Below are 115,343 nucleotides of genomic sequence, written 5' to 3'. Positions count from 1 at the left end.
TCCTTCGTCCGGGCGTAAGCGTCCAGCTTCGATTCGAGATGAGCCCGGATCCGTTTGGCATCGTCGACGGATTTCAGCGTGAAGCTGTTTTCCGCAAGTCCCGGGATGCCGAAGAACGCGGTCTCGCTGCCGAGCGCGATGACAAGCGTATCGTAGCGCAGCGTGGTACGGTCGGCAAGACGAACCAACTTGGCGACAGGGTCGATGTTTTCCGCGGTCCCGATCTTCAGCCGAACTTCTTGGCCTCTGAGCAGCTTCTCTAGCGGCAGGGCCACCGCCTGTTCTTTGACGTTGCCGGCGGCCAGCCGGTGAAGCTCCGTAACGAGCTGGTGCTCGGGGTAACGGTTGACCAGCGTGACGTCAGCTTCGCCGGCCTTCAAGTATTTGCGGACCGTCAGCGCGCTGAGCAGGCCGCCGTAACCTCCGCCGAGAATCAAAACCTGTTTGTTCATTGTACTCCCCTCCCGGGATCAAGCCTTGAACCGGCCGGTTTCTCTGTCGTTCAAGATTTCGAGCAGCGCCTTCGCGAAACGGAACGCCTTCTGCGTCTGCGGATCCTTCATCATCCGAAGCAAGCCGAGCAGCCCGATCATGCCCGTCTCCTCGCGTGCCCGGTCATTCGCTTCGATCACGGCAGAGGCGATGTCCTTCGCCCTCTCCTTGACCGGCCCGAAGAACTCGTCGATTCCGCCTTTCAAGTCCGCGGCGAATACCGGATCGGTCGCGACATTCCGGATCAGCGCGTACGTCTGCGTCAATTGCGCGGCCATCTCGGTCAATTGCGGCAGATGATCGATCAGCGAATCGAGCGCTTGCCGGACTTCCGGTTGCGCCAGCCGCTCGAGCAGTTCCGTCTGATTCGCGGATTGCGTCGCCTTCTCCTCCGCTTCGTTCATGGTTGCTTGGTTCTTCGCGGTTGCCATCGTAGTTTCCATCGTAGTTTCCATCGTAGTTTCCATCGTAGTTTCCATCGTAGTTTCCATCGCGGTGTCCATCGCGGTGTCCATCGCGGTGTCCATCTTGGTGTCCATTCCTTAGTTCCCCCTCGCTAGTTTGTGAATTATTTCACTATCTATCATAAAAAAAACCGACTCTCACTCTTCTCCATACGAGCTTCATACGTCCTCATCCCCATCCCCATCCTCATCCTCATCCTCATACTCATCCCCATCCCGATCCTCATCCTCATCGATCTTCACACGCCCAACCCGATTTGTGATTTAAATCACAAAGATTCGCGCACATAGAAATCACGAACTTCTCCATTCCATCACATCAACTTCTACCTGCCGCTGCCTGGAATTTTTTTCAACCGCGCTTTAGATTGTGATTTTAATCACAAATTAACACAGAAAGCCGTTCCCGTCAATCCATTTTCACCCATTATATCGAACGTCTTCGCTGCCCAACTCTCACACGCAACCGCTGCAGCACGCTTTGACAACCGTGTCATTCCCTTGCGGCAATCTGCCCTGGCTCGAAAGGCTAGATTCTTTCGTGCAATTCCATTGCCACCATCCTATACATAAGCTAACAGTGAATTCGATAAAAGCTAAATAAGTAAAACCCCTGACGGCGTCCTGACCGGTATCCGTTAAAGGGTACCGAAATACGTTTCGCCAAGTAATGAATTCTTAGAAAGGCATTAACGATAGGATACCTTGTGTTGCGATACCGTCCGGATAGGGCAGTTTCTCGAAACCGTATGCCGGAATTGCCCCGCCGATCAACTTTAGATGAAAAACCTCCCACTAATTCAATGAATTTTGCTTATTTGGGATCTTTAGAGGGAAAACCTCCCACTAATATCGGTGAAAAACTTCAATTGAGGGGAAATAGCCGGAATTAGAGGGAGGTTTTCCTTCTAATCACTCACTTTTAACCAATACGCAAAAATAGAGGGCAGTTTTCCCTTTAATCGCCTTGACTGCACGGCACCCGCCCCCTCTGAGGCACCACGATCGGAGACCTGTCGACATCAGATTCACCTATAACGCTCATGCGTGCGACTTCGGGCTTGTTCCGAACCTCTGGGTTTACTTCGCCGGAACAGAGAGGAGTGCAGAAATAACTTCACGCCGGCGCCAGTACCATAAACCGCTCCCCTCTCGCTTCCCCATAACCGCTCTCTCCAAACTTATAATTTCTATAATCTAAAAAAGGACATTGCCGAGGGGTTCCCCGGCAATGTCCTTGGAGCAGGCGTCGCTTGTTTAGTCCTCGAGAAAATCCTTCAACCTTTTGCTGCGGCTCGGATGTCTCAGCTTCCGGAGTGCCTTCGCCTCGATCTGGCGAATCCGCTCGCGCGTGACGCCGAATACTTTGCCCACCTCTTCGAGCGTGCGCGTCCGTCCGTCATCCAGGCCGAAACGCAGCCGAAGAACGTTCTCTTCCCGATCCGTCAACGTATCGAGAATGTCCTTCATTTGCTCCTTCAGCATTTCGTAGGCCGCGACGTCCTCCGGCGCGATCGCGTCCGGATCCTCGATGAAATCCCCCAGATGGGAGTCGCTTTCTTCGCCGATCGGCGTTTCCATCGACACGGGCTCCTGGGAGATTTTCTGAATCTCGAGGACGCGCTCCACCGGGATCTCCATCCTCTGGGCGATCTCCTCCGGCGTCGGCTCGCGCCCGAACTCCTGCAGCAGCTGGCGGGAAACGCGGACCAGCTTGTTGATCGTCTCCACCATATGAACGGGAATGCGGATCGTCCGCGCCTGGTCGGCAATCGCGCGAGTGATCGCCTGGCGGATCCACCAGGTCGCGTAGGTGCTGAACTTGAAGCCTTTGCGGAAGTCGAACTTCTCGACCGCCTTCATGAGGCCCAGGTTTCCCTCCTGGATCAGGTCGAGGAACAGCATCCCCCGGCCCGCGTATCTGCGGGCGATGCTGACGACCAGGCGCAGATTGGCCTCCGTAAGCCTCTGTTTGGCCTCTTCGTCGCCCTGCTCGATTCTCTGGGCCAAATCGATTTCTTCCTCGGTGGAAAGAAGACGGGTTCTCCCGATTTCCTTCAAATACATCCGTACGGGATCGTTCGTATCGACACCCGGCGGCAAAGACAGGTCATGGAGGTCGTAAAATGGCTCCTGTTCCTGCTCCGCCGACTTGTCCGCAGCGAGTTCTTGCCGTTGATTGTCTTCCACCGTGCAGCTCCCCTTTATAAAACTCCCCGTTGACATTTCCAAGTTGCTGTGATATGATTAAATAATACGAAATTAGGTAAACCTTATTGTACCATGTTTCTTGCCTAAACTCAACCTATTTTTTTAAAAAGATATGAAAGCGCAGGTACCCTGGTGGATCCCGCGTTTTTTTGCGTTCCTGCGAAGATCCGCGGAGGCGCTGCCGGGAATTGCGCGAATGGTTTTTTTCTTTTGTTATTCGGTTCTTTATTCTATGATTGACGGGAAATCGTGGATAGGGAGAGATCCCATGCTCCAGTACATTTGCAAAGCCTGCGGGGTCCAATATCCGCTCTCGGACTTGCCGCCGGAGCACTTCGCGATTTGCGACGAAGAAGGACAGCACGTCCCTCCGGATAGGTAAACCTGGACGACCTGGAAGAGATGCCGGCAACTTGCGACCGAAAGCCAGGAGCCGTCGAAATACTTCTCCATTCATTTCATTTCAAAGGGGACCTTGATCCGGCCTATCAAGCGTTGGCCCATCTCGAAGCCGGGCTGCCGCTGACGGAAACGAAAGACGGGTAATCCTGGCGCATCATCGCGAGGCTGCGCCGTCCTGACGATAGTCGTTTTATCGAGGTGACTCAGAAAAGTATGGCGAATTTGATACTTTCTGAATCACTCAAAAAAATCACCATGACTAAGTCGGGGAAATCCCCCTCTCAGACCATGGTGATTTCTTGATTTCGGACGCAGCCCGACAAAAATGTCGGGTTCGTCGATATTTTCGAGTAATTCCCGGAAAATCATCCCCCCGGCGATCGAGTTACTCGATTTATTCAGTCAACTCCCCCGAATTCAGTCCCCGAAACGCCGAGTCACTCGATTTTTTCGGTCAACTCCCCCGAATTCAGTCCCCGAAACGCCGAGTCACTCGATTTTTTCGTGCAATTCTCCTGAATCGATCCTGAAGCGGGTCCCAGTAGCGCTATGGGTAGCATCCTACTCCAGGCCATCACTCAAACCGGCCGGTCGATCACTCGGAACGTCCCGGTCCCGAAGGCGAGCAGCTCCCCGTCCTCCCGGCGCGCAGAGGCTTGCGTATTGATCATTTTGCGGGACATGTGCAGCAGCTCCGCCGTGACGGTGATGCGTCCCACGCCCGTCGGGGCTACGTAATGGAGGTTCAAATTGGTCGTCACGACGCTCTCCTGCGGCCTTGCGATCATGGCCACAAGCCCCATGGCGGAATCCATCAGCGTCGCATGAACGCCCCCGTGCAGAATCCCGATGAGATTCAGATGATGGGGCCGAACGTCGAGCGACACCGTCACCCGTTTCTCGTCCAGCGCTTCCAGCTCGCAGCCGAGGAACCCCCAAAAGGAATGCTCGGCCTTCTCCTTCAATCGCTCCACCTGTGCAGACAGCGCCTGTTTCGGATTCTCCTGATCCATTCCTTGCTTGCCTCCCGCCTTCTACGTTCCGCCTTTTCTCTCCCGCCGCATGCCCCGTCCCGTTCGCTCAGGGCTTTTCGAATTCTCCCGGTCTATGCCCCTGCCTGCCCTGGTCCATGCCCCTGCCTGCCTCCTGCCCGATCCCGTCCGTTCAGGACGTGCGCGCTTTCTCCTCCTCCTCTTCGATCAGCTTGCGCCGCAGCACTTTGCCGGCCATCGTCTTCGGAAGCGCTTCCCGAAACTCGAAAATTTTCGGAACCTTGTACGCGGCCAGCTTCTCCTTGCACCACATCTTCAGCTCATCCGGATTCGGCGCGGCGCCTTGCCGCAGCACGATGTACGCCTTGACCGTCTCCCCCCGGTACGGATCGACGACGCCGGCCACGGCCGCCTCCTCGACGTCCGGATGCTCGAACAGCACCTCTTCCACTTCGCGCGGGTAGATGTTGTATCCTCCCGCGATGATCAGGTCTTTCCGGCGGTCCAAAATATAGCAAAAGCCTTCTTCGTCCATTTTGCCCAAATCCCCCGTGAGCAGCCAGCCGTCTCGGAGCACCCTGGCCGTCTCTTCCGGGCGATTCCAATAGCCCTGCATGACCTGGGGCCCTCGGACGGCAAGTTCGCCAATCTCCCCGGGCGGCATGTCTTCGAACGTTTCGGGATTGACGATCCGCGCCTCGGTATCGGGAAACGGAATGCCGATGGAGCCGATTTTCCGTTTCTCCCAAACGTTGTTGGCGTGCGTGACGGGAGAAGCTTCCGTGAGCCCGTACCCTTCGATCAGCCTGCCCCCGGTTAACGCTTCGAAACGTTCCTGAACCTGCAAGGGCAGAGGGGCGGCTCCGCTGATGCACATCCGGATCGAGGAAATGTCGAAACGCCCGATTCGCGGATGGTTGATGATTGCGACATACATCGTCGGAGCGCCGGGAAACACGGTCGGTCTCTTCTTCCGTATCGTCTGAAGCACCTGATTGATTTCGAAGCGCGGGAGCAGAATCAGCGTGCCCGCGGTATAGATGCCGAGATGCAGCAGGCAGGTCAGGCCGAACACGTGGAAAAACGGCAGCGCTGCCATGTATCTTTCCATGCCGTCCCTCGACTTGTAGCACCAGAGCCGTGCCTGGATCGTGTTGGCGACGAGGTTCGAATGCGTGAGCATGACTCCCTTGGCGAGTCCGGTCGTGCCGCCCGTATATTGGACGAGCGCCAAGTCGCGATCCGCGTCGACCGGATCATCGACGGGATCGGGAGCCGACCGGGCCAAGAGCTCGCGGAACGCGTGCACGTTGCCTCCGTACGCCACCTTCACCGCTTTGCCGTCCTTCTTTTGTTTTAACGCGAACAGGATATTTTTCGGAAAAGGAAGATAGTCTTGAATCGTGGTGACGATCGTATGGTTCATCGGCGAATCTGCCGTCGATTTGCGGACCCGCTCGAGCAGCTGGTCCAGGGTGACGATGATCCTGGCGCCGGAATCCTTCAACTGGTGTTCCAGCTCGCGCGGCACATAGAGCGGATTCGTCATGACGACCGTTCCGCCGATCATGAGCGTGCCGTAATAGGCGATGACCGCCTGCGGACAATTCGGCAGCATCACCGCGACTCGGTCGCCCTTGCGGACGCCCAGCCGAAGCAGGGCGTTCGCGAACCGCCGGGCCGACTCGAGCAGCGCGCGGTACGTCATCCGTTTGCCCAGGAAATCCAGGGCCGCATGGCCCGGATGGGAAGCCGCCGAATCGGTCAGAAAGTGGGCCAAATTGCGTTTCGGATAAGCGAAAGTCGGTGGAACTTCGGCAGGGTATTCCTTTAACCAAGGTTTATTCGGCATGGGCCGACACCTCATTCTCCCGAAGTGAGTTGCAGGAAGTCCTCCGTCAAACCACGTATTTCTCCGCCTCGACGACTTTGGCCGCGATCCGCCGCTTCAGGCCGAGCGTATCGACCGGCGGTTTGCGGGTCAGCTTCTTCAGGACCGACAGCTGCGTCCGCAGCGTGTCCCCGGATTCCATGGCCGAGAGCGCCTCTCTCGCCCAAGCTTCGATCCGCGAGAACTCCTCTTGCGCGAAAACGCGGGTCATGTCGATCGCGTTTTCCGCTTTCGCCTCCCCGGCTTTGGCGATCAGCTTGCGGGTGCGCAGCAAGGCGCTTTCCATCGCGTACACGGCAATCATCATGTCGGCCAGGTGACTGAGAATTTCCTGCTCCTGCTCGAGCTTCGCCTGGTATTTCTGCACGGCTTGCGCCCCGACCATCAGGAAGATTTTCTTCGCCATGCCCAGCAAGTGGGTTTCTTGTTCCAGCGTACCCTCGAACGTTTGCGCCGGCATCAGCTCGAGCAAATCGGCCTGCAGCGCCATCGCTTTCTGCATGAGGGGCAGCTCGCCCTTCATCGCCCGCTTGATCAGCGCTCCCGGAATGAGGAGGCGGTTGATCTCGTTCGTGCCTTCGAAAATGCGGTTGATGCGGGAATCCCGGTAGATGCGCTCGATCCGGTACTCTTGGATGAACCCGTAGCCGCCGTGGATTTGCACGCCTTCGTCCGCGACGAAGTCCAGCACCTCGGAGCCGAACACCTTGTTGATCGAGCACTCCAGCTGGTACTCCGCGATCGCCTTCGCCGCTTGCAGGCCCACGTTGCCGCCGCGGTGATCGACCTCCGCCAGCCCTTCGTCGATCAGCCCCGCCGTGCGGTAGACCATGCTTTCCAGCGCGTACGTCTTCACGTTCATTTCGGCGAGCTTCTTGCCGATCAGCGGGAACGAGGAAATGCGGCGGCCGAACTGGATTCGCTCGTTCGCGTATTTGGCCGACAGCTCGAGGGCGTCTTTCGAAGCGCCGAGCGCGCCCGCCGCCAGCTTGAAGCGGCCGATGTTCAGGATGTTGAAGGCGATCAGATGGCCTTTGCCGGTCTCCCACAGCAGGTTCTCGGCGGGTACCTTGACGTCCTCGAGAATGAGCGGGCAGGTGGAGGAGCCCTTGATGCCCATCTTCTTCTCTTCCGGGCCGACGCTGACGCCGGGCATCGTACGCTCGACGATGAACGTGCTGAAATCGGTGCCGTTCACCTTGGCGTAGACGATGAAAATGTCCGCGAACGCCGCGTTCGTGATGAACTGCTTCGTGCCGTTCACAATGTAGAACTTGCCGTCCTCCGTCGGGATCGCGGTCGTCTTGGCGCCTTGGGCGTCCGAGCCCGAGGAAGGCTCCGTCAGGCAATAGGCCGCGATCTTCTCGCCGGAGGCCAGGGCAGGCAAATACTTGCGCTTCTGCTCTTCCGTGCCGAAGTACACGATCGGCAGCGTGCCGATCCCGACGTGCGCGCCTACGGACAGGGCGAACGCGGACGCCCGGGTGAAGCGTTCGCCGATCAGGGTGGAGCTGACTTTGTCCAGGCCGAGCCCGCCGTAGGCTTCGGGGACGTCCGCGCCGAGCAGGCCGGTCTCCCCGGCTTTGCGCAGCTTCTCCACGGTCAGCTCGTAGTTCAGCTTCTCGATCGCTTCGTCGTGCGGCGCGATCTCGGCTGCGACGAAATCCTCGGTCGTCTGCGCGATCATCCGCTGTTCTTCGGTGAAATCCTCCGGCGTCACGATCCGGGTATAATCGATGTCCTCGATGACGAAACCTCCGCCCGCCACCTTGCCGTTCAACACTTTGCTCATCGCCGATCTCTCCTTAGCATCAGGATCTTTGCGTATGACATCAGGATCTTTGAGCTGGGCTCAAAGTCACTCCTTGCACCCTAAGTCACTCGATCTCCGCATGGTATTGCCGATCTACCCCGCATGAACCTCGAACACGCCCGCCGCGCCCATCCCTCCGCCGATGCACATCGAGACGACGCCGTAACCGCCGCCGCGCCGTCGCAGCTCGTGGAGCAGCGTGGCCGTGATTTTCGTCCCCGTGCACCCGAGCGGATGGCCGAGCGCGATCGCGCCGCCGTTCACGTTCACCTTCTCCTCGTCGATACCGAGCTCGCGGATGATTTGCAAACATTGCGACGCGAAAGCCTCGTTGATTTCGAACAGCTTGACGTCGTCCAGCGAGATTCCCGCCATCTTCAGCGCCTTCGGGATCGCCTTCACCGGTCCGACCCCCATGATTTCGGGTTCGACGCCGGCGAGAGCGAACGATCGGAACGTCGCCAGCGGCTGGAGCCCCAGCTGTTCCGCCCGCTCCCGGCTCATCACCACGGCCGCGGCCGCGCCGTCGCTCATCTGCGACGAATTGCCCGCCGTCACGGTTCCGCCCAGCTTAAACGACGGCTTCAGCTTGCCGAGCGCTTCCAGCGTCGTGCCTATGCGGACGCCTTCATCCGCGTCGAACGTGAACGTCTTCGTCCGCACGCGCCCCTGTTCGTCCACGCTTGCGAGCTGTGCCTGAATCGGGACGACTTCGTCCTTGAACTTGCCCTCCGCGATCGCCTTGGCCGCCTTCTCGTGCGAACGGAGGGCGAAGCGGTCCTGGTCCTCGCGCGACACGCCGAACCGCGAAGCCACGTTCTCCGCCGTATGCCCCATGGCGATGTAGACCTCCGGCATCTCCTCCACGATCCGCGGATTCGGCGACAGCTTGAAACCGGTCATCGGTACGTGGCTCATGCTCTCCACGCCTCCGGCGATGATGACGTCCGCATGGCCCAGCATGATCCGTTCCGCCGCGAAAGCGATGGACTGCAGCCCGGAGGAGCAGAACCGATTCACCGTGAGCGCCGGAACGGTGTTCGGGAACCCGGCGTAAAGCGACATGATCCGGGCGAAGTTGAGGCCCTGCTCGCCCTCCGGCATCGCGCAGCCGATGATGACGTCCTCCACGTCTTCCTTGGCGAGGCCGGGCGTCCGGTCCATGACGGCTTGCAGCACGGCTTTGCCCAGATCGTCCGCCCGCGTCTGGACGAGGCTGCCCTTCTTGGCCTTGCCGACCGCGGTTCGCGCGATGGATACGATTACGGCTTCTCTCATCGAAATCACACCCTCCCGGGGTTGTTAGTTGCGAAGCGCTTTGCCTTTGGACAGCATATGTTGCATGCGCTGTTGGGTTTTCGGCTCCCCGCAGAGGCTGAGGAAAGCTTCCCGCTCCAAATCGAGCAGGTACTGCTCCGATACGAGCGTGCCGGCCGGCACGTCGCCGCCCGCCAGCACGTGGGCCAGCTTCCCCGCGATCTTGAGGTCATGGTCGCTGATGTAGCCGCTCTCCCGCATCCCGATGGCGCCGAGCCGCATGACCGCTTTGCCTTCCGCGCCGGCGACGCGGATTTTCTCTTCGCGGATCGGCTCGTAGCCGGCTTGCGCCATGCGCAGAACGGCCATCTTGGCTTCGTAGATGAGGTGGTCCTGGTTCGCCAGCACCCGGTCCGTGGGCTTCAAGAGGCCGAGCTTCTTGGCGTCGTGGCCGCTCGTCGACACCTTCGCCATGCCGATCGTCTCGAACGCGCGATTGATGTACGGCTGCACGTCCGCATCCGGATGCGCCGCGATCTGGCTCGCCCGGAGCGCCATCTCCTTGCAGCCGCCGCCCGCCGGAATAAGTCCGACGCCGACCTCGACCAAGCCGTAGTACGTTTCCGCCGAAGCGATCACCTGGTCCGCGGGCATGCAGGCTTCCACGCCGCCGCCGAGCGTCATCCGGTGGGGAGCGGCGACGACGGGTTTCTCGAGCCGTTTCAGTTTATACATCGCTTGCTGGAATTGCTTGATGATCGCGTCCACTTCGTCCCATTCCTCGTCCTGCGCTTCCATGAGCAGGAGCATCAGGTTGGCGCCGACGCAGAAATTCCGCCCCTGGTTGGCAACCACCAAGCCCTCGTAGTTCCGGCGGACCTCGTCGACGCTCTGCGAGATCATCGACAGGATATCCGCCCCGATCGCATTGTTCGGCGAATGGAATTCGAGGCAGGCGACCCCGTCCCCCAGATCGATCAGGCTCGCGCCGCCGTTGGCTTTCACCGTGCGGTTCCGTTCCTTCAGGGCCCGCAGGTCGATGACTTCCGGACGTTCCTCCACCTGCTTGTATTTGCCTTCATAGACGTAGAACCGGGTGCCGTTGTCGGAACGATAGAACGACACGTTGCCGTGGGCGATCCACTCTTTCACCCAGTGAGGGACGGCGGCCCCTTCCTGCTCCATGCGTTCGACGGACCGGACGAGCCCGATGGCGTCCCACGTCTCGAACGGCCCCATTTCCCAGCCGAAGCCCCATTTCATCGCGTTGTCGATATCGACCACCGTGTCCGCGATTTCGCCGAGCTTGGCGGCCGAGTAAACGAGCACCTTTTTCAGAAGGTCCCACGCCAGCTCCGAATACCGGTCGCCTCCGGAGAGCAGCGCCTTCGTCTTCTCCCGCGCGCCTTTGGCCAGCTTCGCCGCTTCGAGCGAGCCGGACGCCGGTTTGGTTTGCGGACGGTAGTCCATGAAGGCAAGGTCGAGCGCCAGAATCTCGCTTTGGCCGCCAGAACCCTTGACCTTCCGGTAGAAGCCCTGTCCCGACTTCTCTCCCAGCCACCCTCTCGCCACCATTTCCTTCAGCACCCCGGGCGCCGCGAAAGCCGCCTTATCCGCTTCGTCCGCGGTATTTTCAAACACGTTGTCCGCCACATGGAGGAACGTATCAAGCCCCACGAGGTCCAACGTGCGGAACGTCGCGCTCTTGGGCCGGCCCAGCGCCGGGCCGGTGACCGCGTCGACTTCCTCGACCGTATACCCTTTCTCCACCATCGCCTGCAGGGTGATGAGCAAGCCGTACGTGCCGATCCGGTTGGCGACGAAATTCGGCGTATCCTTGGCGATAACGACGCCTTTGCCGAGCACATTCTCGCAAATGACTTTCATCCGCCGGACGAGATCGGGATCCGTATCCCGGCCGGGAATGATTTCGAGCAGCTTCATATAACGGGGAGGGTTGAAGAAATGCGTGCCCATGAAATGTTTCCGGAACTCCGCGCCGACGCCCGACGCCATCTCGTCGATCGAAATGCCCGAAGTGTTGGAGGAGACGACGATGCCGGGTTTCCAGTGGCGTTCGATTCGGCTCAGCAGGTCCTTCTTCACTTGGAGGTTCTCGACGACCACCTCGATAACCCAATCCGTTTCGGCGATTTGCGGCAGATGGTCCTCCAAATTGCCCGGCTGGATGCGTTCGGCGAAATCTTCGTCGTAGAGCGGGGCCGGCTTCGTTTGCTTCAGCTTGGCGATCGCGGCCGTCGACAGGCGGTTTCGCACGGCGGGATGCTCCAGTGTCAGTCCCTTGGCGGCTTCCTCGTCCGTGAGCTGCTTCGGCACCACGTCCAGCAGCAGGCAGGGGATGCCGACATTGGCCAGATGGGCCGCGATGCCGGAGCCCATGATGCCCGAGCCGATGACAGCCGCTTTGCGAATGGGTTTGTTCATCGTTTGCTAACCTCCGATTCGATTGGATTCGGTTTCCGGGGGCAGATGGGTCAGGTCCGGATGGGTCAGGTCCGGATGGGTCAGGTCCGGATGGGTCAGGTCCGGATGGGGCGGTCGCCGAACACGGACGTCTCCAGAATTTCCGCGATATCCCTCGCTTTGACGCTGCTCTCGACCTCCTTCATCTTCGTCCCGTCCTCCATCATCGTCAGACAGTAGGGGCAGGCGCTGCCGATAACCGTCGGACGGGTTTGGAGCGCTTGCTCGGTGCGGGCCAGGTTCACCCGCTTGCCGGCCTTCTCCTCCATCCACATCATTCCGCCGCCGGCTCCGCAGCACATGGCGTTCTCGCGGCTCCTCGCCATTTCCGCGAGTTCGACGCCCGGAATGGCTTTGAGCACGTTGCGCGGCTCGTCGTAGACGTTATTGTAGCGCCCCAGGTAGCAGGAATCGTGATAGACGATGCGTTCCTTCACCTCGCAGCGGGGAATGAGGCGGCCTTGCTGCAGGAGCCGGTCGAGCAACTGGGTGTGATGGAGGACTTCGACGCCTTCCAGGCCGAAATCGGGATATTCATTCTTGAGCGTATGGAACGTATGGGGGCAGGCGGTGACGATTTTGCGGACGTTGTATTTGCGGAAGGTGGCGATGTTCTCGGCCGCGAGCTGCTGGAACAGCATTTCGTTGCCCATCCGGCGCGGGGTGTCGCCCGAGTTCTTCTCTTCGTTGCCGAGGATGGCGAAGTTCGCACCGGCCTCATTGAGGAGGCGGACGAAGGCACGCGAGATTTTGCGGCTGCGCAGGTCGTAGGAACCCATCGAGCCGACGAACAAGAGGTATTCGAAGTTCGGATTTTCGCGGGCGGTGGGCACGGGGATACCCTCGATTTCGCCGGTCCACTTGGCACGGTCGTTGCGGCTGAGTCCCCAAGGGTTACCTTGCCGCTCGATGTTCTGCAAGGCGCGTTGGCCTTCATGCGGAATGCTGCCTTGCATGAGGACGAGATGGCGGCGCAGATCGACGATCTTGTCGACGTGTTCGTTGCCTACGGGGCACTGGTCCTCGCAGTTGCGGCAGGTCGTGCAGGACCAGATTTCCTCTTCGGTCAAGACGTCGCCGATGAGCTCCAGGTCCTGGGGCTGTCGGGCGGCAGGCACAAAGGCGCCGGTTGCGCCTGCCGCGGCGGCCGGCGACGCGTCGGCTCTGGCAACGCCGGCTGCGGAGGTCGCGGAAGCCGGAGTGGAGTCGGCTCTGGCAACCGAGGTTTCGGATGCCGCTCGCGAAGAGGCAGCGCCGGGGCTTGGGGCCGCGTGGACCGCGGTCCAGGTCGCCTTCTGCCAGGCGAGCGTCGGGCGGATGTCGGTAATGGCGCCGCCATCGGCGTTGACTTCGCGCCACTCCGGCAGGTGCGGCGCCTGGGCATTGAACGCGTGCATGGCGGCTCCGCCTTCCGGGAAAGCGAATTCCGGCACCCAGGGCGACTTGCCCGTGACGGCGGCGCCTTTCTCCTGCAGGTGGTCACGCAGCTTCGTAATCAGGTGCATCGGGGACAAGGCTTTTCCGGTGCTTGAGGCCGGGCAAACGTTGGTGCAGCGTCCGCATTCCACGCAGGCATAGAAATCGAGCATCTGCTTTTGCGTGAAATCCTCGATTTTGCCGACGCCGAACGACTCCGCCTCCTCGTTCTCGAGGTCCAGCTTGGCGAGCTTGCCGACCGGCTCCCTGCGCCGGAACCAGATGTTGATCGGCGCCGTCACAATATGAAAATGCTTCGATTGCGGAACATAGACCAGAAACGAGAGCAAAATGAGCAGATGCGCCCACCAACTAACGTAGAAAGCGACTCGCGCGGCGGCCGTCGGGATCCCGTCGAACAAGGCCGCGAAGGCGGACGAAATCGGGGCATATCCCGACGGCTCAGTTTGCAGCCATAATCGCTCGAACCCCAGAGACAGCACGACCGACAACATCAAGAAGAAAATGAAGAAGATGACGATGCTCGGCTTCCAGCCCCGCTTCAGCCGCGCCAGCTTCTCGCCGTAGCGGCGATAGGCGGCATATCCCATCGCGATCAGGATGAGCGCGACCGTGATTTCCTGCAGAAGGCCGAACACGTCGTAAGCCGGCAGGGGCAGGTGACCGCCGCCGGTAAGACCTTTGACGATCAGATCCAGCGCGCCGAATTGCAGGATGATGAAGCCGTAAAAGACAACGACGTGCATGATGCCGCTTTTCGGGTCCTTCAGCAGCTTCTTCTGGCCGAACACCTGCGAGAGAAATTCCGCCAGCCTCCCCTCGCCTCGCCGCTTGAAATCCGCGGGTTGCCCGAGCTTCAGATAGAGGTAGCGGTGGTACAAGGTCTTCCAGAACAAATAAAGCGCATAACCGGTCACCGCCAAAAACAGCAGGAGATTCGCCGTCTGCCACGCCATTCGCATCCGTCCTTTCTCTCTGAGTCGTATGCAGTCTCCGTCATGCCTATGGAAGATACCGGGAAGACTCGACTTCACGTGCCAAGACGAGCGCTTCGATCGCTGAAGCCCGGGAAAACCCGGTTACACGCACCGAGCCGCGCGTTTCACTCGCCGCAGCCCGGGAAAACCCGGCTACACGCGCCAAACCGCGCGTTTCACTCGCCGCAGCCCGGGAAAACCCGGCTACACGCGCCGAGCCACGCGCTTCACTCGCTGTAGCCCGGGAAAACCCGGTTACACGCGCCAAACCGCGCGTTTCACTCGCCGCAGCCCGGGAAAACCCGGCTACAAGCACCGAGCCGCGCGTTTCACTCGCCGTAGCCCGGGAAAACCCGGCTACAAGCACCAAACCGCGCGTTTCACTCGCTGTAGCCCGGGAAAACCCGGTTACAAGCACCGAGCCGCGCGCTTCACTCGCCGCAGCCCGGGAAAACCTGGCTACACGCACCGAGCCGCCCGTTTCACTCGCTGTAGCCCGGGAAAACCCGGTTACACGCGTCGTTCCTATGACGGCCAGACCTCATGCTGACCCTCATTCGAGCAGCGTCGGCAGCTGCCTAAGACGGCCAGACCGACTTTCAGCAATCCGTTCGAGCATCAGCCCCTCCCTATGTCGGCCGGACCGTCTTTCAGCCACTCATCTCATTATTCGCCCCTCCCAAGTAAGCGATTACAATCCCCCTATCATAAAAATCTTATGATCCACGCATTGACTTCCGACACGGTTTCTCATAAGATGAAGAAAAATGAATGACCATTCATTCATTACATTATGAATTTTATCACCGGGGTGCGCCTCATGACAAGCAAAAAGAAAGAAAAGTACGGCCTGATTTTGGATGCCGCCGAGAAAGTGATCGCCGAACACGGCTTCCACGGCTCGCAAGTTTCCCGGATCGCCAAGGAGGCAGGTGTCGCCGACGGCACCATTTATCTCTATTTCAAGAACAAGGAAGATATCCTCATTTCCCTGTTTCAGGACCGGCTGGGCGACCTCGTCGGGATGTTCAACAGCAGCATTCTCGAAACCAACACGGCCGACGAAGCCCTCCGTAAAATCTGCGAGATCCATTTTACGCAGCTGGAGCGGAACGTCGATCTGGCTTACGTCACTCAAATCGAGCTCAGGCAAAGCTCCCTTGACCTGCGCAAAGCGATCGGCCACGCCGTCAAGCCCTATATCGAGCTGATCGAGCATATCCTTCAGAAGGGGATCGCAGAAGGAACGTTCCGACCCGGCCTGGACACGAAGCTGACCCGGCTGCTGATTTTCGGTGCCATGGACGAAGTCGTCACCTCCTGGCTGATCGCGGGTCGGAAGTATTCCCTAGCCGCCCAGGTGGATCAAACCGTCGACTTTTTCCTGAGAGCCCTGAAATAACTTAGGCGAGAGGAGTTATGCCGAATGAACGTCTACGTGCTGATGAAGCAAACGTTCGACACCGAGGAGAAGATCGTGCTGAGGGACGGGAATATTGCCGACGACGGGGTCAAATTCGTTATCAATCCTTACGACGAATACGCGGTGGAGGAAGCGATTCGGATCAAGGAGCAGCACGGCGGCACCGTAGTGGCCGTTTCCGTCGGGCCCGAACGCGCGGCGGAAGCGCTTCGGACGGCGCTGGCGATGGGCGCCGACGAAGCGGTATTGATCTCGGACGAACGGATCGGAGCGGACGAGTTCTCCGTCTCCAAAGCGCTGGCTGCCTATCTGGGCAAGCAATCGTACGACCTTATCCTCGGCGGCAACTTCTCCGTCGACAACGGAAGCGGCCAAGTCGCCATCCGTCTCTCGCAGCTGCTCGGAATCCCTCATGTATCTTCGATTACCCAGCTGACCCTGTCCGGGAACCAAGCCGTCGTGCTGCGGGACGCGGAAGGCGATACCGAGACGGTGGAGGTCGCCTTACCCGCTCTCTTCACCGCGCAGCAGGGTTTGAACGAACCCCGCTATCCTTCGCTTCCCGGCATCATGAAGGCGAAGAAGAAACCGTTCGGGCAGCTGGGTCTTGAAGATCTCGGCCTGAGCGAAGGGGATACCGCGCCGAAGACGGAACGCGAATCGCTGTCCCTGCCGCCCGAGCGCAAGGCGGGCCGTATCCTGAAAGGCGGCCCGGCGGAGCAGGCGGCGGAACTGGTTCAGCTTCTGCGTACCGAAGCGAAGGTTATATAACCGAACCGAACGAGGAGGAGAAACCGGATGAGCCAAACCTATGCGATCGTTGCGGAAGTTCGCGGGGGGAAACTGAGGCAGGTTACGCTGGAGGCGGTGCGAGCGGCAAACGCGGCGAAGCGGGCCGAGGATCGGCTGGCGGCGGTGCTCGTCGGGCACGGGATCGCACCGCTCGCCGGGGAGCTGGCCCGGTACGTCGGGTCGGTGCATGCGATCGAACATGCGGCTCTTGAAACGTATAACGCGGAAACCTATTTTCCGGCGGTATCCCGCGCGCTTCACACGCTGAACGCCGATGCCGTCTTCCTCGGCCACACCGCCATCGGCCGGGACTTGGCTCCCATGATTGCCGCAAGTCTCGCCGCAGGCCAAATCTCCGACGTCATCTCCATCGAGAAATCGGGGTCCGAGGTTCTGTATACCCGCCCACTCTATGCCGGTAAAGTTTTCGAGAGAAAGCGGTTCGCCCCCGCCCCCGGCACTCCGCAAGTCATAACGATCCGCCCCAACAACTTCGCGCCGGCCGAACCCGCGGCAATGCCCGGATCCGTCGCAACGGGCGAATACGCGCCGCCTTGCGACCTGCGCTCGGTCGTCAAAGACGTCGTCCGCAAAACGTCCGGCAAAGTCGATCTGACCGAAGCGAAAATCGTTGTCTCCGGAGGCAGAGGCGTGAAGAGCGCGGACGGCTTCACACCGCTGGAGCAGCTGGCGGAAGTGCTGAACGCCGCCGTCGGCGCCTCCAGGGGCGCATGCGATGCCGGCTACTGCGATTACGCCCTGCAAATCGGCCAGACCGGCAAAGTCGTCACTCCCGAAATCTACATCGCCTGCGGCATCAGCGGCGCCATCCAGCACCTCGCCGGCATGAGCCAGTCCCGCGTGATCATCGCGATCAACAAGGACCCCGAAGCGCCGATCTTCAAGGTGGCGGATTACGGGATCGTAGGCGATTTGTTCGAGGTCGTTCCGCTTTTGACGGAAGAATTCAAGAAGGCATTGGCATAGAAACAAAACAACAAAGATAGGCCGTCAGACCAACTGATCCGGCCTATCTTTTTTTAACCGCATGAAAAGTCGGCGCCGTTAACCGATCGGATGTGTGGTGTAAAGATCTGTAGGAGCAGCAACTGAATTATAAAATGTCTCTCCCCTTCTACTTGCAAACCATGAGATGGTTGCCGTCGGGATCGCGGAAAACGAACCAGTGACCGTTTTCGATTTCCGTGACCAGCTCCACTCCTTGCTCCTTCATGAACGAATAGGCCGCATGGATATCGTCCGTCGGCAGCATGAACGCGGGGGTCTGGAACGTCGGCGCGCCTCCGGGCTCCTTGCCTCCCCACATGGGCATCGTATCGAGAATGATGCCGGGCTCCCCCATCGGAAGCGGACACAAGTGGCCGTTCATGATCGCGGCGGATTCCGCGGGAATGCCCAGGATCCGGCAATACCAATCCCGCGCCTTCTCGATGTCGCGGACCGGCACGAAGCTCGCTCCGGTACGGCCCAGGAACGGAGTCGACCGCGGCGATTGCTCCGCCCGATTCCCTTCCTGTTCGCTTGCCCGCTCCTGCCCTTGCTCGGACCGGTACTGCCGGATCAGCGCGGCGACGTCGATGCCGTCGATCGTCAATCCTTCGATCTTGCACCCCTCAATGCGTACGCCGCTAAGGTCGCTGGAAGTGATCGTGCTTCCGGCAAGCTCGCACATTTCGAAACGAAGAGGCCGCTGGCGACCTTGATCCTCCCGGTAGGCCGGATGCCCTTCAGGCGGCAGCCCGATGCCGTGAATGTAGGCGCCTCCCAGCTGCGCCCCGTCGATTTCGAGATCGGACAAGTCTGCGTCGCGAATCTTGACCCCGCTCATATTGACGTTGGTGAACACCGTCCCGCTGACGTTGGCGTCCGTGACCGTGGTCCCGCTCACATTCACGCACTCGAATTTGGCACCGCTCACATCCGAATTCCTTACTTCCAGGTTTTCCTTTTGGTTGACGATCTCCACTGGTTATCCTCCCTTTCGTTCTTGCATCCATTTTTCCGGATGAATTCCATCTAACCGAATAGATAACGAAACAAAATCTCAAAACCATACAATACTCCTGAATTATTTTTTGGGAGCATCATTCGGGTAAATCTGGAAAGTTACGAAAAAAGCCGCCCGTTCAGGCAGCTATTCGTTGTTGTGCTTATATACAACGGCCATCGATTCCTCTACTTGGCGAATGGCGTCTTCGGACAGAGGAGCCGCGAAATACTGCTTGATTCCGCGCGCATAGATCGGCCATGCTTGCCGCAATTGGACTTCCCCCAGGTTCGTCAGCACCGCGTATGCCCCCCTGCGGTCTTCTTCGCTTTTTTCCCGGACCAGCAATCCCTCCCGCTCCAATCGATCCACCAGCCGGGTTAATCCGCTCTTGGTCAGGACGACTTTCTTCGTTAGCTCCCCCAGGCGAAGCTTGCGATCGGGCGCCTCGAATAAGGCGATCAACACATCGTAAGTGGTCAGGGGGACCTTCTTCTGTTCGGCCAGGTCCCGTTCGATCCGTTCGATGATCCTGGCATGCGCCTTGATAAAGGATCGCCAAGCCGCCAGCTCCGATTCCGTCACTCTCTCCATGTCGACCGTTGCCCACCCTTCACCGCATCTCCATCCAATATAAATTAATTTTGTTGAACCTGCAACTATTTTAGTTGACTACGCAATAATATTCATGGTAATCTGATCTCGCGCCAGTTAGTTGATTGCGCAACTAAAATCCCGGAGGTATTCACATGTCCAAGGTTGTCGTGACGAAGTACGATGAAGGCCCTTATGTCATCAAAGGTGAGTTCGAGCTCGTGGACGGGAAAGGAAACGTTTTTCAAACGGGGGAGAGCGTCGCGGTGTGCCGATGCGGTCAGTCGAAAACGCAGCCCTTCTGCGATGGCACCCATCGAACATGCGGATTCAGGGAAGCCTCCGAAGCCCGGTAATTTCCGGACAAAGCCAAAAAGCCAGCCGAGGGCGTACGTATACCCGGCTGGCTTGCGTTATTTCGGCTTCACGACGATTCTGCGGATGCTGTCTTCCGACAGATGGTACTTCCGCTCGAGCTCCGAGACGGACCATCCGTCCAGGTAGAACCGGCGGATTTCCTCGTTCCTCTCCGCCAGCAGCTTCCGCGTTCCGCTGACTTCCCCCCATCCCGCCCGTTGTTTCGGAGGTTTGGGAATGTAAATGAGCTCTCCCGGAATCCGCTTCTGCAATTCCTCGAAGAGCGAGGGGGGAAGCACGTCTTTTCCGTTTTTGTAGATTACGGCAGGCGTCCTCCTCCAACTGGATAAAACAAAAAAACCGTGGATATTCAAGCATCCACAGGCATCTATAAACAAGGGGCCGGTGAAGGCCCCTTGCCCGGCAGAGCGGTTTCCGTCTTAGACGGAAACCACCTCGTGGTTGTAGATCAATTCGATCATCTCCTTTCCGGAAATTTCGTCGGCCCGACATCTATATTCTACTCCCATTCCATGGAAGAGGAAAAGGGAAAAAACGCTTAAAATCAAACTCTACAATCGCCAAAGGAGATGCCGGGCGATGCGGATCGGCGACCGATACCGCTGCGCTCAGCCGGGGCTGTTACTCATCGCCTGGGAAAACGCCGGACAACGGGATCCGCAGGCAAGGAATCGTCGGCGAAACCAGCTCTTCCTGTTCCGACAACGTCGAAACCAACAAGTAACGCCCATCCGTCAGGACGAACTGCTCGATCAAGCGGTAAACGGGATCCGCAATCCAATACTCCCGGACCCCGAAGCGTTCGAACAAGGCTTTCTTCAGCTTCTTGTCATGCCTTCCCGTGCTTTCCGACAAAATTTCGACGAGCAAGTCGGGCACGCCGAACACGAAGCCGTCGCGCAGAATGGCCAAGTTCTCTTTGGCGACATAGATCAGGTCCGGCTGCACTCTGTTCGCTTCATCGAAATGAACATCCATCGGCGCCAGAATGATCCTGCCCTCTTGGGCGCAAGCGCCGTGAAAAGCGACATACAGATTCCCGAGCAGCGTCTGGTGCGCCAGCTTGGGCGAGGAAAGAAAGTCGTACCGGACACCGTCGATGATTTCATGCCGATCCTCGACCATATACCGGATCGACTGCTCCTTGACCTTCTCATTCGGCTTGGACGATTTGGCGTCGTCGCTCATACGGGCTTCTCTCCTTGCTCGAGAGATGGATTCCGTTTCCACCCCTATTGTAACCGTTCGCGAATCGCTTCGACAATAAAAAGCCGTCCTTCGCGAAGAAGGGCGGCTGTCGGACCGCATGATGAGTCCCATTATTTCCGAAACCAATTCTTCATCACGAACCACACGTTCGCCGGCCGCTCGGCCAGCCGCCGCATGAAGTAGCCGAACCAATCCGCGCCGTAGGGTACATAAATCCGCACGCGGTATCCTTCCCGAACGAGCCGGCGCTGAAGGTGCTCCGCGATCCCGTACAGCATCTGAAACTCGAAGGCGTCGTTCGGAATGCCCCGTTCCCGGATGAATGCGATCATGTCCTCCACGACCGTCTCGTCGTGAGTGGCGATCGCGGCGTAGTTCCCGCTCTCGAGCTGCTGCCGGATGATCTTCCGGAAGTTGTCGTCCACCTGGTTCTTATGCGGAAAAGCCACGGCAGGGGGCTCCTTGTACGCCCCCTTGACGAGGCGGAGATTCGCGCGCAAGGCCTTCAAGTCCTCGACATCCTGCCCGCTCCGGTACAGATAGGCCTGGATGACGACGCCGACGTTCTCGTATTCGCTGCGCAGCCGGCGGAAGAGATCGAGCGTCATCTGGCAATGGGAAGAATCCTCCATGTCGATGCGAACGAAATTGCCGTACTTCCGGGCCGTCTCCAAAATCGTGCGCATGTTGCGCATGCACAAGTCCTCGCCGAGATCGAGCCCCAGGGATGTCAGCTTCAGCGAGAGGTTGGAATCCACCCCCGAATCGGCGATCGCCTCCAATGTACGGATGCACATGCGTGCCGATTCGGCTGCCTCCTCCCCGGTGCCGACGAACTCCCCCAGATGGTCGAGCGTCGCCTTCATGCCTTCGGCGTTCAGCTTGCGCACCGCCTGAATCGCTTGCTCGACGGACTGTCCCGCGACGAAACGGCCGGCTCCGAGCCTCAGGCCGTACTTGCGCGCCATCAGGTTCGCCGTCCGGGACCGGCCTAGAAGCTGAAAGGCGTTGCGGAGCATCGTTTCCATGTGTCATCACCGCGATTCCGAGTGGTGGATATTCGAAATTCGGATCACAAAATTTTCTTGCCCAGCACGGATGCGATCAGCCCCGCGATGAGCCGGGCCGTTCTTCTCTGATCGTCCAGGAAGGGATTCACTTCGGTCACGTCCATCGACGTCACCTTGCCCGAGTCCGACAGCAGCTCGCAGGCGAAGTGCGCTTCGCGGAAATAGAGGCCGCCCGGGACCGCCGACACGACGCCCGGCGCTTCGAGCGGATCGAGGCAGTCGGCGTCGAAGCTGACGTGTAGGCCGTCCGTCCCGTTGCCGGCGGTCTCCAGGGCGGCCTCCACCACCTTCTGGATTCCCATCCGGTCTACGTCGGCCATCGTGAAGCAGGTGATGCCTTCCGACCGGATCCACTCGCTCTCGCTCGGCTGCACTTCCCGCAAGCCGATCAGCACCAGATTTTCCTTGCGGATCCGTCCCAGGCCCGGGATGTCGACGTCCGTCTTGCCCAGCACGGATGCCAACGCCATCTCGTTCACGTAGCCGGTGGAGCTTGTGCGTTCGGTCAGCAGGCTCGGGTGGGCATCGAACCAAATGACGCCCAGGTTGTCATAACGCCGGGCGAGCCCCGAGATCGCGCCGATCGAGACGCTGCGGTCTCCGCCCACGATCAGCGGAAACTCGCCTTCGGCAACCGCCGCGGCGGTCTTGTCGGCCAGCAGCCGGCCGACTTCCTGCACGTTCGAGCCTGCGATCCGCTCCTCGGCGAGCTCCTTGCCGAGATGGCGGAGCATCCGGCCGAGTCCGGCGTCCAGGATGCTGTCCGCTCCCTGCTCGGCCCCCGGACGTCCGGTTCTCACGGCAAACGGGACTTTCATCAATCGGATTTTACGGGCAGCCGCCATCGGGAGCCCCTCCTTTACAGCTTTCTCGAAGTGAGTTTGGCTTGCGTGAACAACAGCAAGTAATCGTAACCTCCGGCTTTGGAATCCGTGCCGGACATGTTGAAGCCGCCGAACGGATGCGCCCCGACGAGCGCCCCCGTGCACTTGCGGTTCACGTACAGATTCCCGCAGTGCATTTCCTCCAGCGCGTACGCGATCCGGTCCTCGTCGCGGGAGAAGAACGATCCCGTAAGTCCGAACTCGGTATCGTTGTACAGCTCGATGGCTTCCCTATAATCCCGCGCTTTGCCGATCGCGAGTACCGGACCGAAAATTTCCTCCTGCATGATCCTGGCCTTGCCGTCCACGTCCGCGAAGACGGTCGGCTGGAGGTAATACCCTTCCGGTTCGACGTCCGCCTTGCCGCCGCCCGCGATGAGGCGTCCCTCGCCCTTGCCGATCTCGATATACCCGAGAATCTTCTCGTACGCGCTCCGGTCCGCGACGGGGCCCCCCTTGAAGTTGCGTTCCGGCAGTCCGACCGTCCAGGCCGCGGTCAATTCGCGCACGCGCTCTACGACTTCATCGTACACCGGCTCCACGATGAAGGCGCGCGATCCGGCGGAGCATTTCTGCCCCTGGAAGCCGAACGCGGACGCGACGATCGCTTGCGCGGCGGCTTCCAGGTCGGCCGTTTCGTCCACGACGATGCCGTCCTTGCCGCCCATCTCCGCGACGACGCGTTTGATCCAGATTTGGCCTTCCGACGTCTTGGCCGCCAGCTCGTTGATCCTGAGGCCGACCTCCTTGGAGCCGGTGAAGCTGATGAACCGGGTCTTCGGATGCGCCACGAGGTAGTCGCCGATCTCCGCGCCGCTGCCCGGCACGAAGTTAATGACACCGGGCGGCAGTCCGGCTTCCTCCATCAATTCCACGAACTTGTGGGCGATGACGGGCGTGACGGATGCCGGCTTCAGCAGCACGGTATTGCCGCTGACCACGGCCGCCGACGTCATGCCGGCGCAGATCGCGAGCGGGAAATTCCACGGGGGAATGACGATGCCGACGCCGAGCGGAATGTACGTGAGCCGGTTGCGCTCGCCTGCCGCCGGGGTCAGCGGCCGAAGCTCGTTCGTCTCGCTTAACCGGATCATTTCCCGGCCGTAAAATTCCAGGAAATCGATCGCCTCCGCCGTGTCCGCGTCCGCCTCCGCCCAGTTTTTGCCGGCCTCGTACACCATCATCGCCGAGAATTCGTGCTTGCGCTCCCGCATCAAACCCGCGGCCTTGAAGAGATATTCCGCGCGCTCCGCGGCCGGAACCCGCTTCCACGTCTCGAACGCGGCAAGCGCGGCGTCCATCGCCTTCTCGGCCCATTCCCGGGTCGCTTTGCTGACCCTGCCGACCACTTCCCCGAGATTCCCCGGGTTGACGGACACCGTCTTGCTCTCGGTCATGACCTTCTCCGGCCCGATCCACAGCGGATAGTCGCGGCCCAGCTCCCCCTTGACCTTGTGCAGGGCGGCTTCCATGGCGGCTTGGTCCGCGGGGTTCGAGAAATCGGCAAACGGCTCGTTGGCAAACGGCGGAAGCATCGTGCTCTTCATGTTCGGCTCTCCTCTCCTTGGGGTGCCTGATTAACGGGCAGACGTTTGGAAAATCGACTTGATCCGGTTGATCGCCCAGTCGAGCTGCTCCCGATCGATGATGAGCGGCGGCGCGAAACGGATCGTGTGCTCGTGGGTTTCCTTGCACAGGATCCCGAGCTCCATCAGCTTCTCGCAATACGGTCTAGCGGGCTCCGTCAGCTCCAGGCCGATGAACAGCCCCCGTCCCCGGATCTCCTTGATGGACGGGTGGCGGATTTCCTTGATCCTTTCTTGAAAATAAGCGCCCAGCTCCGCCGACCGTTCGGACAGCTTCTCCTCCTGCAGCACGTCCATCGCGGCGATCGCGACGGCGCAGCCGAGCGGGTTGCCCCCGAACGTCGACCCGTGCGAACCGGGAGTAAACACGCCGAGGATCTCGTCATCCGCGGCGACGGCCGAGATCGGAAACACGCCTCCCCCGAGCGCCTTGCCCAGAATGTACAGATCCGGCTTCACGCCTTCCCAGTCCGACGCGAACAGCTTGCCGGTTCGTCCGAAGCCGGTCTGGATCTCGTCGGCGGCCAGCAGCACCCGGTTCTCCCGGCATAGCTCGGAAGCGGCTTTCAAGTATCCGTCCGGAGGCAGGATGATGCCCGCTTCCCCTTGGATCGGCTCGACCAGAAACGCTGCCGTATTCGGCGTAATCGCCGCCCGCAGCGCCTCGATGTCGCCGTAAGGAATGATCCGGAAACCGGGCGTAAACGGACCGAATCCTTCCCGGTATTCTTCGGCGGAAGAGAACGACGTCACCGTAATCGTACGGCCGTGGAAATTCCCTTCGCACACGATAATCTCCGCTTGGTCGGCCGGAACCCCCTTCACCCGGTAAGCCCAACGGCGGACCGCCTTGATGGCCGTCTCCACCGCTTCCGCCCCCGTGTTCATGGGGAGAATGCGGGACTTGCCGGTCAAAGCCGCCAGCTTCGCGTAGAACTCCCCCAAGTTGGCGCTATGGAACGCCCTGGAGGTCAGCGTCACCTGGTCGGCTTGGTCCTTGAGCGCCTGAATGATTCGCGGGTGCCTGTGCCCGTGATTCAGCGCGGAATACGCGCTCAGCATATCCATGTACCTCTTGCCCGCGGGATCCTCCACCCAGACGCCTTCCGCTTTCGCGATGACGATAGGCAGCGGGTGATAGTTGCGGGCCCCGTATCGTTCGGTTTGGCCGATGATGTCCAAAGCTGCGTTCATCGGAATCCCCTCCCTTGCTGGCCTGGCGGCAATCCGGCGAGGCCGCGCTTTTCCGGCAGCACGTCACAAGATGCTTTCTCCGAAGACGGAGGCGATCAGCTCCACCGCCGTTTGCGCCGTTTTGTTGTTCACGTCGAGCGCCGGATTCACCTCGACCACCTCGGCGGAGACGAGCGCGCCGCTCTCCGCGAGCAGCTCCATCGCAAAGTGACTCTCCCGGTACGACAAGCCGCCGTTGACCGGCGTTCCCACGCCCGGAGCGGCGCTCGGGTCCATGCCGTCCAGGTCCAGGCTCAGATGGACGCCGTCCGTCCCTTGCGTTACCCGCTCCATCGCTTCTTCCATGACCGCCTTCATGCCGTAACGGTCGATATCGTGCATCGTGAACACCCGGATCCCCTTCTCCCGAAGGAAAGCCTTCTCCCCCGGGTCCACCGACCTCGCCCCCACGATGACCACCTTGGAAGGATCCACGTTGGCGTTCGGACCGCCAATGGACACCAGGCTCGGATGCCCGTACCCGAGCAGCACGGCCAGGGACATCCCGTGGATGTTGCCGGACATCGTCGTCGCTTCCGTATTCACGTCCGCATGGGCGTCGAACCAGATCACGCCGAGCTTGTTCACGCGCTGAAGCACGCCCTTGATCGTACCGATCGCCAGGCTGTGGTCGCCGCCAAGCACCAGAGGAAGCTGGTCCTGTCCCATCTCGCGGGAAACGAGGGCGGCCAGTTCCGCGTTCACGCGGGCGATTTCGGCCAAGTATTTCAGCTTCTCGCCCGGACTGCACGGCTCCTGGATCCGGTTGACATGGATGTCTCCCACGTCCCGTATCCGGTAACCGAGCGACTCCAATTTCGTCTGAATATTGGAACTCCTTATGGCAGTCGGACCCATCTCCACGCCGGGACGGTCCGCTCCCCATTGCATCGGTACGCCGATCAGGGAAATGTTGCGGTTCTTCGCTGCAATCATGCTTATTCCCCCATTCCGCCCATATTCGCCCATATCCGCCGAACGATATCGGAGAACGTCCGGATGTTGTTCTCCTCCGCCCTGCTTTTCAGAACGACCATCGAGGTCTCGATCCGCTCCGGGAAGCGATGAAGCTCGACGAGCGTACCCTTGTTCAGTTCTTCCTCCACCAGCGTCGACCCGAGCAGCGCCACGCCCGTATGGTGCAGGACCGTCCGCTTGATTGTCTCGTCGCTGATGCATTCGATGAAGCTGCTCGGCGCGAAGCCGACGTCCTCCAAACACTCGTTCACCATGAGCTGCAGGTTGGATCCCGATTTGTACGTGATGAAAGGATACTTCGTCAGCAGCTCCTCGAGCGAGTGCTCTGCGTACAGCTCCTTGGTCGTGACCAGCACGAAATCCTCCTTGCCGAGGGGCTGCGACACCATTTGCGGCGACAGGCACGGCCCCGCGATGATCGCGAGGTCGGCCTCATTGGCCGCGACCTTCTTCATCGCTTCGTTGCTGTCGCAGGAGAACAGCTGCAGCTTCACCTGGGGATTCTCCGCGATGAAGGAATGGATCCCGATCGACAGGAACTGGTTGCAGTACAGCTCCGGTGCGGCGATCGTCAGCAATCCGTATGGCTGCTGCATCTTCTTCAGCTCGTGCTCCATCTCGTCGAGTATGGAGAAGGCTTGATCGATATAGGATTTTACAACCCTGCCGGAGGGCGTAAGATACGTTTTTTTGCCGACTCTCGTAAAGAGGGAAACCCCGAGCTCGCTCTCGAGCGCTTGGAGCTGGAGCGTGATGGCCGGCTGCGAATAACCCAGCTGCTCCGCGGCCTTGGTGAGATTCAAGCTTTCGGCGACGGCCTGAAAGGTTTTGAGTTTGCGGAAGTCCATCCCGGTCACCCCTTCTTTCTCGAATTCCATCCGCCCCCATCTTACCTCATTTTTCAATGGTAGATCTGATTTATTTTCAGCAACGCCCTGTAAAATAAATCCATGCACTGCCAAGCGTAATAGGCGGTCACTTCTTCCATTCCTTGGGCGGAAAAACCGGAACGGTCCATAAACGCGATCATGTCGCGGAACGCCGAAATCTGGATGATGCCGGCCTTCAGCTCGACCGAATCGATCCGGCGGATGGCCGGCTCGAGCTCCGAGATTGCCGCATTCATCGTGGATGAAATCTGCCCGTAAGCGGTTTCGTAAGCTTGGCGGGCAAGGATCCCGGCGTGCAGGGGAAGACCCGCCGCCGCCCCAAGCCTCGAGATGAATCCGGCATCGAAGTGTTCGCCGTTCAAGGTTCGCAGCCGCTCCTCGAGAGAAGTCAGTACGGGGCTGATTTTGCCGGCGATTCCCGGCGGAAGAGCTTCCGCCTGGCGATGTATCGTGCGTACATATTCGATGGCCGCCAGCTGAAACGCCGCGGAAAAGTACCGGTTGGGGTGAAGCGGCGATTCTGCATGCCAGTCGGGGCTGACGATATGGTAGCTGCCTTTCACCTCGCCCATCAGTTCCATCGCGCGGTTGGCCAGCACTTCGTTCATGTTGAGCGAAAGCAAGGGGCCGCTTCCGCAACGGCTCGGCTCGAACACGAACTGCTCGTGCCACCGGCCGTCCGCGACTTCTTGCGCCGCACGCTCGATCAACGCGCCGACGCGGGCTTCCAGCCTGCCGGACTCCGTCTCGGTCCGAGCCGCAGTCTTCTTGAGCAAGGCCAGCGCGGCCAGCAGGTCGTGCTTGTAATCTTTGCCCGTATCCGTCAAGCGCCGCTGTGCGTGTTTCGTCCGAATGCCGTAATAAGCGTGGGCAGGGACGGCTTCTTCTCCGAATTCCCAACGTTCGATGCGAACCGTGTCCATGTACCGTCAACTCCCTCCCGTTTCCTACTTTGAATGTACCACACGCCTCCGCAGGCCTAAAAATTGAATTCGTAAATCATAACGATTTGAAAACCTTATGGTACGGGGGAGTGCGACATACGGCGGTATAGCGGAACTGGATTCCGTTATTTGCGCGGGGCGATGAATCAACGGCACTGTGAGCCAAATAGTGTCCGTGAGACGCTAATCCGACGAATCAACAGCACTGTGAGCCAAATAGTATCCGTGAGACGCTAATCCGACGAATCAACGTTACTTCAGGCGAAATAGTGTCCGTGAGACGCTAATCCGACGAATCAACGGCACTGTGAGCCAAATAGTGTCCGTGAGACGCTAATCCGATGAATCAACGGCACTGTGAGCCAAATAGTGTCTGTGAGACGCTAATCCGACGAATCAACGTTACTTCAGGCGAAATAGTGTCCGTGAGACGCTAATCCGACGAATCAACGTTACTTCAGGCCAAATAGTATCCGTGAGACGCTAATCCGATGAATCAACGGCACTGTGAGCCAAATAGTGTCCGTGAGACGCTAATCCGACGAATCAACGGCACTGTGAGCCAAATAGTGTCCGTGAGACGCTAATCCGACGAATCAACGGCACTGTGAGCCAAATAGTATCCGTGAGACGCTAATCCGATGAATCAACGTTACTTCAGGCGAAATAGTGTCCGTGAGACGCTAATCCGACGAATCAACGTTACTTCAGGCGAAATAGTGTCCGTGAGACGCTAATCCGACGAATCAACGGCACTATGAGCCAAATAGTGTCCGTGAGACGCTAATCCGACGAATCAACGGCACTGTGAGCCAAATAGTGTCCGTGAGACGCTAATCCGACGAATCAACGTTACTTCAGGCGAAATAGTGTCTGTGAGACGCTAATCCGACGAAACAACGGCACTGTAAGCCAAATAGTGTCCGTGAGACGCTAATCCGACGAATCAACGTTACTTCAGGCCAAATAGTGTCCGTGAGACGCTAATCCGATGAATCAACGGCACTGAGCGACTTCCGGCGGATTAGCGGAAATGGGTTCCGTTATTCGTACGGGAAACTAGGGACTCGGCGCAAACGCGAAAAAGCTGCCCAGTCTGGGCAGCCCTGTATTAGAAAGTCTCCCGAAACCACGACGCCGCTTGCAAGACTTCGCTCCGGGACAGCTGGTGGCCGTTGTTTTCCCAATGCAGTCGCACGTCCGCGCCCGCGCCAGCCAGCAGCTCCGCCAGCTCTTCGGATTCCGCCGGGGGGCACAGCGGGTCGTTCCTTCCCGCTCCGATGAAGATCGGCGTCCCGCTCAGATCCGGCAAGGGGATGCCCCGCCGCGGGACCATCGGATGGAACAGGACGGCGCCTTGGAGCGAATCTGGCAGATGAAACAGCAGGCTGGCCGCGATGTTGGCCCCGTTGGAATACCCGACCGCCGCGACGCGGCTGCGGTCGAAGCCGTACCGTTCCGCCGCTTCGGCAATGAACTCGTTTAATTCCCGGGTCCGGAAGACGAGATCTTCTTCGTCGAAGACCCCCTCTGCCAGCCGGCGGAAAAACCGGGCCATGCCGTTCTCCGATACGTTGCCCCTGACGCCGAGCAGGTTGGAGCCGCCCGAAATCATTCGGCCGACGCCGGCCAAATCCCGCTCCGATCCTCCCGTGCCATGAAGCAGGAGCAGGGTGGGGGACGCGGGATCGGTGCCTTTTTCGAAATGGTGGATCATCCCGGATCCCCTCCTCCGTTCGATGTGTCCAGCGGCTTCAGCCCTGCCTCGATTTGCGTGCGGTACGGCTCCAGGAACGGAGGCAGCGCGAGCGATTCGCCCAGGTGCAGGATGTCCTCGTCCGTGTCGAACCCGGGGCCGTCGGTCGCCAGCTCGAACAGGATGCCGTTCGGTTCGCGGAAATACAGGGAGCGGAAGTAGAAACGGTCGACGAAACCGGAATTCGGGAACCGGGCGGAGCGGATCCGTTCGATCCACTGCCGCAGCTCTTCCTCGTTGTCGACGCGGAACGCGACATGGTGCACGCCCCCGCGGCCTTGCCGTTCCCGGGGCAGATCCTTTCTCTCTTCGACGTGGATCTCGGCTCCGCTTCCGCCTTCGCCGGTTTCCAGAACGAGAATGTCCGGCTGACCGGCCACGGTTGAAGGATACCGCCCTTTGTCGCGGAAGCCCATGAGCTCCGTAAGGACGCGTACGGTCGGCTCGGCGTCATGCACCGTCAATTGGATGGGACCCAAGCCGCGAATCCCGTGTTCCGCGGGAACCGGACTGCGGGCCCACGGAATGCCGCCGGCTACGCCGCTGTCGTTCTCGTCGGACACGAGAAGGAGCCGTTGCCCCTCAGGGTCGCGGAATGCAAGCGTCAAACGCCCTGCTCTGTCGATGATGTCGTCGTGATCGACCTGGAACAGCTCGAAGCGTCTTTTCCAATAACGCAGAGCTTCATCGCTTGCCACCCGGAGGGAAGTCGAGGAGATGCTGCCGACCCCATCGCGGTTCCGCGCCGTCATCGGGAATTCGAAGAACGTAAGCTCAGTGCCCGGATTTCCCCTCTCATCCCCGTAAAAGAGATGATAAACGGAAGTGTCGTCCTGGTTCACCGTTTTTTTGACCAAACGTAGACCTAGAACTTGGGTATAAAAATGGAAATTGTTCGAAGCGCTCGCCGTGATGGCGGACAGATGATGAATGCCTTTCAGTTCCATTCGTTATTCCTCCTCTTGTTTCGTAATGGGATAGAGTCGATTCGCGAGCGAGCGTCCGCTAACCCTTCTCCGCCCCTTTTCCCAGCCGTTTTAGAAATTCGATCGCTTCCTGCTTGCTCTCCCTGTCGATTCCGCTCATCAGGGCATGGATGCTTGCGGCGTGCTGCGGGAAGATTCGGTCGAACAGCTCCTTGCCCGCGGGCGTGATTTCCGCGTAAGTGACCCTGCGGTCCTCCTGGGCGGGAACGCGTTTGAGCAGTCCTCTCTTCTCGAGCTTGTCGATGTTGTACGTGATGCTGCCGCTGGTGACGAGAATCTTGCCTCCGATTTGCTGGAGGGGGGTTCTTCCTTTGTGGTACAGCACCTCCAGAACGGAAAACTCGGAAGAGGACAAACCGTAGTTCTTCATGTCCTTCAAGGCTTTGTCCATGATGGTCTTATACGCTTTGGAAAGGACAACGAACAGCTTCAGCGAGGTCTGTTGTTCTTCGTCGATCGGGTTCGCCATTCGTTCACCACCAATTTTATTTTAATATTAATTATCTTAAATTAAAGATATAGGATCGGACGCAGATTGTCAAGTTGCATGATACGCGTATGTTTTGCCGCCTGCCCGCTCATTCTATACATGTATGCTTGATTCGGCCGGCCGTTAAAAATCCGAGAACCAAGTAAAAACGACTTCGTTCAGGAATGACTAGGCGCGATAACGTCTCCGGAAGTCACTACAGCGCCCGTAGTCGGGGATTTCGCAGAAATAACGTCTCCGGAAGTCACTACTGCGCTCGTAGTCGAGGATTTCGCAGAAATAACGTCTCCGGAAGTCACTACAGCGCCCGTAGTCGGGGATTTCCCAGAAATAACGTCTCCGGAAGTCACTACAGCGCCCGTTGTCGGGGATTTCGCAAAAATAACGTCTCCGGAAGTCACTACAGCGTTCGTTGTCGGGGATTTCGCAGAACTAACGTCTTCAGAAGTCACAGCGTTTGTAGTCGGGGATTTCGCAAAAATAACGTCTCCGGAAGTCACTACAGCGTTCGTTGTCGGGCGCTTCGCAGAAATAACGTCTCCGGAAGTCACTACAGCGTTTGTAGTCGGGGGTTTCGCAGAAATAACTTCTCCAAAAGTCACTACAGCGTTCGTTGTCGGGGAATTCGCACAAATAACGTCTCCGGAAGTCACTACAGTGCTCGTAGTCGGGGATTTCGCAAAAATAACGTCTCCGGAAATCACTACAGCGTTTGTAGTTCGCAGAAATAACGTCTCCGGAAGCCACTACAGCGCCCGTAGTCGGGGATTTCGGGAGCGCCAGAACCTTAATCGGCACTCTCTCTCTTCCCCAAAACCACGATGTTGAAAAAAAAAGCTTTGCCCGCCGCGTTTTCCGCGGAGAGCAAAGCTTCGTCTTGAAAGGGTCAGCCGATGAATTCCTGCACCCATTCGCCGTTGTAATACGCAACGCCGATGGACGTATAGTTGGCGTTCAGGATGTTCGCCCGATGGCCCGGGCTGTTCATCCAGGCGGTCATGACTTCCTGCGGCGTGCGTTGGCCCATCGCGATGTTCTCTCCGGCATAACGGTACGTGATGCCGAAAGATCTCATCATATCGAACGGAGAGCCGTAAGTCGGCGAGTTATGGTCGAAATAGTTGTTGTTCTTCATGTCTTTGGCTTTGGCAAGCGCCATTTCCGTCAGCTTAGCGTGGGTCGCGAGAGGCTTCAGCCCGGCATTGGCGCGTTCCTGGTTCACGAGCGTAACCACTTGCGAGGCGAAGCTGGAAGCGGTCGTTCCCGAATCCGCCGGATTGGCCGGAGCCGGAGCCGGCTTCGTCGCCGGTTGCGTCGTTACGGGCTTCGTTGTCACCGGCTTCGTTGTCACCGGCTTCGTTGTCACGGGCTTCGTGACGACCGGTTTCGTTACAACCGGCTTCGAAGTTACGGGTTGCGACGGCGCCGGATTCGCCACCGGATAATAGATTTCGAAATATTGCTCATATTGTTGAAGAAGCTTGTTCAAGTCGAAGTAGCTGCCTTGGTTCACGTAGTATACCCGATACTGCACGGTACCGTAGCTGCTCGCAGCCGATGCCGCGCCGGCCGGTATGGATACCGCCAACGTGAGCGCGCCTACGGTAAGCCATTTCTTCCAACCTTTCCAACCTTTCACTTGCCTCATTCCTCCCTTTGTCATGCCTGCGAGGTTAGCTGACGGGTTCGGGTCAAAGAGTAGCCCCGGCCGCACGAAGAGCATGCGGCTTCACCCCACACCTGGGTCCCCCGCGTCCGTTACCGGACTTCGGCTTGGAATGTCTACAAGTCTAGCAGACTTTCCGGGAGGGTTCATGCTATAAATAATTCCAACGGATGCGAAACCCGGTTCGGGGCAACGATGCGCAAAGCTGTTCGTCTAACATTCCTATTCACGAAACGACATCATGTAAGCGTTCAGCTCTCCAAAACGGCGAACTTTTCCGGATGCGACCGAATGTAGGCGGCAATCCGCCGCAAGCTGCCCGAAGCGCAGCGGAGGAAACGGGCATAGAAAGCATCGACGGCGCCCGCGAGTTCCGGATCGCGGTCCAGGTCGGGAATCGCGGCGTCGTTCCACGTGATGCCCAGCCTGCGGTTTCTGGCTTCGAGGAAGCCGCGCGTCTCGTCCAGGAGCGCGATCATCGAATCGTCGCCGAAAAACCTCAGCCCGCCCGCGACGCCCGCCGCATAATCCGGACTCGCCTGCAGATAAGAAACCCATGCATAGTATTCGCCGGCCGAATGTTTCGCATGATCGTACAGTACCCGGAACATGCACAACGCCCGTTGTTCCTCGTTCAACCCGGCAATCACCCGGGTTTTCACCGACATGTCTTTCCCCCGGATCTGCACCAGCGCCGGTTCCGCGCAAGCCCACCCGAGCCTTTCGTCATCCAGCGATTCGAACTCCCGTTTGCTCATCGCCGCGTAAGTCATCCCATCTCTCCTTTACCCCTTCGATACTTACAGAGACGGGCATGGTTGTCAATTCCGCGAATGTTTTTATCGTAAAGGGTTAACGAATCCCTTGATCGGAATATTCCTAAGGGAGTATATTATAAATATGAATGCGATCATGAGCGCGCTGGCCGAGCCGAACCGGCTGCACATCGTCGAGCTCTTGCGCCGCGGCCCCCTCTCCGTGGGGGAAATCGCCGACCGGCTGGAACTGGTTCAGCCGCAGGCTTCCAAACACCTTCGCGTGCTGAGCGAAGCCGGGCTGGTCGAGGTTCATGCGGTCGCCAATCGGCGGATTTACAAGCTGCGGGCGAGACCTTTCCAGGAGCTCAACAGGTGGCTTGATGATTACCGCCGCATGTGGGAAGAGAGATTCGACCAGTTGGACGATTATCTGAAGGAATTGCAGAGCAAACAAGCGAACCCCGACAACGAAAACTAACCCTTATCTGCAGAGACGGAAAGAAAGGAGGGCCGTTCCCGCATCCTCATAGAGCACACGAAGTCCCGATCGCATTCGGCGAACCGGACTTCGTGGAGCAGATTTTGCAAAGCGTGGAAGGCTTCGCCCTTCAGCGTTGATCCGAGTACGAAAGCCGAAGCCCCGGCCGTTATCGGCCGGGGCTTCGTGTGCTTTACGGACTTGCCCAAGCATTGCGCAATGCTTGCGCATCCGCTGTCAACACCTGTTTGGCCGCCTCGCTGATGCCTTCGCTTTGCTTGTCCAGTTCCTTCACGAAATGCTCCATTTCCCTGGCGGATTTCTCCGGCTTCTCTTTATCGAAATTTTTCCGTACTTTGTCGAGCTCCTTATGGAGAGCGTCGGCAATGGATGCGCTGAGTTCCCCAGCCTGTCGATATCGGTCGATCAGCCGCTTCATGGCATTGATGCTGGTCTTCACCTCGAACGTGATTTTCGAAACCAGCGTGTTCCCGGCGTGATCCTCTGCCTTCACAATCGCGGTATGAACCCCCGGCTTGCCGGCCAGATCGATGGTTATCTCCGTTTGCGTTCCAAGCGCGTAACTGGCGCCATCCACGGTAATCATGGCGGAAGCCAGGCCTGAAAGACTGTCCGATGCCGTAAAGGTCATCCGTTGATCGTCCTCAAACGAACCGCCTTCCTGCAGCAATTCTCCTCTAACCGTAATCGCATAGGCCGGAACGGTTTTATCCACCCGAATCGTCAACGTCCGGATATCTTCGATATTGCCGGCCAAGTCCGTCGAACGATACTGCAGTTCATACACGCCCTCGTCCTGTAGCACGATCGGCCCCGTGTAAACGGACCAATCGGCTCCTCCAACCCTGTATTCCGTTTTCGCCACGCCCGACAGGTTATCCGTGGGATTGAGCGTTACGGTAACCGCCGTACGGTACCAACCGTTCGCCTGCGTCTGATCGGTTGAGGCCGCCGTTTCCGGAGCCGACCGGTCGATCGGCAATACGTGTACGGTGCTTGCAGCCGTGAACCCGCCGTCTATGGTTGTAACCGTGATAAGGGCCGTTCCCGCTTTGACCGCTTTCACGGTGCCGTCCTGATCCACTTCCGCAACCTCGGGATCGCTCGAGCTCCAGACGACGTCCCGGATGGTCGCATCCGCCGGCAGCACCGCAGCCGTCAACTTTCCGGTCTCTCCTTCGACTAGCGACATTTCCGTCCGATCCAAGGTAACGCCGGTAACTTCGGTATCAGACGGGAGCGGTGTAATGCGCGGAACTTCCGTCAGCAGTCTCTCGTATTCTTGCTTCGTCACCGGAAGAACGGTGCCATGACGCGGTTTTGCGGGAAGCTGGTAATTGGAGGACAGCATCCAGTTGCCCGAATTCAAATCCGTCGTCTCGAAAGGAACGTATCCGCGTCCCCCGAACTCGTCTATAAAGAGGTACCATTTCTGTTCCACGTTCGATTTGAAAACCGTCGGTCCCTCGCCGGCGCTGATCGAGCCTTTGCCGATACCTTCCTTGATCAGCTTAAAGTTCGGGTCCGTCACCGAGTTGCCCGATTCCTGGAAGACGAACTTCCCGTTCGGCGTGGAACTCGTATTGCTTCTTTCATCCTTCGTAAATCGGTAAATCGTGCCGTTATGCTCGATCATGGTCGTATCGATAATGGAATACCCGTAATCCATGTAAACTTTCGGTTCCGAGAACGTGTAGAAATCCCGGGTTGTCGCGTATAGGATCTTTTGGTAAGCTCCGCCGGTATGGGAGGAGTCGGCGAACATATTGGATGCCCAGAACACGACGTACTCTCCCCGGCCGGAGTCGTAGAAGACTTCAGGGGCCCAAGTATTGCCGGCCTCGGGAGGAGCGACTTCCACCATCCGCTGCTCGGACCAGTTGATCAAATCCGTCGATTCCCAAACCATGATCGAACGGCTTCCGTCCGTTTGCGCGCGGCCCCAGTTCCAATTGCCGTAAATTTTGAGATCCGTGGCAATCAGATAGAACTTGTCGCCTTCGGGAGAACGGATGATATAAGGATCCCTGACGCCTTTCTCGCCCAGCACCGATGTGAGGACGGGGTTCCCTCCGTTCAGATCCCGCCAATGAAGCGCATCGTTGCCTTCGCTTAATGCCAAATAGATTTGTTCGCCGTCGGAAGCGCCCTCGCCCGTAAAGTAAGTAAACATGTAGCCCTCGTACGGGGCCGCTTCCGGTTTCGGTCTCACCCTGGCCGTTAAAGTTTTGGTGACGGAAGCCGCGTTCAGCGTGATCGTGGCGGTTAATTTGACGAACGAGTCGCTCTCGCCGTGCTCCGGACGATTAACCTCACCGGTAGGCGTAATGATCGACGGTTTGTCCGAGGTCCAGGCAATCGCCGATCCGAACCGGCCCGATGTCGGCAACGTCAGATTGCCCCTCGCGTCGCGAATGTTGTGAACGACTAAGGAATCGGCGTCCCATTGGACCGCATCGGTGTCCTTCGGCCTTCTGATCACGGTAACGGTGAACGACTTATTCATCGTATGCGTCCCGTCGAACAGCGTTGCCGTCACGACAACGGTCTGATCGCCCGCTTCGAACACAGGCCTTGTCACGACGCCCGCATTCGAAATGACTTCCGGCTTGTCCGTCGTCCAAGTGATGGTGGTGCCGTAATCGCCGGCGGCCGGGAATACGAGGTCCGTGTCGATTTGATCCGGAGAGGCATTATCGCCTAAAATATCGGAGGCATCCAGATTCTCCGCGGCGACGGCGAGCAGCAGACCGTTCAGCGCCGCTTTCCTTCCGTCCGCCTCCGCGCGGAGACCGGCCACTTGCCCTGCCGTCAGCGCTTCGCCGTAGATTCTGAAGTCCGCGATCATGCCGCCGAAATAAGGATCCTCCGCGTAAAACGACTTGCCCACGAATCCGCTGCGTCCATTCGAATTGTTAATTTGGGCGAGCGTATACCCCTTGGCGGTATCCGCGGCTACTTCCACGCCATCGATATACAGCTTAATGGTGTTCGCATCGCCGGACATGACGACCGTGACCAGCTTCCATTCATGGGCCGTGAGCGGTCCTGTGGAGGCATTGGCTCCCGCTTCGTTGTTCCAGCTTGTGATACCCAGTCCGGCCCGGGCCGACCGGTCGCCCGAATTGCGTTTCGGCGTTGCAAACAAGTATTTATTCTGATCCTGCCCCAGCGCGAAGATCCATTCCGCTTCTCTCTCGCCCTTCCAATTGACCAGCGCCGATACGGTGACGTTCTTCAAGCCGTTCAATACGCCTTGCGGAATTTCCACGTATGAGCCGGCCGATCCGCCCGCAAAGCTGAACGCTCCTGCCTCGCCCTGGCCGACCCATTTCGCGTTCTGAGGATTCACCCATGTACCGTCATAATTGCCCGCCACGTCCTCCACCGTCGTACCGTTCACGTTTTTCATGTCGTAATGCAGGAGCATGTTGGACGGAGGATTTTCGGGAGGCAACTCCGGCAGCGCTTGGGCGAGCGTCTTGATTTCATCCCTGCCGAGCGCTCTGTTGTACATCCGGAAATCTTTCATTTTGCCTTTAAAATACTTGTCTGCCGGGTAAACGGATTTTCCGATGTAATTCGCCGTGGTCACGCCTCCGCCGATTTGCGAAGGGTTGATCGTCAATCCCGTATTCCGTGCCGCTTCCTGGCCGTCTTCATACAGGATGGCGGTATTGCCCGCGATCGTAATGGCGACGTGTTTCCACACGCCTCGGGGCAAATTGTACTGTGACTTCTGGGCTTGCTGCTCTCCCGTCCAGTTGGATAACGACAGTCCCGACCGGAACTCATTTCCAGTCATGAAGAAATAACCGTTCCCCCAGCCGTTGGAGCCGGTGTTGCCGAATCCGAACAGCATGTAAGGGGTGCTTTGGGCGGCATCGATATACACCTGAAAAGCGACCGTCGTTGCCGTTACGCCTTGGAGAATGTTGTCCGGCACTTTGATGTAGCCGTTCGTTCCGCCGAATTCCAGGCCTTCCGCTCCCCAGGCCGCTCCTCCGATTAACGACCCGTTATTTCCTTTGCCGGATGAATCGGTTACCAAGGAGCCTGAAGACTCGTCCAACTTGTACCATAAGACCATGTCCTCTGTCGGTTCCGCCGCCGACGCCGGCGGCAGCTGCACCAGACCCGACATCAAAGCCATCATGAGCAGCCATGCACAAAATCTCTTCATCTCGCTTCGTCTCCCGTCCTCTAATATGTTATCGCTTACACGAGTGCAAAATCCGCATCTTACCTAGGAAGGGCGTTCAATGGAATGAACGATTTCGCCCTTTAACCGATCAACTGTTCGAATTAAAGGGCGATCTGTTCCATCGTGTGGGCCTTAATTCTTTTTGCTGTGAGGCACGACAACCGTTGTGGAGGCTGTGGTTCGATTGCCGGCACGATCGACGGCTTCATACGTGATCGTGTAGATCCGACCCGTACCCTTGCCGGACCTCTCGGCGCGAAGCTGGAAGGACGTATCGGCCGTTCCGATCTCCGCAAGCCGGATATCGCCGGCGAAGTCGCCGGCGCCGGTGTCTTCGTCCGGTTCATTGCTCGTGATGGACACCAGGTGGACAGAAGCGATTCCGGATTCCGCATCCTGCGCATCCAAGGTTACCCGGATGTCTACAAGCTTGTGGTTCGGCGGTGTAATCGTCTGAATATTCGCGGCGACGGAAAGCGTCGGCGACGTCGTGTCCGCATCGTGTACCGTCACGAACGCTTCGGCCGCCAGATACGTGCCTTCGACGATCCCTTCCACTTCGAAGACGCCGCGTGTCGCGTACTGCTCTTCGTCAATCTTTGTCCACTGCACGGCTGCCGCCCGTTCGGTACCGTCACTCATCTTTACCTTGACGGTATCCGGCAATATCGGCTTCAGTCCAAGGTAGGTATCCGCCGAAACGCTATCGATCGCTTTGATGAACGGGCCCGGCTTGGTCCTGATCCTCATGATCGTGACGGAGTGTGCCGGGAACTCGTATTCGAAGGTGGAAGCTATTCCGGCGACCGTTTTGGCAACCGGTTCCGCCGCTGTCGGTTGTTCGAACGAATTTTCGGTGAGCAGCGAGTCCGAGGAAAGCTCGAATACTGCCGCTTCTCCGTTCAGGTAGTCCTTCCCGTTAATTTGCAGCCGCGAAAGCTGCGGGGTGCCGGACATGTTGACGGCTTTCACGATAATATCGCCGGTCTCTTCATCGATTGTCGAGGAGCCGTACAGAGGACCCGGATATTTCGCTCCGGCGTTCGCGATGTCGAACAACTTGTTTTCATCCAGATACAGATGAAACTGTTCCTTGTTCACTTCGATTTTGATGTTATAAAGCTGGGCTGTGTTGATTTTGCTTTGCAGCCTCGGGGATGCATCCGTTTTTGCGCCGTCCACGGCCTTTTCCACTACGTTTACGGTGTTGTTAAAGCCTCCGAGGTTGTACCAGTAATAGTTGTCGAAATCCTTTGCGCCGAATCCGATGAGGAACCCTTCTTGTCCGGCTATTTTCTTGGCCTCCAACTGAATCGTGCAATTCACCCAGTTCGCCTTTTTCTTTAACATCAGGCGAACGTCGGTATCCAGGCTTTTTTGCTTTAACACGCCGTTCTGGATCACCCAATCGCCGGCCGCGCCGTATTCGACGAAATCGGACAGCGTTGCGGGATCGGAGAAATCGTTGGCATACAATACGGTACCGTCTTCGGCCGTCACCTTCAGGTTATCGTACTCTACCTGCGTCGCCCAGGACCCGAGCATCAGAGAGCCGGTATCGTCATTTCGCGCTTTCAAATCGATCGGAAGCACTTGGTCTCCCATGTGGTTCATGAACAATTGCTGCACATAATAATTCGGCGTCCCGAATGCGCGGTACTCGTCGAACCAAATCATATCCGGCGTCCACTGGGTGAAGCTGGCCGGCCTTCGGCTGAACAACGGCGCGTAGGAAGCCATCTCCACCACATCCGAATTGCGCTCAAGCCCGGTCATGAAAGCCGCTTCGGAGAGTGCCGATTCCATATTGTTTCGCTTGCCTTGGCCATGCGCGGCATATTCGCCTACGAATACGTTCGGTCCCGAACGGCTGTAGTTGTCGTAGCGGCCCAGGTTGTTTAGCATCCATTGCGGAGACTGGTACATGTGCTCGTCCACGAGATCGGCTTCGTTGCCGTCGTTCGGCGCGCCCAGCCAATCGTAGGTCAGCCGGTAATTCGCGTCCTCCGGGAACGCGCCCGCGCTTACGATCAACCGGATGTCCGGATATTTGGCCTTGATGGCGTCATAGAACGCTTTATAACGAGGGAAGTAATTCGAACCCCACGTTTCATTTCCGACACCCAGATACTTCAGGTGATACGGCTCCGGATGCCCGTTTTTGGCGCGGAGAGCTCCCCACTCGGTCGATTCCGGATCTCCGTTCGCATACTCGATCAGATCGAGGGCGTCATCGATGTACGGCTGCAACTGGTCCATAGGAACGGTAAACGGGTTGCTGCTGCAGGAGCCGATCCCCGAGAAAATAACGGGCAACGGTTCCGCTCCGATGTCTTCGGCCAACCGGAAATATTCGTCGTAGCCCAGTCCGAACGATTGAGAATAACCCCAGAAATTCGGCTGCGTCTCGCGCTCCGCCACGTCGCCGATCGTATTCTTCCAGCGGTAAATCCGGTTCAAAGCCCCGCCTTCTACGATGCAGCCGCCCGGAAAGCGCAGGAATTTCGGATTCATATCGTCCAGCATTTTCGCCAAGTCGTAGCGCAGGCCGTTTTTCCGGTTTTTCCACGTTTTCTCCGGGAACAGCGAGACCATGTCCAAATCGATCGTCGCCGCATCGGCGAACGTAAGGACAAGCTTGGCCTTGTTGTCGGTCGTGTCGGAAGCGATCGTCGCTTCAAATTTGTTCCATTCGGAAGAAAGGCCCGTAATTTCGGCGCGTCCGTACACTTTCGCATCGTCCGCGCTGCGCAGCTCGACGGACATGGGATGATTCAGCTTGTCCGCGGTTCTCGCATAGACGGAGAAGTCGTAGCTTTCCCCGCCGACCACGGCGATCCCCGTGTATCCGGCGTTGGATATGCCCGCGCCATCGCCCGGCGACGAGATTTGCAAGGTTGCATATTTATGGTTCTTGCCGTTCAAAGGCTTCGCCGAGGAGGATGTCAGTTGCAGCGAACCGCCTCCGTAGGCCACCTTGTTCCAGGAAAATAACGAATTCCCGAATTCAAACGAACGGTTCTGCACAAGTTCCCCGTACAGTCCGCCGTCGGCGGCGAAGTTGATATCCTCGTAGAACAGTCCGAACAGGGTCTGGCTTGCGTCGTGCAGCGGCTGGCCGGCGTCGATCGCAATTTGATAGGCAACCGCGCCCGTTTCCCATACGACCAGGTCGAAAGTCTGCGTGACCGAAGCGCCGCCCTTGGAGATGGTGGCCGTCAGCGTTACCTGCGCGTCGCCGCTTCCCGCCCGGGGACGCGTGACGGCTCCGTCACGGGATACGATCGCCGGGTTGGACGATACCCAGGTAATCGAAGACCCGAGCGGTCCGGTCGAAGGAAGCGTCATGTTGCCGCTGATTTGAGACGTGTCCCCCAGATCCAGCCAATCTTTGTCCAAGAGGACAATTTCCCCGTTCGTCAGGTTTTCGGCCATTAGGTCCATCACTTCCTGACCGCTTAAGGCACGGCCGTAAATGCGGAAGTCGTCGATCTTCCCGTCGTAATAAGGGTCGGCGGAAAACTGCGATTTCCCGATGTAATTCTGGATGGAATGGCCCAGGTCGCTCGGTTTGAGCGTCATGTTGGAGTTTTTCGCCACTTCTCTACCGTTGAGGTAAAGGGTGGCTGTTTTCCCTTCCAGCGTGACGGCGATATGCTGCCAGCCGCCCGTCTCCGGGAACTTGATGCCGTCGATATCTTGGATCGTGCCGCCCGACCTGAGCCCGAGGCGCATGTTCGCGCCATTGTTCAACGTCAGGAACGCAAAGCTTGTCGTGGAGGAGCCGAAGTCGAATACCCTCGACCAGACCGGAAGGCGATCGGGGTTCACCCACGCCGACACGGTCATGGCATCGAGATTTTGCACGATGCCGTCCGGCATGTCGATATAGGCCCCGGTTCCGTTCAGATCGACGGCCGTATCCGCCTTGCCTGCGGCGAACGATCCTCCCCCGATCAGGGTGCCGTTATGATCGCCGCCCGCGGCGTCATGGATCGTCGTTCCGCCCGTTTCATCAAAGGTATAGTGCAGCAGCAAGCCGTCGTCCACCGATTCCGCAACGGTTACGGTTGCGGAATCCATGAAGCTTCCGTCTGCCGTTGTTACCGTAACGGTCGCCTTGCCAACGCCGACGGCCGTGACCAAACCGGATGCATGAACGGTCGCGACCTTCTCGTTGTCGGAGCTCCACGTTACGCCCTTGTCGGTTGCGTTAACCGGCGCCACCGTTGCCGTCAATTGCGCGGACGCGCCGACGGTCAGCTTGACCGCGCTTCTGTTCAGCATCACGCCGGTTACGTCCACGTTCGGCAGCATCCCATTGACGAGACTGCCCACTTCTTCCTCGGACAAGGCGCGATTGTAAATGCGGAAATCGTCGAACTTGCCGTCGAACAGGCTGTGCGACGCGTTGCTTGATTTGCCGATGAAGTTCATCGTCGTCTCCAGCAGCATTCTCGGTTCCACGTTGAAGGTGGAGCTCGTCGCAACCGGGACGCCGTTCAGATAGAAAACCGCATGAAAGCCGTCAATCGTAACCGCCACATGCTGCCAGGTCTGCTCCGGCATCGCGGAGGCGCTTCGCAGCGCATATTTGTAATTCGCGCCGAGCAGCGCCGACGTATTGGCGAATTTCTCCGTGAACGGCGTCACGACGGCAAACTCCGGTTTGCCGGAATCGCCCCGAGGACTCAAGTACATCGTGTTCCGGTTCACGGTCCTTCCGGTTTCCGAGGCAAACTCGAAAATTCGCTGATTCGCCTGATTCTTATCCATCTTCACCCAGGTTGCAAAGGTCGCTTTCTCCAGGTTCAGATCGCGAATCAGATTCCGGGGAAGCTCGACATAACCGGAGACGCCGTCGAGCTCGACGGAGCCGCCGGTCTCGCCGACCCGATCCGACGGATTGATGGTAGCTCCGCCTACCAGCGCGGCATCGTGTTCGTTGCCCGACATATCGGGCACGACAGACCCTTGGGCAGCGTCGAAGCTGTAATGCACGACCGGCCCGGCGGACGGCTGCGGACCCGGAACGCCATACTTGGCATTCAGCGCTTCATACTCGGCGTCCGTGATCGGAATCACCGTACCGTGGCGCGGCCCCGGCGGAAGCGCGTAGGCGTTATCCGGCAGCAGGTTGTTCACCCATTGGGCGCCGTCTTCCAGGTTCGTCGCATAACGCACATGATACGGCCACGAATCCAGGAACATATACCATTTGTCGCTATGAAGATCTTTAAAGACCGTCGGTCCTTCGTTGTTTCCTGCATGGCCGATCAAGCCCTGGTTGCCGCTTCGCGTGCCGGCGATCGGCTCGTACTGGAAGCCGTTGTCGGCAATGCCGTCTTTGTCGTAATAAATGCCGGGCGCTTTCTCCGCGTAAACCTTGTAGTTGACCTCGGATTTGGTGAATCGGTACAGCGTGCCGTTATCCTTGATCATCGTCGTATCGATCGTCGGCAACGATTCGTCAATGAACACCTTAGGCTCGGAAAAGCTGCGGAAGTCGCGCGTCGTGGCGTAATACATGACGTTGTATTGGCCGTTCGGCCTGCCGTTGTAATCGCCGTACGTATCTTCGTTCTTGATCGACGAGGCCCAGAATACGACGTATTCACCCGTTTGCTCGTCGTAGAAAGCCTCGGGCGCCCACGTATTGCCGCCGTTCTTCGGCGCAACCTCGACCATGCGCTGCTCGCTCCAATTCACCAGATCGTCCGATTCCCAGATCATGATGGAATGGCTGCCGGTGATTTGCGCCTGATCGAAGTCGGTGCTTTCGCCCATTTTCAGGTCGGTCGCGAGCAAATAGAATTTGTCGCCCTCAGGCGAGCGAATGACAAAGGGATCCCGCAGCCCTTTCTCGCCCATCGTGGACCGGAGGACGGATTGACCGTTGTTTAACGCTCTCCATTTCAGCGGATCCTCGGCGACGGCGAAGGAGATTTCTTCTCCGCCCTCGTACTCGCCCGTAAAGTAAGCGAAAAAGTATTTATCGTATTCCTTCTGCTCCGGAGCCTGGACTACGGTGACATCAAACGTTCTCCGGGCGGATGCCCCGCCGTTCGTTACGTTTGCCGTCAAGGTCACGGGCGTATCGGCGTCCTGCCGCGTCACCCATCCCAATCGATGGGGATCGCCGGCCGCATCGGCCGTGCCCTTGATGATGTCGGGGCGGCTGGACGTCCAGGTAATCGCGGAGCCGTTAGCGCCGGTCGTATCCAATCTCAGGTGTCCCTTCACCCGATCCGCAGCGATCGCCAGGGCGGCGGCATCCAGATCGGCTTTCTGCTGGTCGGTGAATGCCTTCAGGACAATGACGGGGAATACCGCCGTACCCGACAATCCCTGATAGGAGAGCGTTGCGGTAAGCTGAACCTCCACATCCTCCTGCTGCGGACGGGTGACCGCGCCGGTATTCGAGATAATATCCGGGCGGCTGGACGTCCAGGCGACCGTGACGCCGCTTTGTAGCGTTGTCGGCAGACTCAAATTTTGCGTCACCGTCTGCACCGTGTCGCCTGGGCTTACATACTGATCCATATCCAGCTTGCCGGCCGCATCTTCGATGGTCAACTCACGGACGTTTTGAATCAGCGTGACGCCCTCGTTATGGAACAGATCCGCCGCGTCCTGATCCGTAAATGCGCCGTTATACACACGGAAATCGGCAATGCTGCCCTTCAAATAGCTGTCGTTCGTAAAGATGGATTTCCCCAAAAATCCGGAATATCCGGCGTCCGGATCGATAATCTCCGAAAGCTTGATTCCCTTCGCCGAGCCGGAAGCGATTTTGACGCCGTCTACGTATAGCGCGAGCGTATCTGTCGCTTCCGACATCGTCACGGTTACCTGCTTCCATTCCCCCGGCGTCAGGAAGGAATCGGTCGCGCCTCTGATCAGCGCCTCGTTCGGCCAGCCCTGCTTGGATATGCCGGCCGCGACCGGATTCTGGCCGCTGATGCCGTGGCGCGGCGTGGCGAAGAAATATTTATTCGTTTCGGGAGCCAGAACCGTTCCGAAACCGAAAATCCAACGATTCACGCCGTCATTCGTCCAGTTCACGACGGTTGATACCGTAACCTCGTTTATACCCGAGAGCACATCGCTGCCGTCGCTGCCCTTCGGAATTTCGATGTAGGCGCTGCCGGAGCTGGGGCCGCCCCCGTTAAACGTAACGTATCCGGCCGCATCGTTCGCCGCATGGCCGCCGTTCTCCGGATTCCGGAATATGCCGTCGAACGTTACGGCGTTTCCTGCAACGTCTTTTACCAAGAACGGACCGCTGCTCGTCGCCGTCGTTTTCATGTCGTAATGCAAAATCAGGCCATGGTCCGCTGCGGCTGCGGCCTCACGCGCCGGGACAGCTCCCGGAAACCATCCGAATACCATCGAAAAGATCAGGGAAAGCGCAACAACCTTTTGGTGCTTTAGCAATGGGTTCAAGCCTCCTCTGGTAAGGTGATCTTTGTTCCCGTTACGTTCGTGCCGAAATTCTTATCGATCCCCCCTTTCCCGATTTGTTTCGAGAGTCGGCATGAAAGCGCTGTTATAATGAATCATAAAGAAGAATACTTTCGATAAAAATGAAATAATTTAATCATTTGGTATAAGTTTTTGGTAACTTGCGGAAAAGCGAAAAAACCGCTCTCGTTTGAGCGGCTTCAGCCTGTTGGCAAACCCTGAACGGTTTCGTGAACAAAGGATTAGACTCGATTCGTTGACTTATCAACTTTTTCCATTCCCTGGCGGTGATACCTGGGCCGGTCTTCGGTTTCCATCCGGAGCGTGCTACTCCGCGGCATTGGCGAACGCGGCGAAGAAGGGATGGGAAATATCGGGAATGATCAGCCGGCTTACGGCTTCAAGATCATCAGAACGAACAGCAGCACGCCCAATGCCGAAGCGGCATAATACAGCCGGCCGGCTTTGGCGAGGAGCAGGCCGGACTCCCGGGGAAGCTCGTGCGCAGCTTCGAGCTCCGGGCGGCTAAGCCCTTGGTGAAGCTTGGCCGCGACCGGTCCCAGCATGCCCACGGCAATCACCTGAATCGCGACGTACAAGACAAGGGAAGCCAATATCCAGAACGAAGAGAACTTCCAACCGTCCAGCCACACCAACAGCAAGCCAGTGACGACGGCGAGAGTACCCCCGGTTTTCGGAAAGTAATTCAGAAGCTGAAAAAGCTCCAGGGACTTGCGCAACTCCCCGACTTGCTGCCGTTTCCGGAACAGAACGTGTCCGAAATAGGTCGGACCGATGCCGACGATCGCCGATAAAACGTGAATCAAAACAAGCCATTTCAAGAATGCTTCCTCCTTGTGACAGCCATCCTCGCCAACGCGGAACCGCTTCTAATCGATGTTTCCAAAATAGCACAACAAGCGCGGCGGCCGGCGATGCGGCACGCTATCGAATCTTATTGATCAATTGAGTCCGGCTCTTGACGCCCAGCTTGCGGAAAATGTTGCTCAAATGCTTCTTGACGGTGACCTCGCTTAGATAGAGGCTGCCCGCGATCTCCAGGTTGGTGTACCCTTTGACCAGGAGCTCCACCACTTCCTTCTCCCGCTCGGACAGCGACGATAAGTTTTCCTCTTCCTGCCCCGGTTGTTCCGGAAGCCCGATAGACGCGATCATTTTGTTCAGAAACTCCTGCAGTTTATAACCTCTCGTATCGATGACGTACAGCGGAGTAGGCGTCACCCCGTCGTAATCGGAATGAACGCCCTCTTTGGCCGTTTCGCAACCGAGACGGAGGTGGATGTCCTCGAACATGGGATTGGCGGGCGGAGCCGCAATGCAAATCCCCGGGGACAGCATATGGTTGATGAACGTAATCCCGGCCGCTTCCCGCATGGTCAGATCGCTGAAATCCGCGATATCGATCGTTTTGACGAAGTATCCCGCTTTGGAATCCTTCGGCACCCTCAATTCCTTGAGTCTGGTTTCCGGCAAGCTGGAGAAATAAGAGGACGACAACGGCTTCGTTTTCAAATAATCCAGCGTATGGATATTGATCGGAATGATGGCGGACAAGCCGATCAGCGTGCCTTGGGCGTCCCGGATGAGCTTGACGATGCTGGGATCCAGCTCGTACAACTCCTTCAGGTCGATATGCTTGAGCGTGTAGAGGCTTTCCTCGGCCGTGATCGTATAGGTGTAGATCTCATTCGAGCCGGGATGGTTGAAGGCAACCTTCGTGTCTTTGGCGTGCAAACGCCGATGTTCGAAATATCGCTCCGCCTCGGCCCAGTTGTCCGAATGAAGCGGTTCCCAAGAATAGGTGGCGGATCGCTGGTAGAAGAACCCTCGGATCCACTGATCCCCTACGTAGTAAATCCACTCCTCGCTTTCCCAGGTCAACGATTTTTTTCTGGCGGATTCATTGATTTTCTGATAGTAATGCATGATGCAGCGCTTGCGAAGCTTCTCGAAGTACTCGGGCATGCGATGCCTCAGCTCGAAGCAGATGGCGTCCCGCATCAAGTCGTGCAGCAGCCAGCCGCGGTCGACCCTGCGGATGAAGGAGAGTCCCACGAGCTTCAAAAACCGTTCCGTGGGAACGGGCTTCTCCAGCACGTACGAAAGCAATTCCTGGTTGAAATGGCGCAGGACGGCGGCCGTTTCGACCAATTCCCGCAGAGAGTCGTCCGGAACCTCCTTGAGCCAGGTATGGACAACGTGGGCGAAAACCTCGTCTCCGCTCGAGTTGGATACTTTGTGAAAACTGTGCGCCAGCGTCGTGGAGACGAGCAGCGACAGGGTCAGCGGATGTCCCTTCGTTTTGTTCCAAATGAGGTACATCGTCTCTTCCTGCGCGATTCCCATTTTCTCCAAATAGGCTTTGACCGACAAATAATCCAGATCGGAGAGCGGCAAGCGGAAAATGAGCTGGCGCCAAGCCGGGGAGAAGGCCCAAGTGCCTTGTAGCGGGTATCTTCCCGAAATGATGATCAGCGTTTCCTTGGGAAGCAGGGGGAGGAAATCCTCCCGCAGCCAGTACTCCATCTCGCCCATTTCCTCGAACGTATCGAAAGCGAACACGATTTTCTCTTCCCGCGAACGTTCCCGTACGGCGTCCAGGCAAATATCGATCATAGGATTCGGTTGGGCGGTTTGATCCGTTCTCTGCAAGGGATATCGGAGCATTCTTAAAATGTGCAGGCAAAAATCGTTCGGCGTCCGAGCGAAATCGCGGCTGTCGAGCAGCAAAAACTTGGCGCGCCGCTGCGTGGACAGCCTGCGGAATTCATCCAGCAGATAGCTTTTGCCCACGCCGCCCGTTCCGTACAGGTTGAGAATACCGCCCGTTTGCGGTGAAGCGTTCAGCCGCTGAAGGAAGAAATCGATTTCTCTTTCCCTGCCGACCAGAAACTGCCGTTCGACCTGATCGATCTCGCTCCCGATTCTACTGAGGTCAGCCTTAATAGATCCATGCGAATCCGGCAAGAGAGAATCAGAACCTTGCATCTTGGATCAACTCCGTTATCTCATCAGAAAACCGCCGTTAACATGCGTACATGTTCCGGTGACGAACCTGCTTTCTTCGCTTGCCAAGAAAGCGATGATACCGGATATATCGCCGGGAACGGCCACTCTTTGAAGCGGCGTTGCCATCGCGATCTGCTCCTTGACCGCTTCGGGCGTATACCGGGACGCATCCGTCTGCACGAGCCCCGGCGATATCGCGTTGGCGGTCACGCCGTGAGGGCCGAGCTCTTGCGCGACGTATTTGACGAAGGCGTTCAAAGCTCCCTTTGCCGATCCGTGCGCAGCTAAATAGGGCGTGGGAAGATCGGCGGCCGAACTGGAAATATAGATCAATCTCCCGTATTTACGTCCCATCATAGCAGGGGCGACTGCATGCGTCAAAGCAAATGCGGCTTTCATTTCGTCGTTCAGCTTTTGCGAGAACTCCTCCCACTCCATCTGCAGCAGCGGCTTCATGGCGAACGCCATATTGGCGTTGCTCACCAGAATGTCGACCGCCCCGAAAGCCGCTTCCGTCTGCGCGACCATCCGTCCGACCTGCTCCGGATCGCGGACGTCCGCGCGGATCGCAGCCGCTTGACCCCCCTGGCCCGTGATCCGGGCGACCACGTCCTGTGCGGCCTCTTCCTGTTCGACGTAGTTCACGATCACTTTCGCTCCTTGCTCCGCGAGGGCGAGCGCCGCCGCCGCCCCGATCCCTCTGGCTCCTCCCGATACCAAGGCCACTTTCCCTTTTACCGTCATTCTTCAACGCTCCATCCATGAAAAGATTTTCTTCTATTCTGCTGAATAGCATAGCACCGGGAGAGTATCCTTCCATATGACACGAAGGTAGTAAAGAAGCGGATATCGAGGGACGAAAGTATACTTCGCGACATGCCATAACGAGTTCGTCGTCCTCTAGGAACAGAGACGTGCGGATTATATACTTTGCCGAATAACCAAAAAAACTCCCCATGAAGGATGACACCGCTTCATAGGGAGGTATTTAGAAACCGTATTACATAACGGGACGCATCGTGCCGCCGCCCGGGCCGCCATAATTGGCCGGCTGATACGACTGGTAGCTGTGCATGAACGTTTTCGCCGTTTGATCGTTCATCGTGGGGACCTGATACAGCCCTTGCCGGTTCATGAAGAGGAACGTTTCGAACGCATGGTCCGCGCAAGCGACGGAGCTGTTGATCATCATCCGGCGAAGGTTCGGATCGGCACATTCGAGCGCGGCCCGCATCGCGTTGCTCGCTCCGTTCTTGTGGCAGATCAGCAATGCCGTCGCGATCTCCCGATCTCCCAGGGCGGTGCCGGTCACCGGTCCCACGGGCTGCGGATTGTGCAGGCCGTACTGGATCTGCTGCGGGGTCGCGTTTGTCATGTTGGACATCGAGGGCGCAGTCGGTGTACTTGTGTAGGCATGCGTGTAGTTCACCATCTCATTGTAAGAGCGAATGGCATCCTGCTGGTGACGGACGATCATGTCGCGAAGCTGGGGATTCTTCGCTTGCTGGGCGTACAGGTTGAAGTGGCAAATGGCATTGATTTTCTCCGACAGAATCTCGTGCGTTTCCATCGTTTCGTGCGCGCCGTAAGGCATGGGATCACCTCGAATGGTCGTATTGGGACTTCCGGGAATTACCTTGTCCCCGCCGGAGCCCGATTATGCATTCGGGTTATGCTTACCAGCGCTTCGCTCCACAATTCTCGGGCCAGCTGCAGCAGAAACAAGGACTGCTCCCCGCGGTCGCTGAATTCGTTCATCCGTCCGGCAAGCTCCTCGGTCGTCATCGCACAGGGCGGCGGACCAAGCTACGGGATAGATTATTACCTCCATGTCCGTTTCATCGCCGGTCCGCCGCCGAATGCCGGTCATGCCCCACCACGACATATGAACGCGAAGGCGGGGGTCGCGCGTTCCTCGATTAATGATAGGCCGGAGTTTCAATGCCGCAAGGCCCCCCGTCCGGATTGCTCTCCAGCTCCAACGTCGTACCGTCGGCACGGTAGAGCGGATTGTACCAATGCGAAATTTGGGTCGCGCTTGCGTTCGCGTAATGGCAGATAAAAGACCGGCGGAACCTTTCCTTCGATTTGTTGCGGTAGGAACCGTGTATGAGATTGCCGTTGAAAAACAGGACGTCGCCGGGCTCCATCACGGCCGGGACCGGCTTCTCGCCCTTCGGCGGTTTCACGTAGTGGGTCGTGAACGATTCTTCGGCATCCGAGACCTCGGGACAGACGATTTCATAACGATTGGTCTTCGGTACGAGCAGCATGCAGCCGTTCTCTTCGTCGCAGCGGTCTATGGCCGTCCAGGCTGCGATGCAGTTCCCCGGCTCCACCTTCAGGTAGAAGTTGTCCTGATGAAGGGCTTGGCCCCGCGAGCCCGGCGGCTTATAGTAGAACATGCTTTGGGCGGCCAGCGCTTCCTCTCCGTATAATTCGTTCAGGATGGCCAGCACGCCGGGATGCAGCATGTATTTCTTGGCCACGGGATGGAAACGGTGCGGGTGCATCACGCGCGGATACCGCTTCAGGGGATCGTCCGTATCCGCGTCCATCACCGGCTCGAAGAAGCCCGGCACCGCCGTTTGGCCGATTTCATCGAACGTCGCGCGGATCTCTTCGATCTCCTCCGGCCGGAAGACGCGTTGCACGATCAAATATCCCTCGGTTTCGAATTGCTGCAATTGCTCCGGCGTCAATGCCTGAAGCTTCGGCGACATGGGAACCGCTCCTTTACAAAGTGATCTCGCGAGTTGCTTCTATCGTACGTCTTCGAGGAGACAGCCGGAAGTCTCATTCATGCTTCAAACTGGTTGGATTCTGCTATCAGGTAGACGAATTTTCGGGAAGGACTTAATCTGTAAGGGAATGAGAGTTTGGTATTCCTGTCGGAGGTTGAGGGAATGAAGAGCCATTCGCACCGGAGGATCATAACCGGGCATTTCCGCGAGAACGACAGCTACGGGATCAAACGTCCGGAGGGCATGGAGGACTGGCTGATCGTGTACACGCTGGAAGGGGAAGGGTACTTCCGGACGCCAGCGGGCGAATTAAGCTGCGGCCCGGGGGAAATCGGCCTGCTTCGCAAAGGAGTGCCCCATGCGTACGGGACACGGCCGGGTAAGATCTGGCACTTCATGTGGGCCCATTTTCTCGGGCTGCCGGAAGCGGGACTCCTGCCGGACGAGGAAGTGCTTATCTGCAAAATGCCGCCGGGCGCCCTGCAGCGGCGCGTGCTGCATATTTTCCGTACCTTGATCAGGGATTCCCGCGAGCGGGGCGGCTACTGGCAGGAGCTGTGCGAGAATCAGCTGAGCAGCATCCTGCTGCTTGCCGCGGAGCAGCTGACCGAACGGCTGGATCCGAGGGTGAGCCAGGTCATGCGTATGCTCAGCGCGCGCATGAGGGAACCGCTCACCGTGAACGATCTGGCGACGGCCGTCGGATTGTCCGCTTCCCGGCTCTCCCATCTCTTCAAAGCCGAAACCGGCCGTTCCGTGCTGGATACGCTGAACGCGATGCGGCTCGAGCAGGCTTCGCTATTGATGGTGCACGCCGGGCGAACCGCGACCGAAGCGGCGTATGACGTCGGCTTCCAGAACTATAACCATTTCGCCGCCCTGTTCCGCAAGCGATTCGGGAAAAGCCCTTCCGCCTATCGAAGGGGAAAGAAAAAGGCTGCCGATCCCATGGATCCAGCAGCCTTCCGTTAGCGAAGCTAGGTATCGGAGTTCGTTGTGGAATGTCAATCCAAGGCTCCGTAAATAACGGCCCGCAGCCGGGGATGGATATACGGCTCCATGCTTGGCAGCATCTGTTGCATATACACGACGGATAATTCTTCCTTCGGGTCGGTCAACAGATACGAGCCGGCCAATTTTCTTGCGAAAGGGCTCTGTTAATAGCGTCTTATCTAATTTCGATGTAATCCAATTCGGCGTAACCGGTCGTGCCTTTGGTAAATCGGATCGTGTTGTTGCCGGCATTCAAGGTTACGGGGAGCGTCAGGATTTTGCGTGTTCCCAAATTGGGAATGGCCGTCAGCCATCCTCCGGTAGCCGGATAAGTGACGACGCCCGCGGCTCTTCCATTGACGGATAGATTATGGGTGGAATTGCCCGAGGTGCCGTTTGCGTACCCGACCTCCATCGTATAGGTTCCTGCGGAAGGGGAGTTGACGGTAAACTCCACATAACTGTCGGAATAATCGATTTGTCCGACGAAGAAGCGGTTGGAAGCAAAGGCGCTGGTGTGTACGTTCGCGCGCGAAAGGGTAGCGTTCTCCGCCTCCGCCCTCACCTTATAAGACCCGGCAGGGGTGAGTTGGATATAATCCAGTTCGGCGTAGCCGGTCGCCCCCTTCGTGAACCGGATCGTGTTGCTGCCCGCGTTCAGATTCACATTCACCGTAACCGTGGCGGCGTTGCCGGTATACAACCACCCGCCCGTTACCGGGTAAGTTACCGTGGACGCAGCGCCGCCGTTGACCGACAGGGAATGCGTGGAGTTGGCACTCGTCCCGTTGGCGTATCGGACGTCCACCGTATAAGCGCCGGCAGCAGGGACATTCACGGTAAACTGAACATAGCTGTCGGCAAAATCGATTTGACCGATATATTTGCCGTTAGAGGCGCTTGCATTGCTGAAGGTATTGGCGCGATTGACGAGAGCACGTTCCGCTTCGTAGCGATTATTGGCGCTTCCGGCAGCCGATGTGAGCGTCAAACGGTAGCCGGACGACGGATTCATATTCGTGACGGGCACGGAAATTTGTCCGTTTGCGATTTCAAAGTCGCCTTCGAATACGGTCGAGGGAGCCGCAACCGCCGTATCGACGCCGGACCATGGGGTGGTTTCCAGCTTGACATGGACGTTGCCCGTGAAGAATGGCACCGACCCGAACCCTTTCACGACCACGGTATGGTCTCCGGATCCGCCGCCGAATACGACATAAGCGATCCGATTGCCCGCATCGACGCTCGCAATCCCGTCCAGTCCTACAGCCGTCGGATTCGAAGGGGTCGTCATCGCCATATTGCCCGTCATGTCCCCGTACCATTTGTAAAGCCACCATCCCCCGTTGGCGGATCCGGCATCCGTTACGATATTGCTCAAACGGCCGGGACGGAACCAGAATGCCGCGTTGGCCGTGTCGACTCCCGAACGTTCGAACTCGGCGAAATATCGGACCATGCTGCCCGGTACGCCTTCCTCCCGGACGACTCCATACTCATTAATGCTTATCGGTCTCGGCGAAATGCCAAGGCTCGCCTCCAGCGCCCGATAAGCGGCAATATGATTTTCGATATAGCCGGGCTGCGGATTGTCGACATAATGGCCTTCCGGAGCCCCCAATTCATGCCAGCTGATAATATCCGGCAGCACGTTGTTGTCTCTGCAGTAAGTCAAAAAGTTCCTCAGCCATGTTTCGTTGTACTGGGTAATGCTCGGGCCGATGATTTTCGTTGTCGTATCACGCGTTTTGATTCGTAAATACGTATTTTTCCAGCCGTCGTTGAAAGAACCCGCCGCCGACGTATTCCAGGTGCCGTCCGGCTCGTTCCACAATTCATAACCGTAAATGTTGGTCGCGCCCGAAGCGAGTCTGGCATTCACGATCGAGTCGACTTTTGCGTACCAGTCGGCCCAACTGACCCATTGATAGGGAAAATTCGGATAAATGTCCGGCATGCGGATCGTGACCGAAGCGCCGTTACGCTTGGCAATGGGCGACACCTTCAGAGCATCCCCTGTCGGTGCCGTCTCCCCGTTCGGCAGCTGCTGGCCGTTCGGAGCCATTTGCGTGAACATTTTAGGTTTCGTGGGACCGATTAAGCTGTCGGCGGGTCGTCCTTCATCGGCGAGACCGTACAGGGAGCCCGATGCCGCATGGGTCACCGGCCGATATTGGTTGCTCAAATCGACCGTGAACTGGGGAGGCACCGCCGCGCTTGAAGTCATGAAAGGAACGGATAGAAAGAGCAATGAAAAACTTAACGAAAGACACAACTTCTTTTTCATTTCAAACACCACCTTTGCTGGAATAGAAAACAGATGTCCTTCCAGATTGGCTAAGATGAACTCCGTGATCACCTTCTTCCATTTCCAAGTCTTTACATGCGCTCTTCGTTTACCATTGTAAGCGTTTTATTTATGATTGAACTTTTATTTTTTCTATTAAATTGCACTATTTTTGTCATTTTTGTCTCCGATTCAGCAGTGGGCCAGGTCACTGCTGCGTTCATATATCCTAGTGTTGTGACTTTTCGATTTCCGAAAGATAAAGACCGCCAATTCATACCAATGGCGGTCTCTTTAACACCCTTTTATTCCATTTAGAACAACCCGTTATGCCTTCTTCTGACTCCGGGACCAGACGACAACCGGAATCAAAAGCAAGGATAGGAACCCGCCGGCCAAAGAGAGCGTGGAATAGCTGGAGTGGGCCACAACCATGCCGGACAACGAGCCTCCAGATGCACCAGCCAATGCGATCAGTACATCCACCGTGCCTTGCGTCTTCGCTCTGATTTGCGGCGGCGTGGCATCGACGATGGCTGCCGTCCCGCTAATTAAGCCGAAATTCCAGCCCAAACCAAGCAGAGCCAGCGCCAGAATGAGCAGACCCAACGAATCGCCCGGCGCGAATGCAGCCGTTAAACCGGCCAAGAGCAAGGTAACACCGGAGGCGTAAGACATCATCATACGCCCGTATTTATCGACGAGAACGCCGGTGATGAGGGAAGGCAAAAACATCGCGGCAACATGGATGCCGATCACGATGCCCACCTCGCCAAGTCCAAGCCCGTGATGCTTCATGTGAACCGGCGTCATGGTCATTATCGCGATCATGACGATTTGGGTTAACACCATCACCGTTGCGCCCACGACGATGCCTGGTTTATGAACGCGCAGTTCAGCCTCCCGCGTTCCCTCCCCGCTGCTTTTCCCTTCCTTGACCCGCTCTACATCTGCAATGGCTTTGGCGACCAAGAGCGGATCGGGACGGAGAAACAAAAGAAGAACCAGCCCAGCCAAAACATAGGCCGTGGCTGCGAGCATAAATGGACCCGACAGCGCAGGGGCGCCCATGAAAGTTGCTGCCCTGCCTGTCACATTGACCAGATTCGGTCCGGCCACCGCACCGAATGTCGTGAAGACCATGGCGGCACTAATCGCTTTTGCCCGCTGTGTCGGGAGCGACAAATCCGTACCGGCATAACGCGCCTGCAAGTTTGTCGCCGTACCGGCACCGTAGACCAACAAAGAAAGAAAGAGCAGCGGCACATGATCGAGAATGGCTGCCAGGACGACACCTGCGGCGCCAATCCCCCCCGCCATAAAACCGGCAGCAAGCCCGGCGCGGCGGCCCATACGCTGGGAAAGGCGACCGACCAAAAGTGCCGCGGCGGCAGAACCTAACGTGAATAAGGCCGTAGGAACCCCTGCATAACCATCCGTTCCCAGCATATCTTGCGCCAGCAGTGCCCCTACCGTGATCCCTGCGGCCAACCCCGCCCCGCCAAAAATTTGAGAAGCGATCACGATCAACAGTGTCCTTTTATACAACTGTCGCTGCTTCTCGGGGGATACTACGTATTCCTTTAGCGGATCGGGGAGGCTTTTCATTGTTGCTTCAATGGGTAAAGGAACCTCTGACATGTGTATTCTCCTTCTATTAAAACTCCGTAGGGCGCCTCTTCGTCTTGTATGGCGCAACTGATTTGCCCCGAAACGCCGAAATGATGCCTGCTGCAGAGGCCCGTTATGTATCTACTCGGCGCAGGCCGCACATAAATTGCAGTCCGAAGGATTCAAGGCTTATCGGATGGATGAGGGCTTGAATGAATGGCAGGAGTATTTCCATTACGAAAATCATAACCTTGTTTCATCTTACTACAATATTAGGTTCAAGGCTTGAGAAATCCGCCGTCGCAGGAAGTCGTCTCCAGATTCGATAAATGACCGAACATGTCTTTCGTCGTTAACCAGAGGCGCTCAAGCAGGCTTAATCAAAAACAAAGCCCCATCAGCGGAGACGTGCATCAAAATCCGCGAGCGATACGGCGTTCCGGTTAGAATAAGGCGGACTGCCCATCCAACAAACAAAACCGCCACATCAAGTGACGGTTTGGTAAATTCTATCGTTTGATAGCCATAAGCTGCTCAAGCAGCACCTTATCATACATTTCGTAGGTATCTCGGTTGTAAAGTACTTTTGTAACATCCCATAAAACCGGGGTAATTCCTCGGGAATATGCGGCCTTGGCCACCGACGTAAGATAGAGCCGTATCATTGCTGGCGTCTTATTTTTTGTAGCTACACCAAACTCTCCCATGATTACGGGGATGCCTTCGTCAATGAAACGTGTTTTCACCATTTCCATGAGCTTGTTTAACTCGGCGAAATCTTCTTCCGTACCCCACTCCGCACGCGCTTTTCCCCAGCTCGCATCCTCATCCAGAATGGCGAATGTTGGAGGCGTGTAATAATGGATCGATACCGCAAGGCGTTTTTGGGGATCTTTGGGCAGCTTATACAGTTCATCGACGGTCCTCACGATGTCCGTTGTATAGCCGGCAATCAACAGGTGGCGTCGTTTATTGTTGCCTCCGGAACCGCGCACAGTATCTACGAATGTCTGATTGATCTCATTCAGCAGCGCATAAGCTTCTTCTTTGTTGGTATCATCGCTGCCGTAGACATTCCATAAATCGGGCCATACCCCTTCCTCATTGAAAGACTCGAGCATCAGATGATCGTCATAGTTTTTAAACGAATCCGCAACCTGCTTCCATATGCGTGTATATTTGTACATGGATTGTTCTTTTTCTGTCGGAAATTTCTCAAACCAGCCGCCGTCCCAGTGAAGATTCAGAATAACATACATACCGCTGTCCAGTGCCCAATCCACAACTTCTTTTACCCGGGCCAGATAGTCAGGATGGATCGTGTAATCCTCGCCCATCATATTTGACCACGATACGGGAATTCGAAGGACGCCAAAACCTTCGTTTGCATACCCCTTAATCATTGCCTCCGTAATAACGGGACTGCCCCAGGCAGTTTCATAACTTGTAACACTGGTGCCCTTAATCCAGTCGCCCGTGGATTCAAACGTGTTGCCCAAATTCATGCCGATTCCCATTTCTTTGACAAGCTCCATTGTTGTGATCTCTCGCATGGGCGCACCCCTTTCCTCATTGGAACAAGCTGCTAACATTGAAAGCGCTGTAATGAATAGGATGGGCAAGATCGATCTCTTGTTCATTTGTACTCCCTTTTTTGTACCATTTTTTTAAATATAATATATGTCGTTACGAGGCCCGATAGCGAAATGCGCATAATATGATAACATTTTCTGCAATGATATGAATTCAAAGTACCTATCCTTGTTGCTTTTGAAAGGAAGCCGTTATCATGGACTTACACGTGATCGGATATCATCATTCCCATGGCAAAACCTTTGCGATCGATCGCCCAAACGGCATTGGCAGCGTTTGGATTCTATTGCTGATCAAAACGCCTGCCGTCTTTATGCAAAACGGCAAAGAAGTGATCACGAAGGAAAATTCCTTTATTCTGTATACGAGCGATGCTCCCCAGCATTATCGTACATATGGTGATAAGTACGTGGACGACTGGTTCTATTTCAGTGTAGACGACGAGGATAAGGAATTTTTCGGCAAACTTAATATCCCCTATAACACGGTTACGTGGTTAGGGGATATATCCGAGATATCGTCAATTGTACAGAAAATGACTTATGAATTTTATACGGCGGGTCCTCACAGTAAAGATGCTATCAAGCATTATTTGAATATTTTCTTTATTCAGCTCAGCCGCAAACTTCATATGGGGCTTCACTTTCCTTCGGCAAAGACTTCTGCGAAATATGAATGTATGATTAACGTCCGCATCCGTATTCGCAGCAACCCTGCGTCAATCCCCTCTGTCAAAGAGTTGGCTGATGAACTATCCATGAGCTTGTCGAGTTTCCAGCACACCTACAAAAAAATGTTCGGAGTCAATGTGATGACCGACATTATTCATAGCCGCCTTCAGTGTGCAACGGCTCTGCTGGCAACAACAGATTTACCGCTCGACTCGATTGCTGCGCAAAGCGGATACAGCAATGCCTTCCATCTTATGAGACAGTTTAAAGCGAAATTCGGGCTTACACCGACAGAATACAGGAAGCAGCCTAAGTAAAACTGCTACGCCGTCCTTTTCTGACGGATAGACGTTTTATCGAAGTGATTCAGAAAAGTATCGCAGATTTTATACTTTCTGAATCACCAAATAAACCCCGTCCATTCGACGGGGCTTTAACTGGTTCCGATCCTGATCAATTGTCCAAAAAAAGCAGTGCTCAAAACTACCGATACTCAATCGGAGCCGTTCCCGTATATTTCTTGAACGTGTAGCTGAAATAATTCGTATTCGAGTATCCGACGCGCTCCGCGATCTCGAACACTTTCAGATCGGTCTCTCGAAGCATCCTCATCGCTTTCTCCATCCGAACCCGAGTCATGTAATGGTTGATCGTTTCTCCGACTTCGTTTTTGAAAATCGTGCACAAGTAGTTCGGATTCATATAGACTCTCGAAGAAAGATCCTTGAGGGAGATGTCCTTGTCGTAGTTTTCCTCGATATAGCGTTTGACCTGCTCGATTTCGATCCGATAAGGCTTGCCTTTGGCTTTGATGATCCCATGCAACGCGGATGAGACATGCCTTAATAACTTGGCTCGGATCTCGGCAGGATCTTCGGCCTTGAAGCCTCCAGCAGCACCTGGCGGCTCGTGCAGCCCTTCCTCCTCTTCGACAGGAATCCCGCTGTCTGTCAACAGCTTGCGTACAGTTCCCACGATTTGGATGGCCGCTGCGGCCAAATGTTCCGGATCCCCTGCAATCAGCTCATTGGCTTCGATCTCGTCCAACAGATCGGCTGCCGCATTTACCGCCTTTTCATTCATGGCTTTTAAATAACGAATCATTTCCTGTTCTTTGTCATACGGAAACACAAGCGCCAGAACGGAAGCCGACCTGCCGACTCCCTTAGCGCTTTCTTCATGTTCCTTGCCCGGTCTTTTCAGCTGAACGGAGGAGTAAGCTTCCCTATACGAGTAAGCGATCTGGCTGTAACCCGAATAGACGGAACCGAATCGCACCGTGACCGTCAAGCCGAGAAATTCCCGGATGCTCTTTTCCATCCCTTCCGCTTTCAGTTGAAGCTCCCTTCGATAAGATTCCCCATCTTCTCCATCCAGACTAAGCAGTCCCTCCAGGAGTCCTTCATTCGTAACGACCGACAACCCCCAAGCATTTCGGCTCAGAATTTCGTCGCATATATTTTTGACCGCGTATAGGAACAGCTGCTTGTCCTCTTCCCTGCCGGACGATCGTTCGGCCAAATCTTCGATCCGGATAACGCATACGGCGAATTTATCGGATGGGAAATCAATGCCCAGCCATCCGAGCTTATCTTTCATAACGGATTCGTTTTCCAAATAACTGGAATGAAGGAGGTCGTATACCCATTTTTCCCGAAGAGCCGGAATGGATTGGAGAAACTGCTGCTTTAACCCGTTCAGGTACTGTTCTTTGCGGATGTTTTCCGTCAGCATGTCACGTGCTTTCAAGATCGCTTCCATCAGCTCTCCGGGGGAAACGGGCTTCAGTAAATACTCGCTAACGCCATATTTGATGGATTCCTTGGCGTATTCGAAGTCGCTGTAACCGCTCAAGATAATGATGAAACTATCGGGCAAAAATTGTCTTGCTTGTTTCGAAAATTCCAACCCGTTGACGAAAGGCATATTGATATCCAGCAGAATAATGTCAGGTCTGTGCCGCTCTGCTAGTTCCAGTGCCACACGGCCGTTCTCGGCCTGACACGCGACTTCCAGTCCATAGCTTCCCCAATCGATTCCTTCGACAATCCCGAGCCGGATGTTCTCCTCGTCATCGACAACCATTACTTTCAGCATATTGGCTCCTCCGCAGGATGATCTGCCCTTAGTCCTCGGGCGTCTCCGTCAAGATGGGAATTCGAATGCGAACCTCCGTTCCTCCGTTTGCGTGACTCTCGATGTGTATGCCGTATGAGGCTCCAAAAAACAACCGTATTCTTTCGTTAACGTTCTTCAATCCGTAGGAGCCCGTTCCGGTCGATTTCGTCCCGCTAAGCGCGGTCCGGATTTCCGCGAGCTTGTCCTCCCGGATGCCAAGACCGTCATCGGAGACGATAAAGAGCACCCCGTCCTCCTCCTTCTCGACTCGGATATCGATGCGTCCCGGCGATTCTTTGTTCCGCAAGCCGTGAATCAGGGCATTTTCGATAATCGGCTGCAAAATCAGCTTGGGCGAGTAGCGCTCCTTTATGGCTTCATCCATATGAATGGAAGAATCAAAACGATTCGCGTTACGGAACTTCTGGATGCTTAAATAGCTTTTGGCATGCTCCATTTCTTGTTCTATCGTGATGAACTGGCTGCCCTTGCTCAGGCTGATCCGAAAAAACTTGCCCAGATTCGTGATGACTTCGCTGATTTCCGGCTCCTTCTTGCGAACCGCGTACCAATTCAGGGATTCCAGCGTGTTGTACAGGAAATGCGGATTGATTTGCGCTTGCAATGCCGTTAACTCCGCTTTTCTCTTGGACTCCTCTTCTTCTTTGTTCCGCACCAGCAGTTCTTTAATGTTGACCGCCATCGAATTGATGACGTCATTCAACTCCTTGAATTCATCGCCGGTATTCACGTTAGACTTGAAATCGAAGTTCCCTTTCTCGATTTCCTTAATGGCCTTCATCAGCTGCATGAGCGGCCGGGTAATGCTCTTCGAGATCCGAATCGACAAGAAAACGGCAAATAGGAGCAACACCAATCCGATCAGGGCAATGAAAAGCTGGATGGAATTCGCTTCGAACATAATGGCCTTTTGTGGAACGAGGCTAATCATCCGCCAGCCGTAGTCTCTGGAACCGCTCTGAAGCAACGTATATTTGTCGCCTCCCATTCGTACTTGCCGGTTCGACGTGCTGTCAGACGGACTGAAAAAGGCCAGAGTATCCGGGAATCCGAAATTCCCGTTTCCGTTCATAGGATCGTTATCCGCGTTATAGACCCGGTTGATCCAGCCTTGGTTGGAATTCACCTGAGCCAAGGCGTCTCCGATTACTCTCGCGTCCAACTCGATCGCAATGGTATACAAGTACCTTGTCGGACGCTGCGGATCGTAAACCTTTTGAAAATACGTGAACGTATCGAGACTCGACCCCATGGTCGTATCCCGGACGATGGACTTGTGTACTTCAGTAAACAGCGAATCCGCGCCGGACTCCTTGAAATGCTCGTACCAACTCTGCTCGGCGATGGAATATTTGTCGTCGTAGACGGAATTGTAGATCACCGAGCCGTTCCCATTATCGTTTACAAGCGTAATATCCGTAATATACGTCTTCAAATACTTGTATTTGTTCAGCACCGTATCCAATTGTTCCTTGGACCGGTAATCCGCCGATTTCGGTTTCAATAACTCCGTCACTTTCAGGTTCACTTGCTCGTCAAGCGCGATATTTTTCGCCAAATACTTGGTGTCTATCAAGTAATATTCAATATTCTCCATGGTTTTACTGACCAACTGGAGAGAATAGTTCACCGTTTTATCTCTAATCACTTCGGATACCCGTGTCGAGGTCACGTAAAGTGTCGTAAACAGGCAAAATGAAATCAACAGCAAGAAACTGACGAAGATCTTCTGCCGTATTTTCAAGCCGGCCATAAATCGTCTCATGGCACCCTCCCGGCGATGGACTGCCGATATGATCCTTGTTTCATCAACCGTCATCGCCGATTCGGATTCCTGTCCCGGTACGGTCCCGGATCTCATGAATCGCGTTCTCAATCGCTTTAGAGGCGTCAATGTTATCTACCATCATGTAATAAGCTTGCATGCGAAGCTCTTTTTCGATGATATTGCTATACGGATTGAACTGTGGCTTGACATTTCGTCCGACTGTCCAATCGTAAAATTTTTTTGTTAGAAGATCATTGAAGTAGGGGTCGGTCTCGTTCAAAATCCCGTTCGAATAGGCATCCTTGTAAGCCGAGAACTGATGCGTATGAATGATCGCCTCGGAGCCTTGTCTGGTTAGAGCAAAGTTCATGCGCAAGGCCGCGGCTTTTTTGTTTTCAGGCCGGGACTTCTTCGGCATCGCATAACCGTTGCCCCCGCGATAAAACACGCCGCCCGGCGGCGCTAATACTCCCCAACGCCCCTTGCCGTTCTTATCCGCGTTTTGAATGGTGGTCGCGTGCCAATCTGCGTATGGATAAAACAGAACGTTATCTTCGGTATAAGAACGCTCCAGCTTGGTATCCTGCAATTTGGCGATATATCCTCTGTCCAGCAAAGTTTCAATGAACCGGAACCTCGGGAGTATCTTTTGCTTCAGTCTAACAACGTTGCCATCGAGGTAACTCCTGTCGGAGGCGACGAGGAGCTCCTCGATGGACATCGTATCGGGAAACAGATAGGCTTTTCCGCCGCTTTTCGTTTTGATGGTTTCCCCGATGTCAAGCAAATCGTCCCACGTCTTCATCCGTTCGGCCAGAAGGGCCGGATCGTCGGTACCCAAATATCGGCGGGCAACCGCTTTGTTGTACCAGAAGCAAGCGATTCCCGTTGCCGCGGGGAGAATGACGAATTCACCCTGCGAATTTGTTGTCGCATCGGCGAATGCGGGCGAAACGTTGTTGGGATCGATCCCATACTTCGTCAGGTCCTCGAAAACTCCGTCCATGGACAGCCAATCGCCCCACCAATACGATTCGACTTTCACGATATCCGGTACGTCCGTACCCGTGCTCAGGTTAAGCCGAAAGCGATTATCATACTCCGACCAGTTCACCAACACGACATTAACGTGAATATTCGGATAGATCTTGTTGAATTCCTCGTTAATCTTATCTTCGACACCTTTATCGTACGCCCATAACGTAATCGTCACTTCATCTTTACCTGAGGACGGAGAACCGCCCTTAACGCCATTGAAGCGGCAGCCGGTTGCGATTATAGAGAGGGATAGGATCGCGATAAACAGACAGGTCAACCGTTCCATTCTCATGACGCGACCACCTTGTAGAAAATCAGACATGTTCGGTATCGCACTCATTATATCATAGCGTTTTCCGTTCCCTGGTCAGTATTTACTGGAAGCGAACGATATTACGATCCAACGCTTTTTGGCGGAGTTACACCTTAAATACGGATAATTGTTTGTTAAGATCTTCGGCCATGATGTGCAGACTGTTAGCCAACCGCGAGAACTCCTCCGCCATTGCCTTATGTTCATCTATACCGGCGCTGGCTTGTTCGACGAATGCGGCTGTTTCTTGAGAGATCGCCGATATTTTGGCAATACTGCTGAAAGTTTCATTTCGCATGGCCAGCATGTTTTCGGCGGACTCAACAGTATTGCTCTTTAACATCGAAATCTGATCCAGCGACTGGTGAACGCTCTGAAAGACGAATTCCATATCCCGAATAATTGCCATTTGATCCTGGATTTTTCCGCGCGAAATTTCCGCCGAATACAGCGTATTCTGTACTCTCCCCTGAATGGATTGAATCGCGCTTGCAATCATCTTCAATAAGTCTTTCGTCTGATCTGCCAATCCCTTGACCTCGTTCGCCACGACGGCGAAGCCTTTGCCGGCGGCTCCAGCCCTTGCTGCTTCTATCGATGCGTTCAACGCGAGAATATGGGTCTTGCCGGAAATGTTGGAAATCAGCTTCGTCACTTTTTCGATCTGCCGAATCTCTGTATTCAGGTTCTTGACTTCATCCCTAATACACTCAGACATTTCAATGACTTCCAATCCTTTGCCGCTTAAGCTCGCCATTACGGCTGACGCTTCGCTGCTTCTATTCCGAGTGTCGTCCACCTGTTCGGAGATAAGCTCCATATCCTTCACAACGAGGTTGATGCTGTCGGATAAATCCTGGATTCTGGTCACATTGAGTGAAGCCTCTTCGGCTTGTTCGGACGCACCTACAGCGATATGCGTTATCGCAGTAGCATTCTGAGCAGAGGCTTCGCGAAGCAATTCGGAACCTTCCGCCATGTTCCGGGCATGAACAGCCACATTCCCCGAGTGCTTCGCTACTTGTTCAACGAGCTGGCTGACGGCCGAAATCATTCCGTTGTATATCTGTCCCATATCACCCAATTCATCCCTGCTGCGGATCTTGACTTTGCCTGTCAGATTGCCTTGCTTCGCTTGGTTCATAGTTGCGATCACTTGGTTCAAGGGAGTCGTGATATTCCTTGTGATCATAAAGGATATCGTGAAAGCAAGCACGCAACAGATTGCGATTAGCCCGACAATAAGCAAGCTTAGCTTATTCGCAGACTCATTCAGATACGAATACGGAATGGTGCTGACAAGGTACCAATCCGTTCCCTTGATCGGAGAGTTTGCGGCCAAATAACGTTTTCCATCCTTGCGCCAATCGAAGAACTGCGTCTTCTGTCTTCCTATTTCTTCGAGTAATGGGCCTGGATAAGGCTCTTTGAACTTGAGATTATCCACATTCCCTGACAGGATTTCGCCCTCGGCATTCACAATGAAAATATCCGAGCCATTGCCCAGATCGATTTGAGACAGCCATTTACGAAAATAGGATTCCTTTACCGCCACGAGAATCGTCCCGATTTGCTTCGAGTCGCCCATGGTCATGACCGCTTTGCTCAGAATGAGATGGGGATCGTTGAATACGCCTTCATAACCCAAATATCCCGCGCTCCATGCCGTGCGTCCCTTATTTTCGGAAGCGGTTCTAACCAAGCTTTCCACTTCCTTCTTCTCCCAAAGCTGATTTCCTTCCGGTTTGATCATTTGCGCATCAAGTCCGAGTAGCTCGGCATCCGTCACGCTCTCGGTCAGATTCGAATATTTGGATTGGATCAGCTCTAGCAGCCGGCTGTCGTATTCCGAACCGAAGTAAGCGTGGTCGCCTTTGCTTCTCTTTCCCATGATCGTCTGCACATCGTTTGAAAAAGCGATTTCTGTGGCGTAGCTGTTCAAATGATCCAACTGTATGGCCAGATTGGAGCTGGCTTGATTCATCACCTGAACCGAGTACGTGCTGATTTGGGATTGAATAGTGGAATTGGATTGACGGTAGGATAAATAGCCCACGACGATCAAAGGAATCAGGCAGAGGCCGAACAGGGAAATGAACAGCTTCGTTCGAATTCGTATTTTTCCAAGAAGCCGAGCCTTTCTCAAAAAAAATAAAGTTCCCTTAGCCCACTTTATTACATAAGCCATTAATGGTTTCCCTCGCCCCTGCCATGTGATGAACTACGCTTTTACTGCTCCTGCCGTCAAGCCGCTTTGCAGCCGGTTGGAGAAGATCAAATAAAGCAGTACAACGGGCATTGTAGCAATGGAGAGTGCAAGTATTTTTGCGCCATTGTCCTGATAATACAAGGAATTGAAAGAATTAATACCGAGCGGCACCGTGAATAGCCGGCTGTCGTTAATCGTGACCAGCGGCACGAAGAAGGAATTCCAGGACCAGACGAAATTGAGCAGCCCCAGCGTAATCACAGCCGGCGTAATCATAGGAACAACAATGCTAAAAAATATTCGGAATTCCCCGGCTGAATCGATTCTGGCGCTCTCCAGCACCTCCGTCGGTACGATGTCCTTGATATACTGGGTCATCCAAAAAACTCCGAAGCCTGCGAATACGTAGGGTAAAATGGACGGAACGAGCGAATCGTTCAAGTGAAAGAGCTTCATTTCGTACACATAAGCGACGATGCTTAACTGAGAAGGGACCATCATGGTGAACAATACGAGATTGTAGAGCATCTTGTTCCCTTTGAACCGAAACTTCGCGAAGCCGTAGCCGCAAAGTGCCGAAGCCAACAAAGAAAAGAAGACGCTGGACAGCGACATCACCAAGCTGTTTTTCATAAAGGTCGGGAACTCCGTTTTCGAAATCGTCGCAAAATTATGCAAGATATAGTCGGACGGGAGGCCGTTAAAGCGGAAAAGCTGAAAACTATCGTAAGTGCCCATCACGATCATCGCGTAGAAGGGCGCCAGCGAGACAACGGTCAATACGGCAATCAACGTGTAGAAAGATAGTCCTGCCGCGAAATGCGATTTACCGCCTGTGTTCATCGGCCGGTTCCCTCCTTGTTGAGAAGTTTGAATCCGACCCAGAACAACAAAACAATGACAATCGTCATCAAATACGCGGCAACTAAAGCCGTACTTGTTCGGAACAAAAAGTAAGATCCCATCACGATCACGGCGTAGAAGGGCGCCAGCGAGACAACGGTCAATACGGCAATCAACGTATAGAAAGACAGTCCTGCCGCGAAATGCGATTTGCTGCCGGTGTTCATCGGCCTGATCCCTCCCTGTTGAGAAGTTTGAATCCGACCCAGGCCAACAAAACAATGACAATCGTCATCAAGTACGCGACAGCCGAAGCCGTACCCGTCCGGAACAAAATGAATCCTTCTTCATAAACGTAACTGACTAGGGTATATACGCTCTTCTCCGGACCGCCGAGCGTGCTTGCAATGCTCAAGTTGTTGTCGGTGCCTACGACGAGCAAAGCGGGTTCGTCGAAAATTTGCAGTCCCCATATGATCGAGGTGACGACGATAAAAACCGTAATCGGCTTGATGGTCGGCAGCGCCACGTACCAGAACTTGTGCCACGTATTCGCCCCATCGATATCGGCTGCCTCGTACATTTCCTGCGGGACGGATTTTAAGCCCGCGAAATACAGCAGCATAAAGTAACCGAGGTTTTTCCAAAATACGATTAAGGCCACAATCATCACGACGTAATTCGGATTCGCCATCCAATAAACGGGATCTTTCGCCAAGCCCAGCTTCTGCATGAAGATGTTAATGAACCCGGTCTGATAGTCGAACAACAATCCGAACAAGACGCCTACCGCAACCGGAGTCGTTACGTAAGGCAGGAAAGAAATCGCCTTAAAGGTCCGGGCGAATTTCTTGAATTTAACCTCCAGCATATAGGCGATCCCAAGGGCGGCTATGATGCAGGCAGGCAAGGCAAGCAACATGATCCGCAGTGTATTCAGCAGGGATTTGTAGAACATCTTTCCTTTCAGAACCTGGATATAATTATCCAGACCCACCCAAGTCATGTCCGAAAAAAAGTTCCACTTCGTGAAGCTGATCCAAAGAGTGAACAGCGTCGGCGCCAATGAAAAGACGATCATCACCAGAAAAAAGGGCAAAATAAACAAATATCCGAAGTTCTCGGTATTTTGGATCCGTAACGGCTTTCGGGGTGCCTTCATCTTTGCTGTATGCATCTTTCCCTCTCCACTCTTTCATGCAGGGGCTGGAACGCCAGCCCCTGACATGAATTGCGTTTGCTGTTTTATTGGATCGAATCGTCTTTGGACTTGATCGCCGAAATCGCTTTCTCGACGGCCTTCTCCGGTTCCAATCCCGACTTCTCCATGTCGAGCGCGACCGCTTTCAGTTGATCCTCGATCACGCTGTCGTGCTTCCCGTATTTCACCGGCTTCATCTTACTAAGGACATCGTAGAAATAAGCCGTAATGTCAAGACCGAAATAGTCGTTCACGCCGTTCGTCAGCTTCTTCTGTTCAATTTCCTTGACTGCGGAAAGATTTCCGAACTTGTTGTTGACCTTCATGCCTTCTTCCGTGAACATGCGGTGTTTAATGAACAATGCGGCAAGCTTGGCCTTCTCGGGATCTCCTTTGTCTACGATAAGTTCCGCCGTTCCGCCGCGGAAATATGCTCCTCCCGGAGGCGCGAACACGCCCCAGCGGCCTTTACCGTCCTTGTCGTTGGCAGGAATCGTCCCTTCTCTCCAGCCCGCCGAAGGGAAGAAGACGACTTTGCCCGAAGCCCATGCAGCATCCATCGCCGGCCCGTTCACTTTGGCGATATACCCTTCTTTCAGGGCCTTGTCCAACGTTTGGAATGCAGATGTCATGTTTTCTTTAACTTTGAGCGTATCGCCGTCAACATAGCTTTTGCCGGACGACACTTGGGATGCAATCAAGCCTTCCATAACGTCCGTTGCATTCGTGAAAGCCGTCAATTTTCCGCCGCTTTTCTCTTTGACTTCCTTGCCGGCATTCAAAATGAAATCTTCCATCGAGGCATATTTGCCGGCGATCGCGGCGGGGTCGTCGGTGCCGAACACCTCTTTCGCCAGGTCCTTCCGGTACCAGATCGCGCCCAGTCCAAGACCTTGCGGAATCGCGACGAATTTGCCGTCCGGATCTACGACCGCATTCGAAGCCGCGTCCGCAATGTCCGTCTTCTTGAAGCCGACAGTCGTTAAATCGACGAACGTATTCTTGTAAGACAGGAACCTGCCCCACCAGTAGGACTCCGCCATCGCCACATCGGGCAGCTCTCCGCCGGATGCTTTGGCCGTCTCGAATTTGGTTACATAGTCTCCCCAGCCCATAACGGTAAGGTTGACTTTGACATTCGGATAAGTCTTGTTGAAATCCGCAATGGACTCGTCAAAATAAGGCTTCCACCATGTCCACACCGTAATTTCGCCTTTGTAATCCTCCGGTTTTTTCTCCGTTTGACCGCCTACGTCGGCAGCACTGCTGGCAGTCGCAATTGGCGAAGAAACCGCGGATGATTCCGCTTGGGGTGATTTCCCATTTCCGCATCCCGCGAGCAAGCTAAGCGCCATCATTCCGGCTATTGCAGTACCCAGCAACTTTTTCATCTTCCGCACCTTTTTAACCCCCTCCAGTTAAGACGGAAATCCATGTGGCCATCATTCATTCCGTCTTTGTTTGAAGTATATAAAGAAGGAGCCTCTCCTTGAATTCGATATCTTTCGATCGTCCTTCGAAATCTTCAGATATCCGAATAGACCTGATCTTTTCGCCAAGGTTCATCTCGATCCAACAAAAATACCCCGTAAACAAGTTACGGGGTTCATGCCCATCATGTCAGGATCCTCTAAAGTGTATCTGCCGAAGCACAAGGTCATCTAACCGTCTGGTAAACGAGACCGATGGCTCCGGAATCAAAGGTCTTGTTTTCGATAAGTTTAAGATTGATCTTCTCCTTGAGACCTTGGAATAACGGCAACCCGCTGCCGATCAGGACGGGAGAAACCGTAATTTTATACTCATCTATTAAATCAAGCTGCATAAGGTAGTGTGCGAACCTCGGACTGCCGAGGATGACCATATCCTTGCCTGGTTGCTGTTTGAGGTTCTTGATCTCTTCCTCGACATCTTCTTTCACCAGTCTGGAATTGTTCCATTCGACTTTCTCCAGCGTCGTGGAAAAAACGATTTTGGCTGTCTTTTCGATCCACTCGGCATGATTCCGTTCATGCTGCGAAGCCGATGGGTTCGAAGCCACAGACGGCCAGTAACCGTACATCATCTGATAAGTCCCGCGTCCCCAAATGACAGTGTCGGCAGTACTCAGAATTTCTTTCGCGTGTTTCTCCAAATCAGCATCGTAGGAAATCCAGCCAATGTCCATTTCACCGTTCGGCCCTTCTACAAAACCGTCAAGCGATGCGTGCAGGAATAGAACGAGTTTTCTCATTTTCAGTTCTCCTTTGTTCATGAGGGCAATTTATATTAACCATTTTTGCACATTTCAGCTTGGGTTGTTTCTTATGGATTGCTAATTTAAACTGCCAGTTAGCTTTATGAACGCTGTGAACTCTGTCAAATGCCCCGAAGCATGAAACATGGTGTTATCCGAAGGATACGGCTTCAATGGACTACTAACTCGTACTGCTTCTTTTATTTAGCCTCTTAAAAGCAGTATATTCACGATTTGATCTAATAAAATGTAATATCAAATTGGCGCATTCATCAGGAGTCAAGGTTTCAGTATTTAGTTCAAGGTCATACTCATTAAGGCAATAAACTTTATCATACTGTGAGATTGCTAAACCAATCTCTCTATCTCCCCTCAGTTTTTCTCTCCTAATAAGCTCCTTCTTTCGAGCAAGTTACTCCTACAAGCAGTACAGGATGATCCATTAATAAACCTAGAAACGTATTAAATCGATCGTCAGTATCATTAACTGTATCTACTACGATATTCGTCCCCATTACCGACATGAATTTAATTGTCGAATAAAACAAAGTAATCAATGGTTCAATAATAATATGGGTTGGACCTTGCACATCTTCTGCATATTTGGTGTTTATGAAATCAATGTAGTCATGAAACAATCCATTAAAAAAATCATCAATTGATAAATGATAAAACGGGATTTCATTTTGGTTTAATAGTTCAGCCGAAATGGAAGTCTTTCCGGAACTTGAAGTTCCATTTAGAAAAACGATTATCCCTTGCTTCAATATAATCATCACCTCTTCAAAGTCAAGATCCGGATGAACCCCCTCTCCCTCCCAGTTGCCTTTGGTGACCGGTTTGATTGCCCGACCGTTAGGGATAAACACTTCAAAATGGCTGTTTATGGTATGCATTTTTTATTGTATTGACTTAAAAGCCTGGTCCGTAAGTGCCTCCTAATGTGTGGTTAAGATTTTTTTGGAAATGTTTTTTTGGTAAATCTATTTTAGGTTTTCGGTAAGCGGACTAAACAATCCTGCCAGTTAGCTTAATGGCAATTGACCTCATACGGATGACATATTCAGCCACGGCAAGGTTGATCACCCAGCCCGCTCCCATCAGCAGGGCTCCGCTGAGCTCACTTGGCGGTCCGAGAAGCAGTACCCCGGCCAACTGGGTCAGCACCTGCGTACCCGCGCCCATCCCGATCGCGTAGCCGCGCATCATCCATGCTCGGTGCCGGATTACCTCTCCTCTTCGAATCGCGATAAAACCGAGAAGGATGGATATGACCATACCTGACCCAAACAAAAGCCGCAATACATAGAGCAGCTCACCGGTGCCTTCCGGGCGGGGATAGAACACGGTCATCCACAATCCCGAAAGCCCAACCAGCAATCCACACGGTACCAGGACTCGCCCGGCCATGCGGTGCCAGCCGGGTTTATGCCGCCGGAAACCGGTCGCGAACTGGAACGGGCCAAGTATGGCATATACAGTTGCGCTCAAGATATGCAGCACCACCGGCAGAGGCGACGCAAAGAACCGCGCATTGGCCGACGTAATTTCCGCGCCGACCGTTAGCTCGGTTAGGCGGAAGGCGCCAGCAGCGAGCGGAACGACGCTCAGCAAGAGCAGTGCGGCAACGAGCCACTTGTCTGAACCTGCTTTTACCGGCACTCTTGTTTTCGGAGACGTGATATTCAATCCCCCATTAAGCCCAGCCTCATCGGGAGCTTGATCTTCTTTGAAGTTATTCACTTTCATCTTTGGCTCCTTCCGGCGAGCTTACTCGGCTCCCTGGTTGGTGGAGAAGGTGGCTCACCCTGCCAGGTAAGGGGGGGAAGCTTTTTCTCGCCGTTCGGACCAGAGCGCACATCCCAGCCAAGCCAGAGCTAACCCCATAGGCACCGCCAATATCCGATCGAGCGGATGATGGAGCAGTGAAGACGCGAGGGTCGACACAGCCGCGAAGGCAAGCAAGCCAGCCGCCCAGCGCGGCAGGATACCGGCGCGGATCGTAGCGATGCCAAGCAGCAGTCCGCCAACAATATACAGGACTCCTCCTAGTGCCGCTATCGCCGGTAGATTTCCAAGATTACCCTTGTTGGCGGAACCGCTAAAGATCCCCAAGAAGCCTTCCACAAATTTCGGCGCGTCGGACGCCAACAGCGGCAAAATAAAGGCTTCGACGAATGTAAACGCCGTCGTGGCTACCCAAAAGAGGCTAAACAAGAGAAAACCGGCCAAACCAAGCCAACCTGCTTCTTTCAATTGCCTGGCGTAGATCCCCGCAATGCCGAGCAGGGCGAAGATGGACATGGTGATGGTCATGGAATGAACGATTGCCCATGTGCGGGTGGTAACTGACGATAGATTTTCAAGTGGATGGATCAGTTGAATCACGATGAAAAGAACTCCCGCCAACAAAGCTGCTAGCCCTGCCCAACGGATAAGATACGAGGCTGTTATTTTCATTTTGCACTCCTTGATAAAAGTATTTGGCCGACCTTGCAAAAATCGAACCGTGATGATCGTGATCACATTGGCGGTGTTGCTCTTGTTCTTACTCCTTTTGGGACTCTCCGTAAAAGAAAACCTCTTCCAAGGGTAAGTTGAAGGCATGGGCAATGCGAAAGGCCAGCTCCAGTGACGGGGAATAGTTCCCCTTCTCCAGCGCCACGATGGTTTGTCTGGTTACGCCCACCTTGTCAGCCAATTGCTGCTGTGTCATTTCATCATGGTTAAATCGTAATTTTCGGATGTGATTGCCGACAAGATTTTTGCCCATCTTAGACTCCTCTCTTGTAGTGATAAATTTTCGTAACGGAGCCGGTCACATCGGAGATGAATCCGGAGACGATGAGGATCACGAACATCACCTGTGTTGGCTGATCGATGACTAGCGATCCCATGGCCAGAAGAAATCCGATGATAAACACAAAGAAAGAATTTCGGTGTGCTTTCAAGACAATGAGTTTATCCAGTTCATCCTCAAATTTCGGTTCCTTTTCACCGGTCGTTATCCTAAAGACGATGTTAAAAATAATGCTGATCAAGATATGTGCGACGATTGAAACCAAAGTCAGATTAAGAACGAAGGAACCCCAAAAACGAAAGGTTTCCGCCGGCTCCAGCCCCCTTTCGGGATACAGCTGGTACATGTACGCACAATAAGCTCCGAAAATGGCGACAGCGCTGATCAACGATACGATGCTCTTCTTTTCTTGGTAGGTCATGCCCTACACCACCTGTAAAAGATTTTTGACTTGTTAAGTTTGTTATACACAATGTAATAAATATCAATCATAATGTCAAGTTTAATTTACATAAAAAAGAACGAAAAAAAGGATCAGGTTCGCTCCAACAACCCCGTCGCGAAACCTGATCCAAACTATTTATTATTAAATTGGAGTTCATTCAGTTCAGTTTGTTCGATGAAAATAAAGTAGCCTCCATATTTTTTATTTTATTTTATTGCAGATAGCCATTGAATGGCTTCATCAATGTTATCAAAATCCTCTGAGGGATTAGAAACTTCCAGCCCTGATACCATTCGATTTAAACTGGATTTAGCTATTACTTTAATAGGTATGACAGCCGCCGAATATTTGATCCCGGCTTCGATCGATCTTGCAAACCAATCCTGAGTGACCCAATTCTGGTCATCCAGCGAAATGGCGGACAGCTTGCGGGTATCGTACAGCACCTTGTTGCTCTGCTTCTGTACCGCTAATTCCAACAACTTATTTAATGGAGTTCGATATTGTACCCCTTGGGCAAAACCCTTCCATTCGATCACAACGGCCTTAACAACCTATTCCATGAAACCGTGGCTTGAGGGGAATCGTAAAATTCCATGCTGAGCAACCCTCCTTTGAATGATCCCTCTGTTCCGTATAGTTACCTCTTGGTTTGAGCCAGTATTTTATCAACGGGTTTGCTAAGCTGCTTTAGAATAAACTGTGGTGCAACCCGACTCATAAGCTTCAGTGCACTGCTCTGTCCCGGCAGGATCTCAAAACGATCCCGTTCCAAGTCCTTGATTGCGCCTCTAACCATCTCGCCGGCATCCATTGGCTTTACGCCTTCCATGTCGTGGGAATCCAAAACTCCAATTATCGGGGTCTGAACAGCTGGAGGCGCCAATTCAAACACTTTGATATTCGTATTCTTTAGCTGGATTCGCAGAGATTGTGTAAAAGAGTGAATACCGGCTTTCGTCGCACAATAAACCGGCGATAACGGAAACGGAACAAATGCAAGCGCGGATGAGACATTTATAATCGCAGCGGAATTCTTCGCCTTTAAATGCGGTAAGAATTGTTTCACCATGTGGATCGAACCGGTGAGGTTGATTTCAATCTCGCGACTGATATCCTCTAAATCAACCTCTTTGTCATGAAAGTTCATTTTATTCATAATCCCAGCGTTATTGATCAGAAAATTCAGTCCTGGAAATTGACTAGTTACTTTTTCATAAAGGTCGGAAATGGCCTTTGGATCGCCTACATCACACTGAAATGTATGAACTTTGGGCAGTTTCTTTTTGGCTTGATCCAGTTTGGACTGATCCCGCCCGGTAATAATTACGGTGTTCCCCCGCTGAAGAAGCTGAGTGGCAAACTCGAATCCAATCCCGGATGTTCCACCCGTTATGAGAATTGTGTTGGAATCCATTTTCATAAAAATCAATCCTTCCTTATCGCCAATATTTGAGTGTTATAACGATTTTGTTGTTTTCTTTTGTATTATGAGAGCTGAGGGTACATCGCAGCCACACCGCCAGCAAGACCTCTTTGGACATTGCGGCTCGCGTCATCGGCCAGAATTTCAAAGCTATCGGACTCAAGGCCGTCAATAGCCATTTTTGCAATATCCGCGGGGTTGGCTTTGGGAGCTTCAAGGCCTGACGTCATGTCTGTATCCATTAAGCCTACATGCAAACTGGCGACTCTTATATTTTTGAGGATACAAATTTAAGCGCAGATCGTTCGTCAGTCCCCACTCTGCCGCCTTTGCAGCCGTATAAGCGCCTGCACTTCCCGCACTAAACCATGATAATACAGAAAGAATGTTCAGAATGGAGCCCCCCCATTATTCTGTGCCAAACACGTGCGTATTAAACTCCAAATGTATTTTGTCGAGATCGCCGACAAGCAAAGAAGCACCTGTTGATGAGCCTGCATTGTTGATCAGAAGCGTAACATCCTTAGCGGCCATAGCAGCTGCAGCTACCTCCTGAGGGTTGGTAATATCAAGCTTTACACGTATTACACCGGGAATGTTCACAGAATCCGGATTTCTTGCTCCAGCATAAACCTTTGCCCCTCTGGATTGAAGTTCAAGCGCGAGATGACGACCAAGACCTCGGTTTGCTCCGGTGACAAATGCAACTTGTTCGGAAATTTTCATTGTTGTGTGCTCCTTTAATTGTTTTAGGTTATAACAGAATGACTTGTTCCTACGAGCGCTATGAATATTTTAGAACGATCATTCTCAAATTTATAAAAGATTACCATCTTGCTTCAAGTTGAGAGTTTCCTATATTCATCACCTCATGTTAAGCGTATGATTGGAAGTCGGACACTCATCCTTATGCGTGTGATATCAGCAGGAAGAAATAGCTTCAGGTGCAGAGAGACTCAATCATTCGAGAACAAACATTCTAGTATTGCTAAAAAAATAACTCAATCATTTTTCTAAAAGTTTCATCGATATATCGGTTATACGGTTAAGTTTTTCTTTGTCTTTGGCAATCGAGGTTCTTGCCATTACTCTTAACCCAACCCAAACATTATGCAGATATTCCGCCAGTTCCCCAGCATCATATTCAGAAGTAAATTCACCGTCCCTCTGACCCCAAAGAATAATTTCCTTGAGTAGCTGCTCTGCTGTTGTGAACGCTTCAGTGGACTTCGTATCAACATCGGCATCGCGCGCCGCCAATTCCACGGCCGAATTCACCATTAAACAGCCGGAAGGTAAGTCCTCTTCTCCTCGAATCGTGAGCCCAAATAGAAATTGAAGAGCTTCCGCTGCAGTCTTGGAGCTTTTCATTCCTCTTACAAGCGGGGCGCTGTTTTTGTCACCATAACGATCCAAAGCTTTCAGAAACAGAGTATGTTTGTCGCCAAATGTGTCATACAAGCTTCTGCGATGGATTCCCATATGCTCGACCAGATCATTCATGGATGTCTTCTCGTAACCCTGTTCCCAAAAGAGCCTCATCGCTTTATCTAAAACCGCGGACTCTTCGAACTCTTTGCTTCTGGCCATTCCACTTCCCTCCTGACAACAATATAACTTATTGAGAACGATTAGTAAAGAAATGATTTTCATAATGACAAGAGCCAAGTCAATTCGCATTTGAATTTATTTCTGAGTGCAATAATCGTTTCGCATGACGGGAGGCAAACACCGCGTTCAATATCACTAAGTGTCCCTTGTGAGATTCCAATCCTGACCGAAAATTCCTTTTGATTCAATTCATTTGATTTTCGAATAAATCTGACTTTCTCACCTAGATTCAACTGTATCAGCTCCAGAAAACAAAAATACCCCGTAATTAGTTACAATTACGGGGTTCAATCTCATATGCCTGTTATTCGGAGTAAATGCTGTCTCACCCAGCAGTCTAATACTTTATTTTCACTGAACAAGCTGTTAACGAACAACTAAGTTCTGAAGTGCACAAACCCAGCAAACACAAGGTTTGCTGGTTATTTCGCAAGTTCGGATTTACAATAATACTTCTGAAGTGGTGTTTTTTCAGATAAATCTAAAGTTTTGAAGTGCTAAACTAACTGACGGTGACGATGAGTGACCCACGCCAATCTCGAAAACTTAACTTGTCATAGATCATTTAATTTTCGTAATTCTCCGAATTCTTCCCCCAACTGTAGACACATTAAAAGCCCTTAGATGAAAAAGTCCCTATGAATATTGCATCATCGGGACTATTATGATTACAATTTTGCATTTACAGTATTCAATAATCTTTTGGAGAGTTCATGTTCTGAATTAATTAGGAAGAGTCGTCTGCTCTCTATTGAATAAATTTAATGCTTAACTCTTTACTGCTCCATTTGTCAGACCAGCAATAATATGCCTTTGCGTAAATATATAGACAATCATGATTGGCACCATGGACATTAAAAATGATGCGAACGCTAAGTTGTAATCAAATGAATATTGCGATTTGAAATTATATTGAAATAACTGCAACGTCCAAAACTTAGGTGATTTATTTAACATAATCAATGGAAGCAAGAAATCATTCCAGATCCAAAGCGCATTCATAATAAGAAGAGTTGCCGTCATGGGTCTGAGTAATGGAAAGATGATCTTATTGTATGTCCCCCACACCGTAGACCCATCCATATATGCCGCTTCTTCAAGCTCATAAGGAATCGTTCGTAAATAACCTACAAATAGAAACACCCCCTGAATTAGGGAAAAGGTTACATAAAGGATAATCAATCCCGTTATATTTAATAAATGAAACTGCGTCATCATTTTTGCAACTGGAATCATAATCACTTGGAAAGGAATAAATATACCCAAAGTAAAATAAATTAACAGAAACTTATAGTATTTCTTATCTGAATTTCTGGATATTGAATAGGAAACCATGGGGACGAAATAGGTGATAAGGATCAGTGAAATACCCGTTATAATAACAGAATTCATGACATAGGTTCCAAAATTTACGCGATTGATGACTTCTTTAAAATTTTCAAGATAAAACGATGAAGGAAGTGCAAAAAAACTTTGGGCTGATTCTGCCGGTGTCTTCATGGCAACAATAACGGTCAAGTAAAGAGGAAAGAAAATCAAAATGGCTCCAAAAGCCAAAATGAAGTACGTGGCGATATTTCCGACCTGACTCCTTAGATTCATCATTATTTCACCTCGAATTTACTAGACCATTTCAATTGGATGATCGAAATACCACCCATAATGAAAAACAATACAATAGACACTGTTATACCATAGCTAAATTTAAGCTCTTCAAACGCATAATTATAAATTAAAATGCCAATTGATTCTGTAGCTCTGCCTGGTCCACCGTCGGTCATTGCTTTTACATAGTCAAATAAAGTAAGTCCGTTTTTTAACGTAATGATAATAATGATATTCATCACTGGGATCAAATAAGGGATGACTACATTTCTGAATCTTTGTACGGCAGTTGCCCCGTCGATTTTAGCTGCCTCAATTAATTCTGCAGGTACACTTTGAAGTGCAGCAATAAATAGTATTGTCGGAATCGAAACCCCTTGCCATATATTAACAGACAATATGCCGAATTGAGCCAAAGTTGGACTTGCTAATATATTTACTGATAAAAATTCAATATTTAAGCCTTTCCCCATGAATGGGAGGACCTGATAAAATATTTGGTTAAAAATTAAACCCACTGTGAGTAAACTCAATACTGCCGGAAAAAAATAAACGGAACGGAAAAAGGTTCTTAGACGTATCTTTGAATTCAGTAATAGCGCTAAAAATAACGATATGATGACCGTAAAGAAAACCAATAACACGGTATATCGAGTTGTGAAAGTTAGACTATTTCGAATTTGTTCGTCTTTCATGACTTCAATAAAGTTCGATAAACCGACGAAATCGTAATCTTTTGAAAAACCGTCCCAATCGGTAAGACTATAATATAAGCCATTAAACATAGGAGAAATAAAAAAAATCGTATATAAAACAAATGCAGGCACTGTGAAAAGAAAAAGGGTATGTTTATTTAGAAGTGTTTTCACGATGTTCCTCGCCTCATTTCATTCGTAAATGCCATGATGGGATTCTCTTGAGGAATCCCATCATGGCTTACATTCCTTCTACTTTTTGCTTTTCTTAAATTCCTCATCTAATCTTTTGAAAAAGTCATCTTTAGACTTCGTAACAACTAATGTTTGTACTTCTTTGTTAAATTGGCCTTCCATTCCGGCGGGCCATTTAAAATGTAACCATTCAAAACTTTTATTTTCATCTAAATACTGTGTTAAGTTTTGGATAGGCTCAAAATTAACTTTCACGCCTTTAATAACAGACGGAGATTTATCTTTGTCAGCAAATAGCTGCGCTGTCTCTGTTTTGGATAAAAACTCAAGGAATTTCGCTGCTTCTTCTTTATGTTGCGTTGTTGCACTTATTGAAACTGCTGCATCGATTCCGTAAATCACCTTTGTATTCCCTGCTTCAGTGGCTGGGATCGGGAACATGCTATATTTTAAATTTGGGTTTGCTTTAATAACCGAAGGATTTGCCCAAATTCCATTAATAAACATAGCAGCCTTTTCAGTACTAAACATGCTTATCGCTTGGTCATATCCAAGTGATGATGCATCTGCCGGGCCATATTTTCTTAGTTCGATTATTTTGTCAGCGACTTGCCCCAACACCTCATTATTGGCTGTTGATTGCTTGCCCTCGATTACGTCTGCAAAAAATTGATCAGCATTTTCTTTTCCCATTTCCATTCCAATTAAATCGTTCGCTTGAATGCCTGCGGTCCAATCGTCTTTATCCGACAAAGCGAATGGCACAATTCCAGCCGCTTTAATTTTTTCCGCTGCGGCAATCAATTCACTAAATGTTTTAGGAACGCTTAATTTCAATTGATCAAATATTGCCTTGTTGTAAAAGATTCCGATCGTATTGAGAGAAATCGGAAGGGAATAGCTTTTATTATTTATTTTAATGCTGTCAAGTACATTGGGGTTTACATTTTCAAGTGCTTTCTGATCCGAGATATCCAGTATATATCCTTCTTCTACATATTTTTTAAATTCAGCTTCATTGGGATAAGCGATAAATATGTCCGGCATATCATTGGAAGTCATTCTCAATTTCAAAACATTTTTAGCATCCGGAACGTTGTTTTGTGTAACTTTAATATTAGGATTTTCTGATTCGAATTTCTTAATAATCTCATTGTAAGTATCCACAGCTTCCGGTTTTAATTGAAAAAATTCTATTTCTACCTTGCTTTCTTCTGATTGTTTTTCCGGTTCTGCTGTTGGCTGATTTGAAGAACAACCAGCAAATAAAGCCATTGATAAAATAGAAATCAAGCCTACTGACATCCATTTAGTGAACAGATTAGAAATTTTCATTCGCTCATTCCCCCGTTAGATTGGTTAAAAACACTCGAACGATCCTTATTTTATGAACTTATATGTTTTTTTTTGGCAACCACCTCCAACTAATTACGATAAATTTGTTTCCGCTTACATATCAGAGAATTTATGCTATTTCATCATTAGCGCTCTCTCTAATCAAATCATAAAAGAATTTAAACGTTTTCATAATGCGCCATTCTTTTGATTGATGTTCAAATTTTTTTTCTTCAATAAAATAGATCGATCCGATTCGGAGTTCAAATGGCCCCTGAAGAGTCAGTAATGATGATAAAGGCGGTATAGCGATCCATCTATAGCGAAAGACACTACATAATCGTAGTGTCTTTCGCAGCAGAAAGGGCAAACCGGAGACCATAGTTTGTTCTGCTAAAGTTACTTATTTGTGTGCCAGCATCTTCAGCAGAACCGTTACTGCCTCTGCTCTTGTAGTCTTATCCAAAGGAGCAAATTCGTCCATGCCTTTGCCCTCGATAATGCCAAGCTTTTTCAAGCCCGCCACTGCGCCTTTCGACCATGCCGGAATGTCTTTGTCGTCCGCGAAGCCTGTTGTCGTTGTAGTTTCAACTGACTGTCCCAGCGCCTTGGCGATCATCACTGCCATCTCCGGGCGTGTTATTTCTGCATCTGGACGGAAAGTGCCGTCCTCATATCCGCTGATCATGCCGGCTTGCACCGCTTGCGCGACTGCTTTCTGCGCCCAAGAACCTATCTTCTCTTTATCGGTGAAAGTCAGCGTCGCTCCTTCGCCTTGCGGCTTCAGCGCATTCATCAGCATAACCGCAAATTCCGCGCGCGTCACGGTATGATCCGGCTTAAACGTTCCGTCCGGATAACCGCTTACGATGCCGCCATTTACAGCTTGATTGATGCTTGTCTCAGCCCAGTGCCCGGAGATATCGCTGAGATGAATCGTTTCGGCCGCGGGAACCTTTTCCTGGTCTTCACCGAGTACCGCAAACTTGGTAAAGTGATTTACCTCAACGGTGATGCGGTTGCCGTTTACCGTGCCGCCTACTTTCACCCATACCTTCTTCGCTTCGTCATAGTAAAATATGGAAGGCTTTTGACCGTTCTTCAAGCTTTTCGGATCGAAGGTAAAGGTCAGCGTGAGCGGCTTGCTAAAGTTCTCTGTGAAGTTCTTCAAAATTTCGAATACCGGGCTGGCCAGAACATGGTTTTTCGTGAGCAACTTTTCGGTGTCCGCCACTTTTTCAATCGTTACATGCAAATCTTTCCCGAAAGCGTCGGCAGGAATATTGATCTTAACCTCATCGCCCAAACTAACCTCACCAGATTTTCCAACAGGAAGCGTTAGTTTACCATCCGTCGAGGTAACTTTATCGCTTGAGGTCGTTGCTGGTGTATTACCGACACCGCCGCTACCGGATGGCGCCTGTTCGCGTGTCACTGTAATCTTATAAGATTTCTTCGTCGTTCCATCCTGTGAAGTTACATCGATTGTGATCAGGTTACTACCTGCATTCAAGTTGATAGCGCCGCTTGCCTGGCCGTTGGCAACCGTTGTTCCGTTCACTTTCATCGAAGCGTTGCTGTCATAGACGCTGCCCGTTACCGTTATGCTGGATACACGATTAGCGACATTGGCACTGTAATCGGTTGTTCCCGCTGAGAATGCAGGAGATAGTGTACCGCTCGATAACGTAAGTCCGTTCAAATCCGCGTTGTTGCTTAATCGATTCACAATGAGATTATACGTATTATTTGTCTTGTCCTGCGCGGTAACCGTAATCTGAATCGGATTAGGCCCAACTTGCAAGTTCGAAGCGTTGTAGGTGCCCGTTAAAGTGTTGTATACCGCTCCCGTTACCGTTATCTCTTGATTCGGATCTCCTTTGATCAGGGAGACATTAAGGCTCGAAACATTATTCGCCACATCAACGCTATAAGTAAGCTGTGATGGCGCAAACATCGGCGTAAGCGTTCCTTGATCCACGGATAAACCGGACAATGCTTTATTCCCAATCGCTTCATATTCGGTTATGGTTTGTCGATAACTGCTCTGATTCGCAGCTCCTCCAGTTTGATTAATGACATGTGTAATTTCGCCTTGCCCTGATAAGAATACAGAAGTTGCATGATGGATTTTAACGCCATTGACATCCGGCACTTCGATTGCGCTTTCCAGCTTAACATTTGCATCCCGAAAAAAAGAATATATCCCCAGTCCCCAAGCTTCATGGGAAGTAACTGTATCCGCAACTTTGTAAGAAGCATACCCATTTACTTTCCCATCATGACTCATCCAGGAAGCTTGATCGGGCACCTCATAAGGAATTTCCGATTGATAGAAATACAATCGGCCGCCATTTCCATTCCACACCGTTTGATATTGATTATGATGTTCATTGAATAATCCATATATAGTTGCATTCATTCCATTTACAACAAGTCCATGGAGAGAGTCATTTGTCGTCCACCCTCCAGTGCCTGTCCCATGATCTCCGCGCCAAATCCAGAAGTGATCGCCAATTACATCTCGACTGTTAATCTCAAGGTTGGTATCGACGGAGCCTTCTCGATCACCGCCTACTCGGAAAAACAAATCATGTAAGGATATAGGATTGCTCGCGTGATCATTGGAGCTCCCCATTTCACCAACTTTTAGCAACGCGGTAGATTTGAGGCTTCCCGCATCAAACAAGAGACCGGATACACTGACACCATCCACATCTGCGACTGTCATGGCTATTTGGCCATTATCCGGCACTAAAGTCGCAAATCCAAGCCCCATGACAACAGTGTTCGGATTTGTGATCCGAATCGTGTCCTCCAAGTGATAAATTCCTGGCGTAAATAGAAGATGTTTCCCCTGGGCCAAAGCAGCATTTATGCTCGACGCTGTGGATGAGCCTGGTGCTGCAATATAAAACTGATCAATTGGAATCGATGTGCCCTGCGTTTGCCCTGATGACCAACTAACACCCTTTGAATCCTTTCGGACATCGGGTACGAATACGTTATACGCTCCCGATTGATTTAGGTAAAGAAACGGCTTTTCTCGCATGATCGGCGTCGTGTCTACGACAGTATAAGGATCCGTTGGAAATGTTCCGGCAGGCGGCGTTGAATCACCAACAAATACCATATTCCATACGCCATTGGACCAGCCAGTATACTCATTATTCCGAGAAAACCATTGCTGTTGCGATGCCGGAATTATAGTTCCCTCTATCTTTGAATCCGCAAGAAAACCTCCACTTGCATAACCGGCATTCCAGTTAGGGTCAAAATCGAATAAAAGCATATTCCCGCGAATGTGCATTCTTCTCATTGGAGCTGCTTGCGAAACAGCCCATTGCGCAGCTTTGTCGGACGGCGTCGTTATGAACATATTTTCGCTTGATCTAAAAAAATTTACTAGCGCATTTCCGTTATTCCATTTTGCGTCGGCATTAACGGTGCCTTGAATATTAACATCATCAGGATGAATTCCTAACCCAGCCACTTGTGTATAAAAGCCCACTCTAACATTCAATTCAGTGTAGGAGCCGGGTTGGAAAAAAATCGTATGTCTTCCCTCTACAAATTCATCTGTCTCTTGCATTGCAAAAATAGAATCAGCTATGCTTTGAATATCTGCTGAACTCATCACTGAATTAACAATATGAACATTGGGACCAAATGGGTTAACAACGGTGATCCCAATGGCATAGTCCGATAATCCGGACTCAGAATCAGAAATTAGCGCAGAAATTTTGTAAAAATACGATTTATTCGCTTGAAGTCCGTCATCCGTGAATTGCGTCGCGCTTACTACCGAGGAACTCACCTTCGTATACTCCCCGTTATAGCTGGTGGAACGGTAAACCTGGTAGCCAGATGCTCCTGACGCAGCTTGCCACCCAAGTGAACAAGAATCGGTCGAACAATTCGCTGTTAGCTTCGCGTCCCCAGGATATCCCACAGCCGCGTAGGAGCTCTCTCTCGCTGTTCCTAAGGTTAGTAAAAGAAGTACGACAACTAGAAAGCTGCTGAACATAACCCTGACTTCAGACCTTCGAATTAACACTGACTCTTTCATTTATACACTCTCTTTCCCCTTGTAAAATGAGATTATCCCGAATTTCGATCGGTCAAAAACACTCGAATGATCCTTATTTTTTAACTTCATATGTAAATTTTTGGTACCCACCTCCAACTATTCCTTTAATTTTGTTACCGCTTACAAAAAAGAGAATATAGGCTATTTCTTTTAGCCCTCTCTCTAATCCAATCATAAAAGAATTTAAACGCTTTCATAATGCGCCATTCTTTTGATTGATGTTCAAATTTTTTTCTTCAAAAAAAATTCCTCACCTTATGGCGAGGAATCATAGGAATCCATGTATTTTTTTCGATATTCGCTTGGAGTCATGTTGAGTTTCTTTTTGAATACCTGGCTAAAATACCGTTGATCGAAATAGCCAACCTTCTGAGCGATTTCATAGGTCATCATTTCGGAGCTTCTCAATAATATACATGCACGCTCAATCCTAAAGGTCGTTAAATATTCCAATAATGTCATTCCGGTTTGTTGTTTAAAGATTACGCTAAAATAACTGACGCTAAGCCCAATTTTATCCGCAACCTGCTCCATTCCGATATCTTCGTTAAAATGGTCCTCCAAATACGCTTTTGCTTCGTCTATCAAATCAATCGCAGAATTTCGTCCTTTATAATCTTTTATGGCATCTTCTGAAATCACATTCAGCTTTAATACGGAGCCCATCTTGATCAACTCTTGCGCCTGTACAAATGAATCATATAGATCTGACAAATTCATAACAGGATTTCCAATGGCAATGACGCAATTCTGGTTAAAGAAAGACAGCATCTCCTGTATGAATGATTTCGCTTTAGGTTGAATCTCCTCTGTTTTCTTGAGCCTATCGGTTATTATGATCGCCAATTGTTTATGATTAAACTTATATATGAAAAAATCGGATTCATGATATTTATAAGATTGTTGGTTCGCCCATTTGTAAAACAGTTCCTGTTTTCCAGTTCCATCATTTTCAACCTGAGCGACAACAACTTCAAACAGGCGGCTTTCCGGAAGTTCATCTTCAACTTGAGTCAAAGTCAAATGATTATAGATGATCTGTTTCAGATGTTCATATTTTTCTTTTCTTTCCAGTTTCAACTCTTGTACGACACGTGAGATGCATTCTTCCACCTGCTCATAGTCGATCGGCTTTAAAATATAGTCAAATGCATTGTATTTTAATCCTTCCCGCGCATACTCAAATTCATCATATCCGCTAAGCAAAATGACCTTCGGCTGGTGAGCCAGCCGGCTTGCTTCTTTCAACAATTCAAGGCCATTCATCAAAGGCATGCGTATATCGGTTAAAACGAGATCAGGCTCAATCTCATTCATACTTTCCAATGCTTGCGTTCCATTTTCTGCTGTTCCCGCTATCACGCATCCGTGTTCCTGCCAATGGATCGTCTTCTCCAAGCTTTTCACGATTATCGGCTCATCATCAACAATAAAAACCTTAAACGTCATGTTCATCACCTTTTATCATCGGAAAAGTGATTTTGACCGTTGTTCCCGACCCCTCGAATGAGCAGATCATGAGTCCATAAGCATTGCCATAGTAAAGCTTCAAACGATCTTGAACATTTTTAATCCCATGTCCGTTATTTCTGCGGTAATCCACTCGTAAATACTGATCACTGAATTTAGTCAAAGTCTCATTTTTTATTCCTTTTCCGTTATCCTGAATGTAAAAACATCCTTTCCCCCCTTCTATACAACCTATAATCGAAATTTGCCCGATTTTCTGGTGCTGATCAAAAGCATGATAAAGAATATTTTCTACCAATGGTTGTAAAATAAGTTTCAGTACAGGGCAATTCTTTAACTCGTCTTCCACGTTGATTTCATATTCAAATCGGTTATTAAATCTGGTTTTTTGTATCTCCAAGTAGCTTATTACATGACGAATTTCATCGCTGACCATAACCTCATAAGCCCCATTGATACTTATCCGGAGCAGCTTTCCTAGGTTAATCGTCATTTTACTAATTTCCTTTTGTCCGTTTAATGCTGCCAAGGAATTGATGGATTCGAGAGTATTGTATAAGAAATGCGGATTAATTTGCTGTTGAAGCACTTGAAACTCGGCTTCCCTCTTTCTTTCCTGTTCCCGTTTCACTTGCTGCAAAAGCAGTCCGATTTGCTCAATCATTTTATTAAATCCCAATGCCAGAGTTTTAAACTCAAGGAAATCAAATGCAGGCATACGGACAGCTAAATCCCCATGTTCAGCTCGATTCATCTTCCGGAGAAACTGAGAAATGAAACCTAATATTTTCTTTACATATAGAAGATTAAATAGCAGTGCCATGAAAATTCCAACAATGACGATGGCTATCGTGTTGTTACGGATAAAATAAATTTGATTTGACAAACTATCCCATGGCTTAATCGATACGAGTATCCATTCCTTCTTCGCATCTTCATTCAAATCAGAGAGGTAGTAGGTAACCAAACTTTTTTTCCCTTGCCATGTATCGATGAAGTATCCTTGTTTTCCGGTTGTAATTTCCGGAAGGTGGTTCATTTGAAGCTGTTGACCGATCCATTGATGATCGAAACTGTATAAGATTTTTCCCGACTGATTAATGATCAGTTCTGAAGAGTTGGTTTGATGCAGCTTGGTAAAGATCCTGTCCAAAAGATCCAGCTTTATATGCAAGACGAAGTACCCTAAATATTCCAAATTATTGTAATCAATGATCAATCGCCCTTGCGTCAACATCAATTTTCCAGAAGGCACAAACAAATCGTTTTCCGCGGGAGATAACCAAACCGGCCTCCCATTTTCTTTCATGATCTCATGAAAAAAAGAACTCCCTTCCAATTGTTGCAACGATGGACTGGGGAAACTCTTCAAGTGAAATACGGTTTCTTTTTTTGTATAGAGGATAAAATCCTCGACCATCGAGTTACTGTACATAACACTTTTTATATTCAGATTTTGATTGTACAAATCAGCAATATTCTCGTTCTCTTTAAATTTTAAAAATTTTTGTATATCGGGAGAATCCACAACATTATCCGAAAACCAATTTAGTTCTGAAATAGAAGCGGACAAATTCATATCCATCAATTTTAAAGTTTGAAGCACTTGTTCGCTTATATTTTTCTTTAAAGTATCCGCAGAAGTTTGATAAGAAACCCAGCCCTCAATAAGGATTGGCAAAAGAATGAATAATAAAAATCCAATGATCATTCGATGTTGGAGTTTGAGAAACATAACATTCAATTTCACCTCCAATTTTGTTATGCATGGTATGATTTGAACTCTTCCCGGTAAAAGGCAAACATTTGATCCAAATGGCGAAGAAATGTCCCGATGTCTTTATCCATAAAAAATTGTTGGCTATACCTTCGATAGTCTCGTTCGGCTTGAGTTCCCCCTACCCAGTAATGATTAGGCCAATTCACGTTTTTATTGTTTTGTACCAGTTCCACTAAAGGTTGAACAATGGTCTTTTTCACCGTAACACCCTGAACAGCACTGATGGAGCCTTCATAGTCGGATAATCTTTGGGCGTTTTCTTTCTTTACTAGAAATTTCAAAAATTCCTTTGCTGCTTCGGGATGCCGTGTATCCTTGGATATCGCCAATCCAATGTCTACACCGCCAAGCACTCGATTTTTTAGCGGGTCATTCGAAGCCGGAAATGGGAAAATTCCATATTTCAAGTGCGGATTCCATTTTTCGATGAAAGATAGCGCCCATGTGCCGGTTACGTACATCGCTCCTGATCCTTCAGCAAAACCGCGATTCGCTTGCTCATAGTCAGTCTCAAATGAATCCTTAGGTGCAAATGAAACGACTTTCAACATTTTTCCTGCTACATCCATCCATTTCGAGTCACCCGATATTTTTACTTTTCCTTGATTCACTTGATCCCAGTACTGGCTGTCAAATTCATTGGATACCAAATTTAGATTGAATACACTGGTTGTGTCTGCGTCTTTATTGGGCATAAGGATAGGCGTTACCCCCGCAGACTTTACGGCTTCAAGCACTTGAATAAACTCATCCCATGTTTGCGGAACTTCTAAATGTAACTGTTCAAAAATTTCCTTGTTATATAGAACTCCTACCGCATTTTGGGTTAAGGCGACCCCATACATTTTGCCATGGACTAGATATCTATTTTGAATAGTCGGATTTATATTTTGAATAAAGTCTTCTTGAGTGAGTTCGAGCAAATAGCCTTTTTCTGCCCGAATGACATAATCTTGTTCAAGAGGATAAGTGATGAAGATATCTGGAGCCTGACTTCTTGCTATCCTTTTTTTTAATACTTCCATTCCGTTAGGTATGATGATTTGCTCAATGTCAATATCCGCATTTTCTCTTTCGAAATCATGTATAAGCTCATCAAATATTTCAACTGTCTCTACCTTTGGAGAAAAAAATTCGAGTCTGATTTTGTTATTATTTTGAACAGCGTTTTCCGTTTCATCAATCAGGTTAGGTGAACAAGCCGTCAAAAAAAACAAGCACGTGTAAATAAGATTGCGAAATAATCTCATGATTGCCCGTCACCTCTTTTACTCGAACATATGACGCCGTTCGCGGTATTCGAGCGGAGTTACGCCTTCCATTTCTTTGAACACGCGGTTGAAGTTCTTCGTATTCTCGAAGCCGACCTTCTCACCGATCTCGTACACCTTCTGATCCGTCGTCTCGAGCAGCCGCTTGGCGTTCTCGATCCGGATTTTCTTCAAGTAATTGACGAAGCTCTCACCCGTATATTGCTTGAACGATTCGCTGAAATACGTATAGTTAAGCGAAACGTGGTTCGACACCGTCGCCATATTCAGATCCTTATGATAGTTTTCCTGGATGAACGCCAGCGCCCGCTTCATCTCCTTATTGTCGACATGCGCCGCTTTCATCGTCTTCACGTATTCGTTCAGCTGGAACAGCAGGCTCTCGACCCCATGGACATAGTCGTGGTAATGATTGAAGTTATAGATGTTGCCCACCATCTTATACAGCTTCAAGATTTCGATCGATTCTTCCCCATAAGCATAGAACACCTTATCGAAGACCAGCTCGTTCAACGCGGCGCTTACCGCCTCCAAATACGCGAGATCATACCTGCTTACGGTCCGGATGTCCAAGAGCTGGTGCAGCAGCAACTTCATCTCCTTCTCACGGTCCGATCCAAGCATGTTAGCGAGCTTCTGAATGTCCGCTGCCGGCAGCGTATAGCCTGTGTCGAGATCTTTCATATTCTCATACGCAGCAAAGCTCGGATTGGCCTGCAGGAACGTATATTTCATTGCCTTTAGCGCCTGCTCGTATGCCGGCTTCAGATGCTCCATGCCGGAGGTCGGAGCGCCGAGCCCCATCCGGAACGCGAGAAAATTGCGTCCCAACGCATGCTCCGCCAACAACCGGAACGGCTTCTCGTGATTCGCGGCGACGACGAGTTGCCCGTCTTTATCGTAAAATCGCAGCCACCGGACATCCGCTTCCAACGCTTCATCCGTCAGCAGCGAATCGACGGCCGCCTTCAAATCCGGCCGTTTCCCGGTTGAAGTCACATCGTCCGGCTTCAGTACGGCAATGCGGAAATCCCCGTCCAACCAATCGAGCCCAGCTTTCCCCAGCATGGTGTGGATGTCCGATGCCGGCAGTTCGGGCTGCAGCAGCACGATCCGGAGCTGACTCTCCTGATAGTCCTCCTGCTGCTTGAGCGAGCTTTCCAGCAGAGCGGATTGCTCCTCCTTGCGCTCAAGCTCCCTGTCCAACCGGTTCAACGCCTGGAACAACTCGCTTCTCACGATCGGCTTCAGCAAATACTCCTTCACCTCGCAGCGGATCGCTTCCTTCGCGTAGGCGAAATCGTCATGCCCGCTGAGGATGATCACCGAAGGCTGGTTCTCCAGCTCCCGGACGCGGTTGATCAGCTCGATGCCGTCCATATTCGGCATCCGAATGTCCGTGATCATGAGATCGATCTTCTCCCGCGAAAGCTCCTTCAGCGCCTCCTCGCCGTCCGAAGCCAACAGCGCGGCAAACCGGCCTTGGAATTCGCGCTCGATCATCGCGCGAAGACCAAGCCGTATGTTCTTTTCGTCATCCACGATCAGCACGTTTCGCATGGGTGGTCAACCCTCCGGATAAGATGGAATAAGGCAGCTTGATCGTCACAGTCGTTCCCGCTCCCTCCTGGCTGTCAATTCGCATACCGTACTCGTTCCCGCAATACATCATGATTCGCTGCGTGACATTGCGCAGGCCGATGCCGCTGCCTCCGCTTTCCTTCTCCTCTTCCTTCAATTTATTTCCATATTTACCATAGAATGACTCGTCATTCATTCTCAGATTCGCATTCACCTCTTGGACCTGCGCGGCGGGCATCCCCGTTCCGTTGTCCGACACCTCGATCAGCATCGCGCCTCCCGATAAGAGGCAGCGGATCGCGATAATAAGTCCCTCCGCTTGCGACGTCAGCCCATGCTTAAGCGCATTCTCGACAATAGGCTGCAGCGACATCTTAGGCACCTCTTGGTTCATGTAGTCAGCCGGAATATCGAGCTTCAGCGATAGACGTCCGTCATAGCGGATGTTCATGATCGAGATGTAATTTTTGATATGCGCAATCTCATCGCTGAGCCGAACCTGATTGCTGGTCCACTTCATACTGTAGCGCATCATGCCGCCGAGCGACGTCAGTGCGTCCGATATCGTATACTGGCCCTCGATTTCCGCCAGCATTTTCAAATTTTCCAGCGTGTTGTACAGGAAGTGCGAATCGATCTGATTCTTGAGCGACTTCAGCTCCGCTTCCTTGGTTGCGGCCTGCTTATTGACCGCATCCGCGATCAGCTCGTTGATCTTGCTGACCATCTTGCGGAAATGGTGCGCCAGTTCCCCCACCTCGCCGCTGCCGCGGATGTCCAGGTCAATGTTGAAATCGCCTTGCCGCACTTTTTTCATCGATCCCTGCAGCGAATGAAGCTTCTTCAGAATGAACGAATACATCACGTACGTGATGACCGACAACAGCACGATGAGAACGACAGCGGCTAAAATGATCAGATTGCGCGTATCCCGGATTTCGTTGATCGTATTCTCCAGCGGAACAATACTCAGCATATAGGCGTCCAGCCTATCGATCTTCGTATAGACGCACAAGTAAGGCAAGCCGTTATAAGAGAACCGGAAGTCCGTCGCGCCGTCGCCCAGATTCGCTGCGAAGTGGCGCTTGATTTCATCCATGGACAGATTAGCAAAAAACGGTGCCGCCGTGTTGCCGTACACCATTCCGTTCCGGTCGTAGAGGAGCAACTGGGACTGATCGACCGGATTCGATGCAAACATCTTGGGCACGAAGCTATTGATCGTCATGCTAACTTCCGCAATCCCGTCATGCTCGCTCGTATAATTGATCCCCCGCATCAACGACACATTGATCTGCGTATCGTCCCGCTCCGCCAAATAACGGTCCATCAAATCCTTGCTCACCCGATTGATTTCCCAGTGCACGACCCCTTTGCGGCTTAGCACGTCCCGGTACCAGCTCTCGTTCGCGATGCGGCTTTCGTGAAAAATGATCGGCCACAATTCGAACGCATTCGGATTGTTCGTAAAGAGCCGGATGTTCTCGATTTTCGGGTTATTGAAATGAAGGTTCTGCAGCGATTTGAACGTTTCGGTATTGAATGTGATCAATTCGTTCGCTTCCGGTTCGCTTGACCGCAGCAAATATTCCTCGACATTATCGTTCGTGATCATCAGCGTCGCAGTCCGCTCCATCAGCTCCATGTTGTTGACGATGTTCGTCAGCTCGTTCTCCAGCATGTATTTGTTCTTGTCGATGATATCGCGGATCGTGCTGCCTGCGAACCGGTTGAACGTAATCATGGAGAACAAAATGATCGGTACCAGAATCACGACGACGTATGCGGCGATCAGCTTCTTCTGCAGCGGCATGTCGTCAAGCCGCAGCATCAGCCGCTGGCCCCATCCTTGCAAGCGTTTACGCAATCGATCACATCCAGCTCTTGTAGTCGGCTTTTGCTCTCATCATACAACGCAGCCGGAACGCGGACAAACCCCAATAATCGTAAGCCGCCTTTGGGAGGAAGGACGGCTTACTATCGGGAATGGCTGCTCGTTTCTACTCGTGATGGGCTTATTTCATAAACTCGGAGAGCTTCTTCACATTTTCCTCGTACGCTTTTTGCCGGTAGTTGTCAATCTTGGCCTGGCCGGCCGCGTCGCGGTCCTTCAGGTGCTTCTGGAAAATTTCGTCGAACTCGGCATCCGACTTCGCGAGAATCATTTTCGGAAGCACCTTGCCCCAGTCTTGAGCGATCTTCTGCACCGCGATTCCTTCCTCGGACGAGCCCGCCGGATTGAGGTTGTCGAACTGCGAGAAGCTGACGGTCTTGCCGCGCGTCCAGTCTGCCAGCGACTTCAACGGCTCTACGGCAGGCGGCGCCCATTGAAGGTTCATGTTCGTGTCCATCAGCATCCAGAACGTGAAGGCGGAGCCGTACTTCTTGTCGAATGCGGAACGGTCTTTGTTCAGCAAATCCAGCACTTCCGGCTTGAACTGGTCTTTGCCGTCGATCGTGTCGTAGGAGACGCCCTTTTCGCCGAGGTAGAAGTCCTTCTGGCCCTCTTCGCTCAGCATGTAGCTCATGAACTTGATCGCTCTTTCCTTATCCTTCACGTCCTTGGAGATCAGCGTGATCGTCCAGCCTGAGATACCCGGTCCGGCAAGCGTCGGCTTGTCTTGCTTCGAATTCGCCGGTCCGTCGACCGCGACGTAAATCGAATTCGGATCCTTCGCGAACAGCGCGTTCTGCTGCGGCTCCATGTCGGTGCGCTGGTACAGCATCGCGAAGTAACGGCCCTGTGCGATCTTCTCTTCCATCTGCGGACGCTTGTCGATGAAGATATCCTTCGCCAGTAATCCCATCTCGTTCGCCTTGCGGAATGTCTTCAGCCAACTGATGTATTCGGGATCCGTACGGCGATCGTAGAGCTTGCCGTCCTTCTCCTGCGGGATCGCCAGGAAGTTCTGCAAATATGACTCGAGCGAGTAGTTGCCCGTATCGGTGAATTCATGCAGACCGAGCGGAATCAGCGGCTGGCCGTTCACGTCCGGGAACTTCTCCTTCGCCGCCTTAAGCGCATTCAGGAAGCCTTCCTGCGTGCGCATATCCGGCTTTCCGAGCGCTTCGTACATATCCTTGCGGACCAGGAACGTCTGGTTCGACGCCTGTTTTTCGCCGAACTTCTGGTAGTCCTTCGGCGAGGAGGAGGCGTTCGGATAGCCGTAGAAGTTGCCGTCCGGCTGTGTATACCAAGAGATCTTGGCAGGGTCGGCGACCTTGAAGAAGTACGGATCATATTGCTCCGCCAGCTTGTTCAGCGGCAAAACCATTTCGCCTTCGATCATCTTCTTGACCGCGTCTTCCCACGGGCCCAGCGTGATGAAGTCAGGCAGCGAGCCCGATGCGATCATCGTGTTCAGCTTTTCGTTCTCGTTGCCGGCCGGCACGATGAAGTTGATGTTTACGCCGGTTTTTTTGGTGATGTATTGAGAGGTGGCGTCTACGCCCCATTTGTTCGGGAACCAGGAGAAGTTCAAGTACCAGTCGAACGTGATCGGTTTTGTGTCCGCCTTCCAGCCCGGCTGGTCCGCGCTTGCCTTCGGCGCTTCGGACGCTGCGGTTGTGGCTGCCGGCTGCGTGCTGCTTGCCGCTTCATTATTGCCCGAAGACGAGCATGCGATCATCGTTGCCGACATGGCCGCTACCATGACGAGCGTAAGTACGCCGCGTACGTTGATTCTCATTTGACATTGCCCCTTTTCGTATGATCGTGAGTATGTTGGAACTTGCCGCTTGGGTTGGCCCCTCCCTCCCGGCAAAGCTTGCAACCGGTGACGGTCAGCCCTTGATCGAGCCGATCATAAAGCCTTTGACGAAGTATTTCTGCAGGAACGGATAGACGAATACGATCGGTAGCGTGGTAACGACCATCGTCGCGAGCTTGATCGACTGCGAGGTGACGGTCTTGGTTATGCCGCCGGACGCCTGAGCGGCGATCTGGTTCGAGCTTGCCTGCGCGACGATCCGGTACAGATAGGTTTGGATCGGCTGCAGTTCGGTGTTTTTGTTGATGAAAATAACGCCCGAGAAGTAGTCGTTCCATTGATAAACGCCGTGGAACAACGCGATCGTCGCCACAACCGGCATGGAGATCGGAATAATCACCCGATAAAAGATTTTGAAATCGTCGGCACCGTCAATCTTCGCCGCTTCCTCCAGCCCCGCCGGGAGGTCCCGGAAGAAGGCGAGGAAGATGATCAGGTCGAAGAAGCTGAACAGCGCCGGGATAACGTAGACCCAGAAGGTGTCGAGCAGATGCATATCGCGAATCAAAAGGTAGTATGGAATCAGGCCGCCGCTGAAAAACAGCGTGATCGTGCCGATCGTCATGTAGATCTGCCGCCCGATCAGCTCTCTTCGCGAGAAGGCGTAGGCGACCATCGCGGTGAAGAACACATGCAGGACGGTGCCGACGATAGTCTTGGCTACCGTAATCCACATCGCGGTCATGATGCCGCTGTTTGCGAACACCGCTTCATAGTTACTGAGCGACCACTTGCGGGGCAACCAGTAGATGCCGCCGCGCATCGCGTCCTGTCCTTCGTTCAAGGAATTGATCAGCACGTACCAGATCGGATAAATCGTAATGGCGCAGACCGCAAGCATAAGGATGACGTTCACGTAGTCGAACAGCGCTTCGCCGGGCGATCTGCGTTGCAACTTGAACATGGGATTCACCGCCTTCGTCAGAACAGGGAAGTGTCGTTCAGCTTTTTCGTAATATAGTTGGCGGTCAGCAGGAGCAGAAGCGCGATGACCGATTTCAGCAGGCCGACCGCAGTCGCGTAGGAATGGCGTCCGAGCTGAAGGCCCATTTTGTAGACGTAGGTATCCACGACGCTGCTTGCGCTCTCATTCAATTGATTGCTCATGATGAAAATCTGGTCGAAATTCGAGTTCATCACGCCGCTGACCGCCAGAATGAAGAGGATAGCGATCGTGCCTTGAATCGAGGGCAGTGTGATGTAGAACATCTTCTGGAATCGTCCCGCACCGTCGATCGTCGACGCTTCATACAGCTCGGGCGAGATGCTGGAGATGGCGGCCAGGTAGATGATGGCGGACCAGCCGAGTTCCTTCCAGATGTCCGAGGCGATGACGATCGTCCAGAAATACTTCGGCTCCGCCAGGTAGGTGATCGGTTCGTCGATCACGTTCAGCCACAGCAGCAGCTTGTTGACGATTCCGATATCCGCAAGCCAAGTGGCGAGGATGCCGCCGAGGATGACCCAGGACAGGAAGTGCGGCAGGTACGAGATCGTCTGCACCGATTTTTTGAAGCGGATCGGGCGAAGCTCGTTTAAGAATATCGCGAACAGGATCGGCAACGGGAAACCGATGATGAGCTTGAGCACGCTCATACCGATCGTATTTTTGATGACGTAGCCGATGTTGTCGTCGTTCAGGAAGTCCTTGAAGTGCGTTAGACCTGCCCAGGGCGCTTCCGAGATCGGCTTGATGATGTTGAAGTTTTTGAACGCGATGATGATCCCGTACATCGGAATGTAGTTGAAGACGATCATCCACGCGACGCCGACCAGGGCCATTACTTGCAAATAACGCTGTGCGTACAATTTGCGGAGCAGCCGAGTGAACGACGCTTTGTTGTGGGTCAGTTGCTTCTGCAGGGGCACCTCGTATCCCGCTTCCGTCGACATCCGGCTTCACCTCCATCAGGCTTCTCTGCTGTTACGTGTAAGCCCTTTCTATGACTCTATTTTAGTGAAGTTTCACTGTCCGTTTAAGGATCGAGATTTCGAAAAAGGTTGCAATTTTTCGGGTGCCTGATCTGACGAAACCAAAACGGAAGGCCCCGGACAAGGTCCGAGGCCGCTGAGGTAGCTATTGAACCAGAACAACTACAGTTGGTAAATTTTCACTTTATAGGGTAACTCGTTCTTCCCATTGCAAAAAAGAGATAATCCTAATGAGGATGGAGACGGGAAAATCAAATCTGTAATCACGGCAAGACCGTCGTTCGCAAATACCTCCACGGATGAGCGATCGACAAGAAGACGCAACTGTAGACACTGCAAATCGGGCGGCAAGATCGCTTGATGTATGCCGGCGAAATGCTCATGAAAATCAACGACTCCCGAACGAGAACGGTCGACGAATACTGCAGAATCCTTCACGGAATATCCGGCCACTGTTTCTTCCTGTTCCGAGGTTCTTAGTTTAAACCCAAGGGAGTCAATGCCCTGAGCAAGTACAAATTCGGCTACGATCTCGTACGTTTCCAGTTGTTGGTACTTCAATAACAAATTCAGCTCATTTACAGCTTCCCCTTCCGCCACTAGAAGAGGAGTTCTGATCCTTTCCAGTTCCAACACAGGACGTTGAATCAATACGGCTTCGCCATTCCTTGATTCCAGTGTAAGTTCTCTTGGAATGGTCATGGCGCCTCTCCAACCTTCGGTTGGTGTCTTATTCGCATATTTCCAATTGCTCATCCAGCCGATATAGATTCGCCGTCCGTCTTCTTCCGGGATGTCCGACCAGCTTACGCCTGCATAATTATCCCTGCCATAATCAAGCCAACGAACGGTTTGGGAAGCTTCATCCGGCACGAAGGCACGCCCGTCGAAATGCCCGGTAAAGTACTGGGTTCTTGAACCTTCCGGGAATGCAGGCTCGGCTCCAATGCTTACAAGCAAGACCCATTTCAAGTTCGTTCTATCCCCGTCTACGGGTAACGCGAACAAATCCGGACATTCCCAGACGCCGTCATGGGAACCGATTCCTTCACCGAATTCGCTGCCAAGGGTCCATTCTTTTAAATTGGGCGAATGGTAAAGGCAAACCGTTTGGCCGCAAGCGAGAACCATCACCCATCGCTTCGTTTCTTCATGCCAGAAAACCTTCGGATCCCGAAAATCGACATATTGATCGGAAGTGATAACCGGATTCCCTTCGTATTTGATCCAGGTCCTTCCGCAATCCTTGCTATATGCAATACTTTGGCTTTGCTTTTGCGTCAATCCGGAATGATCATGGTAAGTAAAAATAGCGACAAGTCCAGGCTTTCCGCCGAAAAACCCCGTTGTGTCGTTCCAATCCACCACGGCGCTGCCTGAAAAAATCATTCCCTTCTCATCGGGGGCAAGCGCTATGGGGAGGTGTTCCCATGTCATCAGATCCCTGCTTACCGCATGTCCCCAATGCATACCTCCAACGTCCGTTCCGTTCGGAGAGTACTGGTAGAAAAGATGATATTCCTCCTTAAAATAAACCAGCCCGTTCGGGTCATTCATCCAATCCGCCGGAGGAGAAAAATGAAACTTAGGACGGTGATTCTCAACTTTCACAGTAGACATAGACAAAAACTTCTCTCCCTTTCCATCCTGATGAATATCTGTGAATTCGTATTACAAAACTGGAAGAACTTACAGCGAAAGCATATCACCTTGATTAATTGGATGTCAACACAAGATTGGAGGTTATAAAATTAAAATAACACTATCTTTCTAGGGTTAATTCATTCAGGATTTGGGAATACGATTTCTATAAAATAAATAAATATTCATGAATATTACTATTTGTATTCAGAATATCTTACTGTCCCTGCTTTTGTGATATAGTAACTCTGAAAGGAGCTCATCCCGATGGCAAAATTGACTATGAAGGAAATAGCCAAAAAGGCGAAAGTCTCCCAACCAACCGTATCCCGGGTCCTTAATGGCCATAAAGGAGTCAGCGAAGAAATCGTCAAAGCCGTTATGAAAGTGGTTGAAGAGTTTGGCTATGTTCCCAATAAAGCCGCTCAAACGTTGAAAAGAAGCAGTACGAACATCATTGGGATTAGCATAAGGGAGATCAACAATCCTTATTTCGTGGAGATCATTGATTCGCTGGAGCTTGAAGCAAGGAAGAACGGGTTCAATATTCTGTTTCACAACTCCAAATACAATCCGGTGACGGAATGGGAGAACATCCAAAACTTTGTTTCCCGGCAGGTGGATGGCATCATCATCGTGCCTTCAAGCGATTTTAACCTGGAAAGGATATCAAAATTGGAAATCCCCGCCGTTGTATTAACCAATAATAGAAAAATGCTCGACAGTGTCGGAATCAATCATTTTCAAGCAGGCCAATTGGCCGGCGAAAGCTTCATTCATTCAGGACACAAGACATTTGGATACATTGGATCGATACGGGACGACGAAAAATTTTATGGTTTGGAAAGCGTTTTGCAAGAAAACGGCTTTACGTTTGACTCCAACAACTTCCTGCTGGTTGAATCCTCCAATAATAGCTTTATGATTCGCAGATATATCGAAAAGTATCTGGATAAGTCGGAAAAGCTTGAATTTACATGTCTTTTCGCGGAAAACGACATCATGGCCCTTGAGTTCATGAGAGCCGCGCAGCAAAGACAAATTCGGGTTCCCGAAGACGTGAGCATCATTGGTTTCGACGATACGTATCTCTCGAAAATTATGGAGATTTCAAGCATTCATCAACCGATTGGGGAAATGGTCAAGACTAGTTTTGAAATACTCCTGAACCGTATCCATCAAGAGGTGCCCTCCAGTTTGGTAAATATCATGATGGAACCCACGTTGATCGAAAGAAAAAGCTCCAAGTTTAGACGAAGATAATTTATCATGGGTTCATCCGTGTTTTTGAATCGGTTGTCCAGGAGAGGTTATACCGGGATAAGCCTCCCATGCAGAAAAGACCGTATTTCGCTGCTAACGAGCAACGAAACACGGTCTTTTTCATTACTCCCTTAAAACGGTTCCCACACTGACAACTGAGGTGCAATGGACACTTAACAGGAATGTTTAGCGGAACAGCCTGCCGGATCATGCCGGCAGGGTGTTGTGATAGTGTTATCGTAATCCGTTAGCTTACTTATTTCTGCTCTATGTATAAAAAGGATTTCAAGGGTCAATCCCCTAAAAGCCAATTAAGGTCGACATCAAATTTTTTACGAAGAGCGATGAGGGTGTCTGCAGAAGGCTTAGTAATATCCTTTTCAATTTCACTCAAACGCCCCTGAGAGATACCTAGGCTTGAAGAAAACTCAACTTGGGTCATACTTTTAGCTTGCCTGATTTTCTTTAATTTCTGGCCGATTGTATTCGCCATACATTCACCTTCCTTGAAAAAAGGCAACCAGAAAATTTCCTGGTTGCCTTCTTTGTTAGTAATGTTATTAAAAACAATACTTTATTGTACTGATTCTGCTCAGAACAAAACCTTATTGTTCAGAACAACACTTTATTGAAATCAATCAAGCGCAGCTGATTAAACTAGATCCTTACTCCACCGTCACGCTCTTCGCCAGGTTGCGAGGCTTGTCGACGTCGTGACCGAGCGCGAGCGAAGCATAGTACGAGAGCAGCTGCAGCGGAACGACCGACAGCGCCGGCGTCAGGATCGGCAGCGTGCGGGGGATCGCGAATTGGCGGTCGACCGACTTCGCGGTCTCTCCTTCGGAGCCTTCGTTGATGATGCCCAAAACGTGGGCTCCGCGCGCTTTCGTTTCTTTAATGTTGCTAAGCATTTTCTCGTACAGCTCTTCCTGCGTCATCAGGGCGATGACCGGGACGCCTTCTTCGATGAGCGCAAGCGTACCGTGTTTGAGCTCTCCGGCCGCATAAGCTTCGGAGTGGATGTACGAGATCTCCTTCAGCTTGAGCGATCCTTCCAGCGCGACGGCATAATCGATGCCGCGTCCGATGAAGAACAGGCTGCTGTGGCGGGAGATCGACTCGGCAACGCCTTTCAACACTTCTGCCTGGGCGAGGATTTTCTCGACCTGCTCCGGCAGCGACTCCATCGCCGCGAGAATGTGCGCGATTTCCGCTTCGTTCTTCGTGCCGTTCGCCTGCGCCCAATACAGTCCGAAGAGATAGAACGCAATGAGCTGCGACGTGTACGCCTTGGTCGAAGCGACCGCGATTTCCGGCCCGGCCAGCGTGATGATGACGTCGTCGGCTTCGCGGGCGACCGAGCTGCCAACGACATTCGTGATTGCCAGCACGCGCGCGCCGCAACGCTGCGCTTCACGCAATGCCGCGAGCGTGTCGGCCGTTTCGCCGGATTGGCTGACCACGATGACCAGCGTGTCCGGGGTGATGATCGGCGACCGGTAACGGTATTCCGAAGCCACGTCGGTCTCGACGGGGACGCGGGCCAGCTGCTCGATCACCGTTTTGCCAACGAGCCCGGCATGCATCGCGGTTCCGCAAGCCACGATGTGAACGCGTTTGAACCCGCGAAGCATGTCCGGCGTCATTTTCAGCTCCGGCAGCACGACGGAACGGCCGTCTTCGCTCATCCGTCCGCGCATCGTGTCCCGGTACGCTTTCGGCTGCTCGTGGATCTCCTTGAGCATGAAGTGGTCGAAGCCGCCTTTTTCCGCCGTCATCAAATCCCAATCGACGTGGAACATTTCTTTGGAGATCAGGTTGCCCTCGATCGTCATCAATTGAACCGAATCGCGGGTTAGAACGGCCATCTCGCCGTCGTTCAAGATATAGATATCGCGCGTATGCTCCAGGATCGCCGGAATGTCCGACGCGATGTATTTCTCGCCTTCGCCGACCCCGATGATGAGAGGGCTGGCGTAGCGAACGGCGACAAGCTTATCCGGCTCGTATTCGGTCAGGACGCCAAGTGCGAATGCACCGCGCATTTTGCTGACCGCGCGTTGAACCGCCTTGACGATGTCCCCTTCGTATTCCACCGCGATGAGGTGCGATATGACTTCTGTGTCCGTTTCGGAAAGAAAACGATGCCCCTTGTGCATCAGTTCTTCTTTCAATTCCAAATAGTTCTCGATGATTCCGTTGTGCACGACCGAGAATTTGAGCGTGTTGTCCGTATGCGGATGGGAGTTGACGTCGGACGGCTTGCCGTGCGTCGCCCACCGGGTGTGCCCGATGCCGACCGTTCCGCGCAACGGATCGCCGGAGAGACGTCCTTCCAGGTTCGCCAAACGTCCGACCGTCTTCGTGATTTCAAGCCCTTGCTCCGTGAATACGGCAATCCCTGCCGAGTCGTACCCGCGATATTCGAGTTTCTTGAGACCTTCCAGCAAAATCGGCTGCGATTCCCGGTTGCCGATATATCCTACGATTCCGCACATGTTGAATAAGACCCTCCGTTTCGGTTTCCCTGTCCGTTCGGGCCACCGAAACCCAGCTGCCTAAGCGTCACAACCTCATCCATCAAGTAAAAACGACTCGATCGTCTCGTGAACCGTGAATGTCGTTTTTATCAAGGTGATTCGGATAACGTACGGCTTACGACATACGATCCCAACCACAAACAAAGGATGTGTCCGCCCGCGCCGGTTCCGGCCCGCCGGACATCCCATTTCCATGTCATTCGTTATGATGCATCTTACCGGAATATTGTACGCACGGTCACCCGCTGCGTTTTGTCTTCCGGTTTGTCGGCTTCGATGCGAAACCGGGAGGTCCCCGCCGAAAAATCCGAACGCCTCCACCTCGTCAACTTGCCGTCATCGCCTTGCATCCGTGTCATGACCGGTCAAGTTCTGGCGCTTGTTGTTGCTTAAGAATCCGCGCTGCCCTCTCTTTCCTTCCGAAGTCTATTCCCCATCATATTCGTTTTGTGCCGCTTTTGCAACCGTACGCCATCATTGCCCAGGAAATGACATGCCTCCGCCACCATCCGGCGACCCGATCCGACGCTCCGCACAAGCAAATTGCATACTTCACGCGGAATCCGCCCACGATATAGGAGCAGCAGACGAAACGGAGGGTATCCGATGACGGAGAGATCCATACTCGCCTATTTCAATACGCCCGACCAAGCCCACAAAGCATTGGAGCAATTGAAGCAGCTTAGGCTTGTCGACTCGAGAATCGAACGGTTTGACGGAATGCCCGGAGACGGCATTGACGTCATGACGAATCCGATCCGAAGCCACTTCGACAGCCTCGGAGAACTGACGCTGAACGGCGAGTTCGAGAACCGTTCCGCGGGCATTCTGAGCGCCGCCAGCGTGAGCGCGAGCGGTTACAGCTCCGGGGGGCTCGAGAACCGCGTGTCGGGACGAGATGTCCTGTTGACGGCAATCGTGGAGGAAGAGGACTACGAAAGGGCCTACAACATCGTCCGGGAATCCGGCGCTTTGTAAACAAAAGACGTCTTCCCGGCTTTCGTAAACCGGCGAAGACGTCTTTTTCGGTGTCATGGCTTGTATCAGGCCAGTTCCTTGCGGATCACGTCCGCGATCGTTTCCACATGGCGTTCGATGACCCCGATGTCCGGTCCCTCCGCCATAACTCGGATAAGCGCTTCCGTACCCGAGGGGCGAACCAGTACCCTGCCTTCGTCCCCGAGCGCCTCCTGCGCGGCCGATACGGCTGCCTGAATGGCTTGGTTGCCGGGATACTGGGATTTATCCTTCACCCTGACGTTTACCAGCGTTTGAGGGTATTTCCGCATGACCGACTTCAGCTCGCTCAGCTTCTTGCCCGAGGCAACGATCGTGTCGACCAATTGGAGACCCGTCAGAATGCCGTCTCCGGTCGTGTTGTAATCGAGGAAAATGACATGCCCCGACTGCTCCCCGCCGAGATTGAATCCGCCGCGCACCATCTCTTCCATGACATAGCGGTCGCCCACGGCCGTCTGGGCCGTCGCCAGTCCAAGCGCCTTGGCCGCCTGGAAGAAGCCGATGTTCGCCATGACCGTCGTCACCACGGTGTCGTGCTTCAGCTTGCCTGCCCGCTTCATCGCGTCGCCGCAGATGCAGAGGATGTAATCCCCGTCCGTCTCCTGCCCGTTCTCGTCGATCGCGATAAGACGGTCGGCGTCTCCGTCGAAAGCGAGTCCCAAGTCGGCGCCATGCTCCAGCACCTTGGCGGCCAGCATCTCCGGATGCGTAGACCCGGCGCCGTCGTTAATATTCAGCCCGTTCGGCTCCGCTCCGTACGCAATCACCTCGGCGCCCAACGCGCGGAAAATCGCCGGCGCCAGCTCATAAGCGGCCCCATGCGCGCAATCCAGCACGATCTTCAACCCGTCGAAGCGACTGCCAACGGTCGTCCGCAGGAACTCCAAATACAGCTCCTTCGCGGACTCATCCGTCGTGACCGTACCGACGCCGTCTCCAGTGGGCCGAGGGAGCTCGTCCACAGCCGCATCCATCAACCGTTCGATTTCCGCTTCGGTTTCGTCGAGCAGCTTAAAGCCGTCGCCTCCGAAAAATTTAATGCCGTTATCCTCCACCGGATTGTGAGAGGCCGAAATCATGACGCCCGCATCCGCGTGCAGCTTTCTCGTCAAATATGCGACCGCAGGCGTCGAGACGACGCCTAGACGGACTACGTCCGCGCCGATCGACAGCAGCCCGGCCACGAGCGCGCTTTCCAGCATCGCCCCGGAAATCCGGGTATCGCGTCCGATCACTACTTTGGGGCGCTTGGAACGTCCCGTCAGTACAACGCCGCCGCAGCGGCCGATCCGATAAGCCAATTCAGGAGTCAATTCGCGGTTGGCCACCCCGCGAACCCCGTCCGTACCGAAATATTTACCCATCTTCACCCTTGCCCCTTCATTCTGTTCTGCCCAGCTGCCTCGTCAGGGATTGCCCGCTCCCGCGTTTTCGGCGTTCTCCTGCACCGGACGCTCGCTTGGATTGCCGCTTGAAACCGGGCCGTCCGGATTCGCGCTCGCGGGAACGTCCGCCGCGATCTCGACCGTCGCCGTGCTCGTTCCGCCCGACTGCTCGATAAAACGCGGCGAGTTGACGATCAGCGGAACCGTATACGTTCCGGGTCCTTTGCCGCTCAGATCCGCATCGACGGTTACGTCGCCGGGCTGCAGCTTGCCCAGCCGGGACGGCGACCCTTTGACGACGATATCCGCTTTACCCGTTGCCGGCTCTACGATTTTAACAGACATCCCTTCCCCGAGCCCTTTCCAATTGATGGGCAGACCTTCGAGCGGGCGGGTGTCCGACAGCACGACCTCGACGTTCACGACGACTTGGGCCGGCGAGATTTCCGTGATCCCCGGAATATCCGGCAGCGCGATCGTCACCTTCCCCGACTTCGTCAAGTTCGCCAGCGGCAGGTCCGCTTCGACGAACTCGATTTTGCTCAGCGCCTCCTTCGGTCCGTACACCGTCACTTGCTCCGTGTCGGGCTCGAACGTGCCGATGCTGAGCCCGGGCGGCATCCGCCCGACCATCACGAACTGCAGCGGAACCGTCTTGAACGGATTCGTGATCGGCACTTCCACTTCCACGACGGCCGGATCGATGAAAGCCCCCTCGATGATTTTGCCGTCTTCGTCGTATGCGGCCAGCTTCACCGATTTGTTCTTGATCGCTTTCTTCTCGCCTTCCACGGGAATGACGGCGCCTACTTCGGTCACTTGCGCCAATGAATTGGCTGGCAGCGTGACGTGAACCCGGTTCGTCGGCTTCACGATCGGCGTTCCGGCGATATAGCCTTCCGCCGGGGAACCGCGTGTCCGGATCGTCACCTCGAACTCCTTGGTTTGCAGCGCCTCCACCGTGACCGTGACTGCACCGGGAGTCATTTCGACGAGCTGGACGCCGCGGGGCAAATCGAGCTGAAGCGACAGCGTATGCACGCCTTCTCCGACGCTTGTAAGATCGGCGCGAAGCCGGTAATCCTCCTTGCGCGCCGACCAGAGATCGCTCCGGGTACCCCGAACCGTCAACTTCACCGTCTGCGGGTTAAGTCCTTTGAGCACGTAATTGCGCTCATCGAGTCCGTACGCCTCGATTTTCACGTCTTCTATTTTACGGGTTTCCATCAAGGAAGCCACACTGTTCGGCGAGGATTCGGGATCGAAATGAACGACCGCCCACATGATGATTCCGATGGCGAGAGAGATGAGTTTGATCGCGGTCGGGTGGTTCAACCATCTATCCACGGCGATCCCCCTCTTTCCGCTTCCATGGCGCCTTCCAGCTCCATTTGGACTCGGTGCCGCCGTTTTTCCTAAGTTGCGGGCGAAGCTCTTCGAACAACTTGGAAATGAGCGACTCCTCTTTGATGTCGCGGACGATCTGCCCGTTGATCGCAAGAGAGACTTGTCCCGTCTCCTCGGAGACGATGACCGAGATGGCGTCGGAGACCTCGCTCACGCCGATGCCGGCGCGATGGCGAGTGCCGAGCTCCTTGCTGATGAACGGATTTTCCGACAGCGGCAAATAGCACCCCGCTGCCATGATCTGATGGGCCCTCAAAATGACGGCGCCGTCATGCAACGGAGTATTGGGCGTGAACACGTTGATGAGCAGCTCCGAGCTGAGCGCGGATTCCATCGTGATGCCGGATTCGATGTAATCGTTCAGGCCGGTGCTGCGCTCGAAGACGATTAAGGCCCCGATTTTTCGGCGGGCTAAATAATTCACGGACTTAATCACTTCGTTGATGCGGTGGCTGACGTCCTGGTCTTCCGCCGGATTCCGGGTAAACAGCTTGCCCCGGCCGAGCTGTTCCAGCGCGCGGCGAAGCTCCGGCTGGAAGATGATGAGGACGGTCACGACCCCGAACGTGAACACTTGATTCATGAGCCACTTCAACGTAAAAAGATTCAGCCACGTAGCGAGAGCCCATGTGATGACGAGCAATAAGATTCCTTTAAGCAGCTGCACCGCGCGGGTGCCTCTGACGAGCAGAATCATCCGGTAAATCAGGTAACTGACGATCAGGATGTCCGCTATGTCTTTGATCGAACTTTGCCATGTTAGCCCGGTAAAATAGTCCAAGACGCGACCCCCCGTCCCGGCGCTGTATCATGTCTGCTGAAAGTTGTCGGATTACGCATAGGATTGATCTAGAATCACTTCTCTACTCCCAGGGCGAAATCCTGTCGTTTGAATAAAAAAACCTCCCTAAGACCCAGGGAGGTCCATCGGTCATGAACCGTACGCCAGCGTTCCGAACCAAGATCTCACTTTGTACCAGGCCCAGTCGAACACGCGGTCGATTTCCTGCACATGGCCTGCGATATGGGCTGTGGATGCGAGCGTCACGTTGCCGTCGATCACCGTCAGATCCCCTTTGACGTCCCCGTGCACTTCCGCGGTTCCATTGGCGACCGTCAGATCGCCCGACACTTCCTGGCCTTCGGGCACGATCACGGTCGTGCCCTCGATAATGACGTTGTCCAAGTCGGGTCCGGAAACCGACAGCTGCCGGTCCTGATTCCACATCGCGACGAAGCTGGACAGCATCACGACCAGGAACAGCGCGGCGGCGGACATCGCCGGATGGCGGCGCACCCAGCCGCTCCAGCCGGCCGGCCGGCGCGTCTTCGGCAGCGAAGCCAGGATGCGTTCTTCGAGGCCGGCCGGCGCCTGCTTGCTCGGAATCGCCTTAACGAGAGCTTCCGTCCGGGCAAGCGCGTCGAATCGCTGACGGCACTCGGCGCATTCGTTCATATGCTGTTTCAGGCTCTCCGCCTGCCGGCGGTCGAGGTCCCCATCCAAGTAGTCGTGCATCCATGCGACGGCAACTTTGCAATCCATCTCTGCCATCCCTTTCTGTAGGTCCAGACGCCACATCGGTAAGCGTCGCTGTGAATCGCTTCTATACCATACGTTTCGTCCCCCGCCATGGTTTCACAAATGCGCGGACTACGAGCTACAATTTGTTTTCCAATTTTTTTCGGAGGAATTCCCGGCCGCGGTGCACGCGGGTTTTGATCGTCGTGACCGGCATATCCAGCACTTCGGAGATCTCCTGCAGCGACAGATCCTGCAAATAACGCAGGACCATCACCGATTTGTACTTGACCGGCAGCGTCTCGATCGCCTGATGGATCAGACGTTGGGTTTCGGACTGGATGAGCTCGCTCTCCGGCGTCCGCTCGTCGCTGGGCATCATCGCGTAGCCGTCCAAGCCTTCGTGGTCGGAAGATTCGGCATCGAGCGAGTATACGTTTCGCCTCTTCCTCAGCCGGTCAATGCACTGATTCGTGGCGATCCGATAGATCCAGGTGGAGAACTTCTGGTTCTCGTCGTAGCGCTCCAGGTTCTTGAACACCCGTAGAAACGTATCCTGTACGACGTCCTCCGCCTCCTGGCGATTGCCGGTCATCCGGTATGCCAGATGGTACAGCTTGTCCTTGTATAAGCTAACGATTTCCGCGAACGCCCTCTGATCACCCTTGCGGGCCAGCTTGGCGAGCCGCGTATCCAATGGCTTCAACGTAATTCCTCACTTCCCGGCCGAGATTCGGCCGATCCAGGACGGCGTTCCTGGGCCGCCATGATGCCCGCCACGATCAGTGCAATGCCGGCGCACTGCCACACGGACAACGGCTCCCCCAGCATGGCGTATGCGGCCAGAACGGCCACCGGCAGCTCCAGGGAACCGAGCAGCGCGGCCAACCCGGGGCCGATTTTCGGTATCCCCGCATTGAAGCATAACGTAGGAAGCACCGTGCCGAAAGCGCCAAGCATCAGCCCCCATACCCATAGCGGAATCGATCCTGAGCCGTCGAACGAGCCCGTCCCCTGCACGAGCAAAATGAGTCCGAGAGAGGCGGCGGACATGACCGCCGATTTGGCGAACGATTCCAGAGCCTCGGGGAGGAAACCCGCCAGGAAAAAGAACAAGCTGTACGAGACCGCCGACAGCAAGCCGTAGAGCAGTCCGTCCGCGCTCACGCGGCCGAGATCCTTTTCCAGCAGCCCCACGGCCAGGATCGTTCCCGTGAAGATCAAGCATACGGCCAGCCATTCTCCTCGGGAGGGCCAACGTTTGGCTCGGATGCTTTCTAGCAAAATGGTAATCCACGCATATTGAAAAAGCAAGACGATCGCCATCGACGCATCCAAATGGGACAAGGAGCGGTTATACAGAATGGTCGTAAGGGATAATCCGCATGCGCCGATGACGACGACCTGCAGCAGCACTTTCCCGCTCATCTTCAGAGACGGCTTGAATCGGCTGCGCACGAGCAGTAAAAGCCACAGCAGAAGCGCGCCGGTCGAAACTTGCATGAAGGTTAAGGCATAGCCGTCCCAGCCGTCCGCTTCGGCGCTTTTGAATATCGGGGAGATGAAGCCGTAGCTGGCAGCGCCAAGCAGCACCAGCAGGACGGCGGCGAAATTCGTTTTCCTTTTCATGATGCGGCTCGCTTTCCGTATCGCAAAGGCCCGGATCGTTCAACCCGGGCCTTCCCATGCGCGCAACGTTCGGTTGTTGTCGGACCGTCAGCCCGTATTGCGAAGACCTGCGGCGATCCCGTTGATCGTCAGGAGCACTTCGCGGAGCAGCTCCGTATCGTCCTGCCCTTGGGCGCGCTGCCCGCGGAGCTCGTTCAGCAGCTGCACTTGGAGATAGCTCAGGGGATCCACGTACGGATTGCGCAGGCGGATCGATTCCTGGATGACCGGTACGTTATCGAGGATGTCCTCCTGGCCGGTAATCGCCAGGATCAACTCCCGCGTACGGTCGTATTCCTCTTCGATCAGGGTGAATATGCGATTGCGCACCGTTTCGTCCTTGATCATGCCGGCATATTCCCGGGCGATATTCAAATCCGCCTTGGCAAGCGCCATCTGCAGATTGTCGATCAGCGTCCGGAAGAACGAATAATCCCGGTACATGATCCGAAGCGTCGCTAAACGCCCCTCGTCCCCTTGAACATAAGCTTGGAACGAGGTTCCCGCGGCATACCAGGCCGGAAGCAGGTAACGGCTCTGCGTCCACGAGAACACCCACGGAATGGCACGCAAATCCTCGAAACGCTCGCTGTTCTTGCGCTTCGACGGACGGGAGCCGATGTTCAGCTCGCCGATCTCCGGAAGCGGCGTCGATTCCTTGAAGAAGGTCATGAAATCCGGATCGCGGAAAATGAGGTCCTGGTACTTCGTCTGCGCCTTCTCCGAGATTTCCCTCAAGATCTCTTCCCATTGCGATTCGGCCGCTTCCTCCTGCCCCGCGTGACGGGAGAGGTAAGCGCCGGTCAGCAGCGCGCTGGTCGCTTGCTCGAGACTCCGGTAGGCGATACCCTTCATGGAATAACGGGAAGAGAGCACTTCGCCTTGCTCCGTGATCTTGATGCCTCCGCCTATCGTATGCGGCGGCTGGGCGAGAATGCTGCGGTTCAGCGGCATCCCCCCGCGCCCGAGGGCGCCGCCGCGGCCATGGAAGAACTTGAGCTTCACGCCGTACTCCTTGGCCGTACGGGTCAATTCCTTGAGGGCGATGCGCAGCTCCCAGTTGGCCGTCACCATGCCGCCGTCCTTGTTGCTGTCGGAGTAGCCGAGCATGACCTCGTGCAGGTTGCCCGCGTTCGCGAGACACTGCCGGTAAATCGGAAGCTCGAACAGCTTGCGCATGATGGCCGGTGCCGCATGGAGATCGTCGATCGTCTCGAACAGCGGGACCGCCTGGATCGACGATTCGACGGTGCCGTCTTCCCGGCGGCGGAACAGTCCGGCTTCCTTCGCGAACACCATGACCTCAAGCATGTCGCTTGCGGATTCCGTCATGCTGATGAGGTACGTGCCGGTGCAGCCTTCCCCGATCTCCCGCTGGGCGCGGTAAATCGTCCGGTAGACGTCGAGAATCTCCCGGGTGGCATCGGACATTTTCACCATTTCATTGACAAGGGGGCGCTGCTCGCCCAGCAGGGAATGAAGCAGCTCGACTTTCTTCTCTTCATCCAGGGCCGCGTAGTTCTCGGCGACGCCCGCGATGGCCAGCATTTCCGTCATGGCGTTCTCATGCTCTTTGCTGTGCTGCCTGACGTCCAGCTTCGCCAGATGGAAGCCGAACAGCTCCACTTGCCGGATCATTTTCTTGATCAGCGTATCGGCTACGTAATCGGCATAATGGTGTCTCAGGCTGCGTTCGATCAGCTGCAGGTCGCGGATCAGCTCGGACGGCTGGTGATATCGCTTAGCCGTACCGGCCAAGGCGTCATCCCGCATGTTCGCGAGCTTCTGCCGCATGTATGAGATTTTGACCCGGTACGGTTCCTTAGCGTTGGTCCAAGGCTCCACGGAGGTCAGTTCCACGTTCGACCTGTCTTCTTCGATCGAAGAGAGAAGTTCGTCCGTCACTTCCACGATCGTCGTGCTGAAGCTCATCCGGGCATTCAGGACACGCAGCACCTCGTCGTACTTGCGGATGGCCAAGCTCCGCTGCATCTGCAGCGTCTTCCACGTGATGGCGGCCGTGACCGACGGATTGCCGTCCCGGTCTCCGCCGATCCAGGAGCCGAAGCGCAGATAGGTCGGAGCGTGCCACGGCTCGTCGGGATAGTATTTGGCCAGACAGCGCTCCAGCTCGTCGTAGACGTCCGGCAGCACGTCGAACAAGGTCTCGTGGAAGTAGTACATGCCGTTGCGCACTTCATCGAGCACCGTCGGCTTGCGTTCGCGAAGCTCATCCGTCTGCCAGAGGGTGAGCACTTCATTGAGCAGCTTGTCCCTCAGTTTCTCCCGCTCCCGGTAAGTGAGAGACGGATTGTCCAGCTCCATCACTTCATTGGCGATCCGTTTGTGGATATCGAGCACCGCCCGGCGCGTGGCTTCCGTCGGATGGGCCGTCATCACGAGCTCGAGGGACATGTCTTCCAACATGTCGCGGATTTCTTCGATGGGGATGTTCTTGTTCTTGAGTTCCAGAACGACGCTCTCGATGGATCCCGGTTGGACAGCTTCGCCGGCGGAACGCTCATAGTCCCGTTTGCGGCGGATGCGGTGGTTCTGTTCCGCGATGTTCACGAGTTGAAAATAAATCGCGAACGCGCGGATCACTTGATGCCGGATCACCGGATCCATCGTCCGAACCGTATGGACGAATTCCTGATACAGCTCGGGCAAATATTCGGCGCGAAGCGCCTTGCTCATTTCCCGGATTTTCTCCACGTGATCCAGAAGCTCACGCCCGCCTTGATGGACGAGCACTTCCCCGAGAATGTTGCCGAGGAAACGTACGTCGCGCCGAAGCAGGTGGTTGGACGGCGAACGACCCGTCGCAGCCAATTCCGTCATTGCTTTCACCTCGAAGTTCCGACTGCTGGCACACAATGTCGATTGCGGTCAGTCGTCATGCTAGTTTAGGATGATCCCACAATAATACCCTTCTTGCTATGATACTACATTCATACCTGAAAATCTCCATCCGTTTTTATCCGGGACGTTGTTTCTTGTCGATCTTCTAACGGATTCGGACAAGTAAAAACGACTTCGTCATCCTCTTGCTGCAGAAAATGTCGTTTTTATCGAAGCTCATTCAGAATTGAATTGGCGCGAGAATTATTATTCCGAATGATCAAACGGAAAACCCCTCTTGGTATCCGGGGCGGGATCCAGGAGGGGGGGGTTGCCACGCGTCGGCTCGATTGCCTCTATTGGCGGAAGGAGCCAGCCTGATAAGGGTTGCTGATCGGCTGGTTGACCGAATGACCGACCGTGCCCGGTTGGCCGCCAGGCGTGAACGAGGCCGTCCCGGTGAACGAGGCCGTCCCGGTCGTTGGAGCGGCTGGCTGGAACGCTGCCATTGCGCCGCTCGCGGCTCCGGCCTGCATCATCATATTCTGGCTGGCAGGCTGGTAGCTCTGCATGAAATTCCGGGTCGTCTCCTCCTGCAGCGTGGGCACCTGGTACATGCCTTGCCCGTTCATGAAAAGGAATGTTTCATAAGCATGCTGGGAGCACGCCTCAGCGCTGTTCATCATCATCCGGCGCAGGTTCGGGTCCGCGCATTCGAGAGATGCCCATGTAGCGTTCCGGGCGCCGTTCTTGTGGCAGATCAGCATGGCCGCCGCGATTTCCCTATCGTCGAACGAAGCATCCGATTCCGGAGCCTGAGGGGACGGGTTGCGGAGACCATATCGGACTTGTCCGCTGTCCATCCTCTGCCAACCTGCTCCGAAGGCCATGGGACGGAACTGTCCCTGATTGCCTTGCATGTAATTGACGAGTTCATTGTAAGACGCGATGGCGTCCTGACGATGGCGCATGACCATTTCCTTTAATTGCGGATTTCTCGCTTCTTTGGCGTACAAATTCAGATGGCTGATCGTGTTCATCTTCTCCATCAGGATCTCATGCATTTCGATCGTTTCGTGGGCGCCTAATTTCACGGGGACACGCTCCTTGGACATGGGAATGTCGTTGCCACAGAATACGTTCCCCCGATTTCCGCCGATTATTCTTGTTGACATTGATTCCGCTTCGACTGTAGAAAAAAACAAAATCCCTTGCGCCGCAAGGGATTGAGGATTTCATTAAGTATGGAGCGGGTGATGGGAATCGAACCCACGCTACCAGCTTGGAAGGCTGGAGTTCTACCATTGAACTACACCCGCACGAGTTGTTGGGAAATGGTCGGGACGACACGATTCGAACATGCGACCCCCTGGTCCCAAACCAGGTGCTCTACCAAGCTGAGCTACGTCCCGTTGCCTGTGCGTTCTGTGCTGAATTGGCGCGCCCTGAGAGATTCGAACTCCCGGCCTTTAGATTCGTAGTCTAACGCTCTATCCAGCTGAGCTAAGGGCGCACAAGATGGAGCGGAAAACGGGATTCGAACCCGCGACCTTCTCGTTGGCAACGAGATGCTCTACCACTGAGCTATTTCCGCATACTGTAATCGCTGCGTTTGTAAACCGTATTCCCGAAGGCGACAATAAGTAATATACCAAAGATCCAATCAAAATGCAAATGGTTTTTAGTGGTTTTTGCGAAAAATTTGTTTAGAGGAGGAACCGGCTTGCGTCTCCCCTCCGATCATCCCGTTCAAACGCGTTCGAACGCCTAATTCGTTTCGTCCCACAGTCTTTTGAGGTTCTCCAGTCCTACCCTCGTGCCCCGCCGGCAATCCTCGGCCCCCTCAAATTCGAGGGACACCTATCCGTCACATCCCGATTCCCGAATCAAGCGGAGAACCTGGCCCATGTCGATATCGCCTTGTCCGGCTACCGCTCCCCTCAAGTATTGGCCCCCAGAGGAACGGAACCACCCTTCTCCGGGGTTCTGATATGACGGGCGCCTGTAGAAGTCTTTGATGTGCACCATCGAGGCGTAGGGAAGATTGTTGCGAACCCCAACCGTGGATTCTTCATCGACGCAGAGGAAATTTCCGATATCCAGCGTCGTACGGACGTTCTCGCGGCCCGTTTCGTGGATTAACGCTTGCACCTTTCGTAACCCGTAGGCGGAGGCGTAGTCCGCGATCCGGCGGCAAGTCTACGCCAATCGTTGAAGTTCCTTCATGAAATCGTCAGCAGTTGTTACGATCTTCTGAAGAAAAAAAGACCCCTGAGTGCGAACATTCAGAGGTCTTCGTTTTATGTAGCTTGGTGCGCGTGGAGGGACTTGAACCCCCACGGTTGCCCGCCAGATCCTAAGTCTGGTGCGTCTGCCAATTCCGCCACACGCGCATGTGTGAGTGGTGCGGAAGGTGGTGAGCCATGAAGGACTCGAACCTTCGACACCCTGATTAAAAGTCAGGTGCTCTACCAACTGAGCTAATGGCTCTCGAAAATGGCTGGGGATCTAGGATTCGAACCTAGGAGTGACGGAGTCAAAGTCCGTTGCCTTACCGCTTGGCTAATCCCCATCATCAAGGGATCGGAAAGAAAAATGGTGGAGGCTGAGGGGATCGAACCCCCGACCCTCTGCTTGTAAGGCAGATGCTCTCCCAGCTGAGCTAAGCCTCCACGGGAAGCGATTTTAGAGTCTCCAACCGGCACGCGGAGTATACTCCAAGCATCGCATATGAATGAAGATTGGTGACCCGTAGGGGATTCGAACCCCTGTTACCTCCGTGAAAGGGAGGTGTCTTAACCCCTTGACCAACGGGCCGAAAACTGGAGCTCTCAACCGGGATCGAACCGGTGACCTCATCCTTACCATGGATGCACTCTACCTACTGAGCTATGAGAGCATGGCTCCCCGAACAGGACTCGAACCTGTGACAACACGATTAACAGTCGTGTGCTCTACCAGCTGAGCTATCGGGGAATGTATAAGGTCCGCATGAGACCTGTTTGGAAAATCTGTCCGGCCTGGCGGCGTCCTACTCTCCCAGGACCCTGCGGTCCAAGTACCATCGGCGCTGGAGGGCTTAACGGTCGTGTTCGGGATGGGTACGCGTGGAACCCCTCCGCCATTGCCACCAGATCGGATCTCG

The 115,343-nt window shown here is 53.5% G+C and carries 85 protein-coding genes, 11 tRNA genes, 1 rRNA gene, 3 pseudogenes and 1 riboswitch (1 of these 101 running past the window's edge); of the genes and pseudogenes, 9 read left to right on the top strand and 91 right to left on the bottom strand.

The window, feature by feature from the left end:
* From GE107_RS19895 to GE107_RS26745, 9 genes and pseudogenes are all read right to left on the bottom strand, one after another.
* Nucleotides 1-452: the 5' portion of an NAD(P)/FAD-dependent oxidoreductase gene (locus GE107_RS19895; protein ID WP_219641771.1), read on the bottom strand. Its footprint begins 727 nt before the window's first position; 452 of the gene's 1,179 nt are visible here — the first part of the coding sequence; its start codon is at nucleotides 450-452; its stop codon lies off the left edge, out of view.
* A gap of 18 nt (nucleotides 453-470) precedes the next feature.
* Nucleotides 471-1,031 carry a helical membrane plugin domain-containing protein gene (locus GE107_RS19890; protein WP_255570679.1) on the bottom strand — a complete coding sequence of 187 codons (561 nt, stop codon included), beginning with the start codon at nucleotides 1,029-1,031 and terminating at the stop codon, nucleotides 471-473.
* Between the two features lie 1,182 nt (nucleotides 1,032-2,213).
* Nucleotides 2,214-3,134, bottom strand: a pseudogene (gene rpoD / locus GE107_RS19885) (RNA polymerase sigma factor RpoD); the annotation flags it as partial.
* 1,013 nt (nucleotides 3,135-4,147) lie between these two features.
* Nucleotides 4,148-4,582 (bottom strand): PaaI family thioesterase, encoded by a 435-nt coding sequence (locus GE107_RS19880; RefSeq protein ID WP_219641769.1) that lies wholly within the window; start codon nucleotides 4,580-4,582, stop codon nucleotides 4,148-4,150.
* Nucleotides 4,583-4,733: 151 nt separating this feature from the next.
* Nucleotides 4,734-6,413, bottom strand: coding sequence for an AMP-binding protein (locus GE107_RS19875; RefSeq protein WP_219641764.1), 1,680 nt, complete (start codon nucleotides 6,411-6,413; stop codon nucleotides 4,734-4,736).
* Between the two features lie 46 nt (nucleotides 6,414-6,459).
* Nucleotides 6,460-8,244 carry an acyl-CoA dehydrogenase family protein gene (locus GE107_RS19870; protein ID WP_219641761.1) on the bottom strand — a complete coding sequence of 595 codons (1,785 nt, stop codon included), beginning with the start codon at nucleotides 8,242-8,244 and terminating at the stop codon, nucleotides 6,460-6,462.
* A gap of 114 nt (nucleotides 8,245-8,358) precedes the next feature.
* A complete protein-coding gene (locus GE107_RS19865; RefSeq protein WP_219641758.1) occupies nucleotides 8,359-9,543 on the bottom strand; it encodes an acetyl-CoA C-acetyltransferase in 1,185 nt (394 codons plus the stop codon).
* Nucleotides 9,544-9,567: 24 nt separating this feature from the next.
* Complete coding sequence (locus GE107_RS19860; protein ID WP_219641756.1) at nucleotides 9,568-11,967, bottom strand: 3-hydroxyacyl-CoA dehydrogenase/enoyl-CoA hydratase family protein; 2,400 nt, start codon at nucleotides 11,965-11,967, stop codon at nucleotides 9,568-9,570.
* A gap of 95 nt (nucleotides 11,968-12,062) precedes the next feature.
* On the bottom strand, nucleotides 12,063-14,399 hold the full coding sequence (locus GE107_RS26745) for a heterodisulfide reductase-related iron-sulfur binding cluster (RefSeq protein ID WP_255570677.1): 2,337 nt from the start codon (nucleotides 14,397-14,399) through the stop codon (nucleotides 12,063-12,065).
* Between the two features lie 841 nt (nucleotides 14,400-15,240).
* Between GE107_RS26745 and GE107_RS19845 the strand changes: the two genes are divergently transcribed.
* From GE107_RS19845 to GE107_RS19835, 3 genes are read left to right on the top strand one after another with little or no spacing between them, the layout of a single operon-like run.
* On the top strand, nucleotides 15,241-15,822 hold the full coding sequence (locus GE107_RS19845; protein WP_219641753.1) for a fatty acid metabolism transcriptional regulator FadR: 582 nt from the start codon (nucleotides 15,241-15,243) through the stop codon (nucleotides 15,820-15,822).
* 24 nt (nucleotides 15,823-15,846) lie between these two features.
* The gene (locus GE107_RS19840) at nucleotides 15,847-16,614 is read left to right on the top strand and encodes an electron transfer flavoprotein subunit beta/FixA family protein (protein WP_219641750.1); all 768 of its coding nucleotides are present in this window, start codon (nucleotides 15,847-15,849) and stop codon (nucleotides 16,612-16,614) included.
* Nucleotides 16,615-16,641: 27 nt separating this feature from the next.
* Entirely contained in the window at nucleotides 16,642-17,622 is a 981-nt protein-coding gene (locus GE107_RS19835) for an electron transfer flavoprotein subunit alpha/FixB family protein (protein ID WP_219641747.1), read from the top strand.
* Nucleotides 17,623-17,770: 148 nt separating this feature from the next.
* Here the strand turns inward: GE107_RS19835 and GE107_RS27275 are convergent, their stop codons facing one another.
* Both GE107_RS27275 and GE107_RS19825 read right to left on the bottom strand, forming a co-directional pair.
* Nucleotides 17,771-18,622: a VOC family protein gene (locus GE107_RS27275; RefSeq protein ID WP_219641744.1), complete on the bottom strand. Its 852-nt coding sequence runs from the start codon at nucleotides 18,620-18,622 to the stop codon at nucleotides 17,771-17,773.
* Between the two features lie 168 nt (nucleotides 18,623-18,790).
* On the bottom strand, nucleotides 18,791-19,237 hold the full coding sequence (locus tag GE107_RS19825; RefSeq protein ID WP_219641742.1) for a MarR family winged helix-turn-helix transcriptional regulator: 447 nt from the start codon (nucleotides 19,235-19,237) through the stop codon (nucleotides 18,791-18,793).
* Between the two features lie 155 nt (nucleotides 19,238-19,392).
* On the opposite strand from GE107_RS19825, the gene GE107_RS19820 reads away from it, so the two are divergent.
* A complete protein-coding gene (locus tag GE107_RS19820) occupies nucleotides 19,393-19,593 on the top strand; it encodes a CDGSH iron-sulfur domain-containing protein (protein ID WP_219641740.1) in 201 nt (66 codons plus the stop codon).
* Between the two features lie 57 nt (nucleotides 19,594-19,650).
* On the opposite strand, the gene GE107_RS19815 is transcribed toward GE107_RS19820, so the two are convergent.
* The 14 genes from GE107_RS19815 to GE107_RS19750 form a co-directional block, all read right to left on the bottom strand.
* Nucleotides 19,651-19,914, bottom strand: coding sequence for a CD3324 family protein (locus GE107_RS19815; protein ID WP_370636470.1), 264 nt, complete (start codon nucleotides 19,912-19,914; stop codon nucleotides 19,651-19,653).
* 322 nt (nucleotides 19,915-20,236) lie between these two features.
* A complete protein-coding gene (locus tag GE107_RS19810; protein WP_219641738.1) occupies nucleotides 20,237-20,803 on the bottom strand; it encodes a Uma2 family endonuclease in 567 nt (188 codons plus the stop codon).
* Between the two features lie 131 nt (nucleotides 20,804-20,934).
* Complete coding sequence (locus GE107_RS19805; RefSeq protein WP_219641736.1) at nucleotides 20,935-21,852, bottom strand: proline dehydrogenase family protein; 918 nt, start codon at nucleotides 21,850-21,852, stop codon at nucleotides 20,935-20,937.
* A 44-nt stretch (nucleotides 21,853-21,896) separates the two neighbouring features.
* Nucleotides 21,897-22,739 carry an arginase gene (locus GE107_RS19800; protein WP_219641734.1) on the bottom strand — a complete coding sequence of 281 codons (843 nt, stop codon included), beginning with the start codon at nucleotides 22,737-22,739 and terminating at the stop codon, nucleotides 21,897-21,899.
* Nucleotides 22,740-22,753: 14 nt separating this feature from the next.
* A complete protein-coding gene (pruA, locus tag GE107_RS19795) occupies nucleotides 22,754-24,325 on the bottom strand; it encodes an L-glutamate gamma-semialdehyde dehydrogenase (protein ID WP_219641732.1) in 1,572 nt (523 codons plus the stop codon).
* Nucleotides 24,326-24,355: 30 nt separating this feature from the next.
* Nucleotides 24,356-25,558 carry an ornithine--oxo-acid transaminase gene (locus tag GE107_RS19790; protein ID WP_219641730.1) on the bottom strand — a complete coding sequence of 401 codons (1,203 nt, stop codon included), beginning with the start codon at nucleotides 25,556-25,558 and terminating at the stop codon, nucleotides 24,356-24,358.
* Nucleotides 25,559-25,621: 63 nt separating this feature from the next.
* Nucleotides 25,622-26,533: an arginase gene (rocF, locus tag GE107_RS19785; protein ID WP_219641728.1), complete on the bottom strand. Its 912-nt coding sequence runs from the start codon at nucleotides 26,531-26,533 to the stop codon at nucleotides 25,622-25,624.
* 2 nt (nucleotides 26,534-26,535) lie between these two features.
* Nucleotides 26,536-27,453: a LysR family transcriptional regulator gene (locus GE107_RS19780; RefSeq protein WP_255570674.1), complete on the bottom strand. Its 918-nt coding sequence runs from the start codon at nucleotides 27,451-27,453 to the stop codon at nucleotides 26,536-26,538.
* Nucleotides 27,454-27,476: 23 nt separating this feature from the next.
* On the bottom strand, nucleotides 27,477-28,388 hold the full coding sequence (locus GE107_RS19775) for a lyase family protein (protein ID WP_219641726.1): 912 nt from the start codon (nucleotides 28,386-28,388) through the stop codon (nucleotides 27,477-27,479).
* A gap of 1,132 nt (nucleotides 28,389-29,520) precedes the next feature.
* Nucleotides 29,521-30,126, bottom strand: a complete 606-nt coding sequence (locus GE107_RS19770) for an alpha/beta hydrolase (protein ID WP_219641725.1) — start codon at nucleotides 30,124-30,126, stop codon at nucleotides 29,521-29,523.
* Entirely contained in the window at nucleotides 30,123-31,112 is a 990-nt protein-coding gene (locus tag GE107_RS19765) for a ring-cleaving dioxygenase (protein WP_219641723.1), read from the bottom strand. The genes GE107_RS19770 and GE107_RS19765 overlap by 4 nt, the downstream gene beginning before the upstream one ends.
* Nucleotides 31,113-31,170: 58 nt before the next feature.
* Entirely contained in the window at nucleotides 31,171-31,620 is a 450-nt protein-coding gene (locus GE107_RS19760; RefSeq protein ID WP_219641721.1) for a MarR family winged helix-turn-helix transcriptional regulator, read from the bottom strand.
* A gap of 907 nt (nucleotides 31,621-32,527) precedes the next feature.
* Complete coding sequence (locus GE107_RS19755) at nucleotides 32,528-33,280, bottom strand: CAP domain-containing protein (protein ID WP_370636467.1); 753 nt, start codon at nucleotides 33,278-33,280, stop codon at nucleotides 32,528-32,530.
* 8 nt (nucleotides 33,281-33,288) lie between these two features.
* Nucleotides 33,289-33,425, bottom strand: a riboswitch (cyclic di-AMP (ydaO/yuaA leader).
* A 133-nt stretch (nucleotides 33,426-33,558) separates the two neighbouring features.
* Entirely contained in the window at nucleotides 33,559-34,080 is a 522-nt protein-coding gene (locus GE107_RS19750) for a hypothetical protein (protein WP_219641719.1), read from the bottom strand.
* 127 nt (nucleotides 34,081-34,207) lie between these two features.
* Between GE107_RS19750 and GE107_RS19745 the strand changes: the two genes are divergently transcribed.
* Nucleotides 34,208-34,543: an ArsR/SmtB family transcription factor gene (locus tag GE107_RS19745; RefSeq protein WP_219641717.1), complete on the top strand. Its 336-nt coding sequence runs from the start codon at nucleotides 34,208-34,210 to the stop codon at nucleotides 34,541-34,543.
* Nucleotides 34,544-34,736: 193 nt separating this feature from the next.
* On the opposite strand, the gene GE107_RS19740 is transcribed toward GE107_RS19745, so the two are convergent.
* The 8 genes from GE107_RS19740 to GE107_RS19710 all read right to left on the bottom strand — a co-directional run bounded on the left by GE107_RS19740 (nucleotide 34,737) and on the right by GE107_RS19710 (nucleotide 51,985).
* Nucleotides 34,737-38,747: an immunoglobulin-like domain-containing protein gene (locus GE107_RS19740; protein WP_219641716.1), complete on the bottom strand. Its 4,011-nt coding sequence runs from the start codon at nucleotides 38,745-38,747 to the stop codon at nucleotides 34,737-34,739.
* A gap of 153 nt (nucleotides 38,748-38,900) precedes the next feature.
* A complete protein-coding gene (locus GE107_RS19735) occupies nucleotides 38,901-46,205 on the bottom strand; it encodes a LamG-like jellyroll fold domain-containing protein (protein WP_219641715.1) in 7,305 nt (2,434 codons plus the stop codon).
* A 419-nt stretch (nucleotides 46,206-46,624) separates the two neighbouring features.
* Nucleotides 46,625-47,074, bottom strand: coding sequence for a DUF2269 family protein (locus GE107_RS19730; protein WP_219641714.1), 450 nt, complete (start codon nucleotides 47,072-47,074; stop codon nucleotides 46,625-46,627).
* A 103-nt stretch (nucleotides 47,075-47,177) separates the two neighbouring features.
* Entirely contained in the window at nucleotides 47,178-49,241 is a 2,064-nt protein-coding gene (locus tag GE107_RS19725) for a helix-turn-helix transcriptional regulator (RefSeq protein WP_219641713.1), read from the bottom strand.
* A 15-nt stretch (nucleotides 49,242-49,256) separates the two neighbouring features.
* Nucleotides 49,257-50,006 carry an SDR family oxidoreductase gene (locus GE107_RS19720; RefSeq protein ID WP_219641712.1) on the bottom strand — a complete coding sequence of 250 codons (750 nt, stop codon included), beginning with the start codon at nucleotides 50,004-50,006 and terminating at the stop codon, nucleotides 49,257-49,259.
* A gap of 256 nt (nucleotides 50,007-50,262) precedes the next feature.
* Nucleotides 50,263-50,856 (bottom strand): spore coat protein, encoded by a 594-nt coding sequence (locus GE107_RS19715; RefSeq protein ID WP_219641711.1) that lies wholly within the window; start codon nucleotides 50,854-50,856, stop codon nucleotides 50,263-50,265.
* Between the two features lie 38 nt (nucleotides 50,857-50,894).
* On the bottom strand, nucleotides 50,895-51,020 hold the full coding sequence (locus tag GE107_RS26730; protein WP_255570668.1) for a hypothetical protein: 126 nt from the start codon (nucleotides 51,018-51,020) through the stop codon (nucleotides 50,895-50,897).
* A gap of 161 nt (nucleotides 51,021-51,181) precedes the next feature.
* The gene (locus GE107_RS19710) at nucleotides 51,182-51,985 is read right to left on the bottom strand and encodes a phytanoyl-CoA dioxygenase family protein (RefSeq protein ID WP_219641710.1); all 804 of its coding nucleotides are present in this window, start codon (nucleotides 51,983-51,985) and stop codon (nucleotides 51,182-51,184) included.
* A 183-nt stretch (nucleotides 51,986-52,168) separates the two neighbouring features.
* On the opposite strand from GE107_RS19710, the gene GE107_RS19705 reads away from it, so the two are divergent.
* Nucleotides 52,169-52,978 carry a helix-turn-helix domain-containing protein gene (locus GE107_RS19705; protein WP_219641709.1) on the top strand — a complete coding sequence of 270 codons (810 nt, stop codon included), beginning with the start codon at nucleotides 52,169-52,171 and terminating at the stop codon, nucleotides 52,976-52,978.
* Between the two features lie 196 nt (nucleotides 52,979-53,174).
* On the opposite strand, the gene GE107_RS19700 is transcribed toward GE107_RS19705, so the two are convergent.
* The 3 genes from GE107_RS19700 to GE107_RS19690 form a co-directional block, all read right to left on the bottom strand.
* Nucleotides 53,175-55,286 carry a CBM35 domain-containing protein gene (locus tag GE107_RS19700; RefSeq protein WP_219641708.1) on the bottom strand — a complete coding sequence of 704 codons (2,112 nt, stop codon included), beginning with the start codon at nucleotides 55,284-55,286 and terminating at the stop codon, nucleotides 53,175-53,177.
* A 327-nt stretch (nucleotides 55,287-55,613) separates the two neighbouring features.
* Entirely contained in the window at nucleotides 55,614-56,894 is a 1,281-nt protein-coding gene (locus GE107_RS19695; RefSeq protein ID WP_219641819.1) for an MFS transporter, read from the bottom strand.
* 512 nt (nucleotides 56,895-57,406) lie between these two features.
* Complete coding sequence (locus GE107_RS19690) at nucleotides 57,407-58,432, bottom strand: glycoside hydrolase family 5 protein (RefSeq protein WP_219641707.1); 1,026 nt, start codon at nucleotides 58,430-58,432, stop codon at nucleotides 57,407-57,409.
* 254 nt (nucleotides 58,433-58,686) lie between these two features.
* On the opposite strand from GE107_RS19690, the gene GE107_RS19685 reads away from it, so the two are divergent.
* Nucleotides 58,687-59,478, top strand: coding sequence for an AraC family transcriptional regulator (locus tag GE107_RS19685; protein WP_219641706.1), 792 nt, complete (start codon nucleotides 58,687-58,689; stop codon nucleotides 59,476-59,478).
* 166 nt (nucleotides 59,479-59,644) lie between these two features.
* Here GE107_RS19685 and GE107_RS19680 read toward each other — a convergent pair whose 3' ends face one another.
* The 32 genes and pseudogenes from GE107_RS19680 to GE107_RS19525 form a co-directional block, all read right to left on the bottom strand.
* The gene (locus GE107_RS19680; protein ID WP_219641705.1) at nucleotides 59,645-61,258 is read right to left on the bottom strand and encodes a response regulator transcription factor; all 1,614 of its coding nucleotides are present in this window, start codon (nucleotides 61,256-61,258) and stop codon (nucleotides 59,645-59,647) included.
* Between the two features lie 28 nt (nucleotides 61,259-61,286).
* The gene (locus GE107_RS19675; RefSeq protein WP_219641704.1) at nucleotides 61,287-63,065 is read right to left on the bottom strand and encodes a cache domain-containing sensor histidine kinase; all 1,779 of its coding nucleotides are present in this window, start codon (nucleotides 63,063-63,065) and stop codon (nucleotides 61,287-61,289) included.
* A gap of 43 nt (nucleotides 63,066-63,108) precedes the next feature.
* Nucleotides 63,109-64,398, bottom strand: coding sequence for an ABC transporter substrate-binding protein (locus tag GE107_RS19670; protein ID WP_219641703.1), 1,290 nt, complete (start codon nucleotides 64,396-64,398; stop codon nucleotides 63,109-63,111).
* Between the two features lie 127 nt (nucleotides 64,399-64,525).
* Nucleotides 64,526-66,607, bottom strand: a complete 2,082-nt coding sequence (locus tag GE107_RS19665; RefSeq protein WP_219641702.1) for a methyl-accepting chemotaxis protein — start codon at nucleotides 66,605-66,607, stop codon at nucleotides 64,526-64,528.
* 33 nt (nucleotides 66,608-66,640) lie between these two features.
* Nucleotides 66,641-67,471, bottom strand: a complete 831-nt coding sequence (locus GE107_RS19660; RefSeq protein ID WP_219641701.1) for a carbohydrate ABC transporter permease — start codon at nucleotides 67,469-67,471, stop codon at nucleotides 66,641-66,643.
* Nucleotides 67,468-67,698, bottom strand: coding sequence for a hypothetical protein (locus GE107_RS19655; protein ID WP_219641700.1), 231 nt, complete (start codon nucleotides 67,696-67,698; stop codon nucleotides 67,468-67,470). The genes GE107_RS19660 and GE107_RS19655 overlap by 4 nt, the downstream gene beginning before the upstream one ends.
* Nucleotides 67,695-68,648, bottom strand: a complete 954-nt coding sequence (locus GE107_RS19650; protein WP_219641699.1) for a carbohydrate ABC transporter permease — start codon at nucleotides 68,646-68,648, stop codon at nucleotides 67,695-67,697. The genes GE107_RS19655 and GE107_RS19650 overlap by 4 nt, the downstream gene beginning before the upstream one ends.
* Nucleotides 68,649-68,716: 68 nt before the next feature.
* A complete protein-coding gene (locus tag GE107_RS19645; RefSeq protein WP_255570687.1) occupies nucleotides 68,717-70,063 on the bottom strand; it encodes an ABC transporter substrate-binding protein in 1,347 nt (448 codons plus the stop codon).
* 266 nt (nucleotides 70,064-70,329) lie between these two features.
* Entirely contained in the window at nucleotides 70,330-70,905 is a 576-nt protein-coding gene (locus tag GE107_RS19640) for a dihydrofolate reductase family protein (protein WP_219641697.1), read from the bottom strand.
* 184 nt (nucleotides 70,906-71,089) lie between these two features.
* Nucleotides 71,090-71,675, bottom strand: a pseudogene (locus GE107_RS19635) (chloramphenicol phosphotransferase CPT family protein).
* 241 nt (nucleotides 71,676-71,916) lie between these two features.
* On the bottom strand, nucleotides 71,917-72,657 hold the full coding sequence (locus GE107_RS19630; protein ID WP_219641696.1) for a DUF2306 domain-containing protein: 741 nt from the start codon (nucleotides 72,655-72,657) through the stop codon (nucleotides 71,917-71,919).
* 54 nt (nucleotides 72,658-72,711) lie between these two features.
* A complete protein-coding gene (locus tag GE107_RS19625; RefSeq protein ID WP_370636464.1) occupies nucleotides 72,712-73,434 on the bottom strand; it encodes a hypothetical protein in 723 nt (240 codons plus the stop codon).
* Nucleotides 73,435-73,456: 22 nt separating this feature from the next.
* The gene (locus GE107_RS19620; protein ID WP_219641695.1) at nucleotides 73,457-73,681 is read right to left on the bottom strand and encodes a helix-turn-helix transcriptional regulator; all 225 of its coding nucleotides are present in this window, start codon (nucleotides 73,679-73,681) and stop codon (nucleotides 73,457-73,459) included.
* Nucleotide 73,682: 1 nt separating this feature from the next.
* Complete coding sequence (locus GE107_RS19615; RefSeq protein ID WP_219641694.1) at nucleotides 73,683-74,129, bottom strand: hypothetical protein; 447 nt, start codon at nucleotides 74,127-74,129, stop codon at nucleotides 73,683-73,685.
* Nucleotides 74,130-74,359: 230 nt separating this feature from the next.
* Nucleotides 74,360-74,692 carry a hypothetical protein gene (locus GE107_RS19610; protein ID WP_219641693.1) on the bottom strand — a complete coding sequence of 111 codons (333 nt, stop codon included), beginning with the start codon at nucleotides 74,690-74,692 and terminating at the stop codon, nucleotides 74,360-74,362.
* A gap of 101 nt (nucleotides 74,693-74,793) precedes the next feature.
* Nucleotides 74,794-75,576, bottom strand: coding sequence for an SDR family oxidoreductase (locus tag GE107_RS19605; RefSeq protein ID WP_219641692.1), 783 nt, complete (start codon nucleotides 75,574-75,576; stop codon nucleotides 74,794-74,796).
* Nucleotides 75,577-75,987: 411 nt separating this feature from the next.
* The gene (locus GE107_RS26725) at nucleotides 75,988-76,305 is read right to left on the bottom strand and encodes an SDR family NAD(P)-dependent oxidoreductase (protein WP_255570667.1); all 318 of its coding nucleotides are present in this window, start codon (nucleotides 76,303-76,305) and stop codon (nucleotides 75,988-75,990) included.
* Between the two features lie 279 nt (nucleotides 76,306-76,584).
* Nucleotides 76,585-77,169 (bottom strand): TetR/AcrR family transcriptional regulator, encoded by a 585-nt coding sequence (locus GE107_RS19595; RefSeq protein WP_219641691.1) that lies wholly within the window; start codon nucleotides 77,167-77,169, stop codon nucleotides 76,585-76,587.
* Nucleotides 77,170-77,228: 59 nt separating this feature from the next.
* A complete protein-coding gene (locus GE107_RS27270; RefSeq protein ID WP_219641690.1) occupies nucleotides 77,229-77,423 on the bottom strand; it encodes a helix-turn-helix domain-containing protein in 195 nt (64 codons plus the stop codon).
* Nucleotides 77,424-77,958: 535 nt separating this feature from the next.
* On the bottom strand, nucleotides 77,959-78,795 hold the full coding sequence (locus tag GE107_RS19585; protein WP_255570666.1) for a carbohydrate ABC transporter permease: 837 nt from the start codon (nucleotides 78,793-78,795) through the stop codon (nucleotides 77,959-77,961).
* Nucleotides 78,795-79,664: a carbohydrate ABC transporter permease gene (locus tag GE107_RS19580; RefSeq protein WP_370636463.1), complete on the bottom strand. Its 870-nt coding sequence runs from the start codon at nucleotides 79,662-79,664 to the stop codon at nucleotides 78,795-78,797. Before GE107_RS19580 ends, GE107_RS19585 begins: the two co-directional genes overlap by 1 nt.
* 78 nt (nucleotides 79,665-79,742) lie before the next feature.
* Complete coding sequence (locus tag GE107_RS19575; RefSeq protein ID WP_219641689.1) at nucleotides 79,743-81,020, bottom strand: ABC transporter substrate-binding protein; 1,278 nt, start codon at nucleotides 81,018-81,020, stop codon at nucleotides 79,743-79,745.
* 403 nt (nucleotides 81,021-81,423) lie between these two features.
* The gene (locus GE107_RS27265) at nucleotides 81,424-84,837 is read right to left on the bottom strand and encodes an S-layer homology domain-containing protein (RefSeq protein ID WP_219641688.1); all 3,414 of its coding nucleotides are present in this window, start codon (nucleotides 84,835-84,837) and stop codon (nucleotides 81,424-81,426) included.
* A 528-nt stretch (nucleotides 84,838-85,365) separates the two neighbouring features.
* Nucleotides 85,366-86,559 carry a response regulator transcription factor gene (locus GE107_RS19565; RefSeq protein ID WP_219641687.1) on the bottom strand — a complete coding sequence of 398 codons (1,194 nt, stop codon included), beginning with the start codon at nucleotides 86,557-86,559 and terminating at the stop codon, nucleotides 85,366-85,368.
* Nucleotides 86,549-88,315 carry a cache domain-containing sensor histidine kinase gene (locus GE107_RS19560; RefSeq protein WP_219641686.1) on the bottom strand — a complete coding sequence of 589 codons (1,767 nt, stop codon included), beginning with the start codon at nucleotides 88,313-88,315 and terminating at the stop codon, nucleotides 86,549-86,551. Before GE107_RS19560 ends, GE107_RS19565 begins: the two co-directional genes overlap by 11 nt.
* Before the next feature lie 26 nt (nucleotides 88,316-88,341).
* A complete protein-coding gene (locus GE107_RS19555) occupies nucleotides 88,342-89,610 on the bottom strand; it encodes an ABC transporter substrate-binding protein (protein WP_219641685.1) in 1,269 nt (422 codons plus the stop codon).
* An 18-nt stretch (nucleotides 89,611-89,628) separates the two neighbouring features.
* Complete coding sequence (locus tag GE107_RS19550) at nucleotides 89,629-91,191, bottom strand: response regulator (protein ID WP_219641684.1); 1,563 nt, start codon at nucleotides 91,189-91,191, stop codon at nucleotides 89,629-89,631.
* Nucleotides 91,166-93,079 (bottom strand): sensor histidine kinase, encoded by a 1,914-nt coding sequence (locus tag GE107_RS19545; RefSeq protein WP_255570665.1) that lies wholly within the window; start codon nucleotides 93,077-93,079, stop codon nucleotides 91,166-91,168. The genes GE107_RS19550 and GE107_RS19545 overlap by 26 nt, the downstream gene beginning before the upstream one ends.
* Nucleotides 93,080-93,227: 148 nt before the next feature.
* Nucleotides 93,228-94,901, bottom strand: a complete 1,674-nt coding sequence (locus GE107_RS19540; protein ID WP_219641683.1) for an extracellular solute-binding protein — start codon at nucleotides 94,899-94,901, stop codon at nucleotides 93,228-93,230.
* 94 nt (nucleotides 94,902-94,995) lie between these two features.
* Entirely contained in the window at nucleotides 94,996-95,886 is an 891-nt protein-coding gene (locus GE107_RS19535; RefSeq protein ID WP_219641682.1) for a carbohydrate ABC transporter permease, read from the bottom strand.
* Between the two features lie 17 nt (nucleotides 95,887-95,903).
* Nucleotides 95,904-96,875, bottom strand: a complete 972-nt coding sequence (locus tag GE107_RS19530; RefSeq protein ID WP_219641681.1) for an ABC transporter permease — start codon at nucleotides 96,873-96,875, stop codon at nucleotides 95,904-95,906.
* Nucleotides 96,876-97,076: 201 nt separating this feature from the next.
* Nucleotides 97,077-98,534, bottom strand: a complete 1,458-nt coding sequence (locus GE107_RS19525; RefSeq protein WP_219641680.1) for a glycoside hydrolase family 32 protein — start codon at nucleotides 98,532-98,534, stop codon at nucleotides 97,077-97,079.
* Nucleotides 98,535-98,822: 288 nt separating this feature from the next.
* On the opposite strand from GE107_RS19525, the gene GE107_RS19520 reads away from it, so the two are divergent.
* Nucleotides 98,823-99,818, top strand: a complete 996-nt coding sequence (locus GE107_RS19520) for a LacI family DNA-binding transcriptional regulator (RefSeq protein ID WP_219641679.1) — start codon at nucleotides 98,823-98,825, stop codon at nucleotides 99,816-99,818.
* A gap of 292 nt (nucleotides 99,819-100,110) precedes the next feature.
* Here the strand turns inward: GE107_RS19520 and GE107_RS19515 are convergent, their stop codons facing one another.
* Both GE107_RS19515 and glmS read right to left on the bottom strand, forming a co-directional pair.
* Nucleotides 100,111-100,311: a helix-turn-helix domain-containing protein gene (locus GE107_RS19515; protein ID WP_219641678.1), complete on the bottom strand. Its 201-nt coding sequence runs from the start codon at nucleotides 100,309-100,311 to the stop codon at nucleotides 100,111-100,113.
* 172 nt (nucleotides 100,312-100,483) lie between these two features.
* Nucleotides 100,484-102,316, bottom strand: coding sequence for a glutamine--fructose-6-phosphate transaminase (isomerizing) (gene glmS / locus GE107_RS19510; RefSeq protein ID WP_219641677.1), 1,833 nt, complete (start codon nucleotides 102,314-102,316; stop codon nucleotides 100,484-100,486).
* Between the two features lie 648 nt (nucleotides 102,317-102,964).
* On the opposite strand from glmS, the gene GE107_RS19505 reads away from it, so the two are divergent.
* Complete coding sequence (locus GE107_RS19505) at nucleotides 102,965-103,336, top strand: hypothetical protein (protein WP_219641676.1); 372 nt, start codon at nucleotides 102,965-102,967, stop codon at nucleotides 103,334-103,336.
* A 65-nt stretch (nucleotides 103,337-103,401) separates the two neighbouring features.
* Here GE107_RS19505 and glmM read toward each other — a convergent pair whose 3' ends face one another.
* From glmM to rrf, 21 genes and pseudogenes are all read right to left on the bottom strand, one after another.
* A complete protein-coding gene (glmM, locus tag GE107_RS19500; protein ID WP_219641675.1) occupies nucleotides 103,402-104,742 on the bottom strand; it encodes a phosphoglucosamine mutase in 1,341 nt (446 codons plus the stop codon).
* Between the two features lie 42 nt (nucleotides 104,743-104,784).
* Nucleotides 104,785-106,110 carry a CdaR family protein gene (locus GE107_RS19495; protein ID WP_219641674.1) on the bottom strand — a complete coding sequence of 442 codons (1,326 nt, stop codon included), beginning with the start codon at nucleotides 106,108-106,110 and terminating at the stop codon, nucleotides 104,785-104,787.
* Nucleotides 106,103-106,951 carry a diadenylate cyclase CdaA gene (gene cdaA, locus GE107_RS19490; protein WP_219641673.1) on the bottom strand — a complete coding sequence of 283 codons (849 nt, stop codon included), beginning with the start codon at nucleotides 106,949-106,951 and terminating at the stop codon, nucleotides 106,103-106,105. The genes GE107_RS19495 and cdaA overlap by 8 nt, the downstream gene beginning before the upstream one ends.
* 150 nt (nucleotides 106,952-107,101) lie before the next feature.
* Nucleotides 107,102-107,713 (bottom strand): zf-HC2 domain-containing protein, encoded by a 612-nt coding sequence (locus GE107_RS19485; protein ID WP_219641672.1) that lies wholly within the window; start codon nucleotides 107,711-107,713, stop codon nucleotides 107,102-107,104.
* A gap of 115 nt (nucleotides 107,714-107,828) precedes the next feature.
* The gene (sigW, locus tag GE107_RS19480; RefSeq protein ID WP_219641671.1) at nucleotides 107,829-108,395 is read right to left on the bottom strand and encodes an RNA polymerase sigma factor SigW; all 567 of its coding nucleotides are present in this window, start codon (nucleotides 108,393-108,395) and stop codon (nucleotides 107,829-107,831) included.
* Nucleotides 108,392-109,318, bottom strand: a complete 927-nt coding sequence (locus tag GE107_RS19475) for a DMT family transporter (RefSeq protein WP_219641670.1) — start codon at nucleotides 109,316-109,318, stop codon at nucleotides 108,392-108,394. Before GE107_RS19475 ends, sigW begins: the two co-directional genes overlap by 4 nt.
* 87 nt (nucleotides 109,319-109,405) lie before the next feature.
* Nucleotides 109,406-112,198, bottom strand: coding sequence for a phosphoenolpyruvate carboxylase (gene ppc / locus GE107_RS19470; protein ID WP_219641669.1), 2,793 nt, complete (start codon nucleotides 112,196-112,198; stop codon nucleotides 109,406-109,408).
* Between the two features lie 356 nt (nucleotides 112,199-112,554).
* On the bottom strand, nucleotides 112,555-113,292 hold the full coding sequence (locus GE107_RS19465) for a spore coat protein (RefSeq protein ID WP_219641668.1): 738 nt from the start codon (nucleotides 113,290-113,292) through the stop codon (nucleotides 112,555-112,557).
* Between the two features lie 151 nt (nucleotides 113,293-113,443).
* A tRNA-Gly gene (locus GE107_RS19460) sits at nucleotides 113,444-113,517 on the bottom strand.
* 16 nt (nucleotides 113,518-113,533) lie between these two features.
* Nucleotides 113,534-113,610: transfer RNA gene (locus GE107_RS19455), tRNA-Pro, on the bottom strand.
* 24 nt (nucleotides 113,611-113,634) lie between these two features.
* Nucleotides 113,635-113,711: transfer RNA gene (locus tag GE107_RS19450), tRNA-Arg, on the bottom strand.
* Between the two features lie 6 nt (nucleotides 113,712-113,717).
* Nucleotides 113,718-113,792: transfer RNA gene (locus GE107_RS19445), tRNA-Gly, on the bottom strand.
* Nucleotides 113,793-113,965: 173 nt separating this feature from the next.
* Nucleotides 113,966-114,394 (bottom strand): annotated as a pseudogene (locus GE107_RS19440) (sugar phosphate isomerase/epimerase family protein); the annotation flags it as partial.
* Between the two features lie 114 nt (nucleotides 114,395-114,508).
* Nucleotides 114,509-114,591, bottom strand: a tRNA-Leu gene (locus GE107_RS19435).
* 21 nt (nucleotides 114,592-114,612) lie between these two features.
* Nucleotides 114,613-114,688 (bottom strand) — tRNA-Lys (locus GE107_RS19430).
* Between the two features lie 7 nt (nucleotides 114,689-114,695).
* A tRNA-Gln gene (locus GE107_RS19425) sits at nucleotides 114,696-114,770 on the bottom strand.
* 24 nt (nucleotides 114,771-114,794) lie between these two features.
* Nucleotides 114,795-114,870, bottom strand: a tRNA-Val gene (locus GE107_RS19420).
* A 70-nt stretch (nucleotides 114,871-114,940) separates the two neighbouring features.
* A tRNA-Glu gene (locus tag GE107_RS19415) sits at nucleotides 114,941-115,015 on the bottom strand.
* A gap of 6 nt (nucleotides 115,016-115,021) precedes the next feature.
* Nucleotides 115,022-115,097 (bottom strand) — tRNA-Thr (locus GE107_RS19410).
* A 1-nt stretch (nucleotide 115,098) separates the two neighbouring features.
* Nucleotides 115,099-115,174, bottom strand: a tRNA-Asn gene (locus GE107_RS19405).
* A 42-nt stretch (nucleotides 115,175-115,216) separates the two neighbouring features.
* Nucleotides 115,217-115,333, bottom strand: a 5S ribosomal RNA gene (gene rrf / locus GE107_RS19400).
* Nucleotides 115,334-115,343 lie beyond the last annotated feature (10 nt).

Origin of the sequence: Cohnella sp. CFH 77786, assembly GCF_019400745.1 — a bacterium.
Lineage (GTDB): Bacteria > Bacillota > Bacilli > Paenibacillales > Paenibacillaceae > Cohnella.
The sequence above is the reverse complement of the archived record's forward strand: the minus strand, read 5'-3'. Positions and strand labels throughout refer to the sequence as shown.

What these genes read in the sequence shown, in the direction of transcription:
- GE107_RS19890 (WP_255570679.1), bottom strand. Translation starts at nt 1,031, where the DNA reads ATGGACACCAAGATGGACACCGCGATGGACACCGCGATGGACACCGCG.
- GE107_RS19880 (WP_219641769.1), bottom strand. Translation starts at nt 4,582, where the DNA reads ATGGATCAGGAGAATCCGAAACAGGCGCTGTCTGCACAGGTGGAGCGA.
- GE107_RS19875 (WP_219641764.1), bottom strand. Translation starts at nt 6,413, where the DNA reads ATGCCGAATAAACCTTGGTTAAAGGAATACCCTGCCGAAGTTCCACCG.
- GE107_RS19870 (WP_219641761.1), bottom strand. Translation starts at nt 8,244, where the DNA reads ATGAGCAAAGTGTTGAACGGCAAGGTGGCGGGCGGAGGTTTCGTCATC.
- GE107_RS19865 (WP_219641758.1), bottom strand. Translation starts at nt 9,543, where the DNA reads ATGAGAGAAGCCGTAATCGTATCCATCGCGCGAACCGCGGTCGGCAAG.
- GE107_RS19860 (WP_219641756.1), bottom strand. Translation starts at nt 11,967, where the DNA reads ATGAACAAACCCATTCGCAAAGCGGCTGTCATCGGCTCGGGCATCATG.
- GE107_RS26745 (WP_255570677.1), bottom strand. Translation starts at nt 14,399, where the DNA reads ATGGCGTGGCAGACGGCGAATCTCCTGCTGTTTTTGGCGGTGACCGGT.
- GE107_RS19845 (WP_219641753.1), top strand. Translation starts at nt 15,241, where the DNA reads ATGACAAGCAAAAAGAAAGAAAAGTACGGCCTGATTTTGGATGCCGCC.
- GE107_RS19840 (WP_219641750.1), top strand. Translation starts at nt 15,847, where the DNA reads ATGAACGTCTACGTGCTGATGAAGCAAACGTTCGACACCGAGGAGAAG.
- GE107_RS19835 (WP_219641747.1), top strand. Translation starts at nt 16,642, where the DNA reads ATGAGCCAAACCTATGCGATCGTTGCGGAAGTTCGCGGGGGGAAACTG.
- GE107_RS19825 (WP_219641742.1), bottom strand. Translation starts at nt 19,237, where the DNA reads ATGGAGAGAGTGACGGAATCGGAGCTGGCGGCTTGGCGATCCTTTATC.
- GE107_RS19820 (WP_219641740.1), top strand. Translation starts at nt 19,393, where the DNA reads ATGTCCAAGGTTGTCGTGACGAAGTACGATGAAGGCCCTTATGTCATC.
- GE107_RS19810 (WP_219641738.1), bottom strand. Translation starts at nt 20,803, where the DNA reads ATGAGCGACGACGCCAAATCGTCCAAGCCGAATGAGAAGGTCAAGGAG.
- GE107_RS19805 (WP_219641736.1), bottom strand. Translation starts at nt 21,852, where the DNA reads ATGGAAACGATGCTCCGCAACGCCTTTCAGCTTCTAGGCCGGTCCCGG.
- GE107_RS19800 (WP_219641734.1), bottom strand. Translation starts at nt 22,739, where the DNA reads ATGGCGGCTGCCCGTAAAATCCGATTGATGAAAGTCCCGTTTGCCGTG.
- pruA (WP_219641732.1), bottom strand. Translation starts at nt 24,325, where the DNA reads ATGAAGAGCACGATGCTTCCGCCGTTTGCCAACGAGCCGTTTGCCGAT.
- GE107_RS19790 (WP_219641730.1), bottom strand. Translation starts at nt 25,558, where the DNA reads ATGAACGCAGCTTTGGACATCATCGGCCAAACCGAACGATACGGGGCC.
- rocF (WP_219641728.1), bottom strand. Translation starts at nt 26,533, where the DNA reads ATGATTGCAGCGAAGAACCGCAACATTTCCCTGATCGGCGTACCGATG.
- GE107_RS19780 (WP_255570674.1), bottom strand. Translation starts at nt 27,453, where the DNA reads ATGGAATTCGAGAAAGAAGGGGTGACCGGGATGGACTTCCGCAAACTC.
- GE107_RS19775 (WP_219641726.1), bottom strand. Translation starts at nt 28,388, where the DNA reads ATGGACACGGTTCGCATCGAACGTTGGGAATTCGGAGAAGAAGCCGTC.
- GE107_RS19770 (WP_219641725.1), bottom strand. Translation starts at nt 30,126, where the DNA reads ATGATCCACCATTTCGAAAAAGGCACCGATCCCGCGTCCCCCACCCTG.
- GE107_RS19765 (WP_219641723.1), bottom strand. Translation starts at nt 31,112, where the DNA reads ATGGAACTGAAAGGCATTCATCATCTGTCCGCCATCACGGCGAGCGCT.
- GE107_RS19760 (WP_219641721.1), bottom strand. Translation starts at nt 31,620, where the DNA reads ATGGCGAACCCGATCGACGAAGAACAACAGACCTCGCTGAAGCTGTTC.
- GE107_RS19750 (WP_219641719.1), bottom strand. Translation starts at nt 34,080, where the DNA reads ATGACTTACGCGGCGATGAGCAAACGGGAGTTCGAATCGCTGGATGAC.
- GE107_RS19745 (WP_219641717.1), top strand. Translation starts at nt 34,208, where the DNA reads ATGAATGCGATCATGAGCGCGCTGGCCGAGCCGAACCGGCTGCACATC.
- GE107_RS19740 (WP_219641716.1), bottom strand. Translation starts at nt 38,747, where the DNA reads ATGAAGAGATTTTGTGCATGGCTGCTCATGATGGCTTTGATGTCGGGT.
- GE107_RS19725 (WP_219641713.1), bottom strand. Translation starts at nt 49,241, where the DNA reads ATGCAAGGTTCTGATTCTCTCTTGCCGGATTCGCATGGATCTATTAAG.
- GE107_RS19720 (WP_219641712.1), bottom strand. Translation starts at nt 50,006, where the DNA reads ATGACGGTAAAAGGGAAAGTGGCCTTGGTATCGGGAGGAGCCAGAGGG.
- GE107_RS19715 (WP_219641711.1), bottom strand. Translation starts at nt 50,856, where the DNA reads ATGCCTTACGGCGCGCACGAAACGATGGAAACGCACGAGATTCTGTCG.
- GE107_RS26730 (WP_255570668.1), bottom strand. Translation starts at nt 51,020, where the DNA reads ATGAACGAATTCAGCGACCGCGGGGAGCAGTCCTTGTTTCTGCTGCAG.
- GE107_RS19710 (WP_219641710.1), bottom strand. Translation starts at nt 51,985, where the DNA reads ATGTCGCCGAAGCTTCAGGCATTGACGCCGGAGCAATTGCAGCAATTC.
- GE107_RS19705 (WP_219641709.1), top strand. Translation starts at nt 52,169, where the DNA reads ATGAAGAGCCATTCGCACCGGAGGATCATAACCGGGCATTTCCGCGAG.
- GE107_RS19700 (WP_219641708.1), bottom strand. Translation starts at nt 55,286, where the DNA reads ATGAAAAAGAAGTTGTGTCTTTCGTTAAGTTTTTCATTGCTCTTTCTA.
- GE107_RS19695 (WP_219641819.1), bottom strand. Translation starts at nt 56,894, where the DNA reads ATGAAAAGCCTCCCCGATCCGCTAAAGGAATACGTAGTATCCCCCGAG.
- GE107_RS19690 (WP_219641707.1), bottom strand. Translation starts at nt 58,432, where the DNA reads ATGGAGCTTGTCAAAGAAATGGGAATCGGCATGAATTTGGGCAACACG.
- GE107_RS19685 (WP_219641706.1), top strand. Translation starts at nt 58,687, where the DNA reads ATGGACTTACACGTGATCGGATATCATCATTCCCATGGCAAAACCTTT.
- GE107_RS19680 (WP_219641705.1), bottom strand. Translation starts at nt 61,258, where the DNA reads ATGCTGAAAGTAATGGTTGTCGATGACGAGGAGAACATCCGGCTCGGG.
- GE107_RS19675 (WP_219641704.1), bottom strand. Translation starts at nt 63,065, where the DNA reads ATGAGACGATTTATGGCCGGCTTGAAAATACGGCAGAAGATCTTCGTC.
- GE107_RS19670 (WP_219641703.1), bottom strand. Translation starts at nt 64,398, where the DNA reads ATGAGAATGGAACGGTTGACCTGTCTGTTTATCGCGATCCTATCCCTC.
- GE107_RS19665 (WP_219641702.1), bottom strand. Translation starts at nt 66,607, where the DNA reads ATGGCTTATGTAATAAAGTGGGCTAAGGGAACTTTATTTTTTTTGAGA.
- GE107_RS19660 (WP_219641701.1), bottom strand. Translation starts at nt 67,471, where the DNA reads ATGAACACAGGCGGTAAATCGCATTTCGCGGCAGGACTATCTTTCTAC.
- GE107_RS19655 (WP_219641700.1), bottom strand. Translation starts at nt 67,698, where the DNA reads ATGAACACCGGCAGCAAATCGCATTTCGCGGCAGGACTGTCTTTCTAT.
- GE107_RS19650 (WP_219641699.1), bottom strand. Translation starts at nt 68,648, where the DNA reads ATGCATACAGCAAAGATGAAGGCACCCCGAAAGCCGTTACGGATCCAA.
- GE107_RS19645 (WP_255570687.1), bottom strand. Translation starts at nt 70,063, where the DNA reads ATGAAAAAGTTGCTGGGTACTGCAATAGCCGGAATGATGGCGCTTAGC.
- GE107_RS19640 (WP_219641697.1), bottom strand. Translation starts at nt 70,905, where the DNA reads ATGAGAAAACTCGTTCTATTCCTGCACGCATCGCTTGACGGTTTTGTA.
- GE107_RS19630 (WP_219641696.1), bottom strand. Translation starts at nt 72,657, where the DNA reads ATGAAAGTGAATAACTTCAAAGAAGATCAAGCTCCCGATGAGGCTGGG.
- GE107_RS19620 (WP_219641695.1), bottom strand. Translation starts at nt 73,681, where the DNA reads ATGGGCAAAAATCTTGTCGGCAATCACATCCGAAAATTACGATTTAAC.
- GE107_RS19615 (WP_219641694.1), bottom strand. Translation starts at nt 74,129, where the DNA reads ATGACCTACCAAGAAAAGAAGAGCATCGTATCGTTGATCAGCGCTGTC.
- GE107_RS19605 (WP_219641692.1), bottom strand. Translation starts at nt 75,576, where the DNA reads ATGAAAATGGATTCCAACACAATTCTCATAACGGGTGGAACATCCGGG.
- GE107_RS26725 (WP_255570667.1), bottom strand. Translation starts at nt 76,305, where the DNA reads ATGAAAATTTCCGAACAAGTTGCATTTGTCACCGGAGCAAACCGAGGT.
- GE107_RS19595 (WP_219641691.1), bottom strand. Translation starts at nt 77,169, where the DNA reads ATGGCCAGAAGCAAAGAGTTCGAAGAGTCCGCGGTTTTAGATAAAGCG.
- GE107_RS19585 (WP_255570666.1), bottom strand. Translation starts at nt 78,795, where the DNA reads ATGATGAATCTAAGGAGTCAGGTCGGAAATATCGCCACGTACTTCATT.
- GE107_RS19575 (WP_219641689.1), bottom strand. Translation starts at nt 81,020, where the DNA reads ATGAAAATTTCTAATCTGTTCACTAAATGGATGTCAGTAGGCTTGATT.
- GE107_RS19565 (WP_219641687.1), bottom strand. Translation starts at nt 86,559, where the DNA reads ATGACGTTTAAGGTTTTTATTGTTGATGATGAGCCGATAATCGTGAAA.
- GE107_RS19560 (WP_219641686.1), bottom strand. Translation starts at nt 88,315, where the DNA reads ATGTTTCTCAAACTCCAACATCGAATGATCATTGGATTTTTATTATTC.
- GE107_RS19555 (WP_219641685.1), bottom strand. Translation starts at nt 89,610, where the DNA reads ATGAGATTATTTCGCAATCTTATTTACACGTGCTTGTTTTTTTTGACG.
- GE107_RS19550 (WP_219641684.1), bottom strand. Translation starts at nt 91,191, where the DNA reads ATGCGAAACGTGCTGATCGTGGATGACGAAAAGAACATACGGCTTGGT.
- GE107_RS19540 (WP_219641683.1), bottom strand. Translation starts at nt 94,901, where the DNA reads ATGAGAATCAACGTACGCGGCGTACTTACGCTCGTCATGGTAGCGGCC.
- GE107_RS19535 (WP_219641682.1), bottom strand. Translation starts at nt 95,886, where the DNA reads ATGTTCAAGTTGCAACGCAGATCGCCCGGCGAAGCGCTGTTCGACTAC.
- GE107_RS19530 (WP_219641681.1), bottom strand. Translation starts at nt 96,875, where the DNA reads ATGTCGACGGAAGCGGGATACGAGGTGCCCCTGCAGAAGCAACTGACC.
- GE107_RS19525 (WP_219641680.1), bottom strand. Translation starts at nt 98,534, where the DNA reads ATGTCTACTGTGAAAGTTGAGAATCACCGTCCTAAGTTTCATTTTTCT.
- GE107_RS19520 (WP_219641679.1), top strand. Translation starts at nt 98,823, where the DNA reads ATGGCAAAATTGACTATGAAGGAAATAGCCAAAAAGGCGAAAGTCTCC.
- GE107_RS19515 (WP_219641678.1), bottom strand. Translation starts at nt 100,311, where the DNA reads ATGGCGAATACAATCGGCCAGAAATTAAAGAAAATCAGGCAAGCTAAA.
- glmS (WP_219641677.1), bottom strand. Translation starts at nt 102,316, where the DNA reads ATGTGCGGAATCGTAGGATATATCGGCAACCGGGAATCGCAGCCGATT.
- GE107_RS19505 (WP_219641676.1), top strand. Translation starts at nt 102,965, where the DNA reads ATGACGGAGAGATCCATACTCGCCTATTTCAATACGCCCGACCAAGCC.
- glmM (WP_219641675.1), bottom strand. Translation starts at nt 104,742, where the DNA reads ATGGGTAAATATTTCGGTACGGACGGGGTTCGCGGGGTGGCCAACCGC.
- GE107_RS19485 (WP_219641672.1), bottom strand. Translation starts at nt 107,713, where the DNA reads ATGGATTGCAAAGTTGCCGTCGCATGGATGCACGACTACTTGGATGGG.
- GE107_RS19475 (WP_219641670.1), bottom strand. Translation starts at nt 109,318, where the DNA reads ATGAAAAGGAAAACGAATTTCGCCGCCGTCCTGCTGGTGCTGCTTGGC.
- ppc (WP_219641669.1), bottom strand. Translation starts at nt 112,198, where the DNA reads ATGACGGAATTGGCTGCGACGGGTCGTTCGCCGTCCAACCACCTGCTT.